This window comes from Streptomyces sp. NPDC053427, from assembly GCF_044544985.1.
Classification (GTDB): Bacteria; Actinomycetota; Actinomycetes; order Streptomycetales; family Streptomycetaceae; genus Streptomyces.
In genome coordinates this window covers 345,616-450,093 of record NZ_JBITYA010000005.1, presented here as the reverse complement: position 1 = coordinate 450,093, position 104,478 = coordinate 345,616, and the positions used below count along the sequence as shown (strand labels likewise).

84 protein-coding genes and 2 pseudogenes (1 of these 86 only partly in view) are annotated in these 104,478 nt (G+C 70.7%); 43 read left to right on the top strand and 43 right to left on the bottom strand.

Annotation, left to right across the window (positions count from 1 at the left end):
* Nucleotides 1-115: 115 nt before the first annotated feature.
* On the bottom strand, nt 116-271 hold the full coding sequence (locus ACIGWZ_RS16690; RefSeq protein ID WP_400065120.1) for a DUF6131 family protein: 156 nt from the start codon (nt 269-271) through the stop codon (nt 116-118).
* 324 nt (nt 272-595) lie between these two features.
* On the opposite strand from ACIGWZ_RS16690, the gene ACIGWZ_RS16685 reads away from it, so the two are divergent.
* The gene (locus ACIGWZ_RS16685) at nt 596-1,537 is read left to right on the top strand and encodes a trypsin-like serine peptidase (RefSeq protein ID WP_400065118.1); all 942 of its coding nucleotides are present in this window, start codon (nt 596-598) and stop codon (nt 1,535-1,537) included.
* Between the two features lie 21 nt (nt 1,538-1,558).
* On the opposite strand, the gene ACIGWZ_RS16680 is transcribed toward ACIGWZ_RS16685, so the two are convergent.
* The 3 genes from ACIGWZ_RS16680 to ACIGWZ_RS16670 are packed head-to-tail and all read right to left on the bottom strand — an operon-like array spanning nt 1,559 to nt 5,330.
* The gene (locus ACIGWZ_RS16680; RefSeq protein WP_400065116.1) at nt 1,559-3,799 is read right to left on the bottom strand and encodes a xanthine dehydrogenase family protein molybdopterin-binding subunit; all 2,241 of its coding nucleotides are present in this window, start codon (nt 3,797-3,799) and stop codon (nt 1,559-1,561) included.
* Nucleotides 3,796-4,791 carry an FAD binding domain-containing protein gene (locus ACIGWZ_RS16675; protein ID WP_400065114.1) on the bottom strand — a complete coding sequence of 332 codons (996 nt, stop codon included), beginning with the start codon at nt 4,789-4,791 and terminating at the stop codon, nt 3,796-3,798. Before ACIGWZ_RS16675 ends, ACIGWZ_RS16680 begins: the two co-directional genes overlap by 4 nt.
* An 11-nt stretch (nt 4,792-4,802) precedes the next feature.
* On the bottom strand, nt 4,803-5,330 hold the full coding sequence (locus ACIGWZ_RS16670) for a (2Fe-2S)-binding protein (protein ID WP_400065112.1): 528 nt from the start codon (nt 5,328-5,330) through the stop codon (nt 4,803-4,805).
* 267 nt (nt 5,331-5,597) lie between these two features.
* Here ACIGWZ_RS16670 and ACIGWZ_RS16665 point away from each other — a divergent pair, with 267 nt between their 5' ends.
* Both ACIGWZ_RS16665 and ACIGWZ_RS16660 read left to right on the top strand, forming a co-directional pair.
* Nucleotides 5,598-5,894, top strand: a complete 297-nt coding sequence (locus tag ACIGWZ_RS16665) for an SHOCT domain-containing protein (RefSeq protein WP_400065110.1) — start codon at nt 5,598-5,600, stop codon at nt 5,892-5,894.
* A gap of 280 nt (nt 5,895-6,174) precedes the next feature.
* A complete protein-coding gene (locus tag ACIGWZ_RS16660; protein WP_400065108.1) occupies nt 6,175-6,831 on the top strand; it encodes a hypothetical protein in 657 nt (218 codons plus the stop codon).
* A 96-nt stretch (nt 6,832-6,927) separates the two neighbouring features.
* Here ACIGWZ_RS16660 and ACIGWZ_RS16655 read toward each other — a convergent pair whose 3' ends face one another.
* The gene (locus tag ACIGWZ_RS16655; RefSeq protein WP_400065106.1) at nt 6,928-7,269 is read right to left on the bottom strand and encodes a hypothetical protein; all 342 of its coding nucleotides are present in this window, start codon (nt 7,267-7,269) and stop codon (nt 6,928-6,930) included.
* 180 nt (nt 7,270-7,449) lie between these two features.
* Here ACIGWZ_RS16655 and ACIGWZ_RS16650 point away from each other — a divergent pair, with 180 nt between their 5' ends.
* Nucleotides 7,450-8,433, top strand: a complete 984-nt coding sequence (locus tag ACIGWZ_RS16650) for a HEAT repeat domain-containing protein (RefSeq protein ID WP_400065104.1) — start codon at nt 7,450-7,452, stop codon at nt 8,431-8,433.
* Nucleotides 8,434-8,505: 72 nt separating this feature from the next.
* On the opposite strand, the gene ACIGWZ_RS16645 is transcribed toward ACIGWZ_RS16650, so the two are convergent.
* Nucleotides 8,506-14,736, bottom strand: a complete 6,231-nt coding sequence (locus ACIGWZ_RS16645) for a toxin glutamine deamidase domain-containing protein (protein ID WP_400065413.1) — start codon at nt 14,734-14,736, stop codon at nt 8,506-8,508.
* Between the two features lie 177 nt (nt 14,737-14,913).
* Nucleotides 14,914-15,294, bottom strand: a complete 381-nt coding sequence (locus ACIGWZ_RS16640; RefSeq protein ID WP_400065102.1) for a hypothetical protein — start codon at nt 15,292-15,294, stop codon at nt 14,914-14,916.
* Nucleotides 15,295-15,712: 418 nt separating this feature from the next.
* On the opposite strand from ACIGWZ_RS16640, the gene ACIGWZ_RS16635 reads away from it, so the two are divergent.
* Entirely contained in the window at nt 15,713-16,048 is a 336-nt protein-coding gene (locus ACIGWZ_RS16635) for a putative quinol monooxygenase (protein ID WP_400065100.1), read from the top strand.
* A gap of 181 nt (nt 16,049-16,229) precedes the next feature.
* Here the strand turns inward: ACIGWZ_RS16635 and ACIGWZ_RS16630 are convergent, their stop codons facing one another.
* Complete coding sequence (locus ACIGWZ_RS16630) at nt 16,230-16,988, bottom strand: DeoR/GlpR family DNA-binding transcription regulator (protein WP_400065098.1); 759 nt, start codon at nt 16,986-16,988, stop codon at nt 16,230-16,232.
* 72 nt (nt 16,989-17,060) lie between these two features.
* Between ACIGWZ_RS16630 and ACIGWZ_RS16625 the strand changes: the two genes are divergently transcribed.
* Nucleotides 17,061-18,248 (top strand): MFS transporter, encoded by a 1,188-nt coding sequence (locus tag ACIGWZ_RS16625; protein WP_400065096.1) that lies wholly within the window; start codon nt 17,061-17,063, stop codon nt 18,246-18,248.
* Complete coding sequence (locus ACIGWZ_RS16620) at nt 18,245-19,087, top strand: alpha/beta hydrolase (protein WP_400065094.1); 843 nt, start codon at nt 18,245-18,247, stop codon at nt 19,085-19,087. The genes ACIGWZ_RS16625 and ACIGWZ_RS16620 overlap by 4 nt, the downstream gene beginning before the upstream one ends.
* 54 nt (nt 19,088-19,141) lie before the next feature.
* Here the strand turns inward: ACIGWZ_RS16620 and ACIGWZ_RS16615 are convergent, their stop codons facing one another.
* The 3 genes from ACIGWZ_RS16615 to ACIGWZ_RS16605 form a co-directional block, all read right to left on the bottom strand.
* Nucleotides 19,142-20,083, bottom strand: coding sequence for a hypothetical protein (locus tag ACIGWZ_RS16615; protein ID WP_400065092.1), 942 nt, complete (start codon nt 20,081-20,083; stop codon nt 19,142-19,144).
* Nucleotide 20,084: 1 nt separating this feature from the next.
* Nucleotides 20,085-20,696 (bottom strand): TetR family transcriptional regulator, encoded by a 612-nt coding sequence (locus ACIGWZ_RS16610; RefSeq protein ID WP_400065090.1) that lies wholly within the window; start codon nt 20,694-20,696, stop codon nt 20,085-20,087.
* Between the two features lie 199 nt (nt 20,697-20,895).
* Nucleotides 20,896-21,804 (bottom strand): LysR family transcriptional regulator, encoded by a 909-nt coding sequence (locus tag ACIGWZ_RS16605; RefSeq protein WP_400065088.1) that lies wholly within the window; start codon nt 21,802-21,804, stop codon nt 20,896-20,898.
* 167 nt (nt 21,805-21,971) lie between these two features.
* Here ACIGWZ_RS16605 and ACIGWZ_RS16600 point away from each other — a divergent pair, with 167 nt between their 5' ends.
* Nucleotides 21,972-22,412, top strand: coding sequence for a 4-oxalocrotonate tautomerase family protein (locus ACIGWZ_RS16600; RefSeq protein WP_400065086.1), 441 nt, complete (start codon nt 21,972-21,974; stop codon nt 22,410-22,412).
* Between the two features lie 23 nt (nt 22,413-22,435).
* Here the strand turns inward: ACIGWZ_RS16600 and ACIGWZ_RS16595 are convergent, their stop codons facing one another.
* Nucleotides 22,436-22,744: a hypothetical protein gene (locus ACIGWZ_RS16595; protein WP_400065084.1), complete on the bottom strand. Its 309-nt coding sequence runs from the start codon at nt 22,742-22,744 to the stop codon at nt 22,436-22,438.
* Nucleotides 22,745-22,957: 213 nt separating this feature from the next.
* On the opposite strand from ACIGWZ_RS16595, the gene ACIGWZ_RS16590 reads away from it, so the two are divergent.
* From ACIGWZ_RS16590 to ACIGWZ_RS16575, 4 genes are all read left to right on the top strand, one after another.
* Entirely contained in the window at nt 22,958-24,433 is a 1,476-nt protein-coding gene (locus ACIGWZ_RS16590) for an FG-GAP repeat protein (protein WP_400065082.1), read from the top strand.
* 374 nt (nt 24,434-24,807) lie between these two features.
* A complete protein-coding gene (locus tag ACIGWZ_RS16585; RefSeq protein ID WP_400065080.1) occupies nt 24,808-25,716 on the top strand; it encodes an aldo/keto reductase in 909 nt (302 codons plus the stop codon).
* 1,141 nt (nt 25,717-26,857) lie between these two features.
* Nucleotides 26,858-28,984 carry a bifunctional polysaccharide deacetylase/glycosyltransferase family 2 protein gene (locus ACIGWZ_RS16580; protein WP_400065078.1) on the top strand — a complete coding sequence of 709 codons (2,127 nt, stop codon included), beginning with the start codon at nt 26,858-26,860 and terminating at the stop codon, nt 28,982-28,984.
* A 53-nt stretch (nt 28,985-29,037) separates the two neighbouring features.
* A complete protein-coding gene (locus ACIGWZ_RS16575) occupies nt 29,038-30,198 on the top strand; it encodes an LCP family protein (protein WP_400065077.1) in 1,161 nt (386 codons plus the stop codon).
* Between the two features lie 60 nt (nt 30,199-30,258).
* Here ACIGWZ_RS16575 and ACIGWZ_RS16570 read toward each other — a convergent pair whose 3' ends face one another.
* The gene (locus ACIGWZ_RS16570) at nt 30,259-30,855 is read right to left on the bottom strand and encodes a Type-2Aa cytolytic delta-endotoxin (protein ID WP_400065075.1); all 597 of its coding nucleotides are present in this window, start codon (nt 30,853-30,855) and stop codon (nt 30,259-30,261) included.
* Nucleotides 30,856-31,290: 435 nt separating this feature from the next.
* Between ACIGWZ_RS16570 and ACIGWZ_RS16565 the strand changes: the two genes are divergently transcribed.
* Nucleotides 31,291-32,439 (top strand): PP2C family protein-serine/threonine phosphatase, encoded by a 1,149-nt coding sequence (locus ACIGWZ_RS16565; protein ID WP_400065073.1) that lies wholly within the window; start codon nt 31,291-31,293, stop codon nt 32,437-32,439.
* Nucleotides 32,440-32,443: 4 nt separating this feature from the next.
* On the opposite strand, the gene ACIGWZ_RS16560 is transcribed toward ACIGWZ_RS16565, so the two are convergent.
* A complete protein-coding gene (locus ACIGWZ_RS16560; protein ID WP_400065071.1) occupies nt 32,444-35,242 on the bottom strand; it encodes a SpoIIE family protein phosphatase in 2,799 nt (932 codons plus the stop codon).
* A 369-nt stretch (nt 35,243-35,611) separates the two neighbouring features.
* Here ACIGWZ_RS16560 and ACIGWZ_RS16555 point away from each other — a divergent pair, with 369 nt between their 5' ends.
* Nucleotides 35,612-36,370 carry a lipase family protein gene (locus tag ACIGWZ_RS16555; RefSeq protein WP_400065411.1) on the top strand — a complete coding sequence of 253 codons (759 nt, stop codon included), beginning with the start codon at nt 35,612-35,614 and terminating at the stop codon, nt 36,368-36,370.
* A gap of 84 nt (nt 36,371-36,454) precedes the next feature.
* On the opposite strand, the gene ACIGWZ_RS16550 is transcribed toward ACIGWZ_RS16555, so the two are convergent.
* The gene (locus tag ACIGWZ_RS16550) at nt 36,455-37,564 is read right to left on the bottom strand and encodes a PP2C family protein-serine/threonine phosphatase (RefSeq protein WP_400065069.1); all 1,110 of its coding nucleotides are present in this window, start codon (nt 37,562-37,564) and stop codon (nt 36,455-36,457) included.
* 345 nt (nt 37,565-37,909) lie between these two features.
* On the opposite strand from ACIGWZ_RS16550, the gene ACIGWZ_RS16545 reads away from it, so the two are divergent.
* From ACIGWZ_RS16545 to ACIGWZ_RS16505, 9 genes are all read left to right on the top strand, one after another.
* The gene (locus tag ACIGWZ_RS16545) at nt 37,910-39,430 is read left to right on the top strand and encodes a HEAT repeat domain-containing protein (protein WP_400065067.1); all 1,521 of its coding nucleotides are present in this window, start codon (nt 37,910-37,912) and stop codon (nt 39,428-39,430) included.
* A 44-nt stretch (nt 39,431-39,474) separates the two neighbouring features.
* Nucleotides 39,475-39,936, top strand: coding sequence for a hypothetical protein (locus ACIGWZ_RS16540; RefSeq protein WP_400065065.1), 462 nt, complete (start codon nt 39,475-39,477; stop codon nt 39,934-39,936).
* 241 nt (nt 39,937-40,177) lie between these two features.
* Nucleotides 40,178-40,696 (top strand): (2Fe-2S)-binding protein, encoded by a 519-nt coding sequence (locus ACIGWZ_RS16535; protein ID WP_400065063.1) that lies wholly within the window; start codon nt 40,178-40,180, stop codon nt 40,694-40,696.
* A complete protein-coding gene (locus tag ACIGWZ_RS16530) occupies nt 40,683-41,672 on the top strand; it encodes an FAD binding domain-containing protein (protein ID WP_400065061.1) in 990 nt (329 codons plus the stop codon). The genes ACIGWZ_RS16535 and ACIGWZ_RS16530 overlap by 14 nt, the downstream gene beginning before the upstream one ends.
* A complete protein-coding gene (locus tag ACIGWZ_RS16525; RefSeq protein WP_400065059.1) occupies nt 41,669-43,876 on the top strand; it encodes a xanthine dehydrogenase family protein molybdopterin-binding subunit in 2,208 nt (735 codons plus the stop codon). Before ACIGWZ_RS16530 ends, ACIGWZ_RS16525 begins: the two co-directional genes overlap by 4 nt.
* Nucleotides 43,877-43,922: 46 nt before the next feature.
* Nucleotides 43,923-45,125: an XdhC family protein gene (locus ACIGWZ_RS16520; RefSeq protein WP_400065057.1), complete on the top strand. Its 1,203-nt coding sequence runs from the start codon at nt 43,923-43,925 to the stop codon at nt 45,123-45,125.
* A gap of 37 nt (nt 45,126-45,162) precedes the next feature.
* Nucleotides 45,163-45,375, top strand: a complete 213-nt coding sequence (locus ACIGWZ_RS16515) for a hypothetical protein (protein ID WP_400065055.1) — start codon at nt 45,163-45,165, stop codon at nt 45,373-45,375.
* Between the two features lie 106 nt (nt 45,376-45,481).
* Nucleotides 45,482-46,567: a hypothetical protein gene (locus ACIGWZ_RS16510; RefSeq protein ID WP_400065053.1), complete on the top strand. Its 1,086-nt coding sequence runs from the start codon at nt 45,482-45,484 to the stop codon at nt 46,565-46,567.
* 161 nt (nt 46,568-46,728) lie between these two features.
* The gene (locus ACIGWZ_RS16505) at nt 46,729-48,387 is read left to right on the top strand and encodes a CocE/NonD family hydrolase (protein ID WP_400065051.1); all 1,659 of its coding nucleotides are present in this window, start codon (nt 46,729-46,731) and stop codon (nt 48,385-48,387) included.
* A 68-nt stretch (nt 48,388-48,455) separates the two neighbouring features.
* Here the strand turns inward: ACIGWZ_RS16505 and ACIGWZ_RS16500 are convergent, their stop codons facing one another.
* Entirely contained in the window at nt 48,456-50,030 is a 1,575-nt protein-coding gene (locus tag ACIGWZ_RS16500; protein ID WP_400065049.1) for a hypothetical protein, read from the bottom strand.
* Between the two features lie 302 nt (nt 50,031-50,332).
* Between ACIGWZ_RS16500 and bglX the strand changes: the two genes are divergently transcribed.
* Nucleotides 50,333-52,633, top strand: a complete 2,301-nt coding sequence (gene bglX, locus ACIGWZ_RS16495) for a beta-glucosidase BglX (RefSeq protein ID WP_400065047.1) — start codon at nt 50,333-50,335, stop codon at nt 52,631-52,633.
* A 58-nt stretch (nt 52,634-52,691) separates the two neighbouring features.
* Here bglX and ACIGWZ_RS16490 read toward each other — a convergent pair whose 3' ends face one another.
* The gene (locus tag ACIGWZ_RS16490) at nt 52,692-53,633 is read right to left on the bottom strand and encodes an AraC family transcriptional regulator (protein WP_400065045.1); all 942 of its coding nucleotides are present in this window, start codon (nt 53,631-53,633) and stop codon (nt 52,692-52,694) included.
* A 101-nt stretch (nt 53,634-53,734) separates the two neighbouring features.
* Here ACIGWZ_RS16490 and ACIGWZ_RS16485 point away from each other — a divergent pair, with 101 nt between their 5' ends.
* A complete protein-coding gene (locus ACIGWZ_RS16485; protein ID WP_400065043.1) occupies nt 53,735-54,682 on the top strand; it encodes an MBL fold metallo-hydrolase in 948 nt (315 codons plus the stop codon).
* 91 nt (nt 54,683-54,773) lie between these two features.
* On the opposite strand, the gene ACIGWZ_RS16480 is transcribed toward ACIGWZ_RS16485, so the two are convergent.
* The gene (locus tag ACIGWZ_RS16480) at nt 54,774-55,334 is read right to left on the bottom strand and encodes an NUDIX domain-containing protein (RefSeq protein ID WP_400065041.1); all 561 of its coding nucleotides are present in this window, start codon (nt 55,332-55,334) and stop codon (nt 54,774-54,776) included.
* Between the two features lie 148 nt (nt 55,335-55,482).
* Here ACIGWZ_RS16480 and ACIGWZ_RS16475 point away from each other — a divergent pair, with 148 nt between their 5' ends.
* From ACIGWZ_RS16475 to ACIGWZ_RS16465, 3 genes are all read left to right on the top strand, one after another.
* The gene (locus ACIGWZ_RS16475; RefSeq protein ID WP_400065039.1) at nt 55,483-56,955 is read left to right on the top strand and encodes a glycoside hydrolase family 5 protein; all 1,473 of its coding nucleotides are present in this window, start codon (nt 55,483-55,485) and stop codon (nt 56,953-56,955) included.
* A 127-nt stretch (nt 56,956-57,082) separates the two neighbouring features.
* Nucleotides 57,083-57,985, top strand: a complete 903-nt coding sequence (locus ACIGWZ_RS16470) for a hypothetical protein (RefSeq protein WP_400065036.1) — start codon at nt 57,083-57,085, stop codon at nt 57,983-57,985.
* Nucleotides 57,986-58,006: 21 nt separating this feature from the next.
* Nucleotides 58,007-58,165: a hypothetical protein gene (locus ACIGWZ_RS16465; RefSeq protein ID WP_400065034.1), complete on the top strand. Its 159-nt coding sequence runs from the start codon at nt 58,007-58,009 to the stop codon at nt 58,163-58,165.
* 51 nt (nt 58,166-58,216) lie between these two features.
* Here ACIGWZ_RS16465 and ACIGWZ_RS16460 read toward each other — a convergent pair whose 3' ends face one another.
* The 3 genes from ACIGWZ_RS16460 to ACIGWZ_RS16450 all read right to left on the bottom strand — a co-directional run bounded on the left by ACIGWZ_RS16460 (nt 58,217) and on the right by ACIGWZ_RS16450 (nt 61,518).
* A complete protein-coding gene (locus ACIGWZ_RS16460) occupies nt 58,217-58,855 on the bottom strand; it encodes a TetR/AcrR family transcriptional regulator (RefSeq protein WP_400065031.1) in 639 nt (212 codons plus the stop codon).
* A gap of 115 nt (nt 58,856-58,970) precedes the next feature.
* On the bottom strand, nt 58,971-59,189 hold the full coding sequence (locus ACIGWZ_RS16455) for a hypothetical protein (protein WP_400065029.1): 219 nt from the start codon (nt 59,187-59,189) through the stop codon (nt 58,971-58,973).
* 226 nt (nt 59,190-59,415) lie between these two features.
* Nucleotides 59,416-61,518, bottom strand: a complete 2,103-nt coding sequence (locus ACIGWZ_RS16450; RefSeq protein ID WP_400065027.1) for a BTAD domain-containing putative transcriptional regulator — start codon at nt 61,516-61,518, stop codon at nt 59,416-59,418.
* 166 nt (nt 61,519-61,684) lie between these two features.
* Between ACIGWZ_RS16450 and ACIGWZ_RS16445 the strand changes: the two genes are divergently transcribed.
* Nucleotides 61,685-63,733 (top strand): histidine kinase, encoded by a 2,049-nt coding sequence (locus ACIGWZ_RS16445; RefSeq protein WP_400065025.1) that lies wholly within the window; start codon nt 61,685-61,687, stop codon nt 63,731-63,733.
* On the top strand, nt 63,726-64,439 hold the full coding sequence (locus ACIGWZ_RS16440) for a response regulator transcription factor (protein WP_128504286.1): 714 nt from the start codon (nt 63,726-63,728) through the stop codon (nt 64,437-64,439). The genes ACIGWZ_RS16445 and ACIGWZ_RS16440 overlap by 8 nt, the downstream gene beginning before the upstream one ends.
* Here the strand turns inward: ACIGWZ_RS16440 and ACIGWZ_RS16435 are convergent.
* The 7 genes from ACIGWZ_RS16435 to ACIGWZ_RS16405 form a co-directional block, all read right to left on the bottom strand.
* Nucleotides 64,402-66,702, bottom strand: a complete 2,301-nt coding sequence (locus ACIGWZ_RS16435) for a M14 family zinc carboxypeptidase (RefSeq protein WP_400065023.1) — start codon at nt 66,700-66,702, stop codon at nt 64,402-64,404. The genes ACIGWZ_RS16440 and ACIGWZ_RS16435 overlap by 38 nt on opposite strands.
* A 117-nt stretch (nt 66,703-66,819) precedes the next feature.
* Nucleotides 66,820-66,921, bottom strand: a complete 102-nt coding sequence (locus ACIGWZ_RS16430; protein ID WP_220377855.1) for an ALQxL family class IV lanthipeptide — start codon at nt 66,919-66,921, stop codon at nt 66,820-66,822.
* A gap of 5 nt (nt 66,922-66,926) precedes the next feature.
* The gene (gene lanL, locus ACIGWZ_RS16425) at nt 66,927-69,725 is read right to left on the bottom strand and encodes a class IV lanthionine synthetase LanL (protein WP_400065021.1); all 2,799 of its coding nucleotides are present in this window, start codon (nt 69,723-69,725) and stop codon (nt 66,927-66,929) included.
* Between the two features lies 1 nt (nt 69,726).
* A complete protein-coding gene (locus tag ACIGWZ_RS16420) occupies nt 69,727-70,833 on the bottom strand; it encodes a radical SAM protein (RefSeq protein WP_400065019.1) in 1,107 nt (368 codons plus the stop codon).
* A 347-nt stretch (nt 70,834-71,180) separates the two neighbouring features.
* Nucleotides 71,181-72,053 (bottom strand): haloalkane dehalogenase, encoded by an 873-nt coding sequence (locus ACIGWZ_RS16415; protein ID WP_400065017.1) that lies wholly within the window; start codon nt 72,051-72,053, stop codon nt 71,181-71,183.
* 31 nt (nt 72,054-72,084) lie between these two features.
* Nucleotides 72,085-72,489: a pyridoxamine 5'-phosphate oxidase family protein gene (locus tag ACIGWZ_RS16410; protein ID WP_400065015.1), complete on the bottom strand. Its 405-nt coding sequence runs from the start codon at nt 72,487-72,489 to the stop codon at nt 72,085-72,087.
* Complete coding sequence (locus tag ACIGWZ_RS16405; protein WP_400065013.1) at nt 72,486-73,178, bottom strand: NAD(P)-dependent oxidoreductase; 693 nt, start codon at nt 73,176-73,178, stop codon at nt 72,486-72,488. The genes ACIGWZ_RS16410 and ACIGWZ_RS16405 overlap by 4 nt, the downstream gene beginning before the upstream one ends.
* 76 nt (nt 73,179-73,254) lie before the next feature.
* Here ACIGWZ_RS16405 and ACIGWZ_RS16400 point away from each other — a divergent pair, with 76 nt between their 5' ends.
* The gene (locus ACIGWZ_RS16400; RefSeq protein ID WP_400065011.1) at nt 73,255-73,911 is read left to right on the top strand and encodes a TetR/AcrR family transcriptional regulator; all 657 of its coding nucleotides are present in this window, start codon (nt 73,255-73,257) and stop codon (nt 73,909-73,911) included.
* Between the two features lie 448 nt (nt 73,912-74,359).
* On the opposite strand, the gene ACIGWZ_RS16395 is transcribed toward ACIGWZ_RS16400, so the two are convergent.
* Nucleotides 74,360-74,656: a hypothetical protein gene (locus tag ACIGWZ_RS16395; protein ID WP_400065009.1), complete on the bottom strand. Its 297-nt coding sequence runs from the start codon at nt 74,654-74,656 to the stop codon at nt 74,360-74,362.
* Between the two features lie 180 nt (nt 74,657-74,836).
* Nucleotides 74,837-75,343: a winged helix-turn-helix transcriptional regulator gene (locus ACIGWZ_RS16390; RefSeq protein ID WP_400065006.1), complete on the bottom strand. Its 507-nt coding sequence runs from the start codon at nt 75,341-75,343 to the stop codon at nt 74,837-74,839.
* Between the two features lie 108 nt (nt 75,344-75,451).
* Here ACIGWZ_RS16390 and ACIGWZ_RS16385 point away from each other — a divergent pair, with 108 nt between their 5' ends.
* Nucleotides 75,452-76,237: an SDR family oxidoreductase gene (locus ACIGWZ_RS16385; protein WP_400065004.1), complete on the top strand. Its 786-nt coding sequence runs from the start codon at nt 75,452-75,454 to the stop codon at nt 76,235-76,237.
* A 25-nt stretch (nt 76,238-76,262) separates the two neighbouring features.
* On the top strand, nt 76,263-76,622 hold the full coding sequence (locus tag ACIGWZ_RS16380) for a nuclear transport factor 2 family protein (protein WP_400065002.1): 360 nt from the start codon (nt 76,263-76,265) through the stop codon (nt 76,620-76,622).
* Between the two features lie 241 nt (nt 76,623-76,863).
* On the opposite strand, the gene ACIGWZ_RS16375 is transcribed toward ACIGWZ_RS16380, so the two are convergent.
* Nucleotides 76,864-77,280: an ester cyclase gene (locus ACIGWZ_RS16375; protein WP_400065001.1), complete on the bottom strand. Its 417-nt coding sequence runs from the start codon at nt 77,278-77,280 to the stop codon at nt 76,864-76,866.
* Between the two features lie 406 nt (nt 77,281-77,686).
* On the opposite strand from ACIGWZ_RS16375, the gene ACIGWZ_RS16370 reads away from it, so the two are divergent.
* A complete protein-coding gene (locus ACIGWZ_RS16370) occupies nt 77,687-78,754 on the top strand; it encodes an alpha/beta fold hydrolase (protein ID WP_400065409.1) in 1,068 nt (355 codons plus the stop codon).
* An 8-nt stretch (nt 78,755-78,762) separates the two neighbouring features.
* Here the strand turns inward: ACIGWZ_RS16370 and ACIGWZ_RS16365 are convergent.
* Nucleotides 78,763-79,294: pseudogene (locus ACIGWZ_RS16365) on the bottom strand (transposase); the annotation flags it as partial.
* A 156-nt stretch (nt 79,295-79,450) separates the two neighbouring features.
* Nucleotides 79,451-79,738 (bottom strand): annotated as a pseudogene (locus ACIGWZ_RS16360) (hypothetical protein); the annotation flags it as partial.
* A 175-nt stretch (nt 79,739-79,913) separates the two neighbouring features.
* On the opposite strand from ACIGWZ_RS16360, the gene ACIGWZ_RS16355 reads away from it, so the two are divergent.
* Both ACIGWZ_RS16355 and ACIGWZ_RS16350 read left to right on the top strand, forming a co-directional pair.
* Nucleotides 79,914-80,387: a hypothetical protein gene (locus ACIGWZ_RS16355; protein ID WP_400064999.1), complete on the top strand. Its 474-nt coding sequence runs from the start codon at nt 79,914-79,916 to the stop codon at nt 80,385-80,387.
* A gap of 541 nt (nt 80,388-80,928) precedes the next feature.
* Nucleotides 80,929-83,535 carry a matrixin family metalloprotease gene (locus ACIGWZ_RS16350; RefSeq protein WP_400064997.1) on the top strand — a complete coding sequence of 869 codons (2,607 nt, stop codon included), beginning with the start codon at nt 80,929-80,931 and terminating at the stop codon, nt 83,533-83,535.
* A 238-nt stretch (nt 83,536-83,773) separates the two neighbouring features.
* Here ACIGWZ_RS16350 and ACIGWZ_RS16345 read toward each other — a convergent pair whose 3' ends face one another.
* The gene (locus ACIGWZ_RS16345) at nt 83,774-84,616 is read right to left on the bottom strand and encodes an SAM-dependent methyltransferase (RefSeq protein WP_400064995.1); all 843 of its coding nucleotides are present in this window, start codon (nt 84,614-84,616) and stop codon (nt 83,774-83,776) included.
* 148 nt (nt 84,617-84,764) lie between these two features.
* Here ACIGWZ_RS16345 and ACIGWZ_RS16340 point away from each other — a divergent pair, with 148 nt between their 5' ends.
* The 3 genes from ACIGWZ_RS16340 to ACIGWZ_RS16330 all read left to right on the top strand — a co-directional run bounded on the left by ACIGWZ_RS16340 (nt 84,765) and on the right by ACIGWZ_RS16330 (nt 87,325).
* On the top strand, nt 84,765-85,208 hold the full coding sequence (locus ACIGWZ_RS16340) for a hypothetical protein (protein WP_400064993.1): 444 nt from the start codon (nt 84,765-84,767) through the stop codon (nt 85,206-85,208).
* A 409-nt stretch (nt 85,209-85,617) separates the two neighbouring features.
* Nucleotides 85,618-86,478, top strand: a complete 861-nt coding sequence (locus ACIGWZ_RS16335) for a helix-turn-helix domain-containing protein (RefSeq protein ID WP_400064991.1) — start codon at nt 85,618-85,620, stop codon at nt 86,476-86,478.
* The gene (locus ACIGWZ_RS16330; RefSeq protein ID WP_400064989.1) at nt 86,465-87,325 is read left to right on the top strand and encodes an oxidoreductase; all 861 of its coding nucleotides are present in this window, start codon (nt 86,465-86,467) and stop codon (nt 87,323-87,325) included. The genes ACIGWZ_RS16335 and ACIGWZ_RS16330 overlap by 14 nt, the downstream gene beginning before the upstream one ends.
* 136 nt (nt 87,326-87,461) lie before the next feature.
* Here the strand turns inward: ACIGWZ_RS16330 and ACIGWZ_RS16325 are convergent, their stop codons facing one another.
* Nucleotides 87,462-88,334 (bottom strand): hypothetical protein, encoded by an 873-nt coding sequence (locus ACIGWZ_RS16325; RefSeq protein WP_400064987.1) that lies wholly within the window; start codon nt 88,332-88,334, stop codon nt 87,462-87,464.
* Nucleotides 88,335-88,457: 123 nt separating this feature from the next.
* Nucleotides 88,458-89,324: a HipA family kinase gene (locus ACIGWZ_RS16320; RefSeq protein ID WP_400064985.1), complete on the bottom strand. Its 867-nt coding sequence runs from the start codon at nt 89,322-89,324 to the stop codon at nt 88,458-88,460.
* A 240-nt stretch (nt 89,325-89,564) separates the two neighbouring features.
* On the opposite strand from ACIGWZ_RS16320, the gene ACIGWZ_RS16315 reads away from it, so the two are divergent.
* Nucleotides 89,565-90,170 carry a GPP34 family phosphoprotein gene (locus ACIGWZ_RS16315; protein WP_400064983.1) on the top strand — a complete coding sequence of 202 codons (606 nt, stop codon included), beginning with the start codon at nt 89,565-89,567 and terminating at the stop codon, nt 90,168-90,170.
* 403 nt (nt 90,171-90,573) lie between these two features.
* Complete coding sequence (locus ACIGWZ_RS16310; RefSeq protein ID WP_400064981.1) at nt 90,574-90,879, top strand: hypothetical protein; 306 nt, start codon at nt 90,574-90,576, stop codon at nt 90,877-90,879.
* Between the two features lie 78 nt (nt 90,880-90,957).
* Here the strand turns inward: ACIGWZ_RS16310 and ACIGWZ_RS16305 are convergent, their stop codons facing one another.
* Genes ACIGWZ_RS16305 through ACIGWZ_RS16295 form a run of 3 tightly spaced genes read right to left on the bottom strand, consistent with a single transcriptional unit; the run spans nt 90,958 to nt 95,707 of the window.
* Nucleotides 90,958-92,304, bottom strand: a complete 1,347-nt coding sequence (locus ACIGWZ_RS16305) for an MFS transporter (protein ID WP_400064979.1) — start codon at nt 92,302-92,304, stop codon at nt 90,958-90,960.
* Entirely contained in the window at nt 92,301-94,316 is a 2,016-nt protein-coding gene (locus ACIGWZ_RS16300) for a PEP/pyruvate-binding domain-containing protein (protein ID WP_400064977.1), read from the bottom strand. The genes ACIGWZ_RS16305 and ACIGWZ_RS16300 overlap by 4 nt, the downstream gene beginning before the upstream one ends.
* Complete coding sequence (locus ACIGWZ_RS16295; protein ID WP_400064975.1) at nt 94,313-95,707, bottom strand: acetyl-CoA carboxylase biotin carboxylase subunit family protein; 1,395 nt, start codon at nt 95,705-95,707, stop codon at nt 94,313-94,315. The genes ACIGWZ_RS16300 and ACIGWZ_RS16295 overlap by 4 nt, the downstream gene beginning before the upstream one ends.
* A gap of 392 nt (nt 95,708-96,099) precedes the next feature.
* On the opposite strand from ACIGWZ_RS16295, the gene ACIGWZ_RS16290 reads away from it, so the two are divergent.
* Nucleotides 96,100-97,383, top strand: coding sequence for a PAS domain S-box protein (locus ACIGWZ_RS16290; protein ID WP_400064973.1), 1,284 nt, complete (start codon nt 96,100-96,102; stop codon nt 97,381-97,383).
* 189 nt (nt 97,384-97,572) lie between these two features.
* Here ACIGWZ_RS16290 and ACIGWZ_RS16285 read toward each other — a convergent pair whose 3' ends face one another.
* Nucleotides 97,573-97,788 carry a hypothetical protein gene (locus tag ACIGWZ_RS16285; RefSeq protein WP_400064971.1) on the bottom strand — a complete coding sequence of 72 codons (216 nt, stop codon included), beginning with the start codon at nt 97,786-97,788 and terminating at the stop codon, nt 97,573-97,575.
* Nucleotides 97,789-98,697: 909 nt separating this feature from the next.
* Between ACIGWZ_RS16285 and ACIGWZ_RS16280 the strand changes: the two genes are divergently transcribed.
* Nucleotides 98,698-99,768 carry a mechanosensitive ion channel family protein gene (locus ACIGWZ_RS16280; RefSeq protein ID WP_400064969.1) on the top strand — a complete coding sequence of 357 codons (1,071 nt, stop codon included), beginning with the start codon at nt 98,698-98,700 and terminating at the stop codon, nt 99,766-99,768.
* A 37-nt stretch (nt 99,769-99,805) separates the two neighbouring features.
* On the opposite strand, the gene ACIGWZ_RS16275 is transcribed toward ACIGWZ_RS16280, so the two are convergent.
* From ACIGWZ_RS16275 to ACIGWZ_RS16265, 3 genes are all read right to left on the bottom strand, one after another.
* The gene (locus ACIGWZ_RS16275; RefSeq protein WP_400065407.1) at nt 99,806-101,992 is read right to left on the bottom strand and encodes an FUSC family protein; all 2,187 of its coding nucleotides are present in this window, start codon (nt 101,990-101,992) and stop codon (nt 99,806-99,808) included.
* Nucleotides 101,993-102,206: 214 nt separating this feature from the next.
* Nucleotides 102,207-103,166 (bottom strand): ornithine cyclodeaminase family protein, encoded by a 960-nt coding sequence (locus ACIGWZ_RS16270; RefSeq protein WP_400064967.1) that lies wholly within the window; start codon nt 103,164-103,166, stop codon nt 102,207-102,209.
* 121 nt (nt 103,167-103,287) lie between these two features.
* Nucleotides 103,288-104,478, bottom strand: partial view of a carbohydrate-binding protein gene (locus tag ACIGWZ_RS16265; RefSeq protein WP_400064965.1) — the 3' portion only. It continues 33 nt past the right edge of the window; the window shows 1,191 of its 1,224 coding nt (coding positions 34-1,224); its start codon lies beyond the right edge, outside the window; it ends in the stop codon at nt 103,288-103,290.

Here is a 104,478-nt window from a genome sequence, read left to right as displayed (position 1 = left end):
CTGCCTCCGGCCCGCCCGTCCTGCCTCCGGCCCGCCCGTCCTGCCTCCGGCCCGCCCGTCCTGCCTCCGGCCCGCCCGTCCTGCCTCCGGCCCGCCCGTCCTGCCTCCGGCCCGCCTACCAGTAGTGCTTCCGGCCGAAGAGCGCATGCCCCAGCGAGCCGAGGATCCACAAGATCGCCCCGAGCACGACGAGCACGATTCCGATGGTCCACAACACGGTGATGCCCGCCAGGAAGCCGATCACCAGAAGGATGATTCCGAGAACAATCACGATGCTCTCCGTTCTCGTGCGAACGTCCCCCTTCCACTGTCGTCCCGGTCCACCCCCATGACAAACGCAGCCGGAGGCCCCGGGAGCGATCATGCGGCCGCCGACCGCCCCCGGCGACCGGCGCGGGGTCGAGACGGAAGCCGAGCGCGGCGAGGCACCCGAGGCCACCCGAGGGGGGCCGCCCCGAAGACGCGTCGGCGGGCGGGCCGTTGAGGCAAACCGGCGCGGCCTCTCGCCACACGCCTCCCGCCGTACGACCATGTCCACGCGCCCCGCGCCCGTCGCGTTCCTTCCGTACGCCGTGCCCGCGAAAGGACCCCGTCCATGAGCAGACCGTTTGCCGTACGCGCCCTCGCCGCCCTGCTGTTCGCCACCCCGCTCATCGGCCTGCCGCTCCTCACCCTGCCCGGACCGCTCGCGCACGCCGCCGACACCCCGCGGCACGCGACCGCATCGGACGTCACGTACTGGACCCCGCAGCGGATGCGCGCCGCCCGGCCGGCCTCCGCCGTCCGGAGTCCGTCGGCCCCGCGCCCGGCCGCTGACCCGGCTCCGCCGAGCCACCCCTTCGACGGCGTCCCGCAGGTAGGGACGTTCTTCTGGACGGACAGCAGCAACACCGGGCGGTTCTGCGGGGGAACGGTGGTCCGCAGCCCGCGCCGCAACCTCGTGGTCACCGCCGCCCACTGCCTGCGGTCCCCCGACCCGAAGCGCCATCTGTCGTTCGTGCCCCAGTACCACGACGGAGTCAAGCCGTTCGGGATCTTCCCCGTCGACCGCATCTACATCGACCAGCGGTACTACGACCTCGGCACGGACGCGGGCGCCCGCTGGGACTACGCAGTCGTACGCCTCGCCGCGCGCGAGGACGCGACGGAAGTCGAGGAGGCGACCGGCGGCTACGACCTCCTGCCCTACCCGGGCTACCACCACCGCGAAGTGCGGCTCATCGGCTACCCCGGCAACAGCGACACCACCCACCCCAAGCCACTGGACTGCGCCTCCGCCACGCACCGGTACACCAGCACCGACCCGGCCGCCCCGGGCACCTTCCTCGAGATCGCCTGCGCCGGCTACATCGGCGGCACCTCTGGCGGGCCCTTCCTGATAAGGGACTTCACCGGCTACGCCCTCATCGGTGTGATCGGCGGCTACCACACGGGCGGCGATTTCCCGGACGTCTCCTACAGCTCGTACTTCACACGCGACACCCTGGCCCTCTACCTGCACGCCGTCCGCGGCGACACCCCCGCCGCACCGCGCTGAGCGGCCGGCCGACCGGACTTCTCAGAGCAGGTCCTCGATGGTGACGGGCATCTTACGGATGCGGCGCCCGGTGGCGTGGTGGATGGCATTGGCGACGGCCGCCGCCGCGCCGACCTGCCCGACCTCTCCCACGCCCTTGACGCCGAGCGGGTTCACGATCTCGTCCGCCACTTCGATGAGTTCGACCGCCACCTCAGGTGCGTCGGCGTTGACCGGCACGAGGTAGTCGCCCAGGCTGGAGGCGACCCAGCGGCCGCGCCGCGGGTCCATGTGGTTCGCCTCCAGGAGGGCTTGGCCCAGACCCCACAGCATCCCGCCCATCAACTGGCTGCGGGCCGTCTTGGGGTTGAGGACCCGGCCGGGGGCGAAGGCGCCGACCATACGGCGGACCCGGGCGATCCCGAGATCGGGATCGACGGCCACTTCGGCGAACTGAGCGCCGAACGTCATCATCCCGTAGCGGGTGCTCTGCGGCGACGGCGACCAGGAGCCGGCCGCCTCGACGTCGGGAAGGGAGTTGCGGTGGAGCAGATCGCCGTAGCTCTCCCCGGTCTCGGGGGCCTCGCGCAGCATCATGCGGCCGTCCCGTACGGTGATTTCGCCGGGTTCCGCGCCGTGCAGCGGCGACTGGGTGTCCGCGACGGCCTGCGCCACGAGCTGGTCGCGCAGATGGGTTGCCGCGGTGTGCACGGCCGCGCTGATCATGCCGGCACCCGAGGAGCCGACCGCGGCGGCGATCGTGGGCAGCGCGGTGTCACCGCCCTCGAAGCGGCACCGCGCGAAGGGCAGGCCCAGCGCATCGGCGGCCACCTGAGTCATCACGGTCGCCACCCCGGTGCCGAAGTCGGGGGTGGCGGCCTGGACCACGGCGGTGCCGTCGGAGTACAGGCGGGCCCGGGCGCGTTGCGGGTTGATCGGGCCGTAGACGGGATATCCGGAGGCGGCCATGCCGTAGCCGATCAGCCAGTTGCCGTCACGGTGGGACCGGGGCTCGGGGTTGCGACGGTGCCAGCCGAACCGCTCGGCGCCGCGTTCGTAGCACTCCCTGAGCCCGTCGCTGGACCAGGGACGGCCGGTGCTGGAGTCCCTGTCGGAGTGGTTGCGCAGGCGGAGTTCGACCGGATCGATGCCCAGCCGGTGGGCGAGGTCGTCCATCGTGCATTCCAGTGCGAACATGCCGGACGCCTCGCCGGGCGCCCGCATGAAGGTGGGCGTCATCGTGTTGGCACGGACCAGCCGGTAGACGCCTTCGTAGTCGGCGCAGGCGTAGATCTGGGAGGCGACACCGAGGGAGGGCTCGGCCCAGTCGTCGAACTGCGAGGTGGGCGAGAGCTTGTGGTGCCGCAGCGCGGTGAGGCGGCCCTCCCTGTCGGCGCCCAGCACGATGCGCTGTTCCTGTTCCTCCCGGTGGCCGACGGAGGTGAACATCTGCTCACGGGTGAGGGCGAGTCTGACCGGCCGTCCGACCGCGCGGGCGGCGAGTGCGGCCAGCGCCGGGTGCGCCCAGATCATGGCCTTGCAGCCGAAGCTGCCGCCGACGTAGTGGGACAGGACGCGCACCTTCGAGGGGGTCAGGCCGAGCAGCGCCGCGACGGTCAGCTGGGTGGCCGTCACCCCCTGCGTGGCGTCGTAGAGGGTGAGCTGGTCACCGTCCCAGGCCGCGGTGGTGGCCGAGGGCTCGATGGGGTTGTGGTTGTTGGCCGCGAAGGTATAGGTGGCATCGATCCGTACGTCGGCTCGGGCCAGCCCCGCCTCGACATCGCCGCGCTCGGTCCGGCCGGGGACGAAGCCCGCAAAGATCGCCTCGGGCTCGTACGCCGCGTCGCGCGCCTGGTCGAGCGTGGTGACCGAGGGCGTCTCCTGGTAGCCGATACGGATCAGCGCGGCCGCGTGCTGGGCCCGTTCCAGGGTGTCGGCGACCACCAGGGCGACCGGCTGCCCCGTGTAGTGCACGACGTCGTCCTGGAAGGGGAAGAAGGTCTGTCCCGGGGCGGGCATCCCCGCGAGCGAGGGAATCAGCGGGGGCTGCGCGGCTGCCTCGGGCAGGTTCTCGTGGGTGAGGACGGCGAGCACCCCGCCGGCCTCCCACGCCTCGTCGGCGTCGATGTGGGTGATCCGGCCGCTCGGCACGCGGGCGCCGACCAGGACGGCATAGGTCATGTTGCCGAGGAGGATGTCCGAGGAGTACTGCGCGCTGCCGGTGACCTTGTGGCGGCCGTCGACCCGGTCGGTGGGCTGCCCGATCGCGAGGGTCGTCGTCATGACGGAATCTCCGGGTGGGTGAGGGACTGCAGGGCCCGGACGAGGGTCCGCTGGGCCAGCTCGGCCTTGAAGGCGTTGAGCGGCGTGGTGCGGGCGGGGACGAGTTCCTCGCGGGCGGCCCGTCGGAAGGTCTCGGTGTCGGCGGGCGCCCCACGCAGCACCGCCTCCGCACGGCGGGCTCGCCAGGGCTTGGTCGCCACCCCGCCCAGGGCGAGCCGGGCCTCGCCGATGACACCGTCCTCCACGGTCACCGCGACGGCCGCGGAGGCCAGCGCGAACTCGTACGACTCGCGGTCGCGGACCTTCAGATACACGGAGGTACGGGCCGTGCGCAGGCCCGGGACCTCGATGCCCACCACCAGCTCACCGTGTTCCAGCGGGTGCTCCAGATGCGGGGTGCTGCCGGGCAGCAGAAAGAAATCGTCGATCGGGTAAACCTGCCGGCCGTGCGGGCCCTCTGTATGGATGCGGGCGTCCAGAGCCATCAGCGGTACGGCGACGTCCGACGGATGAGTGGCGATGCAGTGATCGCTGACCCCGAGGACGGCGTGGCCGCGGTGGAAGCCGTCGAGAGCGCTGCATCCACTGCCCGGGTCACGCTTGTTGCACGGTGACGTCGCGTCGCGGAAATAGGCGCAGCGCACCCGCTGCATCATGTTGCCGCCCATGCTGGCCATGTTCCGCAGCTGCGCCGAGGCACCGAGGACGAGCGCCTGGGCGACCATGGGAAAGCGCTCCCGTACGGCGGGGGCCTCGGCCACCTCGCTCATGCGGGCCAGGGCGCCGATGTACAGGCCGCCATCGGGCCGGTCCTCGATCCGGCCGAGGGGCAGATCGTTGATGTCCACGAGCCGGCGCGGCAGCATGACGTTCTGCCGCAGCAGGTCGATCTCGGTGGTGCCCCCGGCCAGGAAGTCGCTGGTGGGATCGGCGGCGACGGCGGCGACCGCATCGGCCACGGCACCGGCGCGCGAGTAACTGATGGGCCGCACGGCAGGCCTCCTCAGGCTTCGTCGCGGACCGCGCGGATGGCGGCCCGGATGTGGGGATAGGCGGCGCAGCGGCAGATGTTGCCGCTCATCCACTCCCCGATCTCGGCGTCGTCCGAGGCGTGACCCTCGTCGAGCAGGGCCACCGCGGACATGATCTGGCCCGGGGTGCAGTAGCCGCACTGGAAGGCGTCCTGCTCGATGAAGGCGCTTTGCATGGGGTGCAGCTCGTCACCGTCCGCCAGACCCTCGACGGTGGTCACCTCGCGCCCTTCACAGGCGATCGCCAGCGTGAGGCAGGCGAGCACCCGCCGCCCATCGACCCACACCGTGCAGGCACCACATGTGCCCTGGTCACACCCCTTCTTCGCACCCGTCATGGCCAGCCGCTCACGCAACGCATCCAGGAGGCTGACCCGTGGCTCGATCTCACATGTGTGGTCGGTGCCATTGACCGACAGGGTGATCCGCACCGGGTCGGGGCCGCGCTCCGGGAGAACGGCGGCCGCGGGCGCCCGGGACGGGATGTCGGGAGCGGACACTGGAAGACCTCCTCTGGCCTGATATTTCATCCTGTTTCATCGGCAACCGGCCCGCGACTCGTGACGGCATGTGACCAACCGTGGCCACCTATGACGATCCGTGACGGCCGCGACCGTGACCTGGCACGAGGGCCCCGGCGGCCCACCGTCCGCCGCCCGCACCGCCGCACGACGCCCCGCCATCGCCGTGGCGAGGAGCGAGAATGGACGGGAGCTCACCTGCGAGCACCCGGCCCGCACCTCGCCTGAGCTGGGAAGTGAAGCGCCATGATGTTCTGGTACGACCACGGTGCGGGCGGCTGGGGCTGGTTCGCGATGACGGTCGGCATGGTCCTGTTCTGGGCACTGGTCGTCACGGCCGGTGTCCTGCTCTTCCGCGCCCTCGCCCGTACGGCGCCTCCCGGGGGCGAACACACCGGCCGCCGCGGCGACCGCCCGCCCGGCGGGCCCACCCCCGAACAGATCCTCGCCGAACGGTACGCACGGGGTGAGATCGAGGACGAGGAGTACCGACGGCGGCTGGCGACCCTCCGCTCGTCCCACGGCGGGCCGGAGAAACCCTGACCCGCAGAAGGCGGTGCCGTCTCGGCCGTCCGCCCGCGCAGACGCCCTCGATGCGAACGCCCCCGATGCACACGCCCTCGACGCGGACGGACGGAGCGCACCCGCTACGCTTCTGCACCGGGAATGCGCCTCCGACAGGGGCGGAAGCGGCGGCCTCGGCACTCCTTATTTCCGCTGCCCAGAGGCGTTTTCGCGGCACACCTGCCGGATCGCCCGCCCTATGACAGCGGGTGTCCGGTCCCGCTGCACAAGCCATCGCGACGACCAGCCGGAGGACGGCATGACGATTCACCGACCGGGCCTGCCAGGGGACTTGCCGTCGCCGGAGGTGCTCTGGGCGCGGTGGGCGCTGGTTGCCGTACTGGAAGCGACCACCGCAGCGGAGGAGAGCAAGGGGTACCGCACGGGCTGCTGGATCGACGCGGGAGGGCTCCACCTCGACGACTGCGGCTGCACATGGTGGACGCTGGCCAGGAGGGGCGACGGCCGGTTCGTCCTCTACGGCGAGGACGAGGCGAGCGACGTCAAGTGGCACAAGCCGCCGATCGACATGCTGGCGGGCGCCCCGGACTGGCTCCCGTACGAGGACCTGCACGACCTGCTCACGGGCTATGAACTGGGCTGCGTCTACTGGTACGAGAACGGGTCCTGGGCCCGGGCCCCGTACCCCGACGGCCTGGACGACGACGGCCTCGACTGTGGCATGCGCCGCTTCGTCGACCGGGACGAGGTCCTGGGACTGCTGGCCGGCGACGACTACGGCAGGGCCGCCGGCCGGAGCGCCGAAGACCTCCTGGACCAGGCCGAGCGGTATCGGCTGACGCCCGAGCTACTGGCGTCCGTGGTCGCCGACTCCACCGATGAACACTGGGATCTGCCGGCCATGACCAGGGCGCTTCGGGGCGCGGGGCTGTCGGACGGCGGCGTCCCGGTCTGACCCGGGACCGGGCCGCCCGGCGTCCGGCCGTCGGTCGAGGGCCGTTGGCCGTTCGCCGATGGCCCATGGCCGTTCGCCGAGCATGCGGACCCGTTGTTACGCCTCGGACGCGTCCGTCCTCTGACGCTGCTTCCGGTAGAGCGCGATGGCTTGGTCGGGCGGGTAGTTGGGAACGGTCGAAATCTTCCCGGTGTCCTTCGCCACCACGAAGTTGCTGCCGCCCGGCGGCGCGGGGACCGGTCGGCCGTTCTTGTCGACGGGCTTGGCGAACGTCGCATACACCAGATAGCCCAGATCGAATTCCTCGACATGCAAGGGCGCGAGGGTGCCGTCGAAGGAGCGGGGCTGGCCGAATTGCCGGCGTACCGACTCCAGCGCCTCATCGGGGTTCGCGGGCACATCCTGGGGATCCATTGGGGAGTTGCTTTCCGACGTCATGGAAACTCCTTCGTCCTATGTCGATGCGCAGGCAGAAAGACGGAATGGCGGAACGGTGTGCGTCATGAGGCGCTGTGTATGGCCCCGTCATGAAGACGTACCTGGTCCGGCTACGGCGTTGACCGTACTCCACATGCGGACCCGATGAGCCCCAGGTTCCGCTCGGCTAGGGTCGTTCTCATGAGTGAGGACATCGCCGCGCTGGTACGTCGGCTGACAGCCGTGGACAGGGAAGACCGCGACGACGCGAGGGACCGTCTGGTCGCTCTCGGGGCCCCCGTCGTCGAGCATCTCTTGCCACTGCTCCAGGACGAGGCGGCGCCCGGCCGCTCGGCGGCGGAGTCCTGCCTGGAACGCCTCGGAACCGAGGCGATCGAGCCCCTGAGGACGGTGCGCCGCACGGGCCCGGGGCACCTGCGGGTAACCGCTCTGCGCGCATTGGCGAGCCTCGGCGGCGGCGATGCCCTGAGCCCGGCGGACCGGGCGGCCATTGAACGGCTGGTACGGATCAAACTGCTGGACGAGCGGCCCGGCGACCTTCCGGCCGGTCTCTGGATCGCGGTACCCGGGGCCGAAGTGGCGGACATCGTTGCGGCGCTCGAACTGCACGACCCGCGCCCCGCGACGACCGCCATGGGCGTGTCCGCCGCCATCGACCACGAGAATTCGCTGAACCATCGAGCCGATGACGGTACCGACACCACGGTCTACCGCGTGTTCATCACGGCCGAATTCGAGGGCTGGCGACTCGTCTATGGTGCCGACTACCTCAACGACTACTGGGCGCAAGCCGTAGGAAGGCTCAGTAAGCACTGCCGGGAAGCTCATTTCTATGCCGTGGACGACTACAACGGCGCGCGGGTGTGGTGGGTCTCGGAGAACGGACAGGACAAGCGCGGATACCGCACGTACGGTGACCCCGAATGGATCGGAGAACCGCTTGAGTTCGAGCGGAACTTGATGCAGGAGGAGGACGATGAACTGTACGATCCGGCGGAAGCCGAGGAATACGCGGAGGGCGTCCGCGATCCGGAGGAAGCCGCGTCCTGGATTTCCGTCCAACCGACGACGGTCGAGGTACTCGACACGGTAGGACACGGCTGGCTCGCCGTGACCAGCCCGGACGTCGGCCATGGCCGATTCAGGGGCGCACTCGCCATCTGACGGCGGGACGAGGAGTCCCTCGGCGCCGCCGCCCCGCTGTACGTGGCGGCACCGGGGACTCCGGCCGACCGGTCACATCAGGCTCGGCTGGATCTTCCGCCAGGTCGAATCCAGGTGGTCGATATGCCGGTCCATTTCGCGGACCATGGCGCGCTTCTCGTCCGTCGTCGCGTCTTCCTTGCGCTTCTTGTACTCGCGCTCGATGACCTTCTTCAGCTCATCACGCGCCTCCGCATCGCTGAGCTTCTGGGCCGCCGCGATTTCCTTCGCCGCCTTTTCGGGCGACTTGTCCGTGCGGTTGTTGATCCGGTCCGCGATGTTCTGCTGCACGTCGGCCGGGCTCATCTTGTCGACCTTCTTCTTCTCCCCGGCCTTCTCGGTGTCGAGCTTCTTCTTCGCCGCGACGTCGGCCGGGTCGGTGCGGTACGTCGTGCTGTAGTACACCTTGGTGTCGTCGAGTGCCTTGCCCCGCAGCACCGTTGAACACTTCGCGTGTCCCTGCCCGTTTCCACAGGGCTCACGTTCCGTGTAGACGGCCTTGGGGGTGTATGTCTTGTCGCCCTGGTTCGTGCGCTTCAACCAGTCGGCGAGGTGCTTCTCCGAGTGCCGGCCCGACACATATTTCTCGCCCACCGGTACCGATGAATCGGTGACGTAATGCGTCTCACGCTCGGGCGGCGGCCCCTCGACCTCGAGTACCGCGTAATTGCGATCCGTGAGGTCTGGGCTGTTGTGCTTCAGGCTGGGCGGCATGGTGCCCGAAACCTTGAGGTTGTCGAGGAACTTTTCGCTGCTCTTGCGGTGCCCCCGCACGCCCAGAGATTCGTCCGAATTCTTGGCCGCGCTGTCCTTCGATTTCTCCTTGGGATCGCCCTCGTCCTTGTTGCGGTACGGCTTGTCGACGTTCTCCGGATTCTTGCCCACACCGTGCTGCTCATGGAAACCGACGCTGAGCCGGGCCAGCGACGAAACGACCGCGAGTCGCTCACCGCGATCCAGGTCCTTGAACCCGGGCAGCCGCTGTTCCAGGTCGCTCTGGGTGAAAGCACGCGGACCCTTGCCCGCGTCGGCCGAGGGCGCTTGGGAATCACCGGTCGAGGCGCGCAGAACCTGTGCCAGATTCCCGTCCTCCGCCCAACGGTCCAGGTGGTCATGGACGTTGTCGAGCGGAATGCGGTGCACGTCCCGGTCCCGGCGGAGCTCGTCCTGAAGCTTGTCCGGCGGAATGCCGTACTCCTTGGAGCCTTCCTTTTCCGCGTCGAGGGTGTGCTTGCCCTCCTGCTCCTGCTCGGAGGTGTCGCTTTCGCCGCGGTCGTGTGGGTCGGAGTAAGGCTCCTTGTCGACGTCCATCGAGTCGTCGTCGGGCTTCGACGACGAGGGTGTCGGCGTCGGAGTGGGCGAATCGTCCAGTTTCAGCCGGGCAAGCCCCTCGTGGTCCGGTTCCGTTCGCCGCCTCTTGTGGGTGTTTCCGGTGGTGGAAGAGCTTGAGCCGGAGGGCTGATTGTCCGAGGCCGGTGGGTCCGTCGCCTTCCGCTTCCCGCTGGGAGCTTCCGGAGTCGCCGGCTTCGGGCGTGCGTCGGGGGGCGTTTGGTGCGGGGGGTTCGACGGGGTCGGCGGATTCGACGGGGCCGACAGGTTCGCCTGGTTCGGGCGGCCGTCGGACGGCGTCTCGTTCGGGCGTCCGTCGGGCGCGCCGGGATCCGTGTCGCGCCGCGGAGCATCGCCGCCGGGGCGCGGCGACCCTCCGGTCGGGCCGGGCACAGGCGGCGCGTCCGAGGCCAGCGAGGTGGACTGGTTGTGGTCGTTCGGGGTGGCGGAGTGAGGGTCCGGGGTGGTCGAGGCAGTCGGGTTGCCGTCCGGGGCGTGCGGATGGCTGCCCGGCCCGGGTGGCGTGGCGGGCGGCTGCTTGGCGGGATCGTTTGCGTCCGGGGTGGTGCCGTCGCCGTGGTCGCTCGGTGCGGATTCGGCCTGCGGCGAGGGGGTGGACTGCGGCGAATGCTCGGGCGAGGAGTGGTCGGGCGACGCCTCGTCCGGCGACGTGTGGTCGGGCGATGTGTGGTCGGGCGACGCGTGATCTGGCGATGCCTCGTCGGGCGTCGCCTGGTCTGGCGGTGTGTTGTCCGTCTGCGGGGCGTCGTCCGCGTGCTGTTGCGGGTCCTGCGTGTGCTCTTGCGGGTCCTGCGTGTGCTCGGGCGCGGAGTCGGAGTCCGAGTCGGAGTGCTGTGTGGAGTCGGACTGGGCATCGTCCGGCTGGGAATATTCCGACTGCGAGTCGTCCGATTGCGAATATTCCGACTGGGAGTCGTCCGACTGGGAGTCGTGTGTCGGGGCGTCGTTGGACTGATCCGACGTCGTGGCATGGGCATCATCGGACGCATCGGACGCATCGGAGTCGGCCGTCGGATCCGGAGCGGGATACAGCGGATTCCGATCGGCGTCCAGCGGGATGTAGAAGACATCCGTGGCGCCGTCGGTGTTGATGGGCTGATGGCTCACTTCGCCGCTCTGGGTGTCCACCCAGACGATCTGGCCGTTGTGGTTGACGGCGTTGAACGCATGGCCTCCGCCGTCGGCCCAGTTGACCTGCACGATCGCGGCCGAGCCCGGGCCGGCGTTCAGAAGGTCCTGGGCGATGGCGTCATGGCCGTCGGGGCTGGTGCCGGCATACGAGTGCGGAGCACCTGTCCAGTCGATGATGTTCTCGTTGGCATTCGTCTCCGGCGACCAACGGTCCAGGCTTCCGTCCGGATTGAGGTCCGGCGTACGAGGCGCCGAGACCTGCGGATTTCCGTACCAGGTCTCGAGGAACGAACGGCTGCAGTCTGCACAGTTGTTGGAGCGTCCCGGCACGTCCGTGCCGCCGTCGTTCTGCAACTGGGACCAGTTCCCGAACGGGTCGGGGAAGCGCTGCGGGGTGCCGTCGTCGTTCCTCGGGACCGCGTCCTCGAGAGCCTGCTGGTCCGCGGTGTCGGGCGGCAGTAGCCCGCCGGGGGCCTCCTGGATACCGGCCCGGACGTCGTCGAGGCTGGGCCGGTCGTCCTGCGCGTCGGGCTCGGAGTCCGCGTCCGACGAGTCCTGGTCGCCGGGCTCGGAATCGTCGGCCGGTGTGTCCTCGTCGGCCGGTGTGTCCTCGCTCTTGGAGTCGTCGCTCTTGGCGTCGTCCGACTGGGAGTCGTCGTCCTTCGCGTCGTTGGTCTGGTCGTCCTCGGACGTGCTGTCATCAGGGGCGTTCCCGTCAGACTCACTGCCGTCCGGCGCGCCGTCGTCGGGGGTATGGCTTTCAGGGTCCGCGTCAGGACTCTTCGGCTCCGACTCCGACTCCGGTTCCGACTCCGACTCCGACTCCGGTTCCGACTTCGACTCCGGCTCCGGTTCCGGCTTCGCGGTGTCGGGGTTCTCCGCGTCGTTGTGCTCTCCGTCCGGATCCTTGGTGTCCTGCTTCTGGTCCGGTGCCGGGTCGTTCGGAGGCTGCTCCTGAGGCTGGTGCTCGTCCTTGGGCTGGTTCTTGTCCTGATCGTTGTCCGGCGCCGGATCCTGCGCGGCGTCCGGAGTCTCCGCTGCGGGCTGCGTGTCATCGCCCGGCGGCACCTGTTGCTTCGGGCCGCTCTGCTCCGGGACGTTCTGGTCGGGTCCGGCCTGCTCCGGCGTATCGCTGGACGGAGGCTTCGGCGGCTGATGCTGAGGCGTTTCGTTGCCGCGCGGCTGCTCGGTACGTGGCTGCTCGGTGCGCGGCTGCGGGGTACGAGGCTGCTCCTGACGAGGAGGATCGGCACGCGGCGGCGTGGGCCGCGGACGCGATGTCTGGTCAGGCGTGCCGGGGCGCTGACGCGGGGGAGTGCTCTGCGGTTGTCCGTAGGGCGCGGTCCGTGGGTCCCGGGCCGGGTTGGCGCGGGGCGGCTCGCCGTTGCCGGTCGGCGTGGAGCGCGGGGGCGCGGAGGCGGGCGGCGCGCCGGCGGGGCTGCTCGGTGCGGGCATGGCGCCGCCGCCCATCACCACGCCGGGCGGCGGGGACTGCGGGGTGGAAGCCGGGGGAGCGGCGGCAGGCCCGGACGCATCTCCGCCGGTTCCCGACGGGTGAGACACGCCGGGGGCAGGCGGAGCCAGGGTCGCGCTCTCCGATTCCATGGTGACGGGACCGTCGTCGTCCGGCCGGCTGGGGGCGTGCTGTTGAGGCGAGCCGTACGAGGAGCCACCGGAGTGGCCGGAGGGCGCCGCTTGGGGAACGACGCCCTGCGGCATGCCCCCTCGGCCGCCGCCCCCCGTGGCGTTGTTGCCGTTGCCGTTGCCGTTGTCGCTGCCGTTGTCGCTCTGCGATGTGGAGTGGTGCGGTTCCGGGCCCGCTGCGGGGGCGTTGTCCGGCGAGGGCGACGGCGAGGGAATGTGCGCCTGGGACTGGCTTCCCGAGTCCGGTGACGGCGAGTGGGAGGCGTCGGACGACGGCGAGGGAGAGGGGTCGGACGACGGCGAGGAGGAAGGGCTGGACGACGGAGAGGGGTCGGAGGACGGAGAGGACGACGGCGAGGGCGACTGGGAATGAGGCGGCGACGGGTTCGCGTCGGGGCCCGAGTCGTGGGGGGTGCCCTGGTGTGCCGGTGCGGCGGCAGCCGGGCCCTCTGCGCGGTCGGGGGTCGGCGCGGCTCCGTCGTCCGGGCTGTCCGGCCGCGTACTCGCCTCCGGGGACGGCGAGTTGTCCGTATGGATCGACGGTTCCGACGAGGGCGTGCTGTCCGGTCCCGGGGTGGCGGAGGAGTCGCCATGTGCCGGCGTCGCCGGGCTCGGACCACTGTTCTGAGGCGAGTCGACATCCGGCGTACCGCCCGCGTCCGGCCGTGCAGCCGAGCCCGAGTCGGGGGACGTAGACGACGAGGACGACGAGTCGCCCGACGAGGACGGCGAGTCGCCCGCAGTGTCGCCGCCACCCTGCGTTTCGTGGTACCCCGCATCGAAGGGAGTGAGGTGGCTGGGGGGCGGGGAGTCGGAACGCGAGGACCCGGAAGAGCCGCCGCTGTCCGGGGAAGGGCCGGATCCGGAAGAGGAATCCGTATCACCGGAAGCCGAGTTCGGCGAGGCCGTGGCACCACCGTCGGGTCCGCTGCCGCCGGAACTGTCGGTGTGCGTAGCGCCACCGGACGAACCGCCGGCGCCCGACGTCCCCGTCGACGACGACCCGTCCGACGCACCACCGGACGCCCCGGACGTCCCGGACGACGACGAGTCACCCGCCCCGTCGGACGAGCCGCCTGAACCTGCCCCTCCGGATGAGGGCGAGCCACCCGATGGCGAGCCGGTGGACGACGAGCCACCGGACGGCGAACCACCCGATGACGAGCCACCGGAGGACGAGCCACCCGAGGAGGAATCACCAGAGGAGGGCCCACCCGAGGGGGACCCGCCTGAGGCAGAGCCACCCGATGATGTGGAGGAGTCACCTGACGACGAGCCGGTGCCGGAGCTCCCACCGCCATTGCCGCCGCCGCTGCCGTTGCCGCTGCTGGTCTCGGCCCCACGGCCGGAGTCCCGACCGGATTCGTGTCCGGAGTCCTCCCCGGAACCCTCGCCGGAGTTGTGCCCCGCGGCCGACTCCAGCCCATTCCGGGCGTGGTGTCCGGCCTTGGCGCCCGCACCGTCACGCAGCGCCTCGGTGAACGTCTGCCCCGAGTTCTTGAGCGCGTTGACGCCTTCCTCGGCACCCTTCTTCACCGTACGGCCGGCGTCGAAGCCGTTCTGCGCGTCAAAGCTCATGTTCACGGACTGCGCGATGACGTCCGAGATCATGGCCTGCAGCGCCGAGACGGCGGGTTCCTTCACCGTCTCGAGGACCGCGTCGAGGATCTGTTTCGCGGCTTCCTTGATGAGTTTTCGTACGACCGCCCGTGTCGCAACCGTCGCAGCGGCGGCTCCCACCTCCGACAATCCGAAGGTGAACGGTGCCGCCGCTTGGGCCGCGATGATTTCCGCCGCAAGGATCACCAATTGGGCGATCACCGCGACTTTCATCCCGATGACGAGTCCCGCCGCGGCGTCCAGCGCGATGGCAATGGCGTTCGCGGCGCTACGCGCGTCGTCGAGGTAGCCCGAACCGCCGGCGAACTTCTCCCACGTGGTGTTGAAGCCGTCGATGGAGTCGCCGGAGTTCGCCGACAGGACGTTGCCGGCGGCCTTGACGCCCTGGTGCTGGAGTTCCTCCACCCCGGACGCGAAATCCCGCCACTTCTGGGCGGATTCCATCAACTTGTCCTCGTCCGCCGTGGGCCAGTTGAACCCCAGCATTTCGAGGACCCATTCGAGTGCGTCCGGCAGCATTAGTGACACGGCTGGGTTCCCCCGAATGGCAGTGGCTCAGGTATGTACGGAATCAACGGCGCGGAGCAAGGAGCGCGGAGCGAAGAGCGAAGGCGAGGAGCGAGGAACACGGGCTCGATACGAAGAACGACTGCCCGCATCGCGAGGTCGAGCGATAGGGGCCGGGTGCGGTCCTGCCTAGACGCTGGGGCTCTTGAACCGGGCGATCAACTGGCTGTCCGCCTCGGCGTTGGCCGTGTGCTGCTTCATCATGGATTCGTTGAAGTCCTCATCGGCCTCGTGGTTCTTGGCCATGTTGTTCAACCCGCCACCGATGTCCTGGAGCTTCGCGGCAAGATGGCCCATCGACTCGTACATTCCGTCCCGCAATCCCTCATATACGACGCCGAACTTCTCGCCGAGGTCGTCGTCCCCCCAAGGCGGGGTGTCCTGGCCCTCCAGAGAGGTCAGGGCATTCTGCAGGGTGTCGACGAGACCTTGGTAGTCCTTGCCGATCCGGTCGAAGTCTCCGCCGCCCGTACGTAGTGACGCGATGTCAGCCTTGAGTCCGTCTCCCACGGTGCTCCCCTCTCCTGGACGCCGCCGTGGCCACGTCAGTACTGGAAAGTTTAACCATCCAAACTGACATGTCCTCAAGGTGTCGCTTGCTGCGGATTCGTTGCAGAGTACGGCGTTGGCCCGGGCCGGGCCCGCGTGAACCGGTGCCCTGTCGCCGTACGAGCTGCCGACCGTCACCCCCGTACACGCTGAGGCGGTTCTTCCGGTTCCGCGGTTCTGCGGTGGCGCGGTCGCTGCCGGGCGCTCGGAACCGGGCCGACGGCGGACCACGCGAGCGCCGTGCGGCCCCCGGTGCACCGCCCGGCGGGCATCGGGCAGGTAACCTCGCTGGTACCGGCCCACCACCTGACCTGTGGTGCATGCCGAGGTGCCGACCAGGCATCACATCCACCCCCGGTTCCTTGGAAAGACCAGCGTCATGATCTTCATCACCGTGAAATTCACCGTCCGCCCCGAGCGCAGCGACAACTGGCTCGACCTCGTGGACGGCTTCACCCAGGCCACCCGCCGCGAGCCGGGCAACCTGTTCTTCGAGTGGTCCCGCAGCGTCGACGACCCGCACCAGTTCGTGCTCGTCGAAGCGTTCCGCGACGGCGAGGCGGGCAAGGAGCACGTGGAGTCCGAGCACTTCAAGGCCGCGATGGACGCCATGTCGTACGCGGTGGCCGATCGGCCGCAGATCGTCAGCACCGAGATTCCCGGCATGGACGGCTGGGGAGCGATGGGCGAGATCACGCCCCGCAATCCGGAATAGGGATTCCCTCGGACCCGGTGGCAACGTCGGCCGGCACGTCGCGTGCCCGGGTCAGAGGTCTTCCCACGACGGGACGGCAGCGCCGTCGCCGGCGGCACGTCGAGCCTCGGGTGCGGGAAGACCGACGTCCCCGGGGGCCTGGCGATGGCGCAAGTGCCGGTCCCGTAGCACCGTTACGCGCTCATACCTTCCGTACGGTCACGCCCGCGGCCGTCAGTGCGCCGGTCTCGTCGTCCGGGGCGGCCTCGTCGGTGATGAGGGCGTGCAAGGCGGAGGCGGGGGTGACGAAGGCGAGGGCGGTGCGGGAGAGCTTGGGGGCCTCCGCGACGGCGATGACGCGGCGGGCCGAGGCGATTGCGGCGCGTTTGACGGCGGCGTCGTCGAGGTCGTAAGCGGTCAGGCCGTCCGCCGCGTTCACTCCGCAGCACCCGATGACGGCCGTGTCGAAGCGCAGGGCGGCCAGCGATGCCGCCGTCAGCGGGCCGGTGAGCGCGAGCTCGCCCGGACGGGGCCGGCCGCCGGGCACCAGTAGCGTCAGCTGCGGCGCCCCGGTCAGTGCGTTGGCCGCGTGGAGGGAGAGCGGCATCACGGTCAGGCGGCGGTCTTCCAGCGCGCGGGCCACCTCCAGGCACGTGGTGCCGCTGTCGAGGACGACGGACTCGCCGTCGGCGATCAGCCCGGCGGCCTCGGCGGCGATGCGCCGCTTGACCTCCAGCCCTTCCTGGGCCCGCAGCGCGAAGGGGGGCTCTTCGCCGCGCAGCAGCAGGCTTCGGGCTCCCCCGCGGTAGCGCTCCAGAACTCCCTGGTCGGCCAGAACCTCCAGGTCGCGACGGATGGTCATCTCCGAGGCGCCGGTGAGTGCGGCCAGCTCCGCGACGCCGATCCGGCCCGCCTCGCGCACGGCGTCGGTGATCTGCCTGAGTCTGTCTGTGCTCGCCATTCCCGAATTGAACATCGAATGCGCTCGAACGGCAACCTTACGAACATGATTCATGTTCGATATGTTCGTTGCATGGAAAGATCACTGCGGGCCGGTCGCCTGGCCACCTTCGCCTACTTCGCCCTGAACGGCTTCCTCATGGGCATGTGGGTCGTCCACATCCCCGTCGTGGAGCACCGCGCCGGGATCGGGCATGCCGTACTCGGCTGGCTTCTGCTGCTGCTCGGCGCGGGAGCCTTCGCGGGCATGCAGATCGTCGGCCCGCTCACCGACCGCTTCGGCGCCCGCACCGTCGTACCGGTCGGCGCGGCGCTGTGCAGCGCCGCGCTCGTCCTGCCGGGGCTGGCCACGAACGGCTGGATGCTGGGCGCTGCGCTCCTGGCGCTCGGGTTCGGCAACGGCTGCCTGGACGTCAGCATGAACGCCCACGCCGTCCAGGTCGAGCGCGGCTACCAACGGCCCGTCATGTCCGCCTTCCACGCCACCTTCTCCATCGGTGGTGTCCTCGCCGCCCTGGTCGGCGCCCGCGCTCTCGACCGCGGCTGGAGCCCGCCGGTCACCCTCGGCGCGGTGGCGCTCTTCGGCCTCCTCGTCACCGCACTGGCCACCCCCGCACTGCTACGGCCCGAGCCCGCCACCCCCACCGCACCGGCCCCCGCCGCGGCCAAGGCCAGGCGACGGACGCCCCGGCGCATCTGGGTGCTCGCCGCTCTGGCGCTGATGCTCATGCTGTGCGAAGGGGTGGCCAACGACTGGAGCGTGCTCCATCTACGCGACGGCCTGGGTGCGCCCGCCGCCACCGCCGCCCTTGCCTACGGAGCCTTCGCCACTGCCATGACTGTCGGCCGGCTGCTGACCGACCGGATGGCCGCGCGCTTCGGCCCGGTGGCCATCGTCCGCCACGGCGCGTCCGTGGCCGCCTTCGGCCTGGCGATGGCAGCGCTGTCCCCGTGGATCCCCTTGGCCTTGATCGGCTGGACCCTGTTCGGGATCGGACTCTCCGGCTGCATCCCCCAACTCTTCAGCGCCGCGGGCCATGTGGACCGGGACGCCGCCGGCGCCAACGTCTCGCGCGTCGCCGGCCTCGGCTACCTCGGTATGCTCGCCGGGCCCGCCATCATCGGACCGCTGACCCACGTCGTCCCGCTCAACCTCACGTTCTTCCTGCCCGTGGCGTTCTGCCTCACGGCCGCCTGTACGGCGGGCATCCTGCGGTCCGAGCGCACCGCATCTCCCCGTCTGGAGACCGAGACCGTATGAGCGACACGACGGACGCCTCCGGCACGCACCGCGGAGGGAGCCCGGCCCGCGGAGGCCCCGCCCACGCCGTGTTCCGCAGTTCCACCGTGAAGTGCGACGGCGAAACCCTCAGTTGCGCGGCAGCGGTCCCGTCGACCGTGCGAAGGGATTCGTCCCCGCCCCTGACGGCCGTGGTTCTGCACGGCGCCGGTACCAGCGACAAGACCCGCCTGACCGGTCTGATGGCCGACTTCGCCGCCCGCGGGCACCAGGCACTCGCCTTTGATTTCTCCGGGCACGGCGACAGCTCCGGCCACCTCGGCGAACTCAGTCTGCGGCGCCGCTTCCTCCAGGCCCGCGCCGTGATCGACAACCACATCTCCTCCGAGGGCAACCTGGTGCTCATCGGCTTCAGCATGAGCGGCCAGACCGTCGCCGACCTGGTGGCCCACTACGGTTCCCGGGTGGCGGCCATCGGGCTGTGCGCGCCCGCGGTCTACGCGGCCGAGGCCTGGTCCGTGCCTTTCGGTGCGGGTTTCACCGAGATCATCCGGACGCCGGACAGCTGGCGGCGCTCCCGCGCTCTCGACGTCTTCCGGTCCCTTTCCCCCCGCGCTGTCCTCGCCGTACCCGGCACCGACGCGGTGATCCCGCCGGCCGTCACCGAGGCCGTCGCCGACGCCCTGGGCACATCGCGCTCGCGTTTCACCCGGCTCGTCCACCCCGCGGCGGATCACCGGCTGGGCAGCTGGTTCGCCGACAACGCCGCGCCGCGCGGCCGCTTCGTCGACACCGTGCTCCGCGGGACACCGTACGAGACCGGTCCCCCTCCGCCGCTGCACCGAGCGGGCTTGTCCTGACGCCGCGGGCGGTGGAATCCGGTGCGCCGCCCCGCAGAGCGGGCGCCCCGCGATTCATCGGCGCGCATACCTCGCCGCCATCGCCGGGAACACCTTCTTCGGCTCCCAGCGCGTCTCGTCCAGCATCCGGACCACGCCGTAGGAGGCGATATCCCGCTCCCCGGGCTTGTCGTAGTTGGCGAAGAGGAACCAGAGCGCGGTGTCCACGCCCTCCTCCTCGAAGATGTCCAGCAGTTCGGTCAGGTAGCGCACCTGCTCGTCCTCGTCGCGCACCGCTCCTGGGGGCGGCTGCCAGGCCATACCCCCCAGATCGGCTGCCCCACGGTAGGCGCAGGTGCCGTACTCGGTGATGGCGACGGGCTTGCCGTGGGCGAAGAACTCGCGCAGGTGGGTACGGAAGCTGTCGCCGTCGTCACCGGTCCGGTAGGCGTCGATGCTGACGAGATCGAACGGCTGCCAGTCGATGGATTCCCAGGGGCCGGAGGCATAGGTGATCCGTCCGCCGAAGTGGGCGCGGACCGTTGCGGCGGCCTGTGCGAGGAAGGCGTTGAGGCGCTCTTGCACGGGCCCCAGGGAGGTCCACCACTCCATGTCGGCGGAGACCATGGCCCGAAGCCGGTCGCCGTAGGTGGCACCGGGAAGGAAGCCGTGGCAGAAGGCGCTGATCTCGCATCCCGCGACGAACACCACCTCGGCGCCACTGCGCCGCACCTCTTCGGCGCGCTGCGCGCAGTCGGCGAAGAACCGCAGCACCTGATCGGGCGGGAGATCCACGGGGAAGGGGGTGAACCAGACTTCGAGACCGACCTCCGCGGCGAGGCGGGCGGCGATGCTCAGCCGTTCGGGCTCGCGGCCGGAGATGCGTACGGCGTCGCAGTGCAGCTCATCGGCGATCACCCTCATCTCGTCCCGGACCGCCTGGGGAGCGAAGGATTTCCTGGTGAGCTGGTCGCCGGGGAAGAGCCCGGTGTCGTAGTTGATGCCCCGTGCGCGCATGTCATTTCTTCTTTCTTGCGTGGTGGAGTCCGTGTTCCAGCAGGTCGAAGGCGAGCTCGACGTCCTCGGCCAGTGCGCGGCCCGTTTCCTGCGGTGATACGCCCGCGAGCAGGCGGTGGCAGTACGACTCCTGGAGGGTGAGCAGCGAGGCGGCGATCTGAGCCGCCATGAGTGCGGCCGTGGTCTCGCCGTATTCGTCGGCCAGCGCCTCCGCCAGCGCTTGGCGCTGCTCGTACAGCAGGCCGTTTGCGGCGGCGGTGAGGGTGGGGCTGTCGAAGATGACGCGCACCGAGGCGATCAGCGCGTCAAGGTCCCCCACCGTCGCCTGTGTGGTGGCGAACGCCCGGTGATGGGCCCGTAGGGCCTCCAGCGGCGACTGTTCCGGCGGCCGCCGCGTGATGATCCCGGCCAGGTCGTCGTCGCCGACGCCCCGGAGAGCGAGCGACTCCTTGGTCGGGAAGTAGGTGAACAGCGTGGCCTTCGCGACCTCTGCGGCTTCAGCGATCTCGTTGACCGTCACCGCATCGAAGCCGCGCTCGCTGAACAGTCGCAACGCGACCGCGGCGATCCGCTCCCTGGTCTGTTCCTTCTTGCGCTCACGCAGCCCTGTCATGGGTCCCACCATAACCATCAATCCATACCGAGTTCAAAATTAAACCCGGTATGGTTTGTGAAGACGAGGGTGTGGCAGCCGTGGGGGTATCGCGTGACCGGCGCGTAAGGCGTCGTTCTCGCAGCTCAGAGGGCTCTTGGTCGCATGAGGGGGACTGCGGAGGGGCTCTCCTCGCCGACGCCGGCCGTCGCCGCGGGCCTCACGCGGCGCTGTTGGCGCCCGTCGGCAGCCGCCCGACGGACTCCACGAGGGCGCGCACCGCCGGTGGCCAGGGGCGTCCCTGTGGGCCGCACAGCACCAGGCTCCTGGTGTGGTGCGGGGTGATCCGTACCAGGACGAGATCTTCCGGGACCAGCGGACGCGAGACCTCCGGCAGGATCGAGACACCGAGGCCGGCCTGGACCATGCTGATGAGCGTGCCGAGGTCCCGTACGCGATGGGCCGGGCTGTATTCCTCTCCCGCCAGCCGGTGGATGGTGCGGATGTGCCGCTCGCAGCCGTTCGGCGAAAGGATCAGCGGGTCGTCCGCCAGGTCCGCGACGTGGATGGTTTCCTCTCCCGCCAAGGGGTGGTCTCGCGGGAGCAGGGCGAGGAAGGGGTCGGTCGCCAGCAGCGCTCCGCCGTCGGCAGGGGGGTTCCCCGGGCCGGAGGCCGGGGGAGGGTCGACCACGATGGCGGCGTCCGCCGCTGCGCTCGCGAGCCAGGCCTCGGTCTCCTCCCCGCTGCCTTCGAAGACGCGGATGCGGATGCCCGGCAGCCGCTCGGACCAGTGGCGCAGCAGCGAGGGGAGCAGGCCCTGGCAGACCGTGGGCGTGGCGGCGAGGCGGACCGTACCGCCCGTCGTCGCCTCGTGCCGGGCCGCCGCGTCGACGATCGCGTCCGTCGACGCGAGGGCCGCGCGGGCGTGCGGCAGGACGGTATCGCCAAGTGCGGTTGTACGCAGGGGAGTTGAACGCACGATCAGCGGGGCGGCGAGGGTGCGCTCCAGCGAGGCGACGGCGTGCGAGACCGCCGACTGGCTCAGGCCCAGTTCCGTCGCCGCCGTACCGAAGCCGCCCGCGTCGACGACCGCGACGAACGCGCGCAATTGCGGAAGATTCAGCGCCACGATGCCTCCTCGCCCCATGTGATGACGCTCCCCTGAGACCACTCCGAGGCGCCTCCGAGGTCCCTGGCGAGCCCGTTTGCGAGCCCCCATGAGGCCCCCTCATGAGGCCCCCTCATGAGCCCATCGATGATCTGCGTTGGACCCATCCTGCCTGATCGGAAAGGGTGATGAGCATCCACTTCATCCCCTTCGAAAGGCGTCGCACCATGCCGTACATCCGCGTCACCGTCTCCGAACCGGACCTGGCCCCCGCCCGCCGGTACGCGCTCGCGGAAGGTCTCACGGACCTGGCCGTCTCCGCGCTCGGAAAGTCCGTTGCCCGCACCACGGTCCATGTGAACACGGTCCCGGGCGACCACTTCTTCGTCGCCGGCCGCCCGGTCCGGGAGGCCACCGGCGCGCATGTGGAGGTGAGCATCACGGCGGGCACCAACAGCGCCGACGAGAAGGCGCGGTTCCTCACCGGAGCCTACGCACTGCTGAGGGAGACGCTGGGCGTGCTGCCTCCGGTCGCCGGGGTCGCGCTCTACGAACTCCACCCCGAGAGCTACGGCTACAACGGTGTCACGCAGCTCGACCACTACCGGGGTGCGTCCGCGGCCCGTTGAGGCCGTCGGGTGGCCGGACGGGATCAGTCGGCCGCAGAATCCACCGGGCGTCGGCGGCGGATCAGACAGCCCCCGACGCCCAGGCACCCGGCAACCGCCAGCATGGCGGCACCGGCGACGGTGGCCGGTCCGGGCGGGGCGTCGAGATCCAGCTCGCTCTCGTACGCGACCCGTAGCGCCACACCCTGCGTCCGGGGCAGTTGCGCCGGCGGGGCGTACGGGGACGGCGTCATGTCCCGCAGGAGCAGCGTCACTCCGGCGCCGGTGAGCACCAAGGCGGTGCAGGCCACGGCCAGTGCGGCGCGCCACGGGTGTCGTAAGCGGATCACCATGGGCCGACCCTACCCTCGCGCGGCCGTCGGAGGCGCCGTCACCCGCTCATTACCGATGCTTCACGTCTCCGCTACAACCTTCACGTTCTCCTGGAGGTCTCCTGTTCGCCAACTACCGCCCGGACAAAGGCGGAACGCCCGTCCGCACGCGGTATTCCGGCACATCATTCGGCTGTGGATGCCCGGCATCCCACAGGCAGCAGGAGAACCCGCATGCCCAAGCACCTCCGTACGACCCTGGCCACCACCGCAGCCGCAGCCATGGCGGCCGGGCTGCTGACGGCCGCCACCGGAACCGCCTCGGCCGCGGACCGCGCCGCGTCGGCCGCCAACGGCCGTCAGGGAGACTTCAACGGCGACGGCTACCGTGACATCGCGGTCGCCGCGCCCGTCGCCACCGTCGACGGCAAGAAGGGCGCCGGCGCCGTCACCGTCCTCTACGGCTCGCCGCACGGCGTGGACGCCTCCCGGCGGACCACGCTGAGCCAGAACTCCCCGGGGGTCCCGGGCGCGGCCGAGGCCGGTGACCTCTTCGGCGCCGCCCTCGCAGTCGGCGACTTCGACTCCGACGGCTTCGCCGATCTCGCCGTGTCGGCCCCGAACGAAGACGTCTCCGGGGACGTCGATGGCGGCACGGTGCAGATCCTGTGGGGCGCGGCAGGGGGCCTCTCCGGCAAGGGCAGCGCCACGCTCACCGACCCGGCACCGTCGAAGCACGACCTTCTCGGCGCGGCGCTGGCCGCGGGCGACTTCGACCGCGACGGCACAACGGACCTGGCCGTCGGCGCTGCCTCCTCGACGCTGCACGTCTTCAAGAAAGGCTTCAGCCGGTCCGGCACACCAGGGGCACGTACGGCCATCGGCCTGCCCCTCTACCAGGACGCCACCAATGGCATCGTCCAGCTGACGTCGGGCGAGGTCACCGACCAGGGCTACGCCGACCTCGTCGTCAGCGCCTACGACAAGAAAGCCCCCCACGCCAGCGTCAATTACTACCTGCCCGGCACGGAGTCCGGCCTGTCGGGCGCCCGCGCCAAGCGGCTGCCCGGCGGCTACATCACGGCCATCGGCGACGTCAACGGCGACGGTTTCGGCGATCTGGTCACCGGTATGCACTTCGACGACCGGGTCCCGGGCGCCACCAAGGGTGGCAAGGTCAACGTCATCCACGGCTCGGCGAGCGGGCCGCGGGTGGACCTCGTCGACACCATCACCCAGGAGTCCGGTGCGGTGCCGGGCGGTTCCGAGAAGGGGGACAAGTTCGGGTACGAGGTCTCCCTCGGCGACATCAACGGCGACGGCCTGCAGGATCTGGCCATCGGCGTCGCCTCCGAGACCATCGATGGCGTGGCGGAGGCCGGTGCGGTGACCGTGCTGCGCGGCTCGCCGTCCGGCATCGACACCACGCACCAGGTCCAGTACTTCCACCAGAACTCTCCGGGCGTCCCCGGCAGCGACGAAAAGCGGGACCTGTTCGGCGGCGAGGTCTTCCTCTCCGACCTCAACGGTGACAAGAAGGCCGATCTGACCGTCGGTGCCAATTTCGAGGACGGGGGCGACGGCGCGATCATCACGCTTCCCTCGGACGGCAGCCGCCTCACCACCACGGGCTCCCGCTTCGTCTCCGCCGCCGCGGCCGGCATCTCGACCGCGGGCGCACCGCAGTTCGGCAGCATCGTCGCCGGCTGACTTCCGGCCAGGGAGTGCGGGGCGGGTGCCGCGGCCAGGCGGTGGGCGCGGCACCCGTTCCGGAGGAGCGGCCACCTCGGCACCGTCACCGCCGTCGCCGCTCTGCTCGTCCGGACCCGCTCGTGACGCGCTTTCACGGGATAACTCCGTCCAGGGAGAAGTCCCACTCACCGGAGAACTCCCCTCCACGGGAGAACCCCCATCCGCAGGAAAATTCCCCTATTGACAACCCGGCTTCCCACGTACGGATTCCCGGTTTCGCTGTGATGTTCACCCACCCCCCTGTGCCTTTTCGTCACGGCGTTCACCTGGGCATACTCCTCTCCCCACCACCTCGAACCGTCCAGGGGCGAGGGGCTGTTCGAAAGGAACCGATGGGAGAGACGACCTCGGACAAGGTATCCGCGGAGGTGGCGGGCACCTGGATGCTCGGAGGCCTGACGGTCAACCGGATCGGATTCGGTGCCATGCGGCTGACCGGCAGCTCCGCCTTTCACGAAGGCACTCCACGCGCGCGCAGCCAGGGGGTCGAAGTGCTGCGCCGCGCGGTCGAACTCGGCGTCAATCACATCGACACCGCGGCGTTCTACTTCTCCCGGCTGCGCTCCGCCAACGAGCTGATCAACTCGGCGCTGGCGCCGTACCCCGATGACCTGGTCCTCGCCGCCAAGGTCGGTCCCGCCCGGGATGCCTCCGGCGCGTGGACCACCCCGGCGCGGCCCGACCAACTGCGCGGCCAGGTCGAGGAGAACCTGCGCCAGCTCGGCCGCGATCACCTCGACGTCGTCAACCTGCGCATCATGGGCCAGGACTCCATCAGCGAGCACTTCGGGGCCCTCGCCGAGCTGCGCAACACCGGACTCATCCGCCACCTGGGCATCTCCAACGCCCGCCCGGAGCACCTGGTCGAGGCCCAGGCGATCGCACCCGTGGTGTGCGTGCAAAACCGCTACGGCATCGACGCCCGCAGCGGCGAGCAGATGCTCCGCACCTGCGGCGAAAGCGGCATCGCGTTCGTCCCCTACTTCTCCATTGCCGGCGCGGGACGAGAAGCGGGAGCGGTCCATTCCGAGCACGAACGGCTCCTCGCCCTCGCCCGTGCGCATGGCGTATCACCGGCACGCCTACGCCTGGCATGGACCCTGCAACAGGGCAAGCACGTACTGGTCATTCCCGGCACGGGCAATCCGGACCATCTCGTCGACAATATGGCAGCGGGCGGACTGCACCTGACGGCGGAGGAACTCGAGCTTCTCGATTCCCTCGGGCACTCCGCAGACTGATATGCCGGGCGGAATGAAGGGCGGGCGTTCTCGGCGTCCGCACCCCGCACTATGGAATGGCGTATTCGGGAGGTTGAGTTGTCCGCATTCTCGGCGGGAAAGGGTGTGGGGGATTTACGGGGGGGTGAGTCGATCAATGCGGCCAGGGCGGAGGGTGGCCGTGTCGGGGGCGACCGGTCGTGCCGCATCGCCGAACGCGGGGTCGCGCCGGGAGGGTGTCGCGATACCGAGTCCCCGGCAGGCCGACAGCGAGTCGCCGGCAAGTCGGTGCAGGGAGTGCGCAATTGACCCGTTCCGGAGCAGCTGGGGCCAAACGGAACATGGCGCGTAGTGGCCGGTGGTCACGCTCGTTTTCGCCGTCGGGCAGCGTGAGTTACTTCACAGTAGGCATCGGTCGGCGGGAGGAGCGTGAAGGGCCCCGGGGCGTACGTGAAGAGGGACTTGCGAGGGCTCGGAGAAGCCCGGCGACGGCCATGAGGGCCTTGACCCGGGCCGGTGCGGGGCACTGGAGCGCGTGAATAGGTATGTTGGCGAGTGAGAGCGTAATTGCGGGGTAGGAGTGCGGCCCTCGTTCTCGTGCCAATGCTCTTGTCGTAGGGTGGTGAAGGCGAGGAGGGACAAGATCTTTCCTATTCTCCTTCGTGGGTAACTGGTTACACTCACGCTCCATGCGAACCGCTACCCCCCACAGCAGTCGCCCCGGTAAGCAACGGAATCGTCCCGTATTTGTCGACGCCTCAGGTCGGCGTCGACGCTTCATGGGCCACGCAGCGTTGACCGTAGGGTGCATATGCACCGGATATCTCGTGCTCCTCGTCGTCGTGTTCGGCGGCCTCCTGCAGCAGGCCGGAAAGCCGGCGCCGAGAAAGGCCGATCCGCTCCCGGAGCACTCCGCACGCCATGAGCCCGGTGCCTCCAACGGCGCCCGCCCGCCCGCGCGCTCCGGTGTCCCCGGGCCGGCCGTGCCCCTTGACCACCACGCGTCCCGGGCCCACGCCGAGACCGCTCCTGCCCCGTGAGAAGCGCCGGACCGGTGAGCTCCCCCTGCTGGGTGTGAAGCCTCCCCGGTCCCGCCCGAGGCGCGTCCGTCCGCGCTTGCCGCCATGGCGCGCCGGCGCGGGCGCCCGCCTCGCCGCGAGGCATGTCTCCTCGACAGAAAGGGCCCATTGTGGCGTTGTCAGGACAGGGGCGGCACGCGCTCAGCCGCCCCCCACGTTGGCACTGGTTGCTCCTGCTGCTGATCCTCCCCATAGTCGCCATGTCACTGCTCTTCGAAGGGTGGACCACCCACGAGGTCGACGGAGCCCGGACCAGGCGTGCGTGTACGAGTCCCATACCGAAGTCCGCGGACAACGGAGACCCCGTCCTGCGCGTCAGCGGCAACACCGCCGAGACCGCACGGATGCCGCTCCGGACCGCCGCGCTCACCTTCGACGGGGGACCGGACCCGGTCTGGACGCCGCGGCTGCTCGACCTGCTGCACGACCACCGTGCGCACGCGACCTTCTTCCTCTACGGAAACCAGGCGGCCCGCCATCCGGACCTGGTGCGTCGGATCCGCGACGAGGGCCACGAGATCGGCTCCTACACCTACACCGGCGGCGACCTGGGCAGCGCCTCGCCCGTCCGCTCCCGGCTGGAGCTCGCCCTCACGCAGACCGCCCTGGCGGGATCCGCGGACATCAACACCCGGTTGCTGCGGCTGCCGCACACCACCACCGCCGACACGATGTGCGGTGCCGAATGGTCCGCCGCACGGCGCGCCTCCGACCAGGGGTATCTCCTCGTCGCCGCCACCCACCATTCCCGTAAGCCCCCACAGGGAGTGGTACGGCAGTTCAGCAACACCGCTCTGGGATACCAGGAGGCGAACAAGCTGCTGTCCGATCCCGACGTGGCACGGTTCACCACCGTCACGGGCGGGCTCGGCCGGTCCTCGCTGACCACGCAGGCTTCCTTGCCCGAGCGTGCGCAGGGCGAGGCGCTGATGTGGACGCAGTCCATCGGGCACCGCTTCGCGCGCTCGATGACGTGGGCGCTGGGGATCGCGGGCGGGCTGGGCGTACTCCGGCTGGTGTTGCTCGCCGTCCTCGCCCGCGTCCATGTGCGCCGACGGCACAGACACCGGTCCGGCGCGGCCCTGTTGCGCAAGGTGACCGATCCGGTGACGGTGCTGGTTCCCGCGCACAACGAAGAGGCGGGCATCGAGGCCACGGTGCGCTCACTCCTCGCTTCCACGCACCGGGAGCTGCAGATCATCGTCATCGACGACGGGTCCACGGACCGGACCGCGGAGATCGCCCGCGGCATCGACGACGTGCGGGTGACCGTGGTGCAACAGCCCAACTCCGGTAAACCCGGCGCGCTCAGCACGGGCCTGAGCTACGCGCGTTGCGAGATCATCGTCATGATCGACGCGGATACGGTCTTCGAGCCGGACGCCCTCCACCGGCTCATCCAGCCACTCGCCGACCCGACCATCGGAGCGGTCAGCGGCAACACCAAGGTGGGCAACAGGCGCCGTCTGCTGGGCCGATGGCAACACCTCGAGTACGTCCTCGGGTTCAACCTGGACCGCCGCATGTTCGAGGTGCTCGAGTGCATGCCGACGGTTCCCGGTGCCATCGGCGCCTTCCGCCGGGACGCGCTGACGGCCATCGGCGGGATCAGCGACGACACCCTCGCCGAGGACACCGATCTCACCATGGCGCTGTGGCGGGTGGGCCGACGAGTGGTCTACGAGGAGACCGCCATCGCCTGGACCGAAGTGCCGGAAACTTTCAGCCAGTTGTGGCGACAGCGCTACCGCTGGTGCTACGGAACCCTCCAGTCGATGTGGAAGCACCGCCACGCCGTGGTGGAAGTCGGGCCGGCCGGGCGCTTCGGCCGCCGCGGGCTCACCTATCTCGCCCTGTTCCAGATCGTCCTGCCGCTGTTCGCGCCGGTCGTCGATGTCTTCGCCCTGTACGGGGTGTGCTTCGGGGACACGGCGCAGGCCGTCGGGGTGTGGCTGGGCTTCCTCGTCGTCCAGTTGGTCACCGCGGGGTACGCGCTGCGGCTGGACCACGAAAAGCTCCGTGCGCTGTGGGCACTGCCGCTCCAGCTGTTCTTCTACCGGCAGCTGCTGTATCTCGTGGTCATCCAGTCCGTGGTGACCGCCTTGCTCGGCACCCGGCTGAAGTGGCACCGCATGCAGCGCTCCGGCAGCGCCACCCAGTATCTGCTCAAGGAGCCCGTCCCGTACTCGACCACCCTGACCCCGAAGTGACCGACCGAATGACCGACCCAGTGACCCACCAAGTGACCGGGGAGAGTGAGGACATGAGCGACCCGCTGGGCCGGTGGGCCTCCAGCGATACGAGCGACACCACCGCCGCGGGACGGGGCGGGCCCGCCGGGTACGGGGCGGGTGGCCGGGCGGATCACCTCGCGGGGGAGGGCCGGCAGCGCGGCAGTGCTTCCGGCCACGCCCCGCGGCGCCGGCACCGCTCCCGGCGACGGCGGCCACTGCGGCGCTTGGCCCTGGCCCTGCTCGTCACACTTCTGGCCATACCGGCCGGGACCTTGGCCTGGGCCGAGAGCAAGCTCAACAGCGACGTCGATCTCGGCGCGCCGGAGCAGCGGCACCGGACCGGCAAGGGAACCAACTATCTCCTCGTCGGATCCGACAGCCGCGAAGGCCTCACCGACCGGGAGAAGCGGGATCTGCACACCGGAGCGGCCGGCGGCCGACGCACGGACTCGATGATCGTGCTGCACACCGGCTCGGGCGGTACCACGATGGTGAGCCTGCCCCGTGACTCGTGGTTGACGATCCCGGGCTACACCAGCCCGATGACCGGCAAGCGTCACCCCCCGGCGAAGAACAAACTGAACGCGGCGTTCGCGCTCGGCGGCCCCAAGATGCTCGTGCGGACCATCGAGCACAACACCGGCCTGACGATCGACCACTATGTGGAGGTGGGCTTCGCGGGCTTCGTGAATCTCGTCAACGCGGTCGACGGGGTCCCGATGTGCCTCGACCGGGACCTGAAGGACAAGAAATCGGGCGCCGATCTGAAGAAGGGCTGTCAGACCCTCGACGGTGCCGCCGCGCTCGCCTTCGTCCGCCAGCGCCACCAGGAGGCCCAGGGCGACCTGGGCCGCACCCGGAATCAGCAGAAGTTCCTGTCGGCGCTCGCCCACCGGGCCGGGGCGCCGGGCACCGTGCTCAACCCGTTCGCGGTCTACGCCGCCCTGAACGCCGGGCTGGATACGCTCGTTGTCGACCGGGACACCGGTCTGCTGGATCTCACCTCGATGTTCCGGGCGATCAGCAGCGTCACGGGCGGGCGCGGCAAACAGATCAACGCTCCGGTATCCGCCGTCGGCATCCCCACCTCCAAGGGCAGCGCCGTGCTCTGGGACGAGGCGCGGGCGCGGCGGCTGTTCGGCGAGCTCAACGACGACCGGCCGGTGGACGTCAAGGGCGGACGGCGCTGACGCGCGACGCGGCAGGGCGTGGAACGGCGGGGACGAGCGCCGCGCCACGCCCTGCGGCGATCAGGCCGCCGGGCGCAGCTGCTGTCGCAGCGCGAGGGCGTTGAGCCGGATCGAGTAGTGCGCGACGTCTTCGAGGGTCAGCAGGCGGGCCTTCGCCGCGTCCAGCGCGACGCTGATATTGGTGCAGAAGGCGATGGCGTAGACGGAGTCCTCGGTCTCCTCGTCCTGGAGCGCGAAGAGCAGGTTGTAGTAGTAGCTCGTGCTGTCGGCGGCGTCTCCGTGGAACGAGAGGTGCGTGCCCTCCTGTTCGCCGAGGCCGATGAAGGCGCCGGTGAGCGCGGCCTCGGTCTTCTCCCAGAAGACGGGGTTGCCGAAGGGATGCGTCAGCGCCTGGCGGACCGCCTCTCGGAGCGAGAGCACCATGACGCCGGTGGGAGCGGTCTCCTGGAGTCCCCAGCCGCGGACGATCTTGACCGTCGAGCTGTCGGGGACGGCGCTCGCCGCGCGGCTGATCTCACCGAAGTCGAAGTCCACGGTCGCCGGAGCGATCGCGTGCTGGAACGCGTCGGCTATGCCCTGCGTCTGCTCCAGGGCGGTGGGGCCCACCTCGAAGACGGTCTTGAAGGTCGTCTTCTCGGCGGCGGGCTGGTCGGCCATGACTGCTCCTCATCTGCGGAATGATCGCGTCGCGCCGAGGGGCAAGTATGCCGCCGCACTCGCCCGGCCGGTGCGCCGGGCCCGGCAACGTCACCGACCGGTCCCATGCCGGGCCGGACGTGGCGCGGAAGGAGTCCTCCCGCATCCGTCCCGAACGCGTCCGGAACGCGTGCCGGGGACGGCGTATGACACGCCGCCGACGGCCCAATCATCGGGTCGGGCCGTTCGGCTCGGTCAGGCTGGCCCTCGGTCACAGTCGTGCCATCCGGTCCCGGGGCGGACGCCCGTCCGGTGGGACAAGGTGTCGCGGAATACGGTGGTGAAGGCGTTGGCGTGTCCTGTTCCTGCGACGCTGGGGATGCCGCCGGGCGTGCGCCCGGGCCGGCGGGCACCACGACCTCGGGGCACGTCGTGACCCGCCCGGGCCATGGCCACTTGGCCGGAAGGCGCATCGCGCTTGCGGCCAACAACGGCTTCGAGGTGCTCCGTCCGCCCGCGTGGATGCGCTGGCTGCCGCTGGCCTACGTCGCGTTCGTCCTGGTGCTCGAACCGGTGACTCCTGCACCCTGGCCGGTGAGTTCCCTGCTCGTCGCCCTGCCGGTGACCGCCGCCTACACGCTCGGTCCCGTGAGCGTCGCCGCCATCACGGTCTTCGCCGTCGTCTTCGAGGGCGTTCTCGCGGGCACCGCATGCTGCACCGGCCGCAACATCCACCAGCTCTGGGTGAGTCACCATGTCGCCGCGTACATCGCCACCGCCCTGGTCGGCATTCTCGGTGTGGCGCTGGCTGCCCACCGGCAACGCCAGGAGCAGCACCTGGTGCGGGCCAACTCGGTGGCCGAAGCCCTGATGCGCACCCTGCTGAGGCCGGTGCCCCACCAGGTGGGCCATGTGCTCGCGGCCGGTCTCTACCGGTCCGGTGAGGTCGGCACCATGGTCGGCGGCGACCTCTACGACATCCGCGCCACCGAGAACGGCGAGCGCGCCATCATCGGCGATGTCCGCGGCAAGGGCCTGAAGGCCGTACGGACCGTCGCCGACCTCCTCGGCACCTTCCGCGAGGCCGCCTACGACCAGGGGGACCTCCAGTCCGTCGCCCTGCGCATGGAACGCAGCATGGCCCGGGCGGCCGAGGAGATCCGCGACGACGAGCTGTTCGTCACCGCCGCCCTGATCGAGTACGACGCCCCGGCCCAGCGGCTGACGATCGTCAACCACGGGCACATCGAACCGGTCCTGATCTCCCATGGCGAGGTGACCGCCCTGATCGGACCCCCCGCCCTGCCGCTCGGCCTGGGCGGATTGGCCGAGGATCGGCCCGTCGCCTATTCCCATGCCTTCGCCCCCGGTGACGTCCTGCTGCTCTGCACCGACGGCCTGATCGAGGCCCGGGACGACACCGGCGCCTTCTACCCGCTCCTCGACCGGCTCGGCCACCGCTTCGCCGGCAAGCCGGCACCGGGCCCGGCCGATGTCATCGACTTCCTCAACACCGATCTGCCGCGCCACGCGCGCGCTTTTCACGACGACGTGGCCATCCTCGCCATCGCCCCCGGCGGAACCCTCCGAACCGCCTCTCTCTAAGGCGCTATGACGGGGCGGGGCCGTCGGGTCCCGGAGCCGCCGCGTTCAGAAGGGCCTGTTCCGCCCAGATGATCTTGCCTTCGGGTGTGTAGCGGGTGCCCCAGCGCTGCGCGAGCTGGGAGACGAGGAAGAGACCGCGGCCGCCTTCGTCCTCCACTGCGGCATACCGGAGGTACGGGGAGGTGCTACTGGTGTCGGAGACCTCGCAGATCAGGCTGCGGTCGTGGAGCAGGCGTACGCGGATCGGGCCGGTGGCGTAGAGGATGGCGTTGGTGATGAGCTCGCTGAGAATGAGCTCGGTGGTGAAGACCGACTCCTCCAGGCCCCACTGCATGAGCTGCCGGGTGACGTCCGCGCGCGCCTCGCCCACTGCCGCGGGGTCGGAGGGGACTTCCCAGGCGGCGATGCGCTCGGGATCCAGAAGGTGGGTGCGCGCGACGAGTAGGGCGATGTCGTCGCGCTGACGGTCGGGGAGCAGGGCCCCGAGGACGGCCTCGCAGGTCTCGTCGGGCGTCCGGCCGGGGTGTGCCAGCGCCGTCGTGAGGTTCCGCATCCCGGCCTCGATGTCATGGTTGCGGTCCTCGACGAGGCCGTCCGTGTACAGGACGAGGCTGCTGCCCGCGGGCAGGTGCAGATTCATCGCCTCGAAGGGCAGACCGCCGACGCCGAGTGGCGGGCCCGCGGGGAGGTCGAGCATCTCCACGGTGCCGTCGAGATGGACGAGCGCCGGCGGGAGGTGGCCGGCGCGGGCCAGGCTGCAGCGGCCGGTGGAGGGGTCGTAGATCGCGTACAGGCAGGTGGCGCCCGCGATCGTGGCTTCGTCGTTCGCCGCCGTCACCTCCTGGTCGATGCGGTTGACCAACTCGTCGAGGAAGCTGAGCAGCTCATCGGGCGGCAGATCGAGGGTGGAGAAGTTCTGCACCGCGGTCCGCAGCCGGCCCATGGTGGCGGCGGCATGCAGACCGTGGCCGACCACATCACCGACGACCAGGGCGACGCGGGCGCCCGGCAGCGGGATGACGTCGAACCAGTCGCCGCCCACCCCGGTCTGCGCGGGCAGATAGCGGTGCGCGATGTCGAGGGCGCTCTGCTCGGGCAGGCCCCGGGGGAGCAGGCTGTGCTGAAGGGTGACGGCCACGGCGTGCTCGCGCGTGAAGCGGCGGGCATTGTCGATGCAGACGGCGGCTCGGGCAGCCATCTCCTCGGCCAGGGTCAGATCGCCCTCCTCGAAGGGGGCGGTGTCCCGGGAACGCCAGAAGTTGGCGACCCCCAGGAGCACACCGCGTGCCTGGAGCGGCACGGTGATGAGCGACCGGCACCCGTAATCGAGGACGAGCTGGAAGCGTTCGGGGTCCTGCGCGCGCCAGTAGTCGGCGGTCCGCAGGTCGGGTACGAGCACGGACTGTCCGGTGACGAAGCCCGTGGCCATCGGGGTCGGCGCGGCGTACTGGTGCAGCTCGCCCGCCCGGTAGAGGGGATGGTCGTCGCGGAGCCCGGCGAGCGCCACGCGGCGCAGTTCCGGGGCCTCCGCGTACGACCCCGTCTGCGGCTCCTCGCCGCTCAGGACGGGTTCGGCGAGGTCGACGGTGGCATGGTCCGCGAACCAGGTGACGGCGACCTGGGTCAGCTCCTCGGCGGTGCGTGGCACATCGAGGGTGGTACCGATGGCCACGCTCGCCTCGTACAGCAGCCGCAGCCGGCTCTGCGCGGCTTCCGCCTTTCCGGCGAGGGCGAGCAGCTCGGTGGAGTCCCGCAGCGTGGCCACGCTGCCCGGCGGGCCGCCCTGCCTGTCCGTGGGCCTGTTGTTCACCGCCAGCAGCCGGTCCCCGACCGGCAGTACCTCGTCGGTGACCACGCGTCCGGACCCGAGCAGCTCGGTCGTACGGGGGGCGAGCCCGAGGCTGGAGACGAGCTGGCCTTCCGCGTCGGGGCCCAGCCCGAGCAGGCGGTGCGCCTCGTCGTTCGCCAGCACGACGCGCCCGTCCGCGTCGACGATGAGCACGCCCTCGCGTACGGCGTGCAGCACCGCATCGTGGTGTTCGTACATGCGGGTCATCTCCGCCGGACCGAGCCCGTGGGTCTGGCGTCGCAGCCGCCGGGTGGCCAGCCAGGTGCCGGCCGTGGTCAGGGCGAGCGCGGCGGCCCCGGCGCCGAGTACGACCGGCAGCTGCCGGTCGACGGCGCTGCTGACGCGTCTGACCTTCAGGCCGGACGACACCAGGCCCACGACCTTGCCGTGCGCGTCCGTCACCGGGACGACGGCCTGGACCTCGTGGCCGAGGGGGCCGTTGACGCCCTCCAGAGTGACCCGGCCGTCCAGCGAAGGCTTGATGGTGCCGACGAAATGCTTCCCGATCTCCCCCGGCTTGGGGTGCGTATAGCGGATGCCTTTCCGGTTCATGACGACGATGAAGTCGACGCCGCCGCGTTTGCGAGCGGCCTCCGTCAGCGGCTGGAGCACCGCGCTCGGGTCGCGGCCGCGCAGCGTTTCCACGAGCCCCGGGCTGTGGGCGAAGGCCTCGGCCGCCGCGAGCGAGCGATCGCGTGCCCCCTGGAATCTGTCGCTCCGCGACTGGAGCACCAACGTGGTCACCGCGGCCACGATGAGCAGCAGCACGATCAGCACTTGCAGAAGGAACATCTGGCCGGCCACGCTGCGGCCGCTCGTCAGCGAGAGCAGGCGCCGCGCAGCCGGCTTCGGCGCGCCTTTACGCAGCTCACCCCGGCCGTCGCCGTCCGGGCGCCGACGGGTGAACCAGCGCCCCGAAGGCAGCCAGGGGAAGCGGCCGGAAAATCGGGCCATGTTCCTTTTGTACCTCGCGCGCCTTTGCGACCCGTACGCACCACGCCGAAATCGCATGAATGTACGACAATATCCGGCCTCGGGTGGCCCCTTGCATCCATCCCGTCAGGCGCCCACGCCTCCGTCTCCCTGAGGTCGCCATCGCGGCCATCGGTGGCTTCGGGGCGGTTCCGGAGGCGCCACGCCTGGGAAATGAAGGGCGCCGGACCGCGTGGACGCTACTTTCTGTAGTCGATACGCGCCGATGCGTGATCGCCGCCGTCGGCGCCGTCCGCCGGTCGGCCCCGTCGCCCCGAGGAGCCAACCCCCTTGACCGCCTTCACGATCGACCACCAGGCCACCGGCTACAGCCTCGGCCACGCCCTGTGCATGGCCCATGCGGCCGACCTCGCCTACAAGGACGAGAACGCCATCGAGAGCAAGGCCCGCGAGTGGGGCTTCGACCGGGTGCGCCACCACCACACCCGGTTCCGGCCGCCCTTCCCGCTGGAGGACACCCAGGCGTACACCCTTGCCGGGGACCGCATGATCATCACCGGCTTCCGGGGGACGGAACCGGCGCAAATGCGCGACTGGCTGTCCGACGCCAGCACTCCGCCCTGGCCCGGCCCCGGCGGCAAGGGATTCATGCATTACGGCTTCGGCGAGGCGCTGGACTCCATCTGGCCGCAGGTCCACGAGGCCGTCGCCGAGTTCCACGACAACGGCCAGACCATCTGGTTCACCGGGCACAGCCTCGGCGGCGCGCTGGCCATGCTCGCCGGCGCCCGCCTGCACTTCGAGGAGCCGCATCTGACGGCCGACGGCATCTACACCTTCGGCCAGCCGCGCACCTGCGATCGGCGGCTGGCCCAGGAGTTCAACGCGGCCTTCGCCGACCGGATGTACCGCTTCGTGAACAACAACGACGTCGTGCCCCAGCTCCCGCCGGAGCCGGTCTTCCATCATGTCGACGCCCTGCGGTACATCGACTCCAAGGGCAAGCTGCACGAGGCCATGCCGGTGATCGGCGGCCTCCTCGACCGCGCCAAGGGCCGCACCGCCGACGTGTTCGCGCCCGCCTCGGACGGCGTCCGCGACCATTTCATCAACAACTACGTCGACGCGCTGGAGAAGAACCAGCGCTGAACTCGCGGCGGCGACGCGCCGGCGGCCGGGGACGCGGGCCGCTCGCGGCCGTTCCCCGGTAGCGGCGCCGCCCGCCGGCGCGCCTCAGCGGGATCTGGCAATGGCGATCATGGCCGCGTCATCGCCCAGGGTTCCGCCGGCGTGCTGGAGCAGATCGCCATGGAGGTGCCGCACCAGGGACTGCGGGCCGGACCCGTTCCATCCCGTGATCCGCTCGGTCAGCGGGTAGAACGTGCCGGCGCGGTCCCGGGCCTCGATGACGCCGTCGGTGTAGAGCAGGAGCAGATCGCCCGCTTCGAAACGGAACGTCTCCACCTCGTACTCGCTCTCCGACGTGGCGCTCAGGCCCAGCGGGAGTGCGGGCTCTCGCACCTCCAGCGACCGGACGCTGCCGTCACGCAGCAGCAGGGGCGGCGGATGCCCGCAGTTCACCATGCTGATGCAGGGCGCGTCCTCGTGGATGTCCAGCACCAGCGCGGTCACGAACGACTCCTCGTGCTCCGGCTCGCCCTCGGCGAAGTGGACGATGTTCCAGTACACGGAGTTCCCCAGATGCGCCACGATGCCGGGCAGCGGAAGATTCCGGTAGGCGGATCCCCGGAAGGCCCCGACCAGCAGTGCGGCCTCATTGATCGCGGGCAGACCCTTGCCGCGGACATCGCCGATGACCAGGCGGGTCGCGCGCACCGCGGGCACCGCCGCGTAAAGATCCCCGCCGATCTCGGCCTCCGCCTCGGCCGCGAGGTAGGCCGACGCGATCCACAGAGGGCCGATCCTGCGGGGCAGCGGCCGCATCAGGACCTGCTGCGTCGCGACGGACACCGACCGTACTTGGCCCAGCTGCCGCTCGTGCCGGGAGCGCAGATAGCGGAAGAGCGTGACAAACACCGAGATCACGACGAGGGCGGCGATCTGCGCCTGGTGGTTCGGTGTCATCAGACCGCCGTGCAAGTGGCCGATGACGACCTGCGCCGCCACGGCGAGGGCTCCGATGGCACCGGTGAGTGTCGGGCCGGCGAAGGAAGCGGTGATGGCGGGGGCAGCGACCAGGAACGGGCCCAAATGAATGGTCGTCGGGGAGTTGATGTCGATCACGGTGATCGCCGCGATCATCGCGATCGGGATGATGACCAACCCACGCCCCGGCCGCCAGGACCTGCCGAGCCGGGGGGTACGGCCGTGCCGGAAACGCATATCTCCTGCTTACACCCGTGACGGCCGGCCCGCCGCACAGGCCTCGACCGGGTGGCTTCCGCCGTGCCCCATGGGCGAGCCCCGCTCCCGGGTCCCTCGCACATGCGTCGTCCGCGGTCGCGCGCCACAGCGAGAGGGCGGCCAACCGCGGAAGGGCGGGCGGTGACGTGGACGGCGACGCCCGGCGGACCCGCTCCGTCCTCAGCGGGCGCACCCTGAAACGGGCGGCCGCCGACGAGGCCGCGGGGCACGAGGCCGGCACGCTCCCGGCACCCGGCCTGCGCCGACGGAGGCCACGGCGAATTCCGATGGCGCCCACGAGACTTCGGGTGTTCTACTCCGGCCGTGTTCACAACGATTTTCCTGCTGGAGTTCACGTCCTGGTACTGGCACGACGCCTTCGACGATCCGGAGTTGCGGGACGCCTACGACGCGATGAAACCCCCGACGACCGCGGCGGAGTTCCACCGGGGATTCCTGACGCTGCTGCGCAGCGACGACACGGTCGCCAGGGCCATTGCGCTGGACTTCTACGACCGCGCCGAGATGACGGAGCGGCATGTCGGCGGAAATGCCCTGGAGGAGTACGAGGAGGAAGTGTTCGCCGTAGCCAGGCAGTTGCTCCGGGAGCCTCCCACGCCCAAGGACGACGGCGAGCACAGCTTCGCGGGCGCCAATCATGCCAGCGCCCTGGGCGCGTTGCTGCGCTTCGGTCTGGAGGACGAGGACGCGCCGACGGTCGCCGCAGTTCTGGAACGGATGCCGGACGAGGCGCTGCGGTGGAACGCCCTGAACGCGGCGCACGCAATCCTGGAGGACCAGGAGACGCCCGATCCGCGGCTGGCCGCGCTGGCCGCCCGGGTGGAGCGGTGCGGCGAGCGCATGGAGGCGGTCGCCGCACTGCGCGATACGCCCGGAGCCGAGGCGACCGAGGCGCTGGTACGGGCGACCGGGGACGAGGAGTGGCAGGTGCGGCAGGAGGCGGCCGCGGCGCTGGCGTCGGGCCCGCGCTTCTACGCTCACCGGACCCTGGTGGCACGCCTCGCCGAGCAATGGTCCGCGGACGAACGCTCCACCGCGGCGGATACGGTCCGAGATGCGCTGGCCGACGGCCCGCACAGCACGTACTGGGAAGGGTGCGAGCCGGAGGGCGCGGAACTGCGCGCGGCCCACCGTGAGCTGCGGTCCCCCACGGGCGAGACATCCCATCGCCGGGCGTTCCGCACCCTGCTGCACAGCGGGCAGCCGGTGGCCGTGGGGATCGCGCTCGACCACTTCCACGACAGCGACGGGCTCGTCCGGTTCGGCCTGGACGACGGCGAGCACCTGTCAGAAGTGCTCGCCGTAGCCCGGGGCGTCCTCGCCGAGGCACCGTCCGAGGCCGGGCTGAGCCCGGGGACCGGAGCCGGCGCGAACCATGCGAGCGCGCTCGGCATCCTGGCGGAGGTCGGCGAGCCCGCGGACGCCGCAGCGATCGTCGCTGCGCTGCGCACGCACGACGCTTCGGCCGCGGTCCGCGAGGCCGCCGTGGGGGCGGCGGCCGACGGTCTCGCGCGGTGGGAGTCACCGGACGAACGGGTCGTCGCGGCGCTCGAGCGGCTGATCTTCGACGGATCAGCGGACATGGACCTGCGCACGGATGCCCTCAACGCCCTGTTCGGCCTGGAAGCCTCCCCGCAGGCGGCCGCGGTCCTGGTACGCGCCACCCGCTCCGCCGAGCTGCCGCTCCAGCTGGAGGGGGCCGTCGGTCTCACCTACCGGCACCTGATCGAGGAACACCGGGACCTGCTCCGGAACCTGAGCGCGGCGTGGCCGCAGGACGCGGGGGACCGGGCCGCCCTCGTGCGGTCCCGGGTGAGCGAGTGACGCCGGCGGCCGGAGTGTCGTACCCCGCCGGTACGGTGCCCGCCATGGCAGACATCTATGAGCTCGTGGTGGCGATGGACCTGTGCGACGACCTCTCCGAGGGAGAGATCGCCGAACTCCGTTGGCACCTCGGCCTGGGGGCACAGCCGGAGAGCCTGACCCTCGTGACCGCGTTCCCGGTGGTGGTGGAGGACGACCTCGGCGAACTCGTCACGGAGAACGACCCGGTGCCGCTCCTGGCGTCGCACGGCGAGGCATGGAAGGTGGGCGGAGCGCTCACCTCGGTCCTGGTCCGGCGCGCGGAGGGCTGGGCACTGACCGCCCGGCAGGAGATCCACCCGGACGACTGCGACCGGGTCGGCGAACTGCTCGAGTGGCTGGCGACCAAGGCCGACGCGCTCCATCGGCGTTTCGACGGCTCCGTCCAGGTCGGCTGGATCAGGTTCTACGAGGACGAACGGCCCGGCCCGCTCACCGTTCGCGACGGCCGGACCGTGTGGCGGTAGGCCTCGCGTCCCGCGACGGAGGGCACCTTGCCGGTGGGGCTGCGCCGGCCCGGACACATGGTGCCGGGGTGGATCGCCGGGCGTACCGTGGGAAGAGCCGGCCGAGCCTTCCGCGCCGCGTGACAGAGCAGCTATGGCCAGGCGTTTTGGCAGTTCGGGTTCCGGGCCGACCGGGACCCTCGGGGGATCGGCTGTGTGAGAGCGGTGCCGGCGTTGTTCCGAGGGATTCGGAGGGCGCGCGATGGCGGACGCGACGGGCAGGGAAGCCGCGGCACGTCCCGGTGAGCGGGTGGTCACGCTTCTGGTGAACGGGCGGTCGTACACGCTGGGGCTGGATGCGCGGGTGACGCTGCTGGATGCCCTGCGTGACCATCTGGGGCTGGTGGGCACGAAGAAGGGCTGTGATCAGGGGGCCTGTGGGGCGTGCACGGTGCACGTGGACGGCAAGCGGGTGCTGGCGTGCCTGTCGCTGGCGGCGCAGTGCGAGGGGCGCGCCGTGACGACCATCGAGGGGATCGGCGAGGCGGGCGGGCCGCATCCGGTGCAGTCGGCATTCGTGGCGCACGACGGTTTCCAGTGCGGCTTCTGCACCCCGGGTCAGATCATGTCCGCGGTGGCGCTGCTGAAGGAGGGGCGAGCCGGTTCCGACGAGGAGATCCGCGAGTTCATGAGCGGGAACCTGTGCCGGTGCGGCGCCTATCCGCACATGGTGGCCGCCATTCGCGAGGCCGCGGGGGGTGGTGGCGATGCGCGCCCTTGAGTACGTGCGGGCGGCGGATCCCGGCGAGGCGGTCAGGCTGGTCTCCGGTGATCCGCAGGCCGCGTTTCTCGCGGGGGGTACGACGCAACTCGACCTGATGAAGGACGGCGTGCTGAATCCCGGGCTCCTGGTGGACATCACGCGTCTGCCGCTGCACGGAATCGAGCCCAATGGCGAGATGCTGCACGTGGGTTCGCTGGTGACGATGGAGGAGCTGGCGGCGGATCCGGTGGTCGCGGCCCGGATTCCCCTCGTCAGGGAAGCGCTGCTGGCGGGGGCGTCGACGCAGCTGCGGAACATGGCGACGATCGGCGGGAATCTGCTGCAGCGCCCGCGCTGCCGTTACTTCCGCGATCCCGCCGTGCCGCAGTGCAACAAGAGGGTTCCCGGCTCGGGGTGCGCGGCGGTGGAGAACACGGCGCGGATGCACGCGATCCTCGGTGTGAGCGAGCGGTGCATCGCGGCACATGCCTCCGATGTGGCGGTCGCGCTGGTCGCGCTGGATGCCGTGGTGCGGATCCAGGGGGTGTCGGGCCGGCGGGCGGTGCCGTTGACGGACTTCTACCGCACGGCATCGGAGAGCCCGGAGCGGGAAAACGTCCTGGCGCACGGCGAGTTGATCACCGGCGTGGACATTCCTCTGCTGCCGGCCGGGGCAAGGTCGGGATATCTGAAGGTGCGGGACCGGGCGTCGTACGAGTTCGCCCTGACGTCGGCGGCGGTGGCGCTGGTGGTGTCCGACGGTGTGGTCCGGCACGCCCGGGTGGGCCTGGGCGGTGTGGGGTCGACGCCCTGGCGGGCCTGGGGTGTCGAGCGTGAGCTGAGCGACGCTCCGGCTGATCGCGCGACGTTCCGCCAGGCGGCGGAGTCGGCCGTGCGGGGGGCGTGGACGGTGCCCGGTACGGCGTTCAAGGTCGAGCTGGCCCAGCGCACCCTGGTCCGTGCACTGCAGACGGTGGCGGGAGTTGCGGCATGAGTACGGTCAAGAGCGCTCCGGTGGTCGGGGCCGGGGTCGACCGTGTGGACGGTCCTCGCAAGGTCACCGGCGCGGCGCCCTATCCGATGGACTTCGACGCCCCCGGGCAGGCCTACGGGGCGCTGGTACAGAGCACCATCGCGGCGGGCCGGATCGTGCGGATGGACACGGCGGCGGCCGAGGCGGCCCCCGGTGTGCTCGCCGTGCTGACGCACGCCAGCATGCCCAGGCTCGAACGGGGTCCGATGACGGACCTCGGGCCGTCACCTCCTGCGCCGCTGCAGGACGACCGGGTTCTGCACCACGGCCAGCACATCGCGTTCGTGATCGCGGAGACACCCGAGCGGGCCACCGCCGCCGCCCGGCTGGTGGCGGCCGAGTACGACCGCTCCGAGCCGCTGCTGGATCCCCTGGACCCACGGGCCACGCAGGTCAGCGATCCGTGGGGAATGGACCACAGCCGGGGCGACGCCGCCGCCGCGCTGGCGTCGGCCGAGGTCAAGGTGGAGGCGACCTACACCACGCCGGACAACACCAACAACCCGCTGGCGCCGTACGCGACGCTCGCGGCCTGGGACGGGGACCGCCTGACCGTTCACGACACCACACAGTGGCCGTCGCAGGTGCGCACCACCCTGGCGACGGTCTTCAACGTGCCGGCGAGTTCGGTGCGGGTGCTGGTTCCTTATGTGGGCGGCGGGTTCGGCAGCGGTCTGCGCGTATGGCCGCATGTGATCCTCACCGTCGCCGCCGCCCGCCTGTTGCAGCGGCCCGTCAAGCTGGTCCTCACCCGCCCGCAGATGTTCACCTCGGTGGGGCACCGCCCCAAGGGCGTTCAGTGGATCACGCTGGGAGCCACCCGCAACGGGGAGCTGGTGGGCATCGACCACCGCAGCATCTCCTCGGCGGCGATGGAGGACGACGACTTCGAGCCGTTCGCGGCGGGGTCGGGCTTCGCCTACAAGTGCCCCCATGTGCGCACCCAGGATCGCCAGGCCCGGCTGAACATCCCCGATCCGACGTCGATGCGCGCGCCCGCCGAGGCACAGGGCAACTTCGCTCTGGAGTCCGCGCTCGACGAGCTGTCCTACGTCCTGGGCATGGATCCGCTGGAGCTGCGGATGCGCAACTACGCCGATGTGCACCCGAAGTCGGGGCTGCCCTGGTCCAGCAATGCGCTGCGCGAGTGCTACGAAGTCGGCGCGGAGCGGTTCGGCTGGTCGGCCCGCCCTCCCGAGCCCCGCTCCCTGCGGGACGGGAACTGGCTCGTCGGGTACGGCATGGCCGGTGTCAGCTACCCGTGGTACGCGACGGACTGCCGTGCGCAGGCCACGGTCAGCCGCGACGGCAGCGCCCTGGTGTGCAGCGCGGCAACCGACATCGGCACCGGAACGTACACCGTGATGGCGCAACTGTCCGCGGAGTGCCTGGGCCTCGCCCTGGACCGGGTCCGGTTCGACCTCGGTGACTCCGACATGCCCTTCGCGCCCCAGGCCGGCGGCTCCGGTCTGACGGCGGCGCTGGGCAACGCGGTCCGCGATGCCTGCCGACGGCTCATCGGGCTGTTCGTCGGCCTCGCCGGCACGGACGGCGACTCCCCGCTGCACGGCGCCTCGGCCGACATGGTGGACGTCACCGAGGGCCGCATCCACCTGGCCGGGCAGCCCGCGAAAGGGGAGTCGTACACGGACATCCTCAGCCGGCACGGACTGCCGGAGCTGACGGCCGGCGGCTCCAGCACACCGGCCTCCCAGGACGACCTGGGGATGGCGCTGGCGGGAGCCTTCGGCGCCAAGTTCGTCGAGGTCCGGGTGGACGCGGACCTGGGCCTGATCCGTATCGCCCGGATCGTGTCCGCGATCGACGGCGGCCGCATCCTCAACGAGAAGACCAGCCGTAGCCAGATCGTCGGCGGAACGGTCGGCGGGATCGGCATGGCGCTGTTCGAGGACACCGTCACCGACGCCCCCAGCGGCCGGATCGCCAACGGGACGTTCGGCGACTACCTCATCCCCGTCAACGCCGACATCCCCGACATGGACGTCGTGTTCGTCGGCGGACCGGACCGCGGCAGCCCGATCGGCACCAAGGGCATCGGCGAGATCGGCCTCGCCGGCATCGCGGCCGCGGTGGCGAACGGCATCTATCACGCGACGGGGAAGCGGATCCGTTCCCTGCCGATCACCCTCGATGCGGTGATGTGACCGCGCCGCCGGCCGGCCGCGCGGTGCCCGGCAAAGGGAGACCGAGATGCTCGACATCGCCGACGAGCTGAATCGCTGGGCCGAGGAGGGCCGCGAGTTCGCCGTCGCCACCGTGGTGGCCGTCGGCGGCAGCGCGCCCCGCCAGCCGGGCGCCGCGCTGGCCGTGGACGGTGCGGGCACGGCGATCGGGTCGGTCTCCGGAGGGTGCGTGGAGGGCGCGGTGTACGCACTGTGCCAACAGGTCCTGGAGGACGGCGAAGCCGTGCGCGAACGCTTCGGCTACAGCGACGAGGACGCCTTCGCGGTGGGCCTGACCTGCGGCGGCATCATCGATGTGCTGGTCACGCGGGTCCGCGGCGGGATCGTCCCCACCGCCCTGGCGGCCGCCGCGCGAGGCCAGGCCGCGGCCCTGGCCACCCTCACCGACGGCCCAGCAGATCTGCTGGGCCACGCCCTGTTCGTACGTCCCGACGGTGCGTACGAGGGGACCCTCGGCGGTCACCCCGGACTGGACCGGACCGCGGCCGACGAGGCGGCCGCGCTGCTGGACGCGGGCCGCACGGACAGCGTCGTCATCGGCGAGGACGGCAGCCGCTGCGGCCGCCCGGTGACGCTGCTCGTCGAGACGAGCGTGCCGGCTCCGCGCATGATCGTCTTCGGCGCGATCGACTTCGCCTCGGCGCTGGTGCGGGTGGGGAAGTTCCTCGGCTACCACGTGACGGTCTGCGACGCGCGGCCCGTCTTCGCGACGAGGACCCGCTTCCCGGAGACGGACGAGCTCGTCGTCCAATGGCCCCAGCGCTATCTGGAGGCGACGGAGGTGGACTCCCGTACGGTGCTGTGCGTCCTGACCCACGACCCCAAGTTCGACATACCGCTCCTCCAACTGGCCCTGAAACTCCCGGTGGCCTACGTCGGCGCCATGGGCTCACGCCGCACCCACGAGGACCGCAACCAGCGGCTGCGCGAGGCCGGCGTCACCGACGTCGAACTGGCCCGGCTCCGCAGCCCGATCGGCCTCGACCTCGGCGCCCGTACGCCGGAGGAGACGGCCCTGTCCATCGCCGCGGAGATCGTCGCCAACCGCCGCGGCGGCAGCGGAGCCGCTCTCTCGGCCGCGCGCACCCCCATCCACCGCCCCACCGAAGCGCACACGCGCCCGCGGCTCAGCCGCCTGCCCTCGCGAGGGGCGGGTCTCTCAAGTGGCGTCGGCGATACGGGTGAGGGCCTCGGTGAGGGTCTGCGGTGAGCAGCTGCGTCAGCAGGTCCGCCAGCAGCCTCCGGTTGTGGTCGAGCAGGTCCAGGACATCGGCGAGCCATGGCTCACCCTCGTTGAACGCGGCGACCGTGGCGAGCACTCCGAGATGCACCGTCAGGAACGGGACGAACGCGGCTCCGGGAAGGACGAGCGGCGCATGGATCTCGTCCGACAGCACAGGGACGCCGTACCTGTCGGCCGGTTCGGCGAGTGCGGCCGGCTCCTCACGGCGCAGCACTGACCTGCGCACCCCGTGGCAGCCGTGCCGCCGGGTCGGCGCCGCCGCGAGGAGGGTGCCCCGTACGCTTCCCTCGTCGAGGCGGGTGCGGAGGAAGGAGCGGACTGCGGTGCGTCCACTGCTGGGTGTGTGCGGTGCCGTCATCGTGCTCGGGATCTTCTCCTCGGTGCTGCACTCGCTGGTGATTCCGCGGCCGACGCGTTCCGGCTTCACCCGGGTCGTCCAGCGCCTGGTCCACTGGCCGTTCCAGCTGGTGGCCGACCGTCTGCCGACCGCCGAGGCCAAGGACCGGATGCTCGCCCCCATGGCGCCGTTGGCCATCGTCGTCACCCTGATCAGCTGGCTGGCGTCCTTCATGGTCGGCTATGCCCTGCTGGAGGCGGCGGTGAGCCGGCTCGGCATCACCGAGGCGCTGGTCGAATCGGGCTCCTCGCTCTTCACGCTCGGTTTCGCCGGCGGCAACCGCGTCACGCTGAACGCCATCGACTTCTGCGCCGCCGCCACCGGCCCGATCGTGATCGGCCTGCAAGTGGGCTATCTGCCGGCGCTCTACGGCGCCTACCAGCGCAGGGAGACCGAGGTCACCCTGCTGCAGGCCCGCGCCGGGGGCCCGCCATGGGGGCCGGAGATCCTCGCCCGCTATGCGCAGGTCGAGCTGGTGGACAACCTCACCGAACTCTTCCGCAACTGGGAGCGGTGGAGCGCCGGGGTGAGCGAGAGCCACACCACCTACCCGATCCTGATCCACTTCCGCTCCCCGAAGGCGACCCGCAACTGGCTGATCGCCCTGCTGTCCGTGCTGGACGCCGCCGCCCTGCGGCTGTCCTTCAACCCCTCGCAGCCGGATGCCGAGGTGCGGATGGCGCTGCGGGCGGGCTTTGTCTGCCTGCGGGAGATCGCCGACATCGAGGGCATCCCGTACGACCGCGATCCCCACCCGGACGACGCGCTACGGCTGGGCTACGAGGATTTCCTGCGCGGCGTGGAGCGGATGGCGGCTCAGGGCTATCCGATGGAGCGCACGCCGGAAGAGGCATGGCCGCACTTCCGTGGCTGGCGGGTCAACTACGAGGCGCTCGCCTACCGCCTGGCGCGCGACATCGAGGCGGTACCGGCCCCGTGGTCCGGGACGCGCCGTACGGCGGTGTCCATCCGTACCCCGCTCACCCCGGTCGACCGCCGCCCCGCCGGGTAGCCGCCACCGTGCCCGACGGCGCGGCCCACAAGACCCGTTACCCGCGAGTAATTTTGGCTGATCATCGTCTCACCAGGGTCGATGCTGCGCCCGTACGCTCCGAACCACCGCACCGGACGGGTGCCGCTGTGGCGCCGCGGTCAGATCATGATGGAGCACCAATGGCGCGATCCCGCCGTACCACCGGCAGACACCACGGCCGGCGGAAGGTGACAACTGCCGTACTTGTCACGGCACTTGCTCTGGGCGGCGTCCTCGCCACGGGGCCCGCGTCGGCGGCCCCCCGCCCCGCCGTCACCACCGTCGCGCCCTCCTTCCGGCTGGCCGACATACCGATGAAGGACGGCACCGTCCTCAAGGCCGACGTGTTCACCCCCGCTCCCGGCACGCCCGGCGCCGACCGGAAGGGCCGCTACCCGCTGGTCGTGCAGCCCGCCAGCTGGGGACAGAACGACCTGGAGTACATCGCCCAGGGCAAGCAACTGGCCGCCGACGGCTATATCGCCGTGACCTACACCGTGCGCGGCTTCTGGCGCTCCGGCGGCGAGGTCGATGTGGCGGGTCGCAAGGACGTGGCCGATGTGTCCGCGGTCATCGACTGGGCCCTGGCCCACACACCCGCCGACCGGCAGCGCATCGGCATGGTGGGGCTGTCCCTGGGCGGCGGCCTCACGCTGATGGGCGCCGCCTTCGATCCGCGGATCAAGGCGGTCGCCGCGATGAGCGGCTGGGCCGACCTGGCCGACTCGCTCTACAGCGGACGGACCCGGCACCTCCAGGCCGCCGCCCTGCTCGCCGCCGTCCAGGCACCCACCGGCCGCAGGAGCCCGGAGTTCGCCCGGATCCTGGCGGACCTCTTCGCCGATCGCGACCTGCCCAAGGTCGTCGCCTGGGCGCACACCAGGTCCCCGGCCGCGTACGTGGACCGGATCAACGCCCATGGCACGGCCGTCTTCCTCGCCAACGCCTGGGGCGACAGCATCTTCAACCCCAGCCAGATGACCGCCTTCTACCAGCGGCTGACCGTCCCCAAGCGCCTGGAACTGCGCCCCGGAGACCACGCCACACAGGAGCTGACGAGCCTGCTGGGGCTGGACAACGCCACCTGGGCGAGCGCGCGCAAGTGGCTCGATCATCACCTCAAGGGCACCGGCGGCGGTGAGGGCCGACGGCAGCCGGTGGAACTGGAGGTCCGGCCGACCGGCACGCACGAGAGTTACCCGGACTGGCGCGCGGTCAGTTCCCGGACCGAACGCCTGCGGCTGGGCGACCCGAATCGGCTGGGCACCGGGGCGCTCGGCGGCGCGGCCGCGACCGGCTGGCGGAAGCCGGTCGTCGGTGGCACGGATTCGGGCGCGAACGGCGGGGTCCCCGAACTGTCCGGGCTCCTCGACCAGACCGTCGGCCTGCCGCCGACCGTCCTCGTCCCGCTGCTGCCCCGCAGGTCCGCCGCCGTGTGGCAGTCGGCGCCCACCGCGGCGGCGCAACACCTCCGCGGCGCCGCGCGGTTGCACACCCAGGTCACGGCCTCCGCAGCGCGGGGCACGGTGATCGCCTACCTCTACGACGTGAACGCCCTGGGGGTGGGGAAGCTGATCTCGCACGGCCCGCAGAGCTGGTCCGGCAAGCAGCCGGGGCGCGCCTTCCCGCTGGACGTTTCGCTCTTCGCCGCCGCGTACGACCTGCCTGCCGGACACCGGCTGGCGCTGGTCGTGGACACCAAGGACCCGTTGTACGGAGGCAGTACGCCGCGGGGGAGCGGTGTGGCGTTCGGCTCCACCTCGGCCGACCCGTCCGCACTGGTGCTGCCGCTGCGCTGACGTGCCGGCTTCGCGCCGTCGCTACCGCACGCCTCCGCCGGGGCCGTCAGGGCGCATCGATGCGCCCGTCACCGCGCCCTCTCGTACACCGTTATGCGGCGCCCCCCGGTCTCGGCGGAGGTGAGGGGGGTGAAGTGCCGGGCGAGGACGGCGCGTTTGGCGCGGTCGCGGGACGCCGATGCCGCCGCGGAGCCGCCGGTGTCGGTGATGTCGCTGACGAGGACGATGCGCTTGTGGGCCAGCATGGCGGTCGGGATGCGCGCGGGTGCGGCCTCGATGCCGTACAGGGTTCCGGAGGCGATGGGGCTCTCGACCAGCGCGACATCGTCGAGTCCCCGGAACGCGGAGGGTGTGACGAGTGCGGTGTCACGCCGCTGGTCGGGGATGAAGACGACGCCGTCCCCCGCGCGGGCGAGCGCCGCGACCTTGGCGGCCGTCACCCGTACGTCGTCCGTCCGGCTCGTCGGGGCCCGCAGGCCGAGTTCCAGGGGCAGCAGCGCGAGGAACGCCACCGCCACGACCCCGGCGAGCGGTACTTCGGCGCGCACCCGCCCCCAACGACGGCCCCGGGTCCGGCCGTGCGCCACCGCCGTCTGCACCCCCCAGGCGACGGCCGGACCGACGAGCAGCGCCAGCCCGGTGTAGGCGAAGAGCACATAGCGGTCGGAGTAGAGCGGCTGGATGAGCCAGGAGGCCAGCAGCAGCCCGAGTTGCGGCACGGCGAGCAGCGGCAGCCCCACCGAGACCTGGGACAGCTCCGTACCCTCGCGACGCGGTATTCGGGCACAGGCCAGGGCGACCACCAGCATGACGGTCACCCCCAGCAAGCTGGCAGCCGAGGCGGGCCGAATCCACGCCACCTGGCCCGACTGCGGGCGGCTGGCGAGAATGAGCGGCAGCGTCGCCGAGACGACCACCGCGGCGGACACCGACCACCGTGCCAGCAGCGGGCGTCGGCCGGCGCGCCAGGCGATCGCGACGGTCGCACCGTGGGCCGCCAGCGCGAAGAGCGAGAGCCAGTTGAGCAGTGCGGCACCGACCATGACCGTCGTGTAGCCGGCCCAGCGCCACCCCCACGCGATCCGCCGCCCGCGGCCGTCGCGCGCACTCGCGGGCCCCGCCGGGCACACCGCGCCCACCAGTAGCCAGGTCGCCACCGCCACCCCCGCCGTCACCAGCGTGAAGGAGCGCCCCTCCTGCCCGTAGCGCTGCATCGCCGGGACCAGCGCCACCACCAGCCCGGCCGCGAGACCACCCAGGGGTCCGGCGAGCCTGCGGCCGGTCGCCGCGGTGGCCGCCGCGGCGATGATCAGGCCCAGGACCGACGGCAGCCGAAGCGCCAGCAGGTTCGCCCCGAAGACCGTGAATATGGCGTGCATCAGCAAGTAGTAGAGCCCGTGGACGACGTCCACGTGCGCGATCGTGTGCCATATCTCGGGTATGGACCGCTCGGCCACCGCCCATGTCGCGGCCTCGTCCCGCCATATGGCGCCCTGCCGGAACAGTCCCCACGATCCCAGCGCGAGTGCCAGCAGCGCGGGCACTCCGGGAGCCGCCCAGCCCCGCCACCGGTGTGCTTCCACGGGGGCCCGGGCGGCCCGTCGGCCGAGAGCGGCGGCTCCGGAGTCGAGGTCAAGAGACATGCCGGGAACTATACACGCGGCGTATATTGGGTATGTATAGATGTCGCGTTGTCCGGTCACGGAGGCTCATCGTGAGCCATGAGCGCGCCCCGGGTCAGGGGCGCGCGGCAGTCACTCTCTTCGCCGACCCGCGCCGCGGCGTCGGTTCAGAGCGTGAATCAGCCAGGCGTTGTTTCCCTTGTTCGATGTTCAACCTCTTGACGCCACGACAGGGAGATGGCTTAACTTCCGTACGCCATCAGCGGGTTGAGTCGCAGCGCTGACGCATGTCGGCGCCGCGCCCACGCAGCGAGGAGTCGCCGGTGTCCGGTTCCGGATCCATCAGCCGTCGTCACATCTTCAAGGCATCCGCGGGCGCCGCGGTCCTCGCGGGTACCGGCGCGTTTCCGGCGCCCACCGCGGCTGCGGCGACCCCGGCCGCGGCGCGCCCGCCCCGAGATCCGAAGACCGAGCGCCGGGTCCGGGCGCTGCTGGCCAGAATGACCGTCGAGGAGAAGTTCGGGCAGCTCCAGCAGCTGACCTGGCACGCGGACACCGGCCCCGGCGACGGCCAGAACAAGCAGTGCGCCGAACTCGCCGCGAAGGGGCTGCTGGGCTCGGTGCTCAACCTCACCGGTGCCAAGCAGTGCAACGACCTCCAGCGCGCGGCCGTGGAGACGTCACGGCTGGGCATCCCGCTGATCTTCGGCCAGGACGTCATCCACGGCTACCTCACCACCTTCCCGATACCCCTCGCCCAGGGCAGCAGCTTCGATCCCGGCGTGGCCGCGTCCGACGCCGAGACCAGCGCGCGGGAGGCCGCCTCCCAAGGCATTCACTGGACGTTCGCGCCCATGGCGGACGTCAGCCGCGAGCCGCGCTGGGGCCGGGTGGCCGAAGGCAGCGGCGAAGACCCGTATCTGACGGCGAAGATGACCGCCGCCAAAGTGCGTGGCTACCAGGGCGCGGACTACGCGGCCAAGGACCGGCTCGCCGCCTGCGCCAAGCACTTCGTCGGCTACGGCTTCCCCGAGGGCGGCCGCGACTACAACACCGCCGACGTCTCCGAGCGGCGGCTGCGCGATGTCTGCCTGCCGCCCTTCAAGGCCGCCGTCGACGCCGGCGTCGCCACCGTCATGGCGTCCTTCAACACCGTCAACGGCGTGCCCGCGCACGCCAACCGGCACACCCTGACCGACATCCTGCACGAGGAGTGCGGCTTCGACGGCTTCGTCGTCGGCGACTACACCGGCGTCCAGGAACTCATCGCCCACGGCATCGCGGCGGACGGCGCCGACGCCGCCCGGCTCGCCCTGGGTGCCGGCGTCGACATGGAGATGGTCTCCACCACCTATGCGGAGCACGGCAAGCGGCTGCTGACGGCCGGAAAGATCAGTCGCGAGCGGCTGGACGACGCCGTCGCCCGGGTGCTGCGGATCAAATTCCGCGCCGGTCTCTTCGACCACCCCTACGCCGACGAGGCCGCGGAGATCACCGAGCCCAGCGCCGCGGCCCGCGCGGCGGCACGCACCGCCGCCGCGCGCTCCATGGTCCTGCTGCGCAACGAGAACAGGACCCTGCCGCTGACCCCGAAGACCGCATCGATCGCCGTCATCGGCCCGCTCGGCGACGACACCAAGGAACTGCACGGCACATGGGCGAGCATCGGCGCCGCCTTGTTCCCCGCGGTGTCCGTACTGGACGGCATCAAGCGGGCCGCCCCCTCCGCCACCGTGCGCTTCGCCCGCGGATGTGCGGTGGAGGGCGACGACACCGGCTCCTTCGACGAGGCGGTCGACGCGGCCCGGGCCGCCGATGCCGTGGTCGTCGTCGTGGGCGAGAAGGCCGCGCAGAGCGGCGAGGCCGCCGTCCGCAGCGACATCACCCTGCCCGGCGTCCAGGCACAGCTGGTGGCAGAGGTCGCCGCCACCGGTAAGCCGGTGGTCGTGGTGGTCCTCTCGGGGCGCCCGCTGGTGCTCACCGCCATCGCCGACCGGGCCGACGCGATCCTGCAGGCCTGGCATCCCGGCATCGAGGGCGGCCATGCCGTCGCCGATCTCCTCTTCGGCAAGGTCAACCCCGGCGGCAAGCTGCCGGCCACCTTCCCCCGCTCGGTCGGCCAGCTCCCGCTCTACTACGGGCACGAGAACACCGGCCGCCCCTTCGACCCGCAGAACAAGTACACCTCGAAATACCTGGACATCCCGCACACCCCGCTCTATCCCTTCGGACACGGCCTCAGCTACACGACGTTCCGGTTCTCCGGCCTGAAGCTGACGGCGGAGGTCCTGCGCGCGAAGAGCGTCGCCGACGGCGGTGCGACGGTCCGGGCCACCGTGCAGGTCGAGAACACGGGCGCAACCGCGGGCGACGAGGTCGTCCAGCTCTACCTCCGCGACAAGGTCGCCAGCGTCGTCCAGCCGGTCCGCAGGCTCGTCGGCTTCTCCCGGGTGCATCTGAAGCCGGGGGAGCGGCGGACCGTCGGCTTCACCCTCGGCAGGCCGGAACTGGGCTTCCACACCAACGACCCCGGCGGAGAATTCTTCGTGGAGCCGGGGGAGTTCGAGATCTACGCCGGCAACAGCTCGGAGGCCGCACTCACGGCGGGATTCACCCTGACCTGACGTACTCCGGCTGACCTGACGTACTCCGGCCGCACCCCCGCCCCGCGCAGGGACGCCCTCATCCCTCCCGGGCGTCGGGGGACGTGCCGCCGGCCGCCGCCCGGTACCGCCCCGGCGTGGTCCCGAACTCCCGGCTGAAGGCGTGCGAGAAGGCGTACGGCGTGCCGTAACCGACCCGGCGGGCAATGCCGGCCAGCGGGTCGGGGGTGTCGCGCAGGAGGGTGGCCGCGACGGTGAGCCGCCACCAGGTGAGGTACGCCATCGGAGGGCGGCCGACCAGGGAGGTGAACCGGCGGGCCAGGGTGGGGCGGGAGACGCCCGCCTCGGCGGCCAGCCGGTCGTTCGTCCACGGGGCGGCCGGGTCCGAGTGCAGCGCGCGCAGGGCGGCGGCCGCCACCGGGTCGCCCAGCACGGCTGGCCAGGCTCCGGTCGTGCTCTCGGCCATCCAGGAACGGATCATGTAGACGAGGAGGAGGTCGAGCAGACCGGGCACCGCGATGCAGGAGCCGGGCCGCTGTGCGTCCAGCTCCCGGCCCAACAGGTCGATGGCGAGGCGGAGTTCGGGGTGATCGCCGACACGGTTCGGCAGGTGGACGACCTTCGGCAACTCCGCCATCAGCGGGTGTGCACGGCTGGCGTCGAGCCGGTACTTGCCGCACAGCAGCGCCACCTCGTCGGAAGCCGATCGGTGAGGGTGGCGCGGCTGCCTCCCGTCGTGCCAGCGCTCGAACGGCACCGCCCGCTCCACCGCCCTCGCATCGGCGCGGGAGTCGGCGATCACATGCCCGGTGCCGTGCGGCAGCAGCACCGCGTCACCCGTACCGAGCGAGACCGGGGCGCCGCCGTCGGGCACCAGACGGCAGCTGCCCTCCAGCACGACATGGAACCCCGCACCTTCGTACGGGGCCAGGCGAGTGCTCCAGCTCCCGCTCACCCGGACCCGGTTGGAGGAGGGGCGTCCTCTGCGTACGGCCGAGATCGCGTCGCTCACCACATCCACCGTCACAGGGTATCCATGGAGTCGGGCATGAGAGCCATGCGTATCCGGATGAGCCGGGTAAGTATGGAAAGACTCATCCGGCCTTCCCTAGAGTCATAGCCATGAACAGCGAGAACGTGCAGAACAACGCGCAGAACAACGGACAGAACGGCGTGCAGCGCATCCTGCTGGGTGACGTCGAGGTCATCCGGGTCGTCGAGTGGCAGGGCCCGATCGCGGCCGCCCGCGACTTCGTTCCGGAGTCCGGGGCGGAGGTGTGGAAGGACAACGCGGGCTGGCTGGCACCGGACCACTGGGACCCGGACAGCGACAGGATGAAGTGCGCGGTGCAGACCTGGGTGCTGCGCAGTGGCGGACGGACCGTTGTGGTCGATACGGGTGTGGGTAACGACCGCGAGCGGCCCGGTTCGCCCTTCCACCACTGGCAGAACGACTTCCTCGGTTCCCTGGCGCGGGCCGGTGTCCGCCCGCAGGACGTGGACGTCGTCGTCAACACCCACCTCCACGGCGACCACGTCGGCTGGAACACCACCGGCATCGAAGGGGAATGGCAGCCGACGTTCCCCAACGCCCAGTACCTCTTGCCGGCCGCCGACGACTTCCACTTCGGCCCCGACAACGCCTACGGGAACGGCGTACGGGAGGTCGACCGGCTCATCTACGAGGACAGCGTCGCGCCCGTCCACCGGGCCGGGCAGGTGGTGCTGTGGGAGGGCGTCCACCGCATCGACGACCATCTCACCCTGGAATCCGCGCCCGGCCACACGCCCGGTTCGTCCGTGCTGCGGCTCGCGTCCGGGAGCGACCGGGCGGTCTTCGTCGGCGATCTGCTGCACAGCCCGGTGCAGATCCTCGCCCCGTCCTGCAACAGCTGCTTCTGCCTGGACGCCGATCAAGCGGTCGCCAGCCGCCGCCGGATCCTTGAACGGGCTGCCGATGAACGGGAGTTGCTGGTGCCGGCGCACTTCGGCGGAACGGGCGCCCTCGAAGTCCGTCGGGAGGGCGCGCGGTTCGGTCTCGGGCCGTGGGCAGCGTACGAGGCCGGGTAGGGAGCGTCGCCGGCCGCCCCGTTCCGCGCCGGGCTCTCGGCGGCCTTCGCCGCCGTGTGCCGGGGCGCCGTTCGGGGGGCGGCGCCTGCGCTCACTCGCCGGCGTCGTCTTTGAGGGTCTCGCCGGGATCCGTGCGGTCCGTACGGTCCACGTGCCTCAGGAACGTCCACAGCACGTTCTCGCCGCCGCCGATGAACGGCAGCCGGTCCTGGCGGTCGCGGATCTCGTCCTCCGTCAGCCAGCCCCACCAGGCGATCTCGCGCGGGTTCGGGGCGATCGAGGCGATCTGGGCGGCGTCCAGCCGGACGTCGTGGACGGCCATCCAGTACGGGCCGTGCTCCTCGTGGTAGATCCGCTTGAACACCATCCGAGGCGGCTCGGTCAGCCGGACCCCCAGCTCCTCCTCGAACTCCCGGGCGGCGGCCTGTTCGTAGCTCTCGCCGACCTCGACGCCACCGCCGACGACGGTGTCGTAGCGGCCCGGGTAGCGCTTCATGCCGTCACCGCGGCGGTGTACCAGGACGCGGCCCGCGCCGTCCCGGCAGACCACCATCGCTATGCGGTGCAGCAGCCACCGTCGGACCGCCTCCTCGCGTTCCACCACGCCGACCACACGGTCCCGCTCGTCCACCTGCTCCACCAGTTCGCTCATGGGCCCCACTGTGTCAGGCGCGCCAAGGGGCAGGAGCACCCTGGTCACCCTGGTCGCGGCGGCCGATCGCCGCGCTTCTCTTGCGGGTTCATCGCTGCGCTGCTTGGCTCTGCGTCGCCTCATCAGCGAGGGTGGGAGGAGTGCTGCCATGGGCAGGCCCTGGTCGGTTGTCCGCGGTGTGTTCGTTGTCCTTTGTGCCGCCGGGCTGGCGCTGGCTCCGGGCGCCGCCCCGGCCCCCGCCGTTTCCGTCTCCGCTGCCGAGGCCGCCCCGAGCGGCGGTGGGCCGAGCATTCCCCGGCTGACGGACGACGACGGCCGGGCGCTGACCCTGCACGGCTGGAACGTCGAGGACAAGGAGCACCGTGGCGACGCCGCGCTGTCCGCGATCACGGAACGCCACTTCCGTGATCTGCGCTCCCACGGCTTCAACTGCGCCCGCCTGCTGGTGTTCTGGGACGATCTCGAACCACGCCGGGGCCGCTACAGCGCGCGCTATCTCCGCACGATCGAGCGCATCCTGGACTGGGCGCACAAGTACGGCATCAAGGTGCTCATCGACGCCCACCAGGACGTCTTCGGTCCGGCGTTCGGACACCGGGGCATCCCCGGGTGGGCGACCCGGACCGACGGACTGCCCTTCACGCCGCATCCCGACGACTGGTTCGCCGAATACTTCGAACCCGCCGTCCAGCGCGCCTTCACCCACCTCTACACGGATCCGGACCTCCAGCGCGCCCAGGGACGCATGTGGCGCCTGCTGGCCGACCGCTTCGGCGACCATCCGGCCGTGTTCGGATACGACCTGATCAACGAGCCGATGGGCGAGCTGCGGGAAGGCGAGGATCTGCCCACCGCGGCCCGCCGCATCGAGGCCCGGCAGCTCACTCCGATGTACAACCGCATCGCACGGTACGTGCGCACCGTGGACCGTGACAGCCGGCTGTTCATCGAGCCGACCCCGATCGTGGGCGAGGGCGTACCGACCGGACTCGGCGCGGTGCGGGACCGCCGTGTGGTGTACGCACCGCACTTCTACAACGCCGCGATGGAAGCGGGTGCCGACTACGACCCGACGGCCGGATGGATCGAATCCTACGAGCGGGCCGTCACCGACTATCCCCGGCGCCGGCGCCTCCCCGTGGTGATCGGCGAGTGGGGTCCGCTCAACAACGAGCTGCCGAACATGCGCCGCTTCTACCGTGACGCGCTCGCCTCCCTCGCCCGCTACAGCTCGGGCTGGACCGGCTATGTGTGGTGCTACGGCGGCGGATACTGCGCCGTCGACAAGGACGGCAGGCTCCGTACCAACAAGGAGCTGACCGCCGCCCCTTATGCGGCGGCGGTCGCGGGACGGACACATGCGCAGACCTATGACGCCGCCCGTGGCCGCTACCGCTTCACCTACGACGCGCGCCGGGGCGGACGGACCGAGATCGCGCTGCCGTCCGATGTCCGGTACCGCCTCGTGACGGTGAGCGGCGGGGCGTGGAGCGATATGCGCGCCGTGCCGCCGGGGAAGCCGGCCGTGGTCACCGTGTGGTCGCCGCGGCGGACACGGGTCACGGTCACCGTGTCCGCCGTCACCGGCCGGGGCATCGGCCCTCGGCGGGAGCGGCCGTAAGGAAGCGACCAAGCCGAGAGCCGGTCCCGAGCCCACGGTCCCGAGCCCCATATTTCCTCCTGCAATGTCAGGGCAATGCCTTACAGTGAGTGACATAGCTTGTGAAGAGGGAAAATAGGGGTGGGGCATGTACAACGCGAGCGTGCGGCGCGCGGGAGTTTCGCTGGCTGCGGTGACCGTGCTGGTCGGTGTGACGGCCTGTCAGAACGGCTCGGACAAGGCCGAAGGCACCGAGCGGGACGCAGGTCGGCGCGCGGCGACGCGGGCGCTCACGGCGGCGTACGAGAAGACCGCGGCGGCGAAGTCCGCGAAGGTCACGATGACGATGTCGGCGCCGGCGACGATGCCGGACGGCGGTGACACGAAGATGTCCGGCGTCATGGGCTGGGATCCGTTCGTCATGGACGTGACCATGAGCGAGAAGCCCGCCGAGAAGTCGGCGGGCGGTGCCGAAAAGACGCACATGATCTGGATCGACGACACCGTCTACATGGATATGGGCGAGCGGCCCGCGGAGTTCGACGGCAAGAAGTGGGGCAAGTTCGACCTGGGGGCCGCGGTCGGGCAGACCGGGGACGCCCAGCTCATGAAGCAGATGACCGCAGGCCTGGAGGACATGAACCAGGACCCGGCCCAGCAGCTCGGGATGTTTCTCAACTCGCCGGACATCAAGCACCTGGGAACCGGCAAGATCAACGGCCAGCGCGCCGAACGCTACAAGGGCTCTCTGACGGCCGAGGAAGGCCTCAAGACCAACAAGAGCGTCAAGGCCCTCACGCCCCGGGAGCGGGAGGCGCTGCTCGCCAACATCAAGAAGGCCGGCATCAAGGGCTACGACTACGACGTCTGGGTCAACGGGGACGACTACCCGGTGAAGATGGACGTGAAGATCAAGACGCCCCAGGGAACGATCACCACCACCGCGAGCTTCTCCGACTACGGGGCCAAGGCGTCGGTGCAGGCTCCGCCGGCCGACGACACCGTCGACCTGTTCAAGATGCTCAAGGAACTCACCAACCAGAAGAAGTAGCACCGCATCGCCGACGGACGGGTGGGCGCCGCCGCGCTGATCAGCGGGGAGGTCGGCTTCGAGGGCGCGGCCGACGCGATCGACACGCCGGCGGCGCCCGACGACCATGTGAAGGTGCTGGTCCGGCCCGAGTCACGGGGCCCCGGCGTGCGCCCGCCCCGGAGCGTCCCAGGGGGCTGAACTTCCGCTTCCGTTGCCGCCGTCGTCGCACATGCCGGGCAAGCAGGTGTGTCAGCCGTTGCGCGGGGCGTAGGAGAGGGCGCGTTCGCCCAGCATGCTCTCGACGAGGTCGAGGAGATCCAGCACGGCCCCGGCGATCACGTCCGGTTCCTCGCCCGCCGCGATGCGCCGGCCGATCTCGCCGTAGACCAGGGAGTGGAACCAGCCGATCTGACTGGCCACCACGCGCGGCGTCTGGTCCTCCGGCGCGGCCCCGGTCTCCTCCGCCAAGGTGGCGGCGAGCGCGTCGGTCATCTGCCGGCCGAGGTCTTCCAGGCGGGCGGTGAGAGTGGGAGCGGCCCGCATCATGTGGAAGACGGGGCCGAAGCCCGCGGTCAGGCCCACTTTGCGGTCGCGGCGCCGCAGTTCGTCCCGGAGATGGTCGAGCACGGCCCGCGCGGCGGACGCGCCGGGCCGCCGGGCGCGCACGATGTCGGCGAGCCGTTGCGGGGATGCCTGGTCCGGCGGCAGGACGAGATCTTCCTTGGCCTCGTAATAGTTGTAGAGGGTGTTGACCGAGACTTCCGCCGCCGCCGCTACCTCGGCGATGGTGACATGGTCGAAACCCCGCTCCACGAACAGGCCGATGGCTGCTTCGGAGATGCGTTGCCGTGTCTGCCGCTTCTTGCGTTCCCGCAGCCCTTCGCTCATGGACCGAGTTTACCTTCGCTCCAATTCGGCACCTTCGCTCGATCCCGAGCCGGTTCGCGCCGGTCCGTGCCGTTCCGCGCGCTGATGCTTCGCTCCGGCGGCCCGGCCGGGGGCTTCAGGAGGTGTGCTGCTCCCGGCCGGGGAAGTGCGTGGGGAGCCACCGGGTGGAGACTCTCGCGCGGGCGGCGAGGTGGGTGACGGAGGCGTCGCGGATCTCGTCCGGCGTGATGAAGCCCGGCTCGTCGACCAGCCATGCGTCCGGGACGGGCGCAACGACCTCGCGCCGCAGCTGCGCGGTCACGCGGGGCGCGAACTCCGCGTCCGGCGCCGCCATGTAGGGGCGATGGGGACCGAACGCGTGGTGCCGGAACCAGGCCAACGCTGCAGGGAATTCTCGCGAACCTTGGTCATCGGGTGGGCCGGGACGGAGTGGAACCGGACTGCGTGCCGCACCAGGCCGCTTCGCCCCGCAGGTCCACGCCCCCGGTTCCGACCCCTCGCCGGTTCCGGAACCGGAGAGCCGTTAGCCCGCGTTCTCGTACGTCCCGAACTACCGTGAATCACCACCCGCGCCCCGCCCCGGCCACCGTCCCGCGCCGGGCGGACGGGAAGGCGGCCGGGGTCACCTCGATCTCGTTCATCGCCGCGGCGTACAGGAGGTAGCGGCGGCGTGCCTCGCCGTGGCGGCCCGTGGTGGTCAGCAGGGAGACCAGACCGAGATGGGCGTCCTCGTCGTAGGGGTCGCGCTCCAGGAGCCGCAGGCGGTAATGGGCCTCGGCGTGGCGGTCGGCGTTCTCGGCGGCGGCCGCGGCGAGTTGGGTGAGGAGCTCCAGATGGACGGCCTGCGCCTCCTCGCGCAGGCCCGCCGCCCACGGGGCGTACGGCTCGTCCTCCAGGACGTCCCCCCGGTACAGCTCCTCGGCGGCGGCCAGGGAGGCGAAGGCGCCGCTTCCGGTGCGCTGCGCGCCGCTGATCGCATGGCGGGCGGCGGCCAGGAACTCCTGTACGTCGACGCGGAGCCGGGCCAGACCGACGACATGCTTGTCGGCGGTGATGAAGTGGTCCTGCGGCATCCGGCGTCCGGGGTCGAGCACGAGCCGTACCGTCGACAGGGCGACCGACAGACGGTTGGCGCAGCGGGCCGGATCCTCGTCCGGCCACAGGGTGTCGATCAGGACCTCGCGGGACGTGGGCAGGCCGCGCCGGGCCACCAGCACCTTCAGGAGATCGCGGGCCTTCTTCGACTGCCACTCGTCGGCACCCACCGGTACACCGTCCCGGATCACCCGGAAGCCGCCCAGGACGCGGACGCTCACGCAGGGTTCCCGGTCCGCCATGACCCGGTTGAGCAGACCGGCCGCCTCGGCCGCCGCGGGCGACACGCCGAACTGCCGCAGCCAGAGCGTCGCTTCACGCAGTGCCCGGACCGGGCCCCGCTCCGGCGCGGGACGCAGCCGCGCCCGGGCCACGGCCACCCGCGCCACCGCCAGCGGACGCTGCGCGGTGACCCACAACGCCTCCGCGTCGTCGAGGAGCCGCTGCCGTGCCCGCCCGTCGGCCAGGCACATCGCCTCCAGTTCGAGGATCTCCGCGCACACCGTCCGCGAGGTCTGCGCACCCGGTTCCCCGGCCGCCTGCCGGGCCGTCTCGGCCGCCGTCTCGGGGCGGTTGTCGGCGAGAGCGATCCAGCCGCCGGCGAGCAGGGCACGGATCCGCTGCGGGCCCACGCACCCGTCGGCCGCCCGGCGCGCCAGCACGGCCGCGGTACCGGGTGCGTCGGCACATCGTGTCAGCGCCAGACCGGTCAGTGCCGAGGCCAGCAGCTGGGCGTCGCCCGAGTGTTCCGTGCACACCACCGCCTCCTGATAGGCCGCCCGCGCCGGGCCCAGATCACCGCGCTCCCGGTGCGCGTCCCCCAGGCCGACCAGCGCCGCGGCGCCCAGTGGGCCGCTCTCCAAGGACTCGCCGAGCCGCTGGTAGCCGTCGAGCGCGCCGGTGAAGTCCGCGATCGCACGGTCCAGTTCGCCGAGGGCCAGGTGCGCGGAGCCACGCCGACAGCGAGCCAGCAGCACCAGCGGCAGATCGACGCCGCCATGGTCCCCGCCCAGGGCCCGCAGCGCGGTGTCGAGCGTGTCGCAGACGTCCCGGCACGCGCCGCGCTCAAGACGTTCCGCCGCCAGGCTCGTATGGACGAAGAGACGGAGCATCGCGTCCCCCGAGGAACGTGCCGCCTCCCTGGCCCGGTCCGCGTGGTGCTCGGCGAGACTGCCGTGGCCCTCCAGCGCGGCGATCGTCGCGGCGGTGGCGTGGGTGACGGCCTGGGCGTGAGGATCGCAGCAGTGCCGTAAGGCCCGCAGGGCGAGCTGCCCGAGCGCGCGGGCCGGGCGCAGCGTGCCCCGTGCGCAGTGCGCGGCGGCGGCCCAGGCCAGGGACGTGATCTCGTCCGGGGTCCCCGCCCCGGCGAGGGCGGTCCTGCGGTGGACGTCCAGGGCGCGGGCCGGCTCACCCAGCAACTGGTAGGTCATTCCCAGCCGCTGTCCGAGCGCCGGTTCCATGGGATCGGTCCTGGACGCGGCCCGGCGCAGCAGGCCGGGCGCGGCGGTCCAGTCCTCCCCGGTACAGCCCGCCGCGCGGCCGGACTCCTCGGTCGGTGTGATCGTCATCGTGCTCCCCCCAGCTCCGGGGCGGGACCCCGGACATGACGAGTGTGCTCGGGCGCTCGGGCGCGCGGCACCCGGGCGGCCTCGCTTCGGTATGGAGGTCTGCCGCCATGGGGGAGTGGAGGCAGGCTTTCTGTACACCGTGCGGCGGGACCGGGAAACTCGTGGGATGGCAGGTGTTCACGGATGGCCGGTCCGCGTCCTCGCCCTGTGCGGCGGGCTCGGACTGCTCTACGCGGTGCCCGCCGGCGGCATCTGGATCTCCGCCGAGCGGACGCTGGCATGGAGCCTGGGCGCGGTGCTGCCCTGCTATGCGGCCGGGCTGTTCCTGTGGTGGCGCGCTCCGGCACACCCGGTGGCCCGGCAGCTGGTGGCGGCCGGCTCCTGTGCGGCGCTGGGGTTGGTCGTCCGCTTCACGCTGACGCTTTTCGTCGAGCCGTCGGACTGGAACCCGCCCACGCCGTTGGTGTGGACCGGTGTGCTGGTGGCCAGGACGATCGACGTCGTCGTGAGCGTGCTGCTGGTCCGTCTGGTGGCGCTGCTGCCGGACGGGCGTCACCGGTACGTCCACGAGCGCGTCCTGCTCGGTGCGTTGTGGCTGCTGACGCTCTATCCGCCGGCCCTGATGGTGTCGGACGTTCCCGAACAGCTGCGGTCCCGGCTGCTGGTGCAGCCGGAGGCGTGGCTGCCGGCGTTGGGCGCGGGCCTGCTGCTCGTCCGGTCCCTGCGGCCGGCGCGGGACCGCGGTGCCCGAAGCAGCCGTCTGACGCTGGTCGCGGCGGCGGCGTTCGCCGTACTGCTGGGGCGAGGCTCATCGCGGCTGTTCCGGATGTGGCAGGGAGAGACCGGAGTGGCGTACTTCATCGGTGCGGCGCTGGGGGCGCTGCCCTATCTGCTGATCTCGGTCGGCGTGGTGTACGCCGGGTTCCGGCATCTGCTGCCCGGCATGGACATCGCCCTGCGCAAACCCGTGGTGTACGGGCTGCTCTGGCTGATCATCGGCGGCTGGTATCTGGGCATGACCACCGCGTTGGGCCTGACGGCGGGGCAGTACCTGCCCATCGGTCTGGCCGTCCTGGTGGCGGTGAGCGCGACCATGCTGTTCCAGCCGGTGCGAGGGCGGCTGAACCAGCTCGCGGCGCGCCGGGTGTTCGGGGCGCGCCCCTCCAACTTCGCACTGCTCGTGCAGTGCGGAACCACGCTGGAACACGCCTACGACGTGAAACGGCTGGCACCGCAGCTGGCGACCAGCCTGCGGGAGGGACTCAACCTGCGCTGGGTACGGGTCGAGCTGGGCGCGGCCGACTCCGGGGACGGGCCCTTCGCCGTGGCGACGGCCGGCTCCCGCGCCGCGGGCGACATCGGCTCACGGGCCGGGGTGCGGCTTCGGCACGGCGAGGAGATCCTCGGGTTCATCGAGTACGGCCCCAAGGACGGCGGCTGGTTCACCCCCGAGGACCGGGACCTGGTCGAGACACTGGCCAGACAGGCGGCGCTCGCCGTGCACAACGCCCGGCTCACGGCCGAACTGTCGGCGCGGGTCGACGAGGTCCAGCGCCAGGCGAGCGAACTCAACGCCTCACGGACCCGGATAGTGCAGGCCCAGGACACCGAGCGGCGCCGCATCGAGCGGCAGCTGCACGACGGGATCCAGCAGGAACTCGTGGCGCTGGTGGCCAAGTTACGGCTCGCGCGCAATCAACTGCGCGGCGACGGCAGCGCCGTGGACACCACCCTCACCGAGATCCAGGAGGACGCCGTCCGGGTCATCGACGAGTTGCGGGAGTTCGTGCACGGCATCCACCCCCCGGTCCTGACCGACCAGGGCCTCGCCGCCGCGGTGACCTCCCGGGCCCGCCGGCTGCCGATCCCCGTCACCGTCCATGTGGAACCCACGGTGTGCGCCCGGCGCTTCGCGCCCGAGATCGAGGAGTCCGCGTTCTTCCTGGTGTCCGAGGCGCTGACCAATGTGCTCAAACACGCGGAGGCGGCCCGGGTGACCATCCGTATCTCGCACGCCGAAGCGGCCCTGCTCCTGGCCATCAGCGACGACGGAGTCGGCTTCCCCGCCGGGTCCCGGCTCGGCTCCGGGCTGACCGGGATGCGCGACCGGATCGAGGCGGTGGGCGGGGAGCTGTCCATCGAGTCCCGGCCCGGGGGCGGCACGACCGTTCATGCACGGCTCACCGAGCGGCGGAAGGAATCGACCCATGCCTGACCGGAACACCCCCGAGACGACCGCCCCCGAGCGGCTGCGCATCGTCATCGCCGAAGACCACTATCTGGTCAGGGAGGGCACCCGCCGGCTCCTTGAGGACACCGGCGAGGTCGATGTCGTCGCGGCGGTCGGCACGGCCGGGGAACTTCTCGACGCGGTCGAGCGGTTCCGGCTCGACGCGGTCATCGCGGACATCCGGATGCCTCCCGACCACCACACCGAAGGCATCACCGCCGCACACTCCATCCGGGCACGGCACCCGGACATCGGCGTGGTCGTCCTGTCGCAGCACGCCAACGAGCAGTACGCCTTCGCCCTGTTCCAACGCGGTACGGACGGCCTGGCGTATCTGCTCAAGGAGCGGATCGGCGAGCTCGATCAGCTGCTGCGCGCCCTGCGCGAGGTGTCCGCGGGGCGCTCGGTGATCGATCCGCGCATCGTGGAGGTGCTGGTCGGCAGCCACATCCGTACCACCGATTCACCGCTGGCCCAGCTCACCCGCCGCGAGCTCGACGTACTGCGACAGATGGCGCAGGGCATGAACAACCGGACCATCGCCGAGTCGCTGTCGCTGTCGGAGTCGACCATCGAGAAACACGTGAACTCGACGTTCGCCAAGCTGTGCCTGGCGGAGGAGTCCCAGCTGCACCGCCGGGTCACCGCCGTGCTCACCTATCTGCGGCACGGCCCGACCGGGCCGGCGTGAACGCGGCGCCGCGCGCCGGTCGGGCACACACCTCGCCCAGGTCCACCCGCTCACCCCGCCCGACCCGCACCTCGGTGACACCGAGGGTGCGCCCGGCGCGGTCCGAGCAGCTGAGGGAGTACGACTCCGAGGGGCCGTGGGTGGCGGGCAGCGGCGAGCGGAACGTCACCCGGCCCGTCCAGTCGTCCGGCTCCGTCTCCGTCTGGTCGTAGTTGACGACGACGGCGGTGTAGCGGCCCGGGGGAGGGTCGAAGAGGACCGCCTGTTCCGAGTTGGCCCCGCCGGTGACGGACTGAGCCACGGGACGGCCGTCCGCGTCGAGGACGTAGAGGTCCCAGTCGGTGCGGGGCGACCTCCAGGACACCGACACGGTCATCCGGCCGGCGTCGGCCTCCGGCGGACCGAGGACGGTGAACGGGACCCGGTCCGCGGCCGGATCCTGCGGGAACCCGGTGTTCTCGGGCGGCAGACCGGGCGGATTGGCGAGCTCGGCCACCGGCTGGGCCGGGCCCTGCGGGTCCCTTCCGTACCGTCCCGCGACATACGGCCGGGTGGAGGGGTTGACGGACCAGGTGAACCGACCGCCGGGGGCGACGAGGTCCGACACGAGCGTGTCGGTGACCTGGAGCGGCGGCCCGGTCGAGCCGTCGGGCCCGCGTACCGGCGAGGTCGGGGTCCGGAAGGTCTTGTGGAGCCGCAGCCGGTGGCCGCGGGGCGCCGTACCGGTCAGCGTCGCGTGCGCGGCCGGGTCAGCGGTGTGGGCGAGCAGATCGAACAGCGCCCGGCGGATTCCGCCCTTGCCCGCGCCGACCGCCGGCGCCCTGCCGGTGTACTCGGCGACGACCGCGTCCGCGTACGGGCCATGAGCCTTGGCGGGACCGATCTCCAGGGTGAAACCGAAGCCTCCGGTCGCCCAGTACGACCAGTCCTCCGTCATGCCCGTCGCCTCGTACAGCCTCCAGGCCGGTTCGCTGCGGTAGCCGGTGCGGGAGGCCAGCCGCGCGCCCAGGGCCCGGTAAGCCGGCTCGTCCAGCGGCGGACGGGTGTCGAGGGCTCCCGGCGGGCGCAGCACCAGATTGCCGTAGGTGTGCAGGGAGACGAGGTCGGTGACCTGCCGGGTGGAGACGAGACGGCGGACATTGCGGGTCTCGGGCTCGGAGAAGGGGGCGGGGCCGCGGTAGTAGTCGGCGTACCACTGCGGGGCACCGCCCACACCGCCCCAGAACCCGGCGTAGTTGCGGTTGAGGTCCACACCGCGGTCGCGGCCCGCGGGGTTGGCCCCGCACGGCCCCGAGGCGTGGGAGGGCGGGGCGTCCAGGGCGCTGCAGTTCTTGCGCTTGTTCTCGTAGTCGAAGCGGGTGAAGTCACCCCGGGGCGTGGCCTGGCGGGAGACCGCGAACCCGTCGGGGTTCACCACCGGGACGACGACGGCACGGGTCCGGTCGAGCAGGCCTCGGACCCACGGATCCGTGCGGTAGCCGCGCACCAGTTCATAGGCCCATTCCAGGGCGATCTCACCGCTGGGCCATTCGGTCGCATGGTGCAGCCCCAGGGTGAGCATCACCGGCTTGCCGTCGGCGAGGTGCCGCGCGCGGCTGCTCACCTCGACTCCGGAGACGTCCCGGCCCTCGACCGTCGGGTGCGGCAGAACGAAGGAGCGCACGAGGGACGGGTGGGCGCGGGCGAGTTCCTTGAGCTCGTACTCGTACTCGTACAGCTGGCGGTAGCCGGACCGTCCGGACGGCAGCGCCGAGCGGTGCGGAGTGCCGCCTTCCGTACGAGCGGCGGCGGGTGCCGGACCGCTCCCCGGGGGCAGCGCCAACAGGTCCACACGCAGCGACACCGTGCGTGCGGGCCCCAGCCTCCGGCAGCTCTGCACCACAAGGCGCCGGCCCCTGGCGACGGAGACCTCGGCGAGTTCGCGGCTGCGGGGCGCGGCCGAGGCCGCCAGGAGCGTGCCGCTGTCCGCGTCGAACACGGCGAGGTCCCAGTCGCCCTCCGCCCCGGGGAGGGGCGCGAGCCGGGCGCGCAGCACGCCGTCCGCGGTGGCGGTCATCGGGCGCGCGGCCACGCCCGGTGTGTGCGGGGGCAGCAGGGCGGTGTGGCACGGCCGGGGCACCGCCCGCTCGGCGGACAGCACCTGCCGCGAGGAGGCGGCCGGTGCGGGCGATGCCGGCGCGAGCACGGCGAGGAGCACGAAACCGCTCATCGCGGCCGCCGGCACGGCCCGTACCGCCCTGCCGGAAGGATGCCGTTTCCTCATGTCCCGCTCCTGTCGTGTCGCCGTGCCGGGCCCGCGCCGGTCCACGGCCGGTGCCTCCCATGAAGCACCCACCGTTCCCGCCGACGGCGGGAACGGTGGGCCGAAGGTGCCGCTGCGTCAGAAGGTGCTGCAGCACGAGCACGCGGTCGGCGGCGGCCAGGCGCCGCTCTCGGCGGTCTCTTCCTCCAGGAGCTGGAGAGCGTTCACGTCGAACTCCATGATGTTCACCCCCTCTCCGCTGTCCGGTGGTGCGGTGCCGGCACGGCCGCGGCCGTGCCGGAGTCTTCGTCGCCGTGCCCCGCGAAGGAGCGCGGCTGCCACAGGCGGGGCCCGCCGTGGGCGAGGCGCAGCAGGAAGGCGAGGACTCCCGACAGGCCGGTGTTGAAGTCGGCCCACACCTCCGTCCCGCCGTCGTCCGGCAGGACGACACGCCCGTCCCGCAGGACATGACGGACATGGATCCCTGCCGCGAGCTCTCCCGCCCACTCGCGGTAGGTGTCCGTCCCGCACGCCTCGGCGAGGTCGAGCAGGAACTCCCCGTCGCCCGCGAGACCGTGGCACTGAGCGGTGCCGACGTGCCAGCGGGAGCGGCGGACGGCGACGGCGGCCCCGTGCGCGGCCTCCCGGAAGGCGTCCTCGCGGGTTTCCTGCCACATCCGCACCAGGAAGGTCCCGACACCGGAGGAGCCGCTGCACCAGTGGGTCTTGCGGGGGCTGTTCTTCTCCCCGCTGCGCCAGTACGCGGCGCCTTCCTCCACCTCGGCCACGGCGAGCAGGGTCCGCGCGGCCTCGACCGCCAGTTCCCTGTACGCGGCGGTGCCGGTGGTCCGCGCCGCCGCGAGAAGGAACGCGCCGATTCCGGCGACACCGTGGGCGAACCCGTAGTGAGTGAGGTCGGAGGGGCTGGACAGGAGTTTCCCCGGCACCGGCCATACAACGGAGCCCTCGTTGCGGACGGCAGACCGGGCGAGATGGTCGGCCGCCTCCCGCGCCCGGTCGAGGAACCGCTCCTCTCCCGTGGCCTCCCAGAACCGCAGCTGGGTCATGCCCGCACCGGCCACTCCGTGGCAGATGTCGGGGTTGGGCCAGCGGACCGGAACCCGCACCGCCAGGTCCTTGGCATGGGCGAGCAGCGCCGCGTCGCCCAGCAGTACGGCCGCGTCCAGCAGGGCCCAGGCGGTCCCGGACCTGCCGTAGTAGAGCCCCGGAAGGGTCCGTGGCTCCCGCCCGACGCTTCGGTCGATCCACCGGGCCGCCTGTTCGACGGCCGTACGCAGCCCAGGATGCGGCCCCTCGGCGTGGGCGCGGACGAGCACGCCGAGGACACCGGCCGCGCCGTGCTGGACAGTGAACGCGTCCGTCACCGTTCCCGCCGCGCTGGTGGGCCACAGGCGCTCCGCGTGCTCCGGGTCCATGGTGACGAGGAGATGGTCGAGGCCGTCCGAAACGAGCTGCTTCAGCTCGTGATCGGCGAGGCCACGCGCCGTGGCGGGGCCGCTCGGCGTCCTCTCGCCGACCGTTGTCTCCGCCAGACGGTCCAGGACCTCGTCCACACCGGGCCGCAGCTCCGGATCCTCCTGCAGGAGGTCCAGGATCAGCGGGGCGAGCCGATGCACCGCCGCGTTGCCGGACGACAGGCGTAGCAGCCAGGCGGCGAGGCGTTCGCCGTACGGACGGGTGGCCGGTACGTCGGCAGCGAGCAGCGGGTCGACGCCCGTGACCAGGTAGAAGAGGGTGGCACCGAGGCTGTAGAGGTCAGATGCGGGGCGGGGCGCCGCACCGATGCTGGGCGCGGTGCTCTGCTCGACGCCCGCGTATCCCGGTGTGTAGATACGGATCGTGGGTTCGCCGGGCCGGGCGAGCATCTCCAGGTCGATGAGGCGCACCTCGCCGCTGCCATCGATCATCACGTTGTTGGGGTTGAAGTCCCGCAGTACCCACCCCGCCGTGTGGACGGAGCGCATGACGCCGGTCAGGCCGCGCGCCAGGCGCAGGGCGTCCGCAAGGGGGATTCCCCAGGGGCCCCCGTCGTCGAAGTCGAGGTGGTCGAGCACCCACTGACGCAGCGTCGTGCCGGGAACGGCCTGCTGCACGAGGAACATGTCGTTCTGCTGCTCGAAGACGCCGACCGGGCGCGGGGTGTAGCCGCTGTCGGCGAACAGGTCCAACATGGCGGCCTCATGACGCCGTCGGTCGCGGACGTCCTGCCCGGTCAGGGTCGCGGCGGTGTGCGGACGCGCCTGCTTGACGATGACGGGGTCGCCGGTGTTCTGGTCGGTGGCCCGGTAGACGCCGCCGGCGAACGCGTGCCGGATCACTTCATGGACCAGATAGCGGCCGTCCAGCAGGACCGGCTTGGGCGCCGGGGCCGCGGCCTTACGGGGCGCGGGGGCCTGCTCCACGGCGAAGGGATCACGGGGTGCCCAGGGCGGCGGGGAGAACCACGGTTTGCGCTGGTCGCGCACGAGTGTGCCGTCCGGCGCGATCAGCATCGCCCCGTGCATGCCGTCGTCGCCCAGGGCACGTACGCCGCTGAACACCCCGTACCGGTAGTGGACCAGGCTGCCCGGAAAACACGGACGGTCGGAGAGGATGCCCGGCCCCGGCAGCCCCTCGGTGGCCCGGTGCAGCTCCTCGGCCAGGGCGCGCAGCCCGTCGTCGTCGCACTCCGGGTAGACGGTGAGGAACTTGCCTCCGCCGCCCCGGTCGTAGCGGTGCGACACCAGCTCCCCGGCACGGCCGAGGGTGCCGGCGAACTTGAACCTGCACCGCCGGCGTACGAGCACATGCGCGGCGCGGGACAGGACCAGCGGGGCGGACAGCGGAGTCGCGGAGATGTGCAGCTTCCAGCCCTGCACCCTGGTGGGCTCGTCGACGGGGGACACATAGCACCAGAAGTCCCCCGGTCGGACGCGCCATGCACCGTCCTCGTCCTGGTGCCGGGAGAGCACCGACTCCACGACGTCGACGAGGAAGGTGTCGTCGCCCGCGCGTCGTGCGTCCTGCGGCGGCATCGGATCCATGTCACTGACCTCGGTTTCCAGGGGCCGGGGAGGGGAGATCGTGGGGTACGAAGGCGGGCCGCCGGTCGATACGGGCACGGACCGCGTCCGAGCCGAAGCGGTAGTCGATCCGCCGGGCGGCCTCCGCCCAGTCGCGCACGGTCCGTACCGGGGCGAGTGTCCGGACCACGAACGGGTCGCTCCACCGGGAGACCGCGCGCTGCCAGAGCACGGCCGCGGGCTCCGTGAGGAGATTGCCGACCGTGCCTTCGTAGACCGGCATGGCCCGCACCGCGCCGTCGGGCTCCACCTGGATCGCCTGGAAGTCGAGGCCCCGCGCGATCTGGCCCGGGTGCATCTGCAGATGCAGATTGTCGGTGACCAGGACGAGCACGGACGACGGGGCCAGGGCTGTGAGCCGCTGGCGGAGCGGCTCTCCGGAGAGTTGAGCCATCTGCGCGTCGGAGAGCAGCTCATGGTCCGCGAAGCCGGTCCGGCTGGCGAGTCCGGCCGGGATCACTGCGCCGAACGACAGGATCCGCAACGCGGGAAAGCGTGGCGCGATCCGGGTGCAGAACTCTTCGAGCTGGTCGAAGTTGCTGCGGACCACCACGCAGTCCACACCGAACTGGATGGGCCGCACGCCTTGTTCGCGGCGGGCACGCGAGGCCCGGTCGAGGAGGCCGAGCGCGTCGAGCGCCCGCTCGAAGGACCCCGCCCTGCCACGGATCCGGTCGTGCACCTCCGCGGTGGCGCCGTCCAGGCTCACGACGACGCGGTGGCACACCTCCGCGAGATCGTCCACCATGCCGGGCGTCAGTCGCCATCCGCCGGTGTACAGCACCACCTGGACACCGGCGGCCGTCAGCCGCCCCGCGATCTCGGCGATCCCGGGCACCAGGAGGGGCTCGCCACCGGCCAGGGAGACCACATCGGGCCGCAGCGCGATGATGGCATCCGCGATCCGCAGCAACTCCTGGTGATCCGGCTGCTGGGCGGGGCGCCGGCCCGACTCCGAGTAGCAGTGGGTGCAGCGCAGCGGGCACGCGTAGGTGATGTCCCAGATGACGTCCCTGGGACCGGTGGAGCCGGGCTTCGGAGTCGTCGTGGCATCGACCGGACCGTCCATGGCCTGAGTACCCCCTTCCTGAGGGACCGTGGGGCGATTTCCCCTGCCCGTCATGGTGCTCACGACTCTGTGCGTTGCCTTAGTCCGTCCTTAGGGCGCCGGCATTGCGGCCGTGACCAGGGGGTTCTCGGAGACGATCGGGCCCTGTCGGGCGGTGGACGGAAGCGAGAGGCCGTCCGCGAGGGCAGCGGCCGTGCGCGGTACGGCCTCGCGCGGGGCGTCGGGCGGCGTGGTGCAGTCAGGACCAGGATCTCGTGCACCGCCTCGGCGTCATCGGCGGTGCGTAGACCCGTCGGCGGCAGCTCGACCGGCCCCAGGACGATCGGCACCGCCGCGATCCAGGCCACCTACGGGCGCGCCAGCCCGTGGCGGTCGGCCCAGGCGTTGATCGCCGCGGCCAGCTCCTCGGGGCGGTCCTCCGGGCTGTGGTGGCCGGCAATGCCGTGGCGGGAGACCTCCAGGCCCGCGATGTGCTCCTCGCACCAGGCCACGGCCCCTCGGTCGGTCATGGCGCCCGGTCCCGGCTCGAACGCGGCGAGCAGTTTGGGGACTTCGGGGCTGGTGGCCAGCCAGGCGTCGTAGTGCTCGATACGGGCCACGACGTCGGCGGGCTCGGCGTCCAGCGGCATCATGCGCGTCCACGCCAGCACCGGGCGGCGGCTCTGGGGGGTCGGGAAGGGGCGGCGGTAGACCTCCAGGTCGGCAGCGGCGAGCGGGGTGGCGAGCGTGTCCGGGAGTCCCTCGATGAACAGCGACTTCTCCAGGATCATCTCCTCGCCCACACCGGGGGTGCGCAGCAGGGTGAACAACTCCCGGCCCGCCTCGGGGAATTCGTCGCCGTGGAGCGGCTTGATGATCGTCTCGGTGAAGGCGAGGCCGTGGACGCGGCCCGGGAGGCGGGCGGCCCGGTCGAAGGCGAGGGCGCCGCCCCAGTCGTGGCCGACGAGGACGGCCTCGTCGAGGCCGAGGGCGTCGAACCAGGCGTCGAGGTAGCGGGCGTGGTCGTCGAAGGAATAGGCGAGGTCGGGCTTGCCGGAGTCGCCCATGCCGATCAGGTCGGGGGCAAGCAGGCGGCGGCCGGGCGCGGCCACGCCCGGCAGGACATTCCGCCACAGGTGGGAGGAGGTGGGGTTGCCGTGCAGGAAGACGAACGGCAGCCCGTCGGGGTCGCCGGACTCGCGGTGATGGATGGTGGAGTCGAGGACCGGGGTGGTGGGCATCGCGGTGTCACATCGCTTTCGCTACGGGAGTTCAGAGGTTGAGGCTCAGGACGCGGTCGACAGTGATCTCGAGGACGGCCAGGTCCGGCGGGGCGGGCGGAGCCGCGTGGTACCGGGCGGTATAGCGGCGGACGGCCTCGGCCAGGCGCTCGGGGTCGTCGCTGACCACGGCCGGACCTTCGAGGGTGATCCAGCGGAAGCCGTCCGCCTGGCAGAGCGCGGCCCGGGCCGCCGGACCCCCGGACGCCACGTTCCGGGCCTTGCGGGCCCCGGCCCGGGTGGTCACCCGGGCCACGCCCGAGGCCGGGTCGAAGCTGAAGCGGACGGGGGTGACATGCGGGGTGCCGTCGGGGCGGAGGGTGGTGAGGGTGGCCGTGTGGGGGCGGGCGAGGAACGCCCGTGCGGCGGCCGCGGGTTCGGCGCGCTCCCGGCTCACCTCTTCTTCACGCCCTCGTTCCAGATCAGCTTGGCGATGTTCGGCTTCACGGCCGTGGTGATGATGCCGATGGCCGTACGGACGTAGCGCCGCTCCGCCATCTCGTGCAGCATGCCGGCGGCGAGGTCGGCACGGGCGGTGAAGACGCCGTCGGCGCTGTTCTCGGCGGTGTGGTAGGTCGTGACGACGGGGTGTTCGAAGAGGCCCGAGGGCCGGACGAGGGTCCAGTCGAGGTCCGTCCGACGGATCACGGCCTCCATGCGGCGCATGTCCTCGTGGAGGGTGCGGCCGAGGCGTCGGTTCACCAGCGGGTCGAGTACATGGTTGAAGAAGTGGGCGCCGGTGGGGCGCCAGTTCGGGTCGGCGATGCTGGAGCTGACGGCGAGCAGCCGCTTGATGCCGTGGCGGGCCATGGCCCCGGTGATGGCCGTGGCGCTCGCCGAGTAGGTGGTAATGGTCTCCTTGCTGAAGCGCGCGCCCAGCGCGGACAGGACGGCGTCCGTGCCGCCGATCGCGGCGTCGACGGCCGCCGGGTCGGTGGCATCGGCGACGGCCACGGTGAGGCCGGGCCGCGCGGGGACGGAGCCGGAGCGGCGGGTCACGGCGACGACCTCGTGGCCGGCGGCGAGGGCCTGGTCGGTGAGTTGGCGGCCGGTCGGACCGTTGGCGCCGAAGATGGCGATACGCATGGCGTCGGGTCATCCCTTCGTGTGGTTACCGGAACGCCCTTGACTGTGCCGATCGCGAAACGCAGGCTCACCACTGATGAATAACGCTGCCCCCGCACCCGTCCGCCCCCGAGGGCGCCCCCGCGGCAACCCGCCGACTCGCGAGTCGATCATCTCCGCGGCCCGTGCGCTGTTCCTGGAGCACGGCTACCGGCGCACCACCCTGCGCGCGGTGGCCGGGGCCGCCGGGATCGACCCGGCGCTGATCGCGTACCACTTCGGCTCGAAGAAGGGCCTGTTCGCGGACGTGATGCAGTTCCAGTGCGCCAACGCGCTGACAGTGGACGACGTCCTCAGCGGAGACCCGGCCACCCTCCCCGACCGCCTGATCGACGCGGTGACGGACCTGTGGGAGGACGCGGACTTCCGACAGCTGACCACCCGGGGCGAGGCGGCCGCCGAGGCGATCCGCGAATACCTGGAACGCGAGCTGCTGACCCGGCTTGTTGAATTTCTCGGCGGCCGGGACGCGACCGCCCGCGCCACAGCCGTGGTGACGATCCTCGGCGGCCTCATCTACACCCGCTACCTCAACCCCCTCCCCACCCCCGCCGCCCTCACCCCGTCCGAGACCCGCCGCGTGCTCACGCCGGCGCTACGCGCGGCACTGGCCCCGAGGCGGCGCACCGCGGCACCCACCGGAGCAGGCCGTCGTGGCGCACCGACCTCCGGCGGAGGCGCCGTCCGGCCTTGACCACCTCAGCGCCTCCGGTGCGCATACCCCTGTAGGTGGTGACGCAAGGAGCTTTTCGGGATGCCGGTCCCGGCGCTGCGCTTTCCGTAGCTGCTGCCCTGATCGCGGCCCGTCAGCGCTCTTACGGAAGCCGATGTGCTGCGACGGGCGCTGGACGCGCTGTGTCGCAAGCCGGACGGCAAGGCGGCCGCGGCCGGGACGGCACGGCGCAACAAGGCCGGCCCTGCTGTCAGCGAGCCCAGCGAACGGCGCCTGACGGGCAAGGCCCAGGTCAGGCGCCTTGTCTCCTTCCTCAGGGCCGCCCCTGACACCAGATGCAGGCAGGCAGTCTCAGGCGACGGCTGGAGGATCACGCGCGTCGGGACGAAACCGCCCGAGAATCTCCGAGTCAGGATGCTGGGGCTTGTCCCGTGGATCAGGCCGACAGTGCCATGTGCAGGTTTCACGGCTACACGGCCACAGTCTGCTCGCGGCTGCCTTCGGGCACGAGCGCGAAGGCAGCCCCCAGCACCACGCCGGTCAGCAGGCCGATGTCATGGTTGTTCTCCATCACGCACAGCACCGCACCGGCGGCCGGCACGAGCACGGACAGCAGCCGCAGCGGCCGTTGCCGACCGCTCAGCGCGTAAGACGTCGCGAGAGCGCCGACCAGACCATGGATCCCTACCGAGTCACCCCCGCCGTGCACACTCCAGCCCCCCGTGCTCACCACGTGCGCCGCCACGCCGGACACGAGGAAGACCACCTTGGAAAATCGACCAGCGTTGCCCCTCGCCTCACTTGATCCGGTCATCAACGGCTCGGGACGATTGGCATGCGTGATGCTGACGGCGATCCGATGTTGCCTGGTCGATCAGGTACGAGGGTGCGCCCCGGCTCTTCTCAAAGCTGTTCGGTGCTCGTTCGCTGCTCGTTCGGGGCAGCCCTACGCCTCCGCGGGGGTGGTCGGTCGTGCCGCGTATCGGTGGCGCATGGCGTCGCTGGCTGCGGGACCTGCGGTGAAGACGTAGGTGTCGCTGTCGTCGAGTCGGCGGCCGGTCTTGGCGTCAACGACGACGGGCTCGACTTCCTCGCCGCTGTGCGCGTCGATGAGGATCATGCTGCGTTCGGCCGGTGTGAGGCGGGAGTTGCCCCACGCGGCCAGGGCGACGACCACCGGTCGGAGGGAGCGCCCGAGTTCGGTGAGGACGTACTCGTGGCGTACGGGGTTGGTCTGGTAGGGCCGGCGCTCCAGTAGTCCGTCGGCGACGAGGGTTTTCAGCCGGGTGGTGAGCATGCTGGAGGAGATGCCCAGGCTCTCCTGGAACTGGTCGAAGCGCGTGTAGCCGTCGAAAGCGTCGTGGAGGATCAGCAGCGTCCACCATTCGCCTACGTGTTCCACCGTCGTGGACAGCGGGCACTCCCGATCCTCCAGCCTGATCCGGCTTGCCATGGCGACCATCCCCTCAGTTACTGCTAAAGTCGAAGTTAGTAGCTTCTACTTTAGCAGTAATGGCGGGAGCGGTGCCTTCTGCGCCCGCACCCGGGAACGGAGCACACCGTGACCACACCCCTCAGTGAATCCCTCGAAGGCCGACGCGCTCTGGTCACCGGCGGCACCAAGGGCACCGGAGCCGCCATCGCCCGACGCCTCGCCCAAGCCGGCGCAACCGTGCTGGTCACGGCCCGCAGCCGTCCCGAAGACATCGAGGAGAAGGCGTTCATCACCGCCGACCTGTCCGGCGCCCAGGGCGCCTCTCACGTTGCCGCCGAGGTGGACGCCCGTGTGGGAGGCGTCGACATCCTGGTCAACAACCTCGGCGGGTCCGAGTCGCCGGCCGGAGGGTTCGCCGCGCTCGGCGAGGACGACTGGGCCAGGGAGCTGAACACGAACCTGCTGGCCGCCGTCCGCCTGGACCGCGCACTCCTGCCGCACATGATCGCCACAGGGAAGGGCGTGATCGTGCACGTCACCTCGATCCAGCGCCGCATGCCGCTGTGGAACGGAACCCTGGCCTACGCAGCCGCCAAGGCCGCCCTGACCACCTACAGCAAGGGCCTGGCCAACGAGGTCGCCCCGCACGGCGTCCGCGTCAACACCGTCTCTCCCGGCTTCGTGCAGACCTCGGCCGCCGACAACCTCATCACCCGGATCGCACACGACGCGGACATCACGCAGGAAGCGGCGCTGGGCCGGCTCATGGACTCCCTGGGCGGCATCCCGCTGGGCCGCCCCAACCGGCCCGAGGAAGTCGCCGAGCTCGTCGCCTTCCTCGTCTCCGACCGCGCCTCGGCCATCGTCGGCGCCGAACACGTCATCGACGGCGGCACCACCCCCACCGTCTGAACCCGCCACCACTCCAAGGAGCGTCATGCACGACAACCAGGCCCGAACCAGCACCCCGGACACCCTGCCCGAGGTGATCACCCGCTACCTGACAGCGCACCGCGCCCACGACACCGCCACCGCAATCGCGGCGTTCGCCCGCGAAGCCACAGTGATCGACGACGGCAACACCTACGAGGGCACCGAGGCGATCAGGGAGTGGCTCGACCGATCGGCCACCGAATTCACCTACACCGTCCACCTCACCGGCGCCCAGCAGACCGACGCGACCCGCTACATCGCCACCCACCACCTCGAAGGCAACTTCCCCGGCGGGACCATCGATCTGCGCTACCAGTTCACCCTCCGCGACGGCCTCATCGAACGCCTCGTCATCGAACCCTGAGTCCCTGCCGGCGCCACCCGTTGCCGCCTCAGGCGAGAAGCCCCGCTCGCCCCGCAATCCCGGTGACGCACCTCCCTGCCAGGTCAGGCCGCCACTCGCAGGGGCCGTCCGTGTAGGACGCGGTCCAAGCGCTGCGCCCAGCAGGCCCCGCAGGGAGGAGCAACGACGGACGGCGACTCATCGCAGCGGGATAAGACTCTCCCTACTTCATCGAGATCGTTGGGAACGTCCGCTCACAGAGTCACACCTCGGCGAGGCCGAGTTGACGCAGCATGCCGAGTTCGTCGCTGCTGCCCCAGCGTTCGACGAGCTTGCCGTCGCTGTCGAAGCGGCTGATCTGCATGCCTCGGTAGCTCACCTTCTTGCCGGTCCCTGGTTGCCCCATCAGCGGTCCCAGATGTGTCCCGGTGATGGTGTAGGCGAAGGCCAACTCGTCGTCAGTAGCCACCAGATGCTCCACCTCGACGTGCAAGTCGGGAAAGGCTGCTCGCAACTCGCCGAACATGGCCTTATATCCTTCGGGTCCCGACACCTGTCCTGGGGAAGGATCATGGTCGATCGAGTCGGGTGCGACGATCCCGTCGAGGGCGTCGAGGTTGCCGGTGATGACCGCCTCTCCGAAGGCAGTCTGCGCGGCGATGTTTGTCTGCTGGGACATAGGCACTCCTCGGGCGCGTGTCACCACTGGCCTGTCCGCCGGCCGCGAAGCCCACACACCTACGCCGTATTGCGACCGTAACACCGGCCACACGCCCCCGGCCTCCGGAGCACCTGCTCTCATCGGGGGCCATGGTCTGGATACAGCAGAAATCGGCGCACGGCCCGGCACGCTCGCCCCGACCACGTGGTGTCGCCGCCGGGCCACGCTCGGATCGACCGAGCAGGGCGCGGCACCCGGATCCACCGCCGCCGGCCTCTTGCGCAGTCGCGCAGGCTTGGGCCGATGGCCTGACGTTCCCGTGACCGGCGAGGTGACGGGAACCGGACCGGGTAGGGGAATTCGTGCGTTCACCGTCGATGCAACTCGACTACCGGGCGGCCGCGATTTCACGGGAAGTATGGAGATGATCAGCAGACGAACCTTCGGAAAGGTCGTCGGTACGGGAGCGGTTGCGGCCTCGACGGCCGGCCTTTCCGTGGCATGCTCGACTGCCACGTCCGGCGAAAACAATCATTTTTCGCAGAGGGGCGAGCAGGTAAAGGAAAACTCGAGGTTCGACTCATTGAAGCAGGTCAAGGCCGGCGTCCTAAATGTGGGATACGCCGAATTGGGCCCGGCCCATGGCCCGGTCGTCGTCCTCCTGCACGGCTGGCCTTACGATATTCACAGCTACGTCGCTGTCGCGCCGTTGCTGGCGGAAAAGGGATACCGGGTCATCGTTCCGTATCTGCGGGGCCATGGCACGACGCGCTTCCTTTCGAGCGGGACGTTCCGGAACGCGCAGCAGTCGGTATTTGCTCTCGATATCATCGCTTTGATGGATGCGCTGCGGATCGACAAGGCGATCCTCGCAGGTTACGACTGGGGATCGCGGACGGCGGACATCATTGCCGCGCTCTGGCCGGAGCGGGTCAAGGGCTTGGTCTCCGTGAGCGGCTATCTGATCACGAACCGGGAAGCCAACAAGAAGCCGTTGCCGCCGAAGCTCGAGTGGGTGTGGTGGTATCAATTCTACTTCGCCACGGAGAGAGGTCGGCTCGGCCTCGAACAGAACCGGCATGATCTGGCGAAGCAGATCTGGAAGTTCAACTCCCCGACCTGGGATTTCGATGACGCCACGTTCGATCGCACCGCGGCATCGTTCCGCAATCCGGATTACGTCAGCATCGTGATCGACAACTATCGCTGGCGGCTGAGCCTGGCCAAGGGCGACCCCCGTTACGACGACCTCGAAAAGCGGCTCGCCGCAAGTCCCGTCATCACCGTGCCCACGATCACCCTCGACGGCGAGGCCGATCCCTTCACGCCTGCGGGCGGCGGATCTTCCTATCGCGATAAGTTCACCGGTCACTATGCGCACCGAACCCTGAAGGGTATCGGTCACAATCTGCCCCAGGAAGCGCCCCGCGACTTCGCGCAGGCCGTCGTGGACGTTGACCATTTCCCCGCAGCCGGGCAGACGCCATCTTAGACCGCGTCCTACATGGTCAGTTCGAGGAGTCGCTTGTAGTAGCAGAGTGCGGCTGCCAGTCCGAGAAAGGCCGGTAGTTGCCTGGTTCCCGCTCATAGCGGTGATGGAGTCGGCGATAGCCGGTCAGCCAGGACATGGTCCGTTGGATGACCCACCTTCGACGGCCGAGTCGTTCGCTGGAGTCGATGCCCTTGCGGGCGATGCGGACGCCGATGCGCTTGCCCCACCACCATTTCCGCAGGTGAGGAACGTCGTACGCCTTGTCTGCCTGGAGGCGCCCGGGCTTGGAATCGGTCGCGTGGGACTCGTGTCCCATGCGGAAATGGGACGGCATGGGCTTCAGCGCGAGGCTGTCGTGGGTGTTGGCCGCGGACAGTCCGACGTGTGAAGGCAGTCCGAACGCGTCGGACAGGACATACATCTTGGAACCGGGCTTACCCCGGTCCACCGGGCTCGGACCTGCAGGTTCGCCCCTTTTGGGGCGCGGACGTGGGCGGAGTCGAGGACCGCGCGGGAGAGGTCGACGAGGTCGCGTTCATCCGGAACGATCCATCCCCAACGCCCACTCCCCATGCCCAGCACAACAGCCAACTGACCATGTAGGACGCGGTCTTAGCCGGTGGCCGGACCGTACGGTGGTGGGAATTCTGTCGGGAGCCAATGGGTGGAGTTGCGGGCGCGGGTCGTGAGGTGGGTGGCGTCGGCTGCGGTGTGCCAGCGATGGTGGAGGACGAGGGCGGCGCCGTGGTCGATGAGCCATAGACGGGGGCGCTGGTGGCCGGAGGACGGCCAGGTCATGAGGTTGGGGCTGTGGGTCGTGCGGTCGACGTTCGTGGTGAACGCGTCCAGCCAGATGACCCTGGCCGCCTCCGCCGCATCGACTTCGACGGCGTCCGCGGCGAGGGCGAGGGGGGCGAAGTCGGCCGCTCCCGGTAGGTAGTCCATGCCGAGGTTGAGCCCTGCGCTGGCGTGCAACAGGTCCTGTCGTGACGTGCCGTCCGAGTGCTGCCGTCAGTTGTTGGCGTACTGGCCAAGGCGCTTGGCAGAGTACGCGCGAACGCGCTCGGTGCGTGCCGGCCGGGCTGCCCGAGGATCTCTGCAGCGAGGTACGAGAGCATGTCCATGCTTGTGGGCGGGACTTCTCGGAGGGGGTATCGCGGTGGCTGGCGACGTCTGGGCATCGGTCTTGTCGCTCATTGGTGTTGCGCTCGGAGGCGGGCTGACGGCGCTTGCCCAGCGTGCCACTCAGCGGTCCGCGGAGCGGGCCGAGGAACGCCGCCAGGTTGTGGCGAAAGCGGAGAGCCGCCGGGCGGAGCAGCTTCAGGCGCTCAAGGATTTCATCGCTAGTGCGGCGGAGGCAGAGCGGGCTGCCTATCGCCGTCCTGAGCCGTGGGGTGACGACGAGGACGGCTGGATGACGCAGACGCAGTCCGTCATGACCGCGCTGTGGACCACATCCGGGAACGTGATGCTGCTGTGCGACGAGACACTGCACGAGCCCGTCCGCGTCTACGGTCATGCGCTCAATCAAGCGGTCTGGCGTGACATAGGCGATACCGAGGTGAACGAGCACCTCGAGACGGGGAAGGCCGCTTTCATGGCCGCAGCGCGGAACAGCCTGGCCCCCTCCTGAAGGCAACATTCGGCGGAGCCAGGCAACCGAGACTCGGGGAGCACGTACTGGGACTGCGCACGTTCGGCTGTACTTGCCTGGGCACTCAGTCGTACGCCGACAGCAGTGCCAGGCGGCCACAATGACCACGTGGCTCCGCCCGTCGAGGTGGAGGCGGCCGTCGCGGACGTCGGTGTGCACCTGGGAGACGACCTCGGCGAGTGGCAGCACCTGCTGGCCGAGGGCAGGTGCCGTCGAGCCCGGCCCGCAGGCCACCCTGCCGGTGGACATCGTCATCGCCTGAAATCTGTTGCGTGCCACCGCCGCCGTCAGCTTCTTCGGTGACCACCCCGACTTCGGCGGCCGGTGGCAGCAGCAACTGCACATCAATGAGACCCACGGAAATCCGGGAACAGACCGAACAGCGCACGGCGTGCCCCGATCGCGCCTGTCCCACGTGGACCAGAATTACCTGCGCGCTCCGCAGCTCTGTTACGGCAGGCGCGCCGGGGGGAACTGTCAACCCGCCCCACCCCCCTGGAAGACAGCGAGGTGCATCACCATGCCCGACGTTCCCGTGCCTGGCGACTATGACGGAGACGGCACGCTGGACACGGCGTTCTGGCGGCCGGCTGAAGGAAGCTGGTTCATTCAGGCGGGTTCCGGTGGCCAGCAGCGAGTCGTTCAGTTCGGCCGGGATGGCGATATTCCTGTGCCGAACGATTTCGACCACGACGGTAAGCAAGATCTCGCCGTCTGGCGTCCCAGTGACCGTATGTTGAGGGTGCGTCCGTCCTCCGGTCTACCGGACTGGGCTCTGTTGACTCCTCAGGACGGCGAAGCTCTCAGACCTGACGATTACGACGCGCTTACCCTGTTTGCCTACGCGCTCTTCGGTCTGACCCCGCGGCTGGAGGCTGTTGGCCGGCGGGACGAGGCACTTACGGCTGCTCGTGAAGGCATCCGAGTCTTTCTTCGGCTGGCGGCGAGTACCGGGGACCTGAGCCCGGCGTCGTACCTGGCCCGTGTGGTGGAATTGGCGGAGCATCTCCCGGCATCGGAGGCTGTGGCGCCGACCCAAGACGCTGTGACGATCCAGCGCCGCTTGATCGCCGCCGACCCCGCCAACCTTGACCACCAGACTGCCCTCGCCTACGCGCTCTTCTGGCTGGCCTTGCGGCTGGAGACGGCCGGCCGGCGGGACGAGGGGCTCACGGCGGCCCGTGAAAGCATCCGGGTCCTTCTTCGGCTTGCCGCGAGCCCCGGCGCCCTCAATTCCGCGGCGTACCTCTCCCGCGTGGTGCAGCTGGCAGACCATCTCCCGGCATCGGAGGCTGTGGCGCCGACCCAAGACGCTGTTTCCATCCAGCGGCGCCTGGTCGACGCTGACCCCGCCAACCTCGACCTTCAGGTCCAGCTTGCCTCCGCACTTCACTCACTGACACGGTTCCTGCAAGCCGCCGGCCGCCCGGCCGAGGCAGCCGCAGCCGCCTCGGAGGCCGAGACGGCAGAGCGCCGAGGCGCCGCGCTCCGTACGGTGCCGTCCCTCCTGGAAAGCCTCGGATATGGAGGTACAGGCGGCCCGGCAATCACGGACATGCTGCGGCGATACGGCGCCGTATGGAACATCCCGCTCGACGGACGTCCCTTCCACGACCAACTGGCCGCGGTCGCAGAGAGTCTGAATGGTCGATTCTGCGGGGTGCCTGACAACCTGGATGGCGGCGGGGGCGTGCGTCCCCTGACCTTCTTCCCACCCATCGGGCGATGGACCCGCGGCAACCTCACCTGGTCGGCGACCGCCGAGCCGCCATCCGACTCAAACCTGACCGCCAAGGAGGTGGACGAGATCCTCACCGGTGCGTTCGCCCAATGGGAGGCGGTACTAGCGTCGCACTTCTTCCGATTCAGCCACGTGCAGAGCGGCGGCGACCTCAAGATCTCGTTCAGCGGCCCAACAACACTCGACCCGGGGTTCGGTACGCCCCTTGTAGTTGCCGGCGCAGCCAACCCTCCCCCGGGAGGCAACATCAGATTCGACAGCATTGAACGCTGGAAGGAGGACGACCTGTTCCTCAAGGTGGCCCTCCATGAGATCGGCCATGCGCTGGGCCTGGCGCATTCGACCAATCCAGACTCTCTGATGTTTGCGAATCCACGTGTTAGCGAGATGCAGAAAACGATCGATGCCGGTTCCAAGCGCGAACTCTCCAGCCTGTACGACTGGACCTGGACCGGCCAGCTTCCCGCAGTCGGCGGCACGGACGACCGACCGAGCCTCGCCGTAGCAGGGACAGCAGGATCCACTCTCTTCCCCGACCAGCTCTTCATGGCCTGGCGGGGCAGCACGGTGGACGATGACCGCAGCCTGTACTTCTCCGAGCTTGTCGAGGAGCGCGTCTGGGGGTCCCAGAAGAGCACGGACTTCGCCTCCACCCACGGGCCGGCCCTCACAACGCTCCCCCTCCCCGTCACGGGTGGTCCACAGGGCCTCATGATGGCCTGGAAGGGTTCAAGAGTGGATCATCAAGACGACACGAAGATCTGGTTCGCCAGCAAACTCTCCACCGACCCCGCCTGGGGAAAGCAGAACGTTGTACCGGGAGTCCGCACCAGTCTCGGTCCCGCGCTTGCCTCGTTCAACGACCGCACATTCATGGCCTGGAAAGGATTCGAGAACGGATCCATCTGGTTCACCTCGCATGGCCCGGAAGGATGGGCGGCACAGCAAGAGGTCCGGCCAGGAGAAGTTGGAACCTCCCACAGCCCCTGCCTGGTCGCCTTCCAGGAACGTCTCTTCCTGTTCTGGAAGGGCACCAACACCAACGTCTTCTTCAGTTCGATGGGCAAAGAACCTGGCAGCACCTGGCTGGCGCAGCAGCCCGTCCAATACTTCGCCGAGGGAAACCCCACCCCACATCTCATCGGTTCGACCCATGGACCATCGGCCACCGTGCACGACGGTGTCGTTGCCCTCGCGTGGAAGGGCGCGACCGACGGTGCTCTCTGGTTCACGTGGTTCGACGGCAAGGACTTCGCACATCAGATCGCGATCCCTGAAAGAGGCACATCTGCCGGCCCCGCGATGGCAAGTTGGAACAGCCGCCTCCACATGACCTGGAAGGGCTCCGGATCCGACACCACCATCTGGGAGTCATCCCTCGGCTGACCACACCACGTATCGGGATTGCCAGCCGAGGCAGGTAGTTGTCTGAGGTCAGTCGGTCTTGGCGGGCTCCTCGGCTCGTGCCCGTGTGCTGGCGAGGCGGTAGGAGTCGGTGCCGGTCTCAATCGCTCAACGACACTGCGCCAGAGGGTCACGGAGCGGCGGCGCGCCTCCACCGGACTGAAGGCCCCGGGGCCCATGGTTTTGGAGTCTGGCCGACGGAGTGGTTCCGCCGCGCCGGTCACCTTCGGCAGCCGTGGAGAGTGCCCCACCTGAGATGTCCCTTGCGGCAGGCAGCCACCACCTGAGGCAGGCTCGTTCCCAAGCGCTCCAGGTACGCGGCACTGACGGCGTTCACGAGTCCCGGTGCGGGTGACCGGACCTCCTCGAGGAGGCGTTCATAGTGGGTCAGCATGTGATCGCTGAGATCTTCGAAGTCCACACCGGACAGGCCAAGCGCCCGGAGTTGCTCTTCGTAGAAGCGGGACGTAGCAAATTCGGTGATGGCCAGGCGCTGGGTGAGCGGGCGTAGCTCCTCTTCGGGGGCGCCCTCGGCGGCCATGATGTCGGTGAAGACCAGATGGCCGCCGGGCTTGAGGACACGTACCGCTTCCCGCAACGCGCTGGGCCGGTCGCCGCTGTGGCACAGGGCCTCTTGGGACCAGACGACATCGAACCTCGCGTCGGGTGCAGGAATGTCGTGGAAGGAACCGGTCACCACCTCGATGAGACCGTCGAGGCCGCGCTCGGAGTTGAGTTCGCGGTGCCGACGGTTCTGCACCTCGCTGATGTTGAGGGCCACGACATGGCAGCCGAACTGTCCGGCCAGCCAGCGGGCCGCGCCTCCGTAGCCGGACCCCATATCCAGCACCGTGCTGTCGGAGCCGAGCGCGTCACACACCTTCGCCGCCAGTCGCTCGACCGTTCGCCGGGACGCCACGTCGATCGCTTCGTGCGCATCGGCGTACACCCCGAAGTGGATGTCCTCCCCGCCCCATGCGTGGGCGTAGAAACCGTCGACATCGCCGGCGTTGTAGTAGGTACGTGCCACGTCGGCGGCCTGAGCCGCGTTGTCCTCAGCCATGGCGCATTCATCGGCAGATCCCGCCCGACGCAAACTCCGGTTTTCGGACACACGCTCGCTCACCCACCGCGCGCGTCACCGAACAAAGCGGCCCGGCGGCGCTGGCTTCTTGAACCTCAGTCGTGCCCCGCGCCTCACCGCGCTGGACTTGGACTCCGCCGACGAGCGGGTCGCCGAGGCACTGGCACACGTCGGCTGGTCGGGACGGCTGCGGCTGGCAATCTGCCACGAGTGCAATGTCCACGGCGACACGGAGTTCATCGAGGTCGGAACGGACGGGACCTCGCGCCTGTCAGATCCCCCCAAGCCCGGCACGAACATCCCAGACCCGGAGATCGAAAACGACGACGAAGTCCCTGCCGTGCGATGGAGCCTGGGGCACCGAGCAGGTCTCCATCCCAGCGGCTCAGCACTCGGCGGCCGGCCTGTGTGGACGGGAGACGCCCAATACCCTGAGTGCCCGGTGTGCAGCACGCTCATGACCTACATCGCCCAGGTCGACATGCCAAATATCAGTTACATGCCCATATATTTCACGTTCTTCCTGCACGCCGAGTGCGGTTTGGCGGCCATGGTCTCGCAGAGCGAGTGAGACGCGACGGGAACGGCATGTTCGACAACAGCTTCTCAGCCAGTAAGAGCAAGTAGTGAGGTCAGGCCGACAATCGCATTCGGGCTTGCTGTCCCGCGGCCACTGGGCTCGTCGAATCGAGTCCGCCCGTCTCACGCAATCCAGTCCAGGCAGGTCAGCGCAACCGCGGACGACCGCCTTCATGGAGACTGGACACTCGCGTACAAAGCCAACCGCGAGGCGCTCATGTGTCCTCTGCCATCCAACCGAGTCGTTTGACGGCGAACCCAGCCGTTTGGGCTTCCTTGCCATCGAATCCAGTCGTGTGAGGCAGCCGAGCCGGGGCCTCCGAACGACGGTTTGATCCTCTCGTCCGGGTGGGTGGGACAGGGCCACCCTGTTGGCGATGCCCGCCCTTACGGTGACAGGCATGGACAAGAACCGGCTGAGCGAGTTCCTGCGGGCCCGGCGCGCGCTGGTGCGCCCCGAGGACCACGGGATGCCCGCGGGGATACGCCGCACCCCCGGTCTGCGCCGCGAGGAGGTCGCCGTCCTCGCCGGGGTGAGCACCGACTACTACGTGCGGTTGGAACAGGGACGCGAACGCAATCCCTCCCCCCAGGTCCAAAGGGCATTGGCGGCCGCACTCCTGCTGGAGGGCGAGGAAGCCGCCTATCTGCGCGCAATCATCGATCCGCCACAGCACGGGCGGCCCCAGGCCGCCGCCCGGGAGTACGCCGGCCCGCAACTGGTGGCCTTGCTGGACACCTGGGCGAACACGCCGGCTCTGGTCTACGGCCGCTACCTCGACTTGCTGGCCGTCAACTCCCTGGGCGAGGCGATGTTCTCCTGGCTCGGCAGCGAGACGAGCCTGATCACAGCAATGTTCCTCAACCCCGCCGCACAGGACTTCTACCGCGACTGGGCCGTTGTGGCGCAGGGGTGCGTAGCCGCATTGCGGGCAGCCAATCCCGCCCCGGACGATCAGCGGTTGCAGGAGCTGGTGGGTGAACTTTCCGTACGCAACCACGACTTCGCACGCATGTGGGCGCGCCACGAGGTGCGGGCCAAAACGGCCTCGGTCAAACGTTTTCGCCACGCATGGGTCGGCGACCTGACTCTGGACTTCGAGACCTTCTCCGTCAACAGCGCGCCCGGTCAGCACCTGGTGGTCTACCGGGTCGAACCCGGCAGTGCTGCCGAACAGTCGCTGGCCCTGCTGGGCAGCCTCGCCCTCACCGAACTCCCAGATACTCAAGACGAAGGACACATCCCGCATGACCTCCACTGATTCCCCCGTCTGGTTCATCACCGGCTGCTCCTCCGGCCTGGGCCGGGAGCTGGCCCGCACCGTGCTGGAACACGGATGGCGGGCGGTAGTCACGGCCCGGAATCCCGGCAAGGCCGCCGACGTGATCGCCGGGCACGAGGAACGCGCCATCGTCCTGACGCTGGACGTCACCGACGCCGAACAGATCGCCAACGCGGTCGCCCAGGCACACGCCGCCTTCGGACAGATCGACGTACTGGTCAACAACGCGGGCTACGGCTACCTCGCCGCCGTCGAAGAGGGCGAGGACGACGAGGTTCGCGCCTTGTTCGACACCAACGTCTTTGGCCTGGTGGACACCACCAGGGCCGTCCTGCCCGGCATGCGAGCCCGTCGCACCGGCCACATCGTGAACGTGTCCTCCCTCGGCGGCCTGGTCGGCTTCGGCGCCACCGGCTACTACCACGCCAGCAAGTTCGCCGTGGAAGGTCTCTCCGAGTCCCTCGCCGCCGAGGTCGCCCCGCTCGGCATCAAGGTCACGATCGTCGAACCCGCCGCGTTCCGCACCAACTGGTCCGGGCCCTCCATGCGCCAGTCCGCCACCACCATCGCCGACTATGCTGCGACCGCGGGCACACGACGCGCGAGCACCCTGGCCAGCTACGGTCACCAGCCCGGGGATCCGGCACGCGCCGCCCAGGCCGTCATCGACGCCGTCACAGCCGAAGAACCCCCGCTGCGCCTGCTGCTGGGCAAGGCCGCATACGACATTGCCACCGCCAAGCTCGACTCCCTCAAGACCACCTTCGAAGGCTGGCGGGAGATGACCCTCAGCGCCGACTTCCCCACCGAGCAAACCGCAAGCTGACCACGTACATCACCCACTGCGGGGCCGGTTATCGCTCCGCCGTCGTGGAAGCTGAGACGGCCTCACGCCGATACCACCCGCAGGCGCTGGAACGCCGCGGGATCGTCACCCACGCGCCGCGCCGGAGTCGCTCGTATCAGGTCTGCCAGTAGGGGAGACCGGGCCGGCCCGGCGGCGACGCGTCCGGCCGGATGCTGCCGCCGCCGGGTGCCACGCCGGTCGGCAGTACGCAGCGCCGTCGGCTGGCGCCCTGCGGCAGGGACAGCCCGCGGCCCGGGGCGGGCAGCCCTGCGGGCAGCCGGGAGCCGGTCAGCTCCGGCACCGGGACGGCGTCCCATGACACGGTCCCCTCGATGAGGTACTGACCGAGGTCGATCGAGCTCAGTTCGGCACCGTCCACATACGTGGTCAAGGTGGGGTCGCCTCCCACCCCGCTCTCGGAAAGCGCGAGCCACTCATCGCATGCCCAACGGATCTCGTCGGCGTCTGACGCGACAATGGTCGCGCTATGCCGCACGGACCCGCTCCATCCCTCGTCCTCCCACACGTAGAAGCTGTACGCACCCTCCGTGGCTGGCTTGCCCTTCGCGCTCCTCACACCAAGCAGCACGGCCAGCTCGTCCAATCCGGCGTCGGCATGGTCAAGGGGACCGGCCGCATGTATCCGGGCGTACAGATCCTCCGCCTCGATCTGCCGCTGTCTCATGGTGCCCACGTCCTCCCCGTACTCCGCCATGACGTCAGGGTTCATTTCCAGCACGGACTCCCAGTAGGAGATCTGCTGGGCCACACGCCCGGTCAACATCGTCAGGGCCTCGACGTCATCGGGGCGTGCCTCCACAGCGGCGCGCAGCCAGCGCTCCTCAGGCCAGTTCTGCTCACCGTCGCCGGGCTCCTGCGGATCCGATGCCGTCAGACACAACAAACGTCCCAACTGCAGTGCGGCATAGGCATCGCCCGCCACCGCACCAGCCCGCAGTCGTGTGATCATCACGTCAGTGATTGCCATGGGTCGACGCTACAACCCGCCACTGACAACCAGGACTCGTGCCGATCCAGCAAGGCGCGCACAAGCCCAGCCAGGCCCACGTCCGTGTCCGTGAGATCGCCGGGCCCATGGCGAACGGAACGATCAGCCGGTGGGCACGTCACATGATCGGCCGGACAAGTCCTGGCCGGTGGCCGCACCGTACGGTGGTGGGAATTCTGTCGGGAGCCAATGGGTGGAGTTGCGGGCGCGGGCCGTGAGGTGGGCGACGTAGGCGTCGCGGGCCTCCGTCGCGGTGGTGAATTGTGGTTCGTCGGTGAGCCAGGCGTCGGGAACGGCGGAGACCACTTCGTGCAGCAGCTCCGTGGTGATGCGGGGGGCGAACTCGGCGTCGGCCGCGGCCATGTCGGGGAGTCGGGTGCCGAGCGCGTGGTGCCGGAAGTCGTACGCCTTGACGGTGGCGTCGGCCGCGGTGTCCCAGCGGTGGTGGAAGACGAGGGCGGCGCCGTGGTCGATGAGCCATAGGCGGGGGCGCTGGTGGCCGGAGGACGGCCAGGTCATGAGGTTGGGGCTGTGGGTCGTGCGGTCGACGTTCGCGGTGAACGCGTCCAGCCAGATGACCCTGGCCGCCTCCGCCGCATCGACCTCGACGGCGTCCGCGGCGAGGGGGGCGAAGTCGGCCGCTCCCGGTAGGTAGTCCATGCCGAGGTTGAGCCCTGCGCTGGCGCGCAACAGGTCCTGGACTTCCTGGTGCGGCTCCTCGGCGGCGACCGAGGGGTCGAAGTGCACCAGGACCAGTTCCGGTACCCGCAGTCCCAGCCGCCGCGCCAGCTCGCCCACGATGACCTCGGCGACCAGCGCCTTGCGGCCCTGTGCCGAGCCGATGAACTTGACGACGTACGTCCCCAGATCGTCGGCCTCGACCACGCCGGGGACGGAGCCGCCGCCCCTCAGCGGGGTCACGTACCGGACGGCTGTCACGGTGCGCAGCGCATCCGATGCTGTCGCCATGCGTTTCCGCCCCTGTTCCTCTTCCTCTGGAGAGCCGACCGGGCCAGGACGGCGCCGAAGCCCGTACCGAACCCTAAATCTAACTCTACTGCAAATATGCAGTCCATTGCAGTTTCTCTCCTTCTCGGATGCGGATGCAGCTGTCGTCGCCGCTCCGTAAGCTCGTAGTTGGGAGTGCTCGGCGGCGGGCCGAGGGCCATGTCCGGCACTCGGCGTCACGGCGGGGGCGTGGAGGCATTCATGACCACACCGCGGGATCTCTTGATCGTCGCCATGGACATGGCGCCCGACCGTCCGGTGGAGCGAGGCGATCTGTCGCTTGCGCTCGCCGGGGCCGAGGTGCTCGATCTCCTTGCCGCCCAGGCCATCAGGCTGGACGACGATCACCTCGTGCCCGGCTACCGGCCGGCGATAGCCGATCGCCTGCTGGACGAGGCCGCGGAGTCGCTCGTCCGGGAAGCCCCGTACGAGTCGATCGGCGACTGGCTGTGGCGCAGGGGCAACGGCTTGTCCGCGGCCTATGTGGCCGCCCTCGAGGCCGAAGGGCAGCTCACCCGGCAACGCCGCCGCGGGATACCGTTCCGGACCGGTCAGATGGTGCTGGTCGATTCGCCCGCCCGTCGCCAGGCAACGGAGCGCTGGACATCGGACGAGCCCCTCCTCGCGGCCCTGGCGGCGGCCGTCGGGGTCCGTGGCCGGCAGGGCGGGGATCCCCCGGACGTGGACGACGACGCGGTGGAGACGGTGTTGGCCGCGGTCAACGACGCGCTGGTGGAACTGGAGGCGGTGCGGCAACGGCGAGCCATCGAAGACGCCGCCTTCGACAACATTTGGCGAGGCGTATGACGACGGCGCGCGTGGCGCGGACATCACGGCACAAGCGTCGGCCGGCGCGGACGTGAGCGGCACCGAGGCGGTCGACCGGAAAGGGCCGAAAGTGACGGCCGCGGGGGAACCGGCTCATCCGACGGCGGTCATCTCGCCGAACGGGCCCGGCAGTTGGCCGTGTCAAAAGGAAGGCCGAAGCGCACTGCCTTGCCACCGCACTCCGTAACGACCGCTGGTCGGGGCCGCGTTGGCGGGTCGCATACGGCTGCCGATGGGCGTCGATGCCGCGTACGGGCCGATTTCCGCTGTGGGAGAGATCTCAGAGAACGGATCGGGGGCGAAGTCCGAGCGGACTCCGTGGTAGACACGAGGGGGCCACCACGTGGCACGCCGAGACGACAACGGGGGAATCGCGTCCGACATGAGTACCGCGCACTACACCACGAGCAATACGCCCATTTACGAAGCTCTGGTCGCCGAGCGGGGCGATGCCCTGGCCAAACTCCAGGAAGCCGCAGCCCGACTGGTGACGCCCCACCTCCCGGACTGGAGCCGCGGCTACGCGGACGGACCTGCCGTTCAACACCACCAGATGGCGCCCGACCGTGCCGCTGCCGCCGGGGCCCACCGGGAACACCGGGTCGCGGCGCCGCCCTCCCCCTCCGCAGGAGACGCCGGAGTGCCGGCGCCGCGGATGTCGTCCCAACCGACGTCCGTGTTCGGCTGAGCCACGTGACGGGCTGAGCCCGCGGCACCACGGACGGGCCCGCGGGAGCCGCGGTGGGCCCGTCCTCGCGCGACATCCTCAGGGCCGCCCCGCGACGGCGGCCGGCTCCGGCTCCCGTGCGGGCGCCGGCCGGGGCACGGCAGCCGGCCGGTCCGGGGCGCGACGGTGGCGGCGCAGGAACAGCTGAAGGGCCGCCATCAGCACCCCGGTCGCCACTGCGCTGTGCCACAGCAGCGCGTCCAAGCGGCCCGCCGCGAGATAGGCGCCCGCGGCGACGGCCGCCAGGGCGCACACCGCACGGTCGACGATGCTCTCGACGGACAGCAAGGTGGCACGGGGCGCGCCCGCCGGAATGGCGTCGTTCACCAGCTTGCGCTGGAGCGGATAGGCGAAGCCGGTAACGGCCGCGAACAGACACAGCAGGACGATCGCGCTCCAGGGGCCGGCAAAGGTGAGGCCCGCCAGAGCCCCGGCCAACGCGACGCTGAGCAGCGACACCCAGGCCGTCGGCGTCAGCCGCGCGGTGAGCCAGCGCGGACGGGCCGAGGCTGCCGCCTCCGCGAGGGTCATGGCGGCCAGCACCCCGCCGTGTGCGTTCTCGGCGACGCCGTGGTCCAGCAACACCGGCTGGAAGAGGTTGACCTGGCAGATGCGGGAGAGGGTGAAGACGGCGACGCCCTGCACCATGACCAGGGCCAGCCAGGGAGTGGCCCGGACGGAGCGCAGCGCCGTAGCCGCGTCGCGGAGGAACGCCGGTCCGCGCGGGCCCGGTCCGGCCGGACGGCCCCGGCCGGTGTGGCGGGGCGCGGGCTGGGGCGGCAGCATCACGGCGCAGAGCAGGGAGCCCGCGGCGCTGGCGGCGCTCAGCAGGTACGGCGCGCCGTGAGCGAGCGCCGTGAGCGGTCCGACCAGCGGCCAGCAGAGCACCTTCGCGGCCAGGCCCAGCGCGCGAGCCTGGCCCTCGGCCTTCAGATAGTGCTCGCCCGCGCCCTCGGCCCGCAGACCGTCGTAGAGATACGCGGTGGCGGCGCCCGAGGTCAGCGAGCGGCCGGCCGCGATGAGCAGGAAGTGGACGAGGAAGCCCGGGTAGTTGGGGGTCAGGACCGGGGCCAGGTTCGCCGCGGTCATCACGACGGCGCCGGCCCGCAGGCAGTTGCGGGCACCGATGCGGTCGGCGATCAGCCCGGTCGGGATCTCGAACAGGCAGAACGCGATGTAGTAGATGCTCTGGATACCGAAGATCTGCCCGTCGGAGAGGCCCGCCTGCCGCTGGTAGGCGTAGAACACCGGCATCCACCACAGCAGGTTGAACAGGAGCTGGAAGCCGTTGTTCAGGCGGATGATCCGGCGGGCGCGGGGCGAGAGGGGCGCGCCCGCGACACGGGGCCGGCGGCCGCGCGGCGGGCCGGTGCGGAGGCGGATCACCGCGCGTAGGGGCGGATCTGGACCACGTGGAGGTCGCCCTGGTCGGTCATCAGCCATTCGATGTCGAGCGGATCGTCCACGTCGGCGTCGCTGAAGTGGGACTGGAGCAGCCGTCCGGTCAGCGCCAGTTGTGCCAGTCGCTGCCGGGTGGCCGCGGGCAGGTCCTGGCCGGACGAGCCGAGCGCGACCGTGCGGCCGCCGCCCTCGACGGTGTTGTAGAGATACTCCAGCGGCAGCGTGGTGCCGTCGACGACGGTCTCGGGGGAGCCGGGGGAGCAGTTGAGGTAGACGTTGCGGAAGTCCGCGCGCCGGGTCGGGTTGCAGGTCACCAGGACACCGCCGAGGTCCGCGGGCACATAGCGCTGGATGATCACGCCCATGTAGGTGTCGTCGGGGGAGAGGCCCGCCTGGTGGCGCAGCCGGACGCTGCGCGGCGACAGCAGGGAGGCCCACACCCGGCGTACCGCGTCGAGAAGTTCGTCCGCGCCGTGCACCGTGGTCACCGAGTCGTAGACCCCGGCCGCGGAGAAGCCGGGCAGATCCTCGGCGTTGGAGGAGGAGCGCACCACCAGGCGGCTGCCGGCGGCCGGACCCGTGGGCAGCGCCTGGATGATCGGGCGGGCCACGTCGTCGGGCAGCGGGGTGTGCCGGACGAGGCGCTGGAGTTCCCGGCAGAGGGGATCCACCGCGTCGAGGGCGTCGCGGGCCAGGGCCGCCTTCAGCCGGCCGACGGCCTGCTGGACGGCCGGGGAGGAGGTGAGGAAGCGGCGCTGGAGGGCGAAGGGCAGGGCGATGCCGTCGGGCGCGGTGATCGTGGCGGCCGCGAAGACGGCGGCCGCGGCGCGGAGTTCGGCGGCGGGTGCCGCGGCGGTGGCGCCGAGCCGGGCCGCGAGATGGCCGCGGAGGTCGGCACGGGGCGGCCGCGGCCGTCCGTAGAACGCGGTCAGGTCGGCGGTGCGGCTGCCGAGGACGTGATGGAGTTCGCCGAGGTTGGCCGCCTTGGTTCCGTAACCGTCCTGGTCGGTGCGGCGCAGCCGGTGCAGCGGCAGCGCGGGCAGATCCGCCAGCAGCGGGGTGCGCAGCCGGATGTGGTGCTGCTGCCGGGCGGGTGCCTGGGCGGCCGGTGCCTGGGCGAGGCGTACGAGGGCGATGTCGTCGGCCGTCACCTCGTAGCGGACCCACGCGCCGTTCAGATCGTCGGCCGCGACGAGCCGCTCCAGGTCGCGGACGATGGCGTTGGGGATTCCCCAGCCGGAGGCGAGGACGTTGGTGTGCGACAGCGGGGTGGTGGGCGCGGTGCTGATGAAGCCGGCCACCCGCGGCACGTCGTCGGGCAGACACGGCATCGCCACGATGTCGGACCAGCCGAGCCCGCCGGCCTCGGCGGTGTACTCCTCGAAGGTGCGGAAGTAGCGGAGCCGGCCGGCGGCCTCGCCGGGATTGAGCGGGGTGCGGGTGCGGTTGCCGAAGAGTTCGTGGCTGAGGATCCGCGGGACCCGGACGTCGTTGACGGCGGCGAGTTCGCTCTCCTGCCCGTGGTTGGCGGGCTTCAGCAGCAACGGGAGGCGGCCGTCGAGCCGGTGGCGGACGGAGGTGTAGAACTCCTCCAGCAGCGGGCCGGTCATGGTGTCGGCCTCGGTCGTCTCCAGAACGAGGAAGGGGCGCGCCCGGCCGTCGCCGTCTTCGTCGCTGTGCAGGGACAGCACGCCCAGCAGGAACCGGCGTCCGGGGTCCGTGTAGACGGAGGCGTTGAAGGCGTCCAGGGCGGAGTCCAGCGCCGCCAGTTCCATGCCGAGGACACGGGTGGCGATGTAGTCGACGTGGAAGGGGTGGACGGCGGTGTCGAGGAGGTGCCAGGTGTCCTCGACGCGGTCCACCACGACCTTGAGGTAGGGGTGACCGGCCAAGGTGCCGGAGAGGGCGCGGAAGAGCGGCAGGGACAGATGGGCGCCGACGGTGGTGCGGTCGGTGCCGGGGTGCGGCGCGTCGGAGGGCAGGACGGCGGTGGTCATGAGCGCGCCTCCGTGGCCATCGCCGGGATCGCGGTCCCGGTCGCTAAGGGGAGGATGTGCGGCAGGGCGTCCACCAGGGTGCGGAAGTCCCCCAGAACGGTCTCCGGGGTGGCGGCGGACAGCAGGCACAGGGCCGCCATGGTGTTGGCGCCCGCTGCCGGGTCGTACACCGGCACCGGAGTTCCGTCCGGGAGCGAGTTCTCGGCCACCACGGACAGCCGGCTGCCGTCGGCGAGGGCGACCCCGTCCCGTACGGCCGGGAAGTCCCACTGCCGCCGGTCCGGCCAGGCGTCACCGGCGCCGTCCACGGCCAGGACGACGAGCGAGCCCGCCGCGCCGCGCGCCTCCCGGGGGGTGCGGGCCTGCGTGGGCCAGGACACCGGGCGCCCCAGCAGGTGGTCCACGAGCATGCCGATCAGGTCCAGCCCGAAGACCTCCTCGATCTGCGGGACGGTCATCGCGCCGCCGAAGCGGGCGGCGGTCTCGATCACCCACATCCGGCCGTCCGCGCCGAGCTTGATCTCGGTGTGTGTACCGCAGTTCTCCAGCCCCAGGGCGTCGACCGCCTCGCGTGCCAGGGTTACCACTCGCCGCTGGGCGTCGTCCGGGAGCGCGGCCGGGGTGATTCCCGCGCGCTCGGTGAAGGGCTCCACCGTCGGCATCCGGCCGGTGAGGCAGACCGGACGGAACTCCCCGTCCACGACGACGCCTTCGACGCTGACGTAGTCGCCCCAGCCCTCCTGGCCGAACCAGCCGTCGGGGGTGCCCGGCACGATCTCCTCGACGAGGAAGTCGGCCCCGGCACCGGCCACATGCAGCTCACCGAAGCCCAGCTCGGCGGATTCGGCCATCACCTCCCGCGCCCGCTCCCAGGCCGCCGGTACCTCGTCGGCGGAGCGGATGATCCGGTGCGCGGTGGAGCCCGCGCTCCAGGCGGCCTTCAGCAGCAGCGGCAGACGCAGCGCGCCGGCCGCGTCCCGCAGCTCCTGCTCGGAGGCGACGGGGCGGAACCGGGGCTGGGGGATGCCCCGTTGGCTCCAGGTGCGACGCATCAGCCGCTTGTCACGGGCGAGCGCGCAGGAGCCGCCCGCACCGGCGAGGCCGAGCTTCTCGGAGGCCTCCGCGACCGCGACGACCGCGTACTCGGAGAAGGTGACGACCGCGTCCGCGCCCACGGCTCGGGCCCGGGAGACGATCAGGGACACCAGGTCGCCGCGCTCCGGACCGTCGGCGGTCAGCACGGAGGCGCACCGTCGCCCGGCGGACGCGGCGAGGGCGGGCGGCAGCGTGCTGAGCGCCAGCAGGTGTACTGCCGAGCGTGCGGCGACCCGTGACAGGGCATACCCCAAGGGCGGCCCGCCCTTGGCATGCACAAACAGCACCGAGCTCACTGAAATCCGACTCCTTCGCAGGTGGGTGGGGCCGTTGGGACGGCCGGCGACGCCCGTACCGCACGGCCGGACGTCCTGCTTCCAGCGAAGCAGTCGGGCGCCGCCCGATCCGCCGCGACGGACGCCAACCGCTCAGGCAAATGCCAGAGTTGCGGGCATCGTGGACCTGTTGTGAAGGTTGTGTGATGCCGTATGGCGGCGGGCGCCTCGGCATGCGTCTTTCCCGCCCCGGTCAGGCGTCGTCAGGGCCGCGTCCAGATAGGCCGAGAACCGGGCATACGCCGCCGCGACGGGGGATACGCATGCCGAGGGCGCGCCCCGCGCCCCAGTGAACCGATCCCCGTACTGTCCCCCCGAACTGTTCCCAGCACAGTCCCCACAGAGAGGCCGTCGTGGACGAATCCGGTCTGAAGTCGCTGCTCCAACACCTTCCGGTGTCCTGGTGGGAGGCCGACCGCGAGCTGCGGGTGATCGACAGCGGCGGGGGCGCCTTCGACGACACCCGCACCGCCCAGCGATTCCTCGACACCGTGTGCCGAGACCTTCCCGGCCCCTCGACCACGGCGGGAACCGGCCACTGGCAGGCACAGTTCGACGGCCGGGTCTTCGACGTGAACTGGCCCCTCGACCGCCCCCGGCAGGACCGCACCCGCGGGATGGCGGTCGAAGTCGTCCCTGGCCCGATGGCCGCCCGCCGCTACGACGCCTTCGCCGACCTGGCCCCCGCCGCGGCCTTCATCCGGGACGCCGACGGGCGCTACCTCTGGGCGAACCACGCCTACGCCCATCTGTACGGCACCACGCCCGCGCAGGTCATCGGCAAGTACGTGCACGACGTCGACGCCCCCGCCGACGCGGCCCAGGTCCACGCGCTCGACCAGGCCGTGCTCGCCCGCGGCAAGCCGGTACGGCACACCCTCACCTACCACCGTGCGGACGGCACCAGCGGGCACGCGGCCGGCCATCGCTTCCCCGTACGCGAAGGCAGCCAGACCTGTGTGGCCGGCATCTACATCGACATCAGCGACCACACCCGCGCGCTGGAGCAACGCCGCGAGGCGGAGGAGAGCCTGTGCGCGCTGCGCGACCACAGCGGGCTGCCGTGCGCGCTGATCTCCGCGGGTGGCCGGATCCTCCAGGCGAGCGCCGCGGCCGCCGAACTGCTGGGGACCCGACTGTCGGACCTGGTCGGCCGCCGGGCCGACACCTTGCTCGCGCCCGCCCCCGAGCTCCTGGCGCTCCGGCGCGGCTGGCGCGCGCTGATAGGCCGCCGCAGCCGGCGGATCCAGACCTCCGCGGTCCTCGTCGACGCGCACGGCCGCCAGCGCCGCGCCCGGCTGCACCTCACCGCGGTGGCCCGCAGCGCGGCGCGCGCCTCCAGCGTCTGGGCGCTGGTCACCCACCACAGCCTCGCCCACGAGGCGTATCCGCCCTTGACGGCCGCTCAGGTCCGCATCCTGTCCCTGCTGGCAGCCGGCCGCAGCAACGCCGAGATCGCCGCCTCGCTCCACCTCTCACGGCAGACCGTCGACTATCACCTCAGCCGCCTGCGGGAGCTCCTGGAGGCCCCGACCCGCTGCGCCCTGGTGGCGCGCGCCTACGTCCTGGGCATCCTCGCCCCCCAGACCTGGCCACCGCGCTCGGCGACGGCCGGCCATCCCCACAGCGTCACCTGAGGAATGCCGGACCGGGACGTACGGCGGTGTCGCCGGGATCGGTAGCGGCCAGAGCTCGGGAGCGCATCGCGCCTGCCCGAGCTGTGGCCGGTTGGGGTATCTCCCGCCGTATGCGTATGCGTATGCGTATGCGTATGCGTATGCGTATGCATATGCGTATGCGGTCCGGCGGTGAACCCTCTCTCGCCGCTAGCGACAAATGTCGCGCGCGATCGGTCCGCGCGATTGCTCCTCTCGCATGTACGTCACTCGCTCACCCGTCCTCAGGGCCGACGGCTCCGGGTCGGAATCCCGCAATTCCGCGTACGGGGCGAGAATATCGGCCCCGTCCTCGTCCGCCCGGATGATGGCCTCCTGGCGGCCTTCGCTGACCGCCTGTACGGTTCCAGACCTGCGATGGTTCATCTGTACTCCTGTTGTGGTTGCGCGGTGTTCTGTTGTCCTTCCGAGGCAGGGAAGGCGCCCCGAAGAGCCCTTTGGCGCGGCCGCTGTTGTTCACGCTCTTCCGTGAGGCTTTGTCGGAATGAGTAATGAGTGAGCAAGGTGGAAAGCGCATGCCTGCACACATGACTGGGTGTGTGCTTCGAGCGGAGAGGATCGGCCCCTTGCAACTTCCTCCCGCTCAAGGTCATTATGTCCCGGGAAGATCGCGAATCCCGCGGAGCATTGTGGATCTGTCACCCCTACGCCTAACCACTTATTTCCGCGGAAATCGGCGTGCACTGAGCGAACTGCTGCACTGCAGTACTCCGGCGCGCGTACGGCCGAATAGCCTTTCCCGCGCGCCTCCCGAATGGCCGATGCGCCGTGGCGGTCGGCGAGTAGGGGAGAGCGGCGGCGCACGGCAAACCCGTGGGCGGACCGGCCGAGTTGGCCGGTGGAAACGCACGCCGTTGATTCACCGGCCCTTGCGATAATCCTCTCATGCGATTGTCCGGTCGCATGGGGTGTCGGTGCCTGCTAGGGGGCGGAGTTCGCCGAGAAATGCGATAACGGAGATCTCGGTCCGTGATCCCGCGTTTGCGGGCCGTAGGGCCGTAGGGCCATAGGGCCGCAGTGCCGCAGCGCCGCAATTCCAGGCGCGCCGACGCTCCCGGAAACGAACTGCCCACCCGCGCCGGCGATCTGACCGTGGCTCTCTCCCGGGGCCCCCGCGGTGCGCCGCGCGGCGTGCGGCAGGATGGCAGCTCGTGTCGGGGCGTCCGCGGATGTCTCGGCGCATTCGCAGCCCTAGAGACAAGCAGGTGGCAAGGTGACGAAACATCACTTCCGGCACTCAGCAGTACCGTTCATCCGGGCCGTGGGAGCCGCCCGGTGAACCGCGCACTCACACTGCATGACGCAATCGTCGCCGGGGCCGCGCTGGCCGCCGGTGTCGCGGCCGGCCTGTTGCTGCGAGCGGCCTTGCGGTGGCTGGGGAAGCACGCGCGCAGGACGCGGTGGAGCGGCGACGACGTCATCGTGGACGCCTTGCGGTCCGTGGTGCCCTGGGCTGCGATCTGCGCCGGCTTGGCGGCGGCCACCGCGGCGCTGCCGCTGGCGGCCACCGTCGGACACACCGTCAACCAGACGCTGACCGTGCTGCTCATCCTGGTCGTCACGCTCACCGCGGCCCGGGTGGTCACCGGCCTGGTGAAGTCCCTGGCCCAGTCCAGGTCCGGCGTGGCCGGATCGGCCACCATCTTCGCCAACATCACGCGCATCATCGTGCTGGCGATGGGCTTTCTCGTCGTACTGCAGACCCTGGGCATCTCCATAGCCCCGCTGCTCACCGCGCTGGGCGTGGGCGGCCTCGCGGTCGCCCTGGCGCTCCAGGACACCCTCGCCAACCTCTTCGCGGGCGTGCACGTCCTCGCCTCGAAGACGGTGCAGCCAGGCGACTACATACGGCTGAGCAGCGGCGAGGAGGGCTATGTCGTCGACATCAACTGGCGCAACACGGTGGTGCGCCAGCTCTCCAACAACCTGGTGATCATCCCCAACGCCCAGCTGGCCGGCACCAACATGACCAACTTCACCCGGCCGGAACAGCAGCTGTCGATCCTGGTGCAGGTGGGAGTCGGTTACGACAGCGATCTCGAACACGTCGAGCGGGTGACCACCGAGGTCGTCAAGAGCGTGATGACCGACGTCAGCGGCGCCCTCCCCGACCATGAACCGGCCGTCCGTTTCCACACCTTCGGAGACTCCAGGATCAGCTTCACGGTGATCCTGGGGGTCGGTGAGTTCAGCGACCAGTACCGGATCAAGCACGAGTTCATCAAGCGCCTGCACCAGCGGTATCGGGCCGAGGGCATCAGGATCCCCGCCCCGACGCGGACCGTGGCACTGCACCAGTCCGACGGGGTCGCCATTCCGCACCAGCGGGGGACGATGGCGCCGTAGGGGCGTGGCGGCCCGGCCCACCGGCCGACGGCCGCCGTCAGCCGCTCTTGCGCCCGCCGCGCCCGGCCACCGGCACCTCAAGGGCGCGGGCGATACCCACCACGCCCTCGTCAAGGCGCTGGAGGTGCCGCAGCACGCGGAAGGTGACGGTGTCCGACCGCGGTGCGGCGGAGCCGTTCGCTTCCAGCATCGAGGCGATGCTGGCACCGGAGGCGACCTCGCCCTCGGCCGGTTCGTCCTTCACCCGCGCGGCGATGAGATCGATGTTGCGTGTGATGCGACGGCCGACGCCATCGAGCCGAGGGTCGGCCGCCACGGTCTTGCTGGACGGCAGGAGTTCGGCCGTTGCCGCCAGGGAACGTGCGTGATAGGCGCAGGTCTCCAGGAGCGCCACCAGGTAGCGGGCGGTCTGCCGGCGCACCCGCAGCGGCGTGATGGGATGCATCAACGGCTGGGTGGAGTCGCGCAGGTCGTTCAGGGCGGTGTCCAGGTCGCGCGCCTGGCTCAGCAGGTCGGCGGCCGGCCCGCCGCTGAGCTGCTCCACCGCCGCGGACACCGCCTCGCGCAACCGGACCAGGACGGTGCCCAGGTGCTCGTCCGTACGGCGATCGGTGTGCACCGGCAGCACCAGCACGGCGGCGACGATCCCGCAGGCGGCGCCCAGCGCCGTTTCCTCGATGCGCAGCACCAGCGTGGCGAAGCTGTAGGTGTTGAGGAGCGTGTAGAGCAGGCCGAGCATCGCGGTGATGAAGAAGGACATCAGCGCGTACGACAGCGGCGCGGTGAAGAACGCCCCGAAGACGCAGAGCAGGACCAGCGCGAACGCCGTCCAGGTGTGGTTGCCGACCAGGCCGGCGAGAGCGACACCGGCGACCACGCCGAGCGCCGTGCCCAGCAGCCGGCGATAGCCCTTGACCAGGATCTCGCCCGTGGACGCGGTGTTCAGGAACACCACCCAGCAGGTCAGCACCGCCCAGTACCAGCGCTGGCTGGAGAGGAACTCGCCACCGACGATGGCCAGCGCGGAGCCCACCGCGACCTGGCACGCGGCCCGGGTGGTGGGCCGCTGGAGCCCGGTGCGGTCATCGGCGTCGTCCTCCTCCTGCTCCGCTCCGACGATCGCGAGGTCCTCGGCATCGAACTCCTCCCGCGAGCGCGTGGTGGCCGAGGTGTCGTCGGACTCGTCCTGCGGCCCGTCCAACGCCAGCCGCAGGCCCAGGACGGCGCGGGCGGCCTCACCCAGTCCGCGGAAGGCGTCCTGGACGGCCGGTGAGGCGCGCGGCAGGTTGTCCTCGTCGCGATAGCCGAGCAGCCGGTTCCGTACGTGGGCCAGCGCGGTGCCGCGGTCGTCGGGTGCCGGCCGCGCGACCAGCAGATGGAGCGCTTCGAGGCCCCGGCGCAGCGTGGCCAGGGCATCGCCCTCGGCCTGCATGCGGTTCGCGATGGCCGGCACGGGTGCATGCGGCAGATGCATGGTGAGGGTGTCGGTGCGCTCCGCGCTGCGGGCATTGAGCAGCATCATCCCCAGCCGTTCGGCGGCGATCTCGGCGTCCGCGACCCGGCGCTGGAGCAGCCCCGCGGTGGCCGCGTCGCGGGTTCCCTCCTCCAGGCGGCCCTGGATCATCAGCGCCGCCTCGTGCAGCCGGGAGGTGTGCCGCCGCAGGTCGTCGAGGACGTTGTCCAGTTCCTTCGGCCCGGCGTCCACGAGCTCCAGGTGGGTGGCCACCAGCTGCGCGAGGCGTGCTCGGAAGGCCTCACGCAGTCGGCCCAGGGTGCGTTCGGGGGTGTCGGGGAAGACGGTGAACCGTACGACCGCGCTGCACACGAACGCGAGGGTCAGGGTCAGGAACACCTCCGGCAGCGCCGGCACGGTGGCGCCCACGAACAGCGAGATGAAATAGACCTGAAAGCCGATCAGGCCCAGCGCCAGGCCGCGGTCGCCGAAGCGGCGCGCGTAGACGGCGCCGAAGATCAGGGCGAGGAAGAACAGGTCGCCGACGATGATCCTGCTGTGGAGCAGAGCCCCCAGCGTCACGGCGGCGAGCGCGACGGGCAGGCCGAGGGCGAGGGTGATCGCCTGGCCGCGCACCTCCTTCTCCCTGATGGCGAAGGTCGCGACCATGGCTGCCATGGCCCCCGCGACCATGAGGGTGATGCTGGTGTCGAGCAGTGCGAGGACGATGAGGGTGAGCACGATCGCCCCCACCGTCCGCAGTCCCGCCATCAGCCGGAGCAGCCCGGGGTCGGATGCCGCGAAGCGGTTCCAGGTGCCGGTCCCCGCCCGTCGTATCGCTGCTGTCACGCTGCCGCACGCTCCCCACTCTTGGCATCGGCCGAGGCCATGCGCGCCGTCGGCCGGGCGTCCCCAGCATCGCATGACGCCTGGCCGGGGCCGCCGTCGGCCGGATCGAAGCGGTGCGTTGGACTCCGTTTTCCGTTCAGTCTCCGTGCGAGGAGGGGGCCGAGCGGCCGTCCTCGGCGGCCTCGTACGCGGCGCCCGCCACGGCGAGGTCCTCCCATGCCATCCCCACGCTCTTGAAGAGCCGGGGGCGCGCCGGGTCGGCGGTCGCGGCTCCGGTGGCCAGGTCGACGAGCGGGACCAGCGCGGCCCGGTCGAGGTGGCCGCTGTCCAGGTCCGGGAGGAGATCGCCGGCTTCGCGTACGGCGGCGGAGCGGGACTCGACCACGACCGTGCTGCGGCGGACGGTGGCGCTGTCGACCTCGCGGCTGCCGCGCTCGTGGGATCCGACCGCCATCACCACGGCGTGATCCGGCAGCAGGGCGCCGTCGAACAGCGGAGTCCTGGCGGTGGTGCAGCAGGCGACGAGGTCGGCGGTGGCGACGGCGGACGGATCGCCGGGCTCGACGGCGAGCCCGGTGTCCCGGCGGGCGGTCTCGACGAACCGCTCGATGTGCGCGGGAGTGCGCCCCACGACGGTGACCTGGGCAAGGGGCCGGACCACGCGCAGCGCGTCCAGGTGGCCGCGCGCCTGGGGGCCGGTGCCGAACACCACCAGGCGACAGGCGTCGGGTGCGGCGAGCAGGTCGGCGGCGAGGGCGGATACGGCGGCGGTCCGTACGGTGGTCAGCGCGATCCCGTCGAGCAGCGCCACCGGGGTGAGGGTCGGGGCGTCGAACAGCAGGTACTGGCCCTGCACGCGGGGGAGTCCGGCGGCCGGGTTGTCCGGCGCGACGGTGGCGATCTTGACCCCCGTGTACCGGCTCCGGTGCGCGGGCATCAGGAGCAGCTGCCCGTGTTCGACGGGCACGATGGTCCGGGGCGGGTCGGATTCGGGGTCCGCCCCGTCCCGCAGGGCGGTGCGTAGCGCGTCGATGGCCGCGGCCATCGGCAGTGCGCGCAGGAGGCCGGTCTCGCTGATGATCCGGGTCGCAGTCATGGAGCGAAGCTAACGGGAGAGGGGCGTCCGGGGCGCGTGTGGTGCGTGGGTTCCGGGCTGCGGCGGGAACGTCACGCTCCCGCCGCACCCTTGCGGGGGCACGGCCCGCGCCCCCGCGGGGTCAGCAAGCGCCCAGGTCCTGCCAGACCCCCGAGCCGCCGGTGGAGGGCGTCTCGCCCTGCGTCCACCACTTGGCCTTCCACGTGCGCCCGTTGTACGCGACCGTGTCGCCGCCCACATAGACGGTGCCGGCACTGTAGGCGGCGGCGGTGCACTCGCCGTTGCCCGGTGGCGTGGTGGGCGGCGGGGTGGTGGGGGGAGTGGCCCCGGCGAACTTCACCGAGTACTTGGTGAAGTCGTACGCGCCCTGCGGGACGCTGCTGCAGGTGCCGGACGTCTTGCCGTTGTTGTCCGGCGGGGAGCACTGTCGGTCCCGGTTGACGGACCAGTTCGTGAAGCGCGCCATGTGGTGGGCGGTCGCGAAGTCCAGCACGGTCTGGAAGTCCGCCTGGGTGAAGTACTCGCCGGTGTCGCTGCGGCCGTTCATCTGCGAGATGCCCTCGTGGGCGTACGCGGTGGCCTCGTCCCACCCGAAGGTGGAGCGCAGCAGGGAGTTGAAGTTCGTCAGGGCCGCGGTCTGCGAAGCGGCGCCGTTGAAGCCCCCGTCGAAGGGCATGATGGAGAAGTTGTCCGGGGTGAAGGACTGGGACTTGGCTTCGTTGAGCATCTGCTTGCCGAACCAGCCGGTGCCGTCGGCGGTCCCGGCGGTGGTGACGGAGAGATAGATGCCGGGGTTCTTCTGCTGAAGGATCTTGGCGGCCCCGATTTCGTTGTGGATGGCGGCGGCGTTCTCGTACTCCGGCTCCTCCAGGTCGAAGTCGAGCGCCTTGAGGTCGTACTTGTCGACGACCTGCTGGTACGCGGCAGCGGTCGCCTCGGGGGTGGCGCAGCTCTGTCCGAGCTTGGTGCCGCCGTATCCGCCGATGGAGGCGGAGACGTCGCCGCCCTTCGCGCGGATCGCGGATATCACGCCGGCGACCGCGGTGTCCGAGCCCACCGGGCTGGTCCCGCCCCATGTCGGCGAACAGCCACCACCGTTCGGCGCCAGGATGAAGGCGAGCTGGAACGCCTTGAGGCCGGTGGCGTCCATCACCGCCCCGGCGTCCGGCGGGTCGTTGTCGAGCGGCATGAGATAGGGCGCCGCCGCGTACCAGTTGCTGCCCACGGCCTTCGGGGCCGGGGCGGCGCCGCGGTGGCCGGCGGCGAGAGCCGTGCCGGCCGCCGCGAGCGCGAGGCAGGCCGCCGAGACGGC

Excerpts from the sequence above, each read along its gene's own strand:
- ACIGWZ_RS16685 (WP_400065118.1), top strand. The coding sequence starts at position 596 with ATGAGCAGACCGTTTGCCGTACGCGCCCTCGCCGCCCTGCTGTTCGCC.
- ACIGWZ_RS16680 (WP_400065116.1), bottom strand. The coding sequence starts at position 3,799 with ATGACGACGACCCTCGCGATCGGGCAGCCCACCGACCGGGTCGACGGC.
- ACIGWZ_RS16665 (WP_400065110.1), top strand. The coding sequence starts at position 5,598 with ATGATGTTCTGGTACGACCACGGTGCGGGCGGCTGGGGCTGGTTCGCG.
- ACIGWZ_RS16660 (WP_400065108.1), top strand. The coding sequence starts at position 6,175 with ATGACGATTCACCGACCGGGCCTGCCAGGGGACTTGCCGTCGCCGGAG.
- ACIGWZ_RS16655 (WP_400065106.1), bottom strand. The coding sequence starts at position 7,269 with ATGACGTCGGAAAGCAACTCCCCAATGGATCCCCAGGATGTGCCCGCG.
- ACIGWZ_RS16650 (WP_400065104.1), top strand. The coding sequence starts at position 7,450 with ATGAGTGAGGACATCGCCGCGCTGGTACGTCGGCTGACAGCCGTGGAC.
- ACIGWZ_RS16645 (WP_400065413.1), bottom strand. The coding sequence starts at position 14,736 with ATGCTGCCGGACGCACTCGAATGGGTCCTCGAAATGCTGGGGTTCAAC.
- ACIGWZ_RS16635 (WP_400065100.1), top strand. The coding sequence starts at position 15,713 with ATGATCTTCATCACCGTGAAATTCACCGTCCGCCCCGAGCGCAGCGAC.
- ACIGWZ_RS16630 (WP_400065098.1), bottom strand. The coding sequence starts at position 16,988 with ATGGCGAGCACAGACAGACTCAGGCAGATCACCGACGCCGTGCGCGAG.
- ACIGWZ_RS16625 (WP_400065096.1), top strand. The coding sequence starts at position 17,061 with ATGGAAAGATCACTGCGGGCCGGTCGCCTGGCCACCTTCGCCTACTTC.
- ACIGWZ_RS16620 (WP_400065094.1), top strand. The coding sequence starts at position 18,245 with ATGAGCGACACGACGGACGCCTCCGGCACGCACCGCGGAGGGAGCCCG.
- ACIGWZ_RS16615 (WP_400065092.1), bottom strand. The coding sequence starts at position 20,083 with ATGCGCGCACGGGGCATCAACTACGACACCGGGCTCTTCCCCGGCGAC.
- ACIGWZ_RS16610 (WP_400065090.1), bottom strand. The coding sequence starts at position 20,696 with ATGACAGGGCTGCGTGAGCGCAAGAAGGAACAGACCAGGGAGCGGATC.
- ACIGWZ_RS16600 (WP_400065086.1), top strand. The coding sequence starts at position 21,972 with ATGAGCATCCACTTCATCCCCTTCGAAAGGCGTCGCACCATGCCGTAC.
- ACIGWZ_RS16595 (WP_400065084.1), bottom strand. The coding sequence starts at position 22,744 with ATGGTGATCCGCTTACGACACCCGTGGCGCGCCGCACTGGCCGTGGCC.
- ACIGWZ_RS16590 (WP_400065082.1), top strand. The coding sequence starts at position 22,958 with ATGCCCAAGCACCTCCGTACGACCCTGGCCACCACCGCAGCCGCAGCC.
- ACIGWZ_RS16585 (WP_400065080.1), top strand. The coding sequence starts at position 24,808 with ATGGGAGAGACGACCTCGGACAAGGTATCCGCGGAGGTGGCGGGCACC.
- ACIGWZ_RS16580 (WP_400065078.1), top strand. The coding sequence starts at position 26,858 with ATGTCTCCTCGACAGAAAGGGCCCATTGTGGCGTTGTCAGGACAGGGG.
- ACIGWZ_RS16575 (WP_400065077.1), top strand. The coding sequence starts at position 29,038 with ATGAGCGACCCGCTGGGCCGGTGGGCCTCCAGCGATACGAGCGACACC.
- ACIGWZ_RS16570 (WP_400065075.1), bottom strand. The coding sequence starts at position 30,855 with ATGGCCGACCAGCCCGCCGCCGAGAAGACGACCTTCAAGACCGTCTTC.
- ACIGWZ_RS16560 (WP_400065071.1), bottom strand. The coding sequence starts at position 35,242 with ATGGCCCGATTTTCCGGCCGCTTCCCCTGGCTGCCTTCGGGGCGCTGG.
- ACIGWZ_RS16555 (WP_400065411.1), top strand. The coding sequence starts at position 35,612 with ATGGCCCATGCGGCCGACCTCGCCTACAAGGACGAGAACGCCATCGAG.
- ACIGWZ_RS16550 (WP_400065069.1), bottom strand. The coding sequence starts at position 37,564 with ATGCGTTTCCGGCACGGCCGTACCCCCCGGCTCGGCAGGTCCTGGCGG.
- ACIGWZ_RS16540 (WP_400065065.1), top strand. The coding sequence starts at position 39,475 with ATGGCAGACATCTATGAGCTCGTGGTGGCGATGGACCTGTGCGACGAC.
- ACIGWZ_RS16535 (WP_400065063.1), top strand. The coding sequence starts at position 40,178 with ATGGCGGACGCGACGGGCAGGGAAGCCGCGGCACGTCCCGGTGAGCGG.
- ACIGWZ_RS16530 (WP_400065061.1), top strand. The coding sequence starts at position 40,683 with ATGCGCGCCCTTGAGTACGTGCGGGCGGCGGATCCCGGCGAGGCGGTC.
- ACIGWZ_RS16525 (WP_400065059.1), top strand. The coding sequence starts at position 41,669 with ATGAGTACGGTCAAGAGCGCTCCGGTGGTCGGGGCCGGGGTCGACCGT.
- ACIGWZ_RS16520 (WP_400065057.1), top strand. The coding sequence starts at position 43,923 with ATGCTCGACATCGCCGACGAGCTGAATCGCTGGGCCGAGGAGGGCCGC.
- ACIGWZ_RS16505 (WP_400065051.1), top strand. The coding sequence starts at position 46,729 with ATGGCGCGATCCCGCCGTACCACCGGCAGACACCACGGCCGGCGGAAG.
- ACIGWZ_RS16500 (WP_400065049.1), bottom strand. The coding sequence starts at position 50,030 with ATGTCTCTTGACCTCGACTCCGGAGCCGCCGCTCTCGGCCGACGGGCC.
- ACIGWZ_RS16485 (WP_400065043.1), top strand. The coding sequence starts at position 53,735 with ATGAACAGCGAGAACGTGCAGAACAACGCGCAGAACAACGGACAGAAC.
- ACIGWZ_RS16480 (WP_400065041.1), bottom strand. The coding sequence starts at position 55,334 with ATGAGCGAACTGGTGGAGCAGGTGGACGAGCGGGACCGTGTGGTCGGC.
- ACIGWZ_RS16475 (WP_400065039.1), top strand. The coding sequence starts at position 55,483 with ATGGGCAGGCCCTGGTCGGTTGTCCGCGGTGTGTTCGTTGTCCTTTGT.
- ACIGWZ_RS16470 (WP_400065036.1), top strand. The coding sequence starts at position 57,083 with ATGTACAACGCGAGCGTGCGGCGCGCGGGAGTTTCGCTGGCTGCGGTG.
- ACIGWZ_RS16460 (WP_400065031.1), bottom strand. The coding sequence starts at position 58,855 with ATGAGCGAAGGGCTGCGGGAACGCAAGAAGCGGCAGACACGGCAACGC.
- ACIGWZ_RS16455 (WP_400065029.1), bottom strand. The coding sequence starts at position 59,189 with ATGGCGGCGCCGGACGCGGAGTTCGCGCCCCGCGTGACCGCGCAGCTG.
- ACIGWZ_RS16450 (WP_400065027.1), bottom strand. The coding sequence starts at position 61,518 with ATGACGATCACACCGACCGAGGAGTCCGGCCGCGCGGCGGGCTGTACC.
- ACIGWZ_RS16445 (WP_400065025.1), top strand. The coding sequence starts at position 61,685 with ATGGCAGGTGTTCACGGATGGCCGGTCCGCGTCCTCGCCCTGTGCGGC.
- ACIGWZ_RS16440 (WP_128504286.1), top strand. The coding sequence starts at position 63,726 with ATGCCTGACCGGAACACCCCCGAGACGACCGCCCCCGAGCGGCTGCGC.
- ACIGWZ_RS16435 (WP_400065023.1), bottom strand. The coding sequence starts at position 66,702 with ATGAGGAAACGGCATCCTTCCGGCAGGGCGGTACGGGCCGTGCCGGCG.
- ACIGWZ_RS16430 (WP_220377855.1), bottom strand. The coding sequence starts at position 66,921 with ATGGAGTTCGACGTGAACGCTCTCCAGCTCCTGGAGGAAGAGACCGCC.
- lanL (WP_400065021.1), bottom strand. The coding sequence starts at position 69,725 with ATGGATCCGATGCCGCCGCAGGACGCACGACGCGCGGGCGACGACACC.
- ACIGWZ_RS16420 (WP_400065019.1), bottom strand. The coding sequence starts at position 70,833 with ATGGACGGTCCGGTCGATGCCACGACGACTCCGAAGCCCGGCTCCACC.
- ACIGWZ_RS16415 (WP_400065017.1), bottom strand. The coding sequence starts at position 72,053 with ATGCCCACCACCCCGGTCCTCGACTCCACCATCCATCACCGCGAGTCC.
- ACIGWZ_RS16405 (WP_400065013.1), bottom strand. The coding sequence starts at position 73,178 with ATGCGTATCGCCATCTTCGGCGCCAACGGTCCGACCGGCCGCCAACTC.
- ACIGWZ_RS16400 (WP_400065011.1), top strand. The coding sequence starts at position 73,255 with ATGAATAACGCTGCCCCCGCACCCGTCCGCCCCCGAGGGCGCCCCCGC.
- ACIGWZ_RS16390 (WP_400065006.1), bottom strand. The coding sequence starts at position 75,343 with ATGGCAAGCCGGATCAGGCTGGAGGATCGGGAGTGCCCGCTGTCCACG.
- ACIGWZ_RS16380 (WP_400065002.1), top strand. The coding sequence starts at position 76,263 with ATGCACGACAACCAGGCCCGAACCAGCACCCCGGACACCCTGCCCGAG.
- ACIGWZ_RS16375 (WP_400065001.1), bottom strand. The coding sequence starts at position 77,280 with ATGTCCCAGCAGACAAACATCGCCGCGCAGACTGCCTTCGGAGAGGCG.
- ACIGWZ_RS16370 (WP_400065409.1), top strand. The coding sequence starts at position 77,687 with ATGATCAGCAGACGAACCTTCGGAAAGGTCGTCGGTACGGGAGCGGTT.
- ACIGWZ_RS16350 (WP_400064997.1), top strand. The coding sequence starts at position 80,929 with ATGCCCGACGTTCCCGTGCCTGGCGACTATGACGGAGACGGCACGCTG.
- ACIGWZ_RS16345 (WP_400064995.1), bottom strand. The coding sequence starts at position 84,616 with ATGGCTGAGGACAACGCGGCTCAGGCCGCCGACGTGGCACGTACCTAC.
- ACIGWZ_RS16335 (WP_400064991.1), top strand. The coding sequence starts at position 85,618 with ATGGACAAGAACCGGCTGAGCGAGTTCCTGCGGGCCCGGCGCGCGCTG.
- ACIGWZ_RS16330 (WP_400064989.1), top strand. The coding sequence starts at position 86,465 with ATGACCTCCACTGATTCCCCCGTCTGGTTCATCACCGGCTGCTCCTCC.
- ACIGWZ_RS16325 (WP_400064987.1), bottom strand. The coding sequence starts at position 88,334 with ATGGCAATCACTGACGTGATGATCACACGACTGCGGGCTGGTGCGGTG.
- ACIGWZ_RS16320 (WP_400064985.1), bottom strand. The coding sequence starts at position 89,324 with ATGGCGACAGCATCGGATGCGCTGCGCACCGTGACAGCCGTCCGGTAC.
- ACIGWZ_RS16315 (WP_400064983.1), top strand. The coding sequence starts at position 89,565 with ATGACCACACCGCGGGATCTCTTGATCGTCGCCATGGACATGGCGCCC.
- ACIGWZ_RS16310 (WP_400064981.1), top strand. The coding sequence starts at position 90,574 with ATGAGTACCGCGCACTACACCACGAGCAATACGCCCATTTACGAAGCT.
- ACIGWZ_RS16300 (WP_400064977.1), bottom strand. The coding sequence starts at position 94,316 with ATGACCACCGCCGTCCTGCCCTCCGACGCGCCGCACCCCGGCACCGAC.
- ACIGWZ_RS16285 (WP_400064971.1), bottom strand. The coding sequence starts at position 97,788 with ATGAACCATCGCAGGTCTGGAACCGTACAGGCGGTCAGCGAAGGCCGC.
- ACIGWZ_RS16275 (WP_400065407.1), bottom strand. The coding sequence starts at position 101,992 with ATGGCGGGACTGCGGACGGTGGGGGCGATCGTGCTCACCCTCATCGTC.
- ACIGWZ_RS16270 (WP_400064967.1), bottom strand. The coding sequence starts at position 103,166 with ATGACTGCGACCCGGATCATCAGCGAGACCGGCCTCCTGCGCGCACTG.